The sequence below is a fragment of the Neobacillus sp. DFD-2R genome, from assembly GCF_057747865.1.
The window spans coordinates 5366029-5452500 of the sequence record NZ_CM173228.1; the positions used below are offsets into that span (position 1 = coordinate 5366029).

Genomic DNA, 86472 nt, shown 5'->3' on the forward strand with positions numbered 1-86472 from the left:
GAGGCGACCGCCCCAGTCAAACTGCCCACCTGACACTGTCTCCCACCCCGATGAGGGGTGCGGGTTAGAATTTCAATACAGCCAGGGTAGTATCCCACCGACGCCTCCACCGAAGCTAGCGCTCCAGCTTCTACGGCTCCTACCTATCCTGTACAAGCTGTACCAAAATTCAATATCAGGCTACAGTAAAGCTCCACGGGGTCTTTCCGTCCTGTCGCGGGTAACCTGCATCTTCACAGGTACTATAATTTCACCGAGTCTCTCGTTGAGACAGTGCCCAGATCGTTACGCCTTTCGTGCGGGTCGGAACTTACCCGACAAGGAATTTCGCTACCTTAGGACCGTTATAGTTACGGCCGCCGTTTACTGGGGCTTCGATTCAGAGCTTCGCTTTTAAGGCTAACCCCTCCTCTTAACCTTCCAGCACCGGGCAGGCGTCAGCCCCTATACTTCGCCTTGCGGCTTCGCAGAGACCTGTGTTTTTGCTAAACAGTCGCCTGGGCCTATTCACTGCGGCTCTTCGAGGCTATTCACCCCAAAGAGCACCCCTTCTCCCGAAGTTACGGGGTCATTTTGCCGAGTTCCTTAACGAGAGTTCTCTCGCTCACCTTAGGATTCTCTCCTCGCCTACCTGTGTCGGTTTGCGGTACGGGCACCTTTTATCTCGCTAGAGGCTTTTCTTGGCAGTGTGGAATCAGGAACTTCGGTACTAAATTTCCCTCGCTGTCACAGCTCGAGCCTAACGCAAGCGGGATTTGCCTCGCTTGCAGCCTAACTGCTTAGACGCGCATATCCAACAGCGCGCTTACCCTATCCTCCTGCGTCCCCCCGTTGCTCAAACGATAAAGAGGTGGTACAGGAATATCAACCTGTTGTCCATCGCCTACGCCTTTCGGCCTCGGCTTAGGTCCCGACTAACCCTGAGCGGACGAGCCTTCCTCAGGAAACCTTAGGCATTCGGTGGATGAGATTCTCACTCATCTTTCGCTACTCATACCGGCATTCTCACTTCTAAGCGCTCCACCAGTCCTTACGGTCTGACTTCAACGCCCTTAGAACGCTCTCCTACCACTGACATCAACGATGTCAATCCACAGCTTCGGTGATACGTTTAGCCCCGGTACATTTTCGGCGCAGAGTCACTCGACCAGTGAGCTATTACGCACTCTTTAAATGGTGGCTGCTTCTAAGCCAACATCCTGGTTGTCTAAGCAACTCCACATCCTTTTCCACTTAACGTATACTTTGGGACCTTAGCTGGTGGTCTGGGCTGTTTCCCTTTTGACTACGGATCTTATCACTCGCAGTCTGACTCCCACGGATAAGTCTTTGGCATTCGGAGTTTGTCTGAATTCGGTAACCCGATGAGGGCCCCTAGTCCAAACAGTGCTCTACCTCCAAGACTCTTACTACGTGAGGCTAGCCCTAAAGCTATTTCGGAGAGAACCAGCTATCTCCAAGTTCGATTGGAATTTCTCCGCTACCCACACCTCATCCCCGCACTTTTCAACGTGCGTGGGTTCGGGCCTCCATCCAGTGTTACCTGGACTTCACCCTGGACATGGGTAGATCACCTGGTTTCGGGTCTACGACCACATACTCATTCGCCCTATTCAGACTCGCTTTCGCTGCGGCTCCGTCTCTTCAACTTAACCTTGCATGTAATCGTAACTCGCCGGTTCATTCTACAAAAGGCACGCCATCACCCATAAACGGGCTCTGACTACTTGTAGGCACACGGTTTCAGGAACTATTTCACTCCCCTTCCGGGGTGCTTTTCACCTTTCCCTCACGGTACTGGTTCACTATCGGTCACTAGGGAGTATTTAGCCTTGGGAGATGGTCCTCCCTGCTTCCGACCGGATTTCACGTGTCCGGCCGTACTCAGGATCCACTCAGGAGGGAACGAAGTTTCAACTACAGGGTTTTTACCTTCTATGACGGACCTTTCCAGATCGCTTCATCTACCCCGTTCCTTTGTAACTCCATGTTGAGTGTCCTACAACCCCAAGAGGCAAGCCTCTTGGTTTGGGCTATGTCCCGTTTCGCTCGCCGCTACTCAGGGAATCGCGTTTGCTTTCTCTTCCTCCGGGTACTTAGATGTTTCAGTTCCCCGGGTATGCCTTCCATACCCTATGTATTCAGGTAAAGATACTGTTCCATTACGAACAGCGGGTTTCCCCATTCGGAAATCTCCGGATCAAAGCTTACTTACAGCTCCCCGAAGCATATCGGTGTTAGTCCCGTCCTTCATCGGCTCCTAGTGCCAAGGCATTCACCGTGCGCCCTTTCTAACTTAACCTAAAAGGTTTATTTCTCTTACTTAATAAGAGAGAAAACTAAAATGGCAAGGAAAAATTGAACTGCATTTTTCCCTATAACTCGGTTCTTACTTTGACTTCTTCTTTACGATTATCCAGTTTTCAAAGAACGAATAAAAAAAGCTTCGAGAGAATTGCTCTCTCAAAACTAAACAAACAAAGAACGTGTTTCAAACAAACTGTTTTGTCCGGCTCATATGTCCGGCATATATCCTTAGAAAGGAGGTGATCCAGCCGCACCTTCCGATACGGCTACCTTGTTACGACTTCACCCCAATCATCTGTCCCACCTTAGGCGGCTGGCTCCTTACGGTTACCCCACCGACTTCGGGTGTTACAAACTCTCGTGGTGTGACGGGCGGTGTGTACAAGGCCCGGGAACGTATTCACCGCGGCATGCTGATCCGCGATTACTAGCGATTCCGGCTTCATGTAGGCGAGTTGCAGCCTACAATCCGAACTGAGAATGGTTTTATGGGATTGGCTCGACCTTGCGGTTTTGCAGCCCTTTGTACCATCCATTGTAGCACGTGTGTAGCCCAGGTCATAAGGGGCATGATGATTTGACGTCATCCCCACCTTCCTCCGGTTTGTCACCGGCAGTCACCTTAGAGTGCCCAACTGAATGCTGGCAACTAAGATCAAGGGTTGCGCTCGTTGCGGGACTTAACCCAACATCTCACGACACGAGCTGACGACAACCATGCACCACCTGTCACTCTGTCCCCCGAAGGGGAAAGCCCTATCTCTAGGGGTGTCAGAGGATGTCAAGACCTGGTAAGGTTCTTCGCGTTGCTTCGAATTAAACCACATGCTCCACCGCTTGTGCGGGCCCCCGTCAATTCCTTTGAGTTTCAGCCTTGCGGCCGTACTCCCCAGGCGGAGTGCTTAATGCGTTAGCTGCAGCACTAAAGGGCGGAAACCCTCTAACACTTAGCACTCATCGTTTACGGCGTGGACTACCAGGGTATCTAATCCTGTTTGCTCCCCACGCTTTCGCGCCTCAGCGTCAGTTACAGACCAGAAAGTCGCCTTCGCCACTGGTGTTCCTCCACATCTCTACGCATTTCACCGCTACACGTGGAATTCCACTTTCCTCTTCTGCACTCAAGTCCCCCAGTTTCCAATGACCCTCCACGGTTGAGCCGTGGGCTTTCACATCAGACTTAAAGGACCGCCTGCGCGCGCTTTACGCCCAATAATTCCGGACAACGCTTGCCACCTACGTATTACCGCGGCTGCTGGCACGTAGTTAGCCGTGGCTTTCTGGTTAGGTACCGTCAAGGTACCGGCAGTTACTCCGGTACTTGTTCTTCCCTAACAACAGAGCTTTACGACCCGAAGGCCTTCATCGCTCACGCGGCGTTGCTCCGTCAGACTTTCGTCCATTGCGGAAGATTCCCTACTGCTGCCTCCCGTAGGAGTCTGGGCCGTGTCTCAGTCCCAGTGTGGCCGATCACCCTCTCAGGTCGGCTACGCATCGTCGCCTTGGTGAGCCGTTACCTCACCAACTAGCTAATGCGCCGCGGGCCCATCTGTAAGTGACAGCCGAAACCGTCTTTCAGCTTTTCCTCATGTGAGGAAAAGGATTATCCGGTATTAGCTCCGGTTTCCCGAAGTTATCCCAGTCTTACAGGCAGGTTGCCCACGTGTTACTCACCCGTCCGCCGCTAACCTTCAGGAGCAAGCTCCTAAAGATTCGCTCGACTTGCATGTATTAGGCACGCCGCCAGCGTTCGTCCTGAGCCAGGATCAAACTCTCCAAGAAAGTTGATTAGCTCATTTGTTACGTTGGCTTAGCTTCACTTTCTTACGAAAGATCTGCTAATGTTTATTGTTTGTTTACACGTCTTGTTTGTTTAGTTTTCAAAGAACAATATCATGTCGCAAGTGCGACTTTAATATAATAACAAAGTATATCAACCTTGTCAATATATTATTTTTGTTTTTTTTTGGTGGAGCCTAGCGGGATCGAACCGCTGACCTCCTGCGTGCAAAGCAGGCGCTCTCCCAGCTGAGCTAAGGCCCCGTATGTTATTGAAAATGAATGGTCGGGAAGACAGGATTCGAACCTGCGACCCCTTGGTCCCAAACCAAGTGCTCTACCAAGCTGAGCTACTTCCCGATTTATAATGGCGCGCCCGAAAGGAGTCGAACCCATAACCTTCTGATCCGTAGTCAGACGCTCTATCCAATTGAGCTACGGGCGCATTATTTTGAGAGTAATTTTGCTATCGCAAAAAACTTTGGTGCCGAGGACCGGAATCGAACCGGTACGGTAGTCACCTACCGCAGGATTTTAAGTCCTGTGCGTCTGCCAGTTCCGCCACCCCGGCACTGCTTGGAGCGGAAGACGGGATTCGAACCCGCGACCCCCACCTTGGCAAGGTGGTGTTCTACCACTGAACTACTTCCGCATTATAGTAAGTTATTTTGCTTTCCCTAAAAACTTTGGTGCGGGTGAAGGGAGTCGAACCCCCACGCCTTGCGGCGCCAGATCCTAAGTCTGGTGCGTCTGCCAATTCCGCCACACCCGCATTATGGTAAGTTATTTTGCTATCGCAAAAAACTCTGGTGAGCCATGAAGGACTCGAACCTTCGACCCTCTGATTAAAAGTCAGATGCTCTACCAACTGAGCTAATGGCTCAAAAAAATGGTGCCGGCTAGAGGACTTGAACCCCCAACCTACTGATTACAAGTCAGTTGCTCTACCAATTGAGCTAAACCGGCATATATGGTGGAGGATGACGGGCTCGAACCGCCGACCCTCTGCTTGTAAGGCAGATGCTCTCCCAGCTGAGCTAATCCTCCACAATATAAGCCTGGCAACGTCCTACTCTCACAGGGACAAAGTCCCAACTACCATCGGCGCTGAGAAGCTTAACTTCCGTGTTCGGTATGGGAACGGGTGTGACCTTCTCGCCATTGCTGCCAGGCTATTTTCTTTGAGGTTTCATTCCCTCAAAACTGGATAATGCAGAAGAAGTTTGGTAAAAACGAGTTCACCTTGTTCATATATATATGACTTGGTTAAGTCCTCGAACGATTAGTATCAGTCAGCTCCACACGTCACCGCGCTTCCACCTCTGACCTATCAACCTGATCATCTTTCAGGGTTCTTACTAGCTTGACGCTATGGGAAATCTCATCTTGAGGGGGGCTTCATGCTTAGATGCTTTCAGCACTTATCCCGTCCGCACATAGCTACCCAGCGATGCCTTTGGCAAGACAACTGGTACACCAGCGGTGCGTCCATCCCGGTCCTCTCGTACTAAGGACAGCTCCTCTCAAATTTCCTGCGCCCACGACGGATAGGGACCGAACTGTCTCACGACGTTCTGAACCCAGCTCGCGTACCGCTTTAATGGGCGAACAGCCCAACCCTTGGGACCGACTACAGCCCCAGGATGCGATGAGCCGACATCGAGGTGCCAAACCTCCCCGTCGATGTGGACTCTTGGGGGAGATAAGCCTGTTATCCCCGGGGTAGCTTTTATCCGTTGAGCGATGGCCCTTCCATGCGGAACCACCGGATCACTAAGCCCGACTTTCGTCCCTGCTCGACTTGTAGGTCTCGCAGTCAAGCTCCCTTGTGCCTTTACACTCTACGAATGATTTCCAACCATTCTGAGGGAACCTTTGGGCGCCTCCGTTACTCTTTAGGAGGCGACCGCCCCAGTCAAACTGCCCACCTGACACTGTCTCCCACCCCGATGAGGGGTGCGGGTTAGAATTTCAATACAGCCAGGGTAGTATCCCACCGACGCCTCCACCGAAGCTAGCGCTCCGGCTTCTACGGCTCCTACCTATCCTGTACAAGCTGTACCAAAATTCAATATCAGGCTACAGTAAAGCTCCACGGGGTCTTTCCGTCCTGTCGCGGGTAACCTGCATCTTCACAGGTACTATAATTTCACCGAGTCTCTCGTTGAGACAGTGCCCAGATCGTTACGCCTTTCGTGCGGGTCGGAACTTACCCGACAAGGAATTTCGCTACCTTAGGACCGTTATAGTTACGGCCGCCGTTTACTGGGGCTTCGATTCAGAGCTTCGCTTTTAAGGCTAACCCCTCCTCTTAACCTTCCAGCACCGGGCAGGCGTCAGCCCCTATACTTCGCCTTGCGGCTTCGCAGAGACCTGTGTTTTTGCTAAACAGTCGCCTGGGCCTATTCACTGCGGCTCTTCGAGGCTATTCACCCCAAAGAGCACCCCTTCTCCCGAAGTTACGGGGTCATTTTGCCGAGTTCCTTAACGAGAGTTCTCTCGCTCACCTTAGGATTCTCTCCTCGCCTACCTGTGTCGGTTTGCGGTACGGGCACCTTTTATCTCGCTAGAGGCTTTTCTTGGCAGTGTGGAATCAGGAACTTCGGTACTAAATTTCCCTCGCTGTCACAGCTCAGCCTTCACGCAAGCGGGATTTGCCTCGCTTGCAGCCTAACTGCTTAGACGCGCATATCCAACAGCGCGCTTACCCTATCCTCCTGCGTCCCCCCGTTGCTCAAACGATAAAGAGGTGGTACAGGAATATCAACCTGTTGTCCATCGCCTACGCCTTTCGGCCTCGGCTTAGGTCCCGACTAACCCTGAGCGGACGAGCCTTCCTCAGGAAACCTTAGGCATTCGGTGGATGAGATTCTCACTCATCTTTCGCTACTCATACCGGCATTCTCACTTCTAAGCGCTCCACCAGTCCTTACGGTCTGACTTCAACGCCCTTAGAACGCTCTCCTACCACTGACATCAACGATGTCAATCCACAGCTTCGGTGATACGTTTAGCCCCGGTACATTTTCGGCGCAGAGTCACTCGACCAGTGAGCTATTACGCACTCTTTAAATGGTGGCTGCTTCTAAGCCAACATCCTGGTTGTCTAAGCAACTCCACATCCTTTTCCACTTAACGTATACTTTGGGACCTTAGCTGGTGGTCTGGGCTGTTTCCCTTTTGACTACGGATCTTATCACTCGCAGTCTGACTCCCACGGATAAGTCTTTGGCATTCGGAGTTTGTCTGAATTCGGTAACCCGATGAGGGCCCCTAGTCCAAACAGTGCTCTACCTCCAAGACTCTTACTACGTGAGGCTAGCCCTAAAGCTATTTCGGAGAGAACCAGCTATCTCCAAGTTCGATTGGAATTTCTCCGCTACCCACACCTCATCCCCGCACTTTTCAACGTGCGTGGGTTCGGGCCTCCATCCAGTGTTACCTGGACTTCACCCTGGACATGGGTAGATCACCTGGTTTCGGGTCTACGACCACATACTCATTCGCCCTATTCAGACTCGCTTTCGCTGCGGCTCCGTCTCTTCAACTTAACCTTGCATGTAATCGTAACTCGCCGGTTCATTCTACAAAAGGCACGCCATCACCCATAAACGGGCTCTGACTACTTGTAGGCACACGGTTTCAGGAACTATTTCACTCCCCTTCCGGGGTGCTTTTCACCTTTCCCTCACGGTACTGGTTCACTATCGGTCACTAGGGAGTATTTAGCCTTGGGAGATGGTCCTCCCTGCTTCCGACCGGATTTCACGTGTCCGGCCGTACTCAGGATCCACTCAGGAGGGAACGAAGTTTCAACTACAGGGTTTTTACCTTCTATGACGGACCTTTCCAGATCGCTTCATCTACCCCGTTCCTTTGTAACTCCATGTTGAGTGTCCTACAACCCCAAGAGGCAAGCCTCTTGGTTTGGGCTATGTCCCGTTTCGCTCGCCGCTACTCAGGGAATCGCGTTTGCTTTCTCTTCCTCCGGGTACTTAGATGTTTCAGTTCCCCGGGTATGCCTTCCATACCCTATGTATTCAGGTAAAGATACTGTTCCATTACGAACAGCGGGTTTCCCCATTCGGAAATCTCCGGATCAAAGCTTACTTACAGCTCCCCGAAGCATATCGGTGTTAGTCCCGTCCTTCATCGGCTCCTAGTGCCAAGGCATTCACCGTGCGCCCTTTCTAACTTAACCTAAAAGGTTTATTTCTCTTACTTAATAAGAGAGAAAACTAAAATGGCAAGGAAAAATTGAACTGCATTTTTCCCTATAACTCGGTTCTTACTTTGACTTCTTCTTTACGATTATCCAGTTTTCAAAGAACGAATAAAAAAAGCTTCGAGAGAATTGCTCTCTCAAAACTAAACAAACAAAGAACGTGTTTCAAACAAACTGTTTTGTCCGGCTCATATGTCCGGCATATATCCTTAGAAAGGAGGTGATCCAGCCGCACCTTCCGATACGGCTACCTTGTTACGACTTCACCCCAATCATCTGTCCCACCTTAGGCGGCTGGCTCCTTACGGTTACCCCACCGACTTCGGGTGTTACAAACTCTCGTGGTGTGACGGGCGGTGTGTACAAGGCCCGGGAACGTATTCACCGCGGCATGCTGATCCGCGATTACTAGCGATTCCGGCTTCATGTAGGCGAGTTGCAGCCTACAATCCGAACTGAGAATGGTTTTATGGGATTGGCTCGACCTTGCGGTTTTGCAGCCCTTTGTACCATCCATTGTAGCACGTGTGTAGCCCAGGTCATAAGGGGCATGATGATTTGACGTCATCCCCACCTTCCTCCGGTTTGTCACCGGCAGTCACCTTAGAGTGCCCAACTGAATGCTGGCAACTAAGATCAAGGGTTGCGCTCGTTGCGGGACTTAACCCAACATCTCACGACACGAGCTGACGACAACCATGCACCACCTGTCACTCTGTCCCCCGAAGGGGAAAGCCCTATCTCTAGGGGTGTCAGAGGATGTCAAGACCTGGTAAGGTTCTTCGCGTTGCTTCGAATTAAACCACATGCTCCACCGCTTGTGCGGGCCCCCGTCAATTCCTTTGAGTTTCAGCCTTGCGGCCGTACTCCCCAGGCGGAGTGCTTAATGCGTTAGCTGCAGCACTAAAGGGCGGAAACCCTCTAACACTTAGCACTCATCGTTTACGGCGTGGACTACCAGGGTATCTAATCCTGTTTGCTCCCCACGCTTTCGCGCCTCAGCGTCAGTTACAGACCAGAAAGTCGCCTTCGCCACTGGTGTTCCTCCACATCTCTACGCATTTCACCGCTACACGTGGAATTCCACTTTCCTCTTCTGCACTCAAGTCCCCCAGTTTCCAATGACCCTCCACGGTTGAGCCGTGGGCTTTCACATCAGACTTAAAGGACCGCCTGCGCGCGCTTTACGCCCAATAATTCCGGACAACGCTTGCCACCTACGTATTACCGCGGCTGCTGGCACGTAGTTAGCCGTGGCTTTCTGGTTAGGTACCGTCAAGGTACCGGCAGTTACTCCGGTACTTGTTCTTCCCTAACAACAGAGCTTTACGACCCGAAGGCCTTCATCGCTCACGCGGCGTTGCTCCGTCAGACTTTCGTCCATTGCGGAAGATTCCCTACTGCTGCCTCCCGTAGGAGTCTGGGCCGTGTCTCAGTCCCAGTGTGGCCGATCACCCTCTCAGGTCGGCTACGCATCGTCGCCTTGGTGAGCCGTTACCTCACCAACTAGCTAATGCGCCGCGGGCCCATCTGTAAGTGACAGCCGAAACCATCTTTCAGCTTTTCCTCATGTGAGGAAAAGGATTATCCGGTATTAGCTCCGGTTTCCCGAAGTTATCCCAGTCTTACAGGCAGGTTGCCCACGTGTTACTCACCCGTCCGCCGCTAATCATCAGGAGCAAGCTCCTAATGATTCGCTCGACTTGCATGTATTAGGCACGCCGCCAGCGTTCGTCCTGAGCCAGGATCAAACTCTCCAAGAAAGTTGATTAGCTCATTTGTTACGTTGGCTTAGCTTCACTTTCTTACGAAAGTTCCACTAATAGTTATTGTTTGTTTGCACGATTTTGTTTGTTTAGTTTTCAAAGAGCAATTTACTTCGTCGCCCAAAAGCGACTTTTTAATCATACCAAGTCACCAACCAGAAGTCAATAACTTTTTTGAATTATTTTTTGTTTCGTTGTTATTTCGCAACAACAGATATTAATATACCACCATTAATCACGGGGCGCAATAGCTTTTTTTGTTTTTTATACATAAAATTCAAAGTAAAAATATTCTAACTGTTCAGTTTGAAAGAATTGCTGAAAAAACAAAAAAGCGCCGATGAAATAGGCGCTTTTAAAATTGACTATCAACGATGACGCATTAACGGGAATAATAGTACATCTCTAATAGACGGAGAGTTAGTTAATAACATTACCAAACGGTCAATACCGATTCCTAAACCTCCAGTAGGCGGCATACCATACTCTAATGCTTCTACAAAGTCATCATCCATCATATGGGCTTCGTCGTTTCCTTGCTCTCTTTCTTTCAACTGTGCTTCAAAACGTTCTCTTTGATCAATTGGGTCGTTTAGCTCTGTAAATGCATTGGCATGCTCACGGGCAACGATAAATAACTCAAAGCGATCCGTAAATCTTGGATCTGCATCGTTTTTCTTCGCTAGAGGTGAGATTTCAACAGGATGTCCATAGATAAATGTTGGTTGAATAAGCTTTTCTTCTACCTTTTGCTCGAAAAATTCATTTACAATATGACCGTAAAGCATATGGTCGTTTATTTCTACACCATGTTCTTTTGCATGTTCCCGTGCTTCTTCAACACTCATCTCTTTCCAAAAATCTACACCCGTAAATTCTTTAATGGCATCTACCATATGAAGCCTTTTCCATTCAGGTTTAAGATCTACTTCATAATCACCATATTGAACGGTTGTTGTTCCCAGCACTTCTTGTGCAATATGGGCTATTAGATTTTCGGTAAGACTCATGATATCCCTGTAATCAGCATATGCTTCATAAAGTTCAATCATTGTAAATTCCGGATTATGGCGGGTTGAAACACCTTCATTTCGGAATACACGGCCAATTTCATATACTTTTTCGAGACCGCCAACAATTAATCGTTTTAGGTGAAGTTCAATCGCGATACGCATAAATAGCGGCATATCCAGTGCATTGTGATGCGTGATAAACGGACGGGCAGAGGCGCCGCCGGCAATAGCATGCATCATCGGTGTTTCTACTTCTAAATAGCCATGGTCATCTAAATAACGGCGCATCGATTGTATAATACGGCTGCGGGTAATAAAAGTCTTCTTACTTTCCCCGCTCATGATTAAATCCAAGTAACGTTGACGGTACCGCTGTTCAACATCCTTAAGGCCATGGAATTTATCAGGTAATGGGCGAAGAGCTTTTGTTAAAAACTCAAAGCTTTGTACTTTTACCGATAGTTCTCCCACTTTTGTTTTAAAAAGTGTCCCGGTTACCCCAATGATGTCTCCCAAATCAGCTGAATCAAATACTTTATACTGATCTTCACCGATTGCATCCTGTCTTACATATACTTGAATTTGACCTGTTAAATCTTGAATATGTGCAAAACCGGCTTTTCCTTTCCCCCGCTTTGTCATGATACGTCCGGCAAGAGTAACAGAAACATTCTTAGTTTCAAGCTCTTCTTTTTCCAATTCACCGTATTGTTCAATTAATTCGTTTGTACTATTTGTTCTGTCAAAACGCTTCCCAAATGGATCAAGACCATTTTCACGCATGGTATTCATTTTTTCGCGTCTGACCCTTAATTGGTCATTTAATTCTTCCTGACTCATTCCTCATCAACTCCAATAATTTCTTATTATGTAATAACGCTTAACTAACCGCGATCACTTTTTTTGCATACTTTATTATTTTACACAAACTTACGTGTTCAGACATCAAAAAAGTTCAAAATAGAATAAAAACTGCCAGTTATTTCACTGGCAGTTTCTCTCATAAACAAAAATAGTATAAAAAAGCAGGCATAAAAAGTCAAATTCAACCTACAATTAATTGGCTTTGTTCCGGTTCTTCCGCCTCTATGACTAAACCATTTAGCAGTGACACTAAGTCGTCGCGGGAATTACATTCATTGATGGCATTACGCGCATTTCCGTTTCCCCGTACCCCTTTTAAATACCAAGCAGCATGTTTACGCATTTCACGTACGGCAATATCCTCATTTTTCAAAGCAATTAAGCGATCTAAATGCAGGATACAAACATCGATTTTTTCACGGACGGATGGCTCACCCATCAATTTGCCGGTTTCCAGGAATTGAACGGTACGGTAGATCATCCACGGGTTTCCTAAGGCAGCTCTGCCAATCATAACGCCGTCAACACCTGTTTCATCCAACATTCTTTTGGCATCCTGCGGTGTTTGAACATCACCGTTTCCGATGAGCGGAATATTTATCGATAGTTTTACTTCACGAATAATGTCCCAGTTCGCTTTACCTTCGTACATTTGGACACGTGTCCGGCCATGGAGGGAAACCGCCTTTCCGCCAGCCCGTTCAACGGCTTGGGCATTTTTAACAGCATAGATATGCTGATCATCCCAACCCATCCGCATTTTCACAGTTACCGGCTTATCAACCGCATCTACAACAGCAGAAACCATTTCATAAATTTTATTCGGGTCAAGAAGCCACTTTGCTCCTGCATCACACTTAGTAATCTTCGGAACCGGGCAGCCCATATTAATATCAATAATATCCGCATTCGTATTTTTATCTACAAATCTTGCTGCTTCGACAAGCGTTTCTTTTTCACCGCCAAAAATTTGCAGGCTGAGCGGTTTTTCGCGTTCGTCAATATAGAGCATATTCATCGTTTTTTCATTTTTATAAACGATTCCTTTATCACTAACCATTTCGGCACAAACGAGACCTGCACCAAACTCTTTTACCGTTAAACGGAAGGCAGAGTTACATACACCGGCCATTGGTGCCAGGACGACTGGATTTTTCATTTCAATATCGCCGATTTTTAACATAAAACACCCTCCTTCTTTATTCCTTTGGCTCTAATTCTTCTATACTGACCTTTAAGGATCGTGCTATTTTTTCTAGAAAGTCATCTGCAGGCAGACGGTTTCCTCTTTCAATCTCTCCTAAAATCGATACTGATACACCTAGTTCCCTCGAAAAGCTTTCCTGGGTAAAACCCTTTAGCTTTCGATAGGCGCGAATACGTCTTCCCCATTTTTCCGCTTCCATATTCGGACTCCTTCTTTATTAGGTAATTCATTTAAGTATGTCTCAAAAGGTTTTTCCATTTCCGGAATAAGAATGTCATGACGAATTTCCAAAAGCGGAATCATGACGAAAGCTCTCTCCAGCATCCGAGGATGAGGAACTGTAAGCTTCTCTGTTTCAATATTTTCTTGGTTATAAAGGAGAATGTCAAGGTCTATTGTTCTGGGACCCCATTTAATTTCCCTCTTTCTCCCAAGTTCCAACTCTATTTTTAAACATATATCTAATAATTCCTGAGCGGTGTACTCAGTCTTTATCTCAATTACCATATTTAAAAATAAATCCTGTTCCTCATAGCCGACAGGATCTGTTTCATAAACAGAGGAGTAATTTACCAACTGAATTCCAGGATAATTAATCAAAAGCCTGATTGCATTCATTAAATAATCATAACGGATTCCCATATTCGAGCCAAGAGAAATAAATGCTGAATTTCCCATTATTATCTACTCCTCGTAATTTCTACTGCAACAGACTTGTAATGACCCGGTATTGGCGGGTCGGGTTTAATTACCTTTACCGTGACCTCAGTTATGGCAGGGAATTCCTGCAATACACAATCTGCTATTTTTTCCGCAATAGCTTCGACTAATTTTTTGGGTTTTCCCTCCACAATCTCTTTGCATACCCGAAATAGTTCACCATAATTAACTGAATACACTAATTCGTCCGTTTCCCCTGCTTTTTTCAAATCCAAGGAAACCGTTAAGTCAACACTAAAACGTTGTCCTAATCGATTCTCTTCCGGGAATACACCGTGATATCCGTAAAATTCCATTCCATTTACATATATTTTATCCAATGATATCACCTTTTCCCATCAATTCATCCATCATTTTGGCCATTCTGCTCATTTCCTTAATATCATGTACCCGGATAATCTGACACCCTTTTTGGATTCCAAAACAAACGGTTGCTCCCGTGCCCTCCATTCTTTCGTTAACAGGAAGGTTTAATGCCTGTCCAATCATAGATTTTTTTGAAGTCCCCAAAAGAACAGGATAACCAATCATTGTAAGCCTATCTAAGTTTTGCATCATTTGAATATTTTCTTGATAGTCTTTTGCAAAACCGATGCCAGGATCCAAAATAATATTCTTATCCTTCACTCCGGCATTTTTTACGATCGTGATGCTTTCATACAGATCATTGATAACATCCCTTATAAATAAGGAGTAGTTCCTGTCATGACGGTTATGCATTAAGATAATCGGGACATCATACTCTGCTGCAACGTGTGCCATTTTATCATCAGCTTTAGCTCCCCATACATCATTGATTATATGGGCTCCTGCTTCAATTGCTTGTTTAGCAACTTCCGCTTTATATGTATCAATAGAAATCGGAACCGGAACCTGTTTAGAAATGGCTTTAATGATAGGGATAACCCGATTAAGCTCCTCTTCTACGGAAACAGCTGCAAATCCGGGGCGAGTTGATTCACCGCCAATATCGATAATATCAGCACCATTCCTCACCATTTCGTCTGCATGTTTTACTGCCAGGTCCACTGCATTGAATTTACCGCCATCTGAAAACGAGTCGGGAGTAATATTTAATATTCCCATGACAACCGTCTTTTTTTGATAATCTAAGGTAAATGGGCCGCATTGGATTTTATGTTCATAAGCTGTGTTCATCCCTTTATCCTCCTATGCTAAGCTTTTTTTCTCTTTTCATCATACATGAAGTTTAAGATGGTTTCATTTACAATGCAAAAAAAAGAAGCCTCGGCCAAATAGCCAAAGCCTCTTTTTCGTTTTATTCTACATCATATTGGTAAAGCGGTGTGCTTAAATAACGTTCGCCATTATCCGGAATAATCGCAAGTACCTTTTTACCTTTACCAAGTTCCTTTGCAACTTTTACAGCAGCAGCAACAGCTGCTCCCGAAGAAATCCCGCCAAGAATACCTTCTTCTCTTGCTGCCTGGCGAGAAGCTTCAAATGCTTCTTCTGTGCCTACTAGAATAACTTCATCATAAATTTTGGTATCTAGTGTGTCAGGAATAAACCCTGCGCCAAGCCCTTGAAGCTTATGCGGGCCTGGTTTTCCACCTGATAGAACTGGTGAATCCTTTGGCTCTACTGCATAAATTTTAACATTAGGGAATTTTTCACGAAGAACAGTACCTGCACCTGAAATTGTACCGCCTGTTCCAATACCTGATACAAAGGCATCTAGTTGATCCATTTGTTCAGCAATCTCTTTGCCCGTAGTACGTCTATGTACCTCAGGGTTTGCTTCGTTTTTAAATTGCTGCGGCAAGAAATAACCATGTTCCTTTACAAGCTCTTCCGCTTTGGCAATAGCACCTTTCATTCCTTCCGGTCCTGGAGTCAAAACAAGCTCAGCACCGTATGCACGAAGGAGGTTCCGTCTTTCTAAACTCATCGTTTCAGGCATAACAAATACAGCATTGTATCCTTTTGCTGCAGCAATCATCGCAAGACCGATACCGGTGTTTCCACTTGTAGGCTCAATGATCGTATCTTCGCCGGGTTTAATTAAACCTTGTTCTTCAGCCGCTTCAATCATAGCTAATGCGATACGGTCCTTTACACTGCTGCCGGGGTTGAAATATTCAAGCTTTAAATATACCTCGGCACTATTTTCATCTACTAATCTGTTTAATTTCACAATTGGAGTTTGGCCGACTAACTCGGCAACTGAATTTGCAACACGAACCATTAAGAGCACCCCTATTCCGAGTAATTTGATTGGATTTATATTATTAAATTTACCAGTTTAATACTCCGTTTGTCAATTATTTAGCACTAATTTTTTTGAAAATTTTCAAAAAAGAAAGCACAGAAAATCTACTTCTGTGCTTCTTTGTTTCCATAAAACCAATCGACCTTGGCTTCATTCCAAAATGTACTTGCCGATTCAGGTGTTTTCATTTGTTCAAGCGCAATTTGCCGGCGAATTTGCTCTTTTACAGCATCAAATGAATATTTCTTTCCGTTTATTTTTCCTTCAAGCTTTAAGATGGCGTATCCTTTATCAACCTTAATCGGGTCACTATAAGCCCCATCCTTTAACGTCTTTGCTGTGTTAATATATTCAGAAGGATAGCGGTCGTCATCATCACTAATATAACCAATATCGCCGCCTTCATTAGCTGAAAACTCATCGACAGAGCGTTCCATAGCTAAAGCAGAAAAATTTGAGCCTTGAGATAACTCTTTAATCGCCTCTTGTGCCTCTTCTTTTGTTTTGACAATTATTTGTGCTAAATGATAAGCGGTTGGTACATTGAATTGTTCTTTATTTTTTTCATAATAACTTTTTAGTTCTTTATTGGAGACAACAACATCTTTTGTCAATAATTCTTCTAAAAGAAGGCTATTGCGAATTTGATCTTTCCAATTTTTATCATCAGAACTTTTATTTTGGGAAGAAGAATTATAGTTTGTTTGAAGTATCCTGAATTCCCGTTCAACATCTTGATCAGATATTTTTATAGTATATTTTGCTGCCATTTCTTTAATTACTTTTTGGTCAATCATTTCTTTTAAGACATCTTTTCCATATCTGGCTGCTAATTCATTAAGCCAATCTTGTCTTGAAATTGTACTTTTTCCCACTGTGGCCACAGTCTCTTCGCTTAAGCCTGCCCCATTTGCCTTATTTTCTTTTGATAGAAAAAAGACAACCGTAAGACAATTGAGCATGAAAAGAGCTGCGATAACAAGCCAAAGCTGCTTTCTCCTCAACAACTGCTCCTCCCCCAATGTGAAAGCTTATTTCGCCTCTTCCTTTAATTTCTCTAATTCTTCCTTTGAAAAATGATATTTTTCATTGCAAAAATGACAATGCGCCTCTGCCTGTCCATCTTCTTTAATCATATCTTCAATTTCAGCAACACCTAAACTGACAATGGCATCTGAAAAACGCTCCTTAGAACAATTGCATGTGAAGCTTACAGGCATCGTTTCGAGGATCTTCAGATGTTCCTTGCCAAAAAGCTCTTCTAAAATCTCTTCAGGAGTTAAGCCTTTTTCAATTAACTTAGATATCGGGGGAATCGTTTTTAACCGTTCTTCCAATTTACTAATTGTTTCTTCCTTTGTACCGGGCATTAATTGGAAAATAAATCCTCCTGCTGCCAAAATACTATCATCAGGATTCACTAGGACTCCAACCCCAACAGAAGAGGGCAATTGCTCGGAGGTTGCAAAATAATAAGTAAAGTCTTCCCCCAGTTCACCTGAAACAATGGGAACCTGACCGGAGAAAAAGTCACGAAGCCCTACATCCTTTACAATAGACATCGTACCCGTTGTTCCGACTGCACGGCGGACATCAAGCTTCCCGTGTTCATTTGATTCAAAATCAATTTCCGGATTCGTAACATATCCGCGAACCTCACCCTTGGCGTTACTATCAACCAGTATCACACCAATTGGGCCGCCGCCATCTATTTTTACCGTTAATTTATCTTCACCCTTAAGCATTGCTCCCATCATAACACCTGCGGTCATCGCGCGGCCAAGCGCAGCAGATGCTGTACGCCATGTTTGATGACGGCGCTGCGCTTCTGAAACTGTTTCAGTTGTACGGACTGCATATGCTCTGATATTTCCGTCATATGCAAGCGCCTTTACTAAATAATCGTTCATCATTAAACTCCTTTCTAGCTATTATTTCTTATCATATCCATGTTTCGTTTATAGATAAGCTGAAGTCCTTTTAAAGTTAAAAATGGGTCTACAACGTCAATAATGGTAGATTCTTGGGCAATCAATGCAGATAACCCTCCTGTTGCAATTACCGTTGGTTTTTTCACACTCTGATCCATCATCCGCTTAACGATCCCTTCCACTTGACCAACATAACCATAGACAATACCCGCTTGCATTGCGGAAACAGTATTTTTCCCAATTACAGACTCTGGTCTTGCAATTTCGATTCTTGGTAATTTCGCCGCCCGGGAGTAAAGTGCTTCTGTTGAAATACTTACACCTGGAGCGATCGCGCCACCCATATATTGACTTTGCTCATTTATATAACAATATGTTGTAGCTGTGCCGAAATCGACAATAATCAGCGGGCTCCCATATTCTTGGATTGCGGCAACAGCATTGACGATTCGGTCAGCACCCACTTCTCTTGGGTTTTCATATTTAATATTTAGTCCTGTTTTAATTCCCGGTCCAACAACGAGCGGTTTAATATGAAAATATTTCTGGCACATTCTTTCTAAAGCAAACATGATCGGTGGAACAACTGAAGAAATGATAATACCATCAATATCTGAGAACAATAGGCCTGAATGATCAAACAACGATTTAATGATCATGCCAAACTCATCCTCTGTCCGATTTCGATGTGTTTCAACTCGCCAGTGATATTTAAGCTCATCACCTTTATAGACACCTAAAACAATATTTGTATTGCCTACATCAAATACAAAAATCAAATCTATCACTCACTTTTCAGATTTTCTTTCTCCATACTGCCAACATCATAACATAAATACAAATTAACATGAAAAAAAGAGCGCTTCAATAGAAGCGCTCTTTTAATTCATTACTTTTATTTAGTTTCAGAAGGAGGAAGATCCGATTTTTCTAAATCCACTCGCTCATCTTCTTTTTTAGTGTTGATATTAACCTTAACATCGTCCACTTTTTTAGGTCCAATTTGTACGCTTTCGAGAGCAACTGAACTATCCGGCATATGACCATGCTCTACCAAATATTTGATTTGCTCAGCAACAAGTGTTTCAACTTCAAGAAGAGTCTTGGCAATAAGATCTAATTTATCACGGTTTTCCGTAAGGATCTTTCTCGCTCTTTCATAACACTCTTTTATAATCCGTTGTATTTCAAGATCGATCTCATAGGCAATCGCATCAGAATAATTTTGCTCGTTATGAAGGTCACGGCCTAAGAAAACTTGACCTTGCGCTTGACCGAACTGTAATGGTCCAAGTTTATCACTCATTCCATATTCGGTTACCATTTTACGGGCAATTCCTGTAGCGCGTTGGAAATCATTATGCGCACCTGTGCTTACTTCACCAAAAACAATTTCTTCTGCTACACGTCCACCTAATAAACCAACGATTTTATCAAGCAGCTCAGGTTTCGTCATAAAGTAACGGTCTTCCCGAGGAAGCATTACGGCGTATCCGCCTGCCTGGCCGCGTGGAACGATTGTAACTTTGTGGACCATGTCCGCTTCATCTAGCACTAAACCAATTACAGTATGGCCGCCCTCATGGAAAGCCACAATATTACGTTCCTTTTCAGAAATAACCCTGCTCTTTTTCGCCGGACCGGCGATTACCCGGTCAGTTGCTTCATCGATATCTTCCATATCGATTTTCTTCTTGCTTGCACGAGCTGCAACCAGTGCAGCCTCATTCAATAAATTTTCCAAGTCTGCACCTGAAAATCCGGGTGTCCGCATGGCAATATTCTTTAAGTTAACCGAGTCATCTAACGGTTTATTGCGAGCATGTACTTTTAGTACTGCCTCACGGCCAATAACATCCGGTCTGTCAACGGTAATTTGACGATCAAAACGTCCGGGACGCAATAATGCAGGGTCCAAAATGTCAGCACGGTTTGTTGCAGCAACTATGATTATTCCCTCATTTGCACCAAATCCGTCCATTTCAACTAACAGTTGATTTAACGTTTGTTCACGTTCATCGTGTCCCCCGCCTAGTCCGGCACCACGCTGACGACCGACAGCATCAATTTCATCGATGAAGATAATACATGGAGCATTTTTCTTTGCATTTTCAAATAAATCACGAACACGGGATGCACCGACCCCAACGAACATTTCAACGAAATCAGATCCGCTTATTGAAAAGAACGGTACGCCTGCTTCACCTGCTGTAGCTCTGGCAAGCAGCGTTTTACCTGTCCCCGGAGGACCTACAAGGAGTACTCCTTTTGGAATACGGGCGCCAAGTTCAGCAAACTTACGCGGATCCTTTAAAAATTCAACCACTTCTACTAATTCCTGCTTTTCTTCATCAGCACCGGCTACATCTCTAAAACGAACCTTTTTCTTATCATCGTTGTAAAGTTTCGCTTTGCTTTTACCAAAATTCATAACACGGCTTCCGCCGCCTTGAGCTTGGTTTAATAAGAAGAAAAATAATATAAAAATGATCACAAACGGAATAATCGATGTAAAGAAGGTTACCCAACCGCTTGTTTCTTTTGCCGGCAGAACCTCTACATCTTTTCCGGCTTTATCAATTCGGTCAAGAATTTTTTCACTGTTTGGAATATACGTTAAAAAGTTTTTATTCGTACCGACTGTTAATTCGCCTCGAACCTCATAAACACCGCGTTCAGGCTGCATGGAAAATGACTTTACTTCACCCTTTTCCAGATGGGTAACAAAATTGTCATAGGTAATATTATTGGTTGTTTGATTGCTCCCATTAAAGAAACTAACAACACCTATAATGACTAAAAATATCAATAAATAAAAGATGGTATTACGGAAAATCCGATTCATCTCTTACCTCCTCCCACGGATAAACAAACTATATTAAATAGTATCATAGAAAATCATGCCAATTCAAGGAATTACACTTATTAACAAGTCATTAAAGACTTTCGGCAAACGGAGGAAAAAATCCTTCTATTTAGGTATTGCTTAAAGGCTGTTGCTATATACTTCAGGTTTTAAAACACCAATATATGGAAGGTTTCGATATTTTTCAGCATAATCCAAGCCGTATCCAACAACAAACTCATCCGGTACGATAAAACCAACATAATCAGCTTTAATAAGGCTCTTTCTTCCTGTCGGTTTATCAAGCAACGTGACAATCTTAATGGATTTTGCTTTACGATAACGGAATAGATCAACTAAATAACTAAGAGTTAATCCACTGTCTATAATATCTTCTATAATTAAAATATCTCTTCCCTCTACAGAAGTATCCAAGTCCTTAAGAATTTTTACTTCTCCTGAAGAAACAGTCGAATTGCCGTAGCTGGATACATCCATAAAGTCCATTTCCAAATAGCAATCCATTCGTTTTAATAAATCGGCCATAAAAGGCATTGCACCCTTTAAAACGCCAATTGCAAGCGGAAAGCGTTCTTTATACTCTTCTGTAAGTTGATGCGCTAAATCCTGAATTTTCGCTTGAATCTCATCTTCTGTAATTAATACTTTTTCGATATCCTGTTTCATTATAATTGTGCCCCCTAGAAGATCATTACTTATCATATGTGAGTAGTATATATTGTTTTGCTTTGTAATCTATTCCTTCTAATGAAGATTTTTTTAAACCGGGAAGCCAAAGAATCGTACCTTCCGCGTCCGTAACCACAGGCCATGTACCCCGGTCCCGGATTGGAACTTTATGATCAATAAAGATATCTTTTAACTTCCTTGAGCCTGACATTCCTTTTAAAGTCATTCGATCCCCTAATTTTCTGGGACGAATGATAATCGGCAGCTTAATGTTATCTGCATGGAACAATGCATGGCAAAGGTTTGTCTCTGTAAATTCCCTATCGATATAATTCATCTTAATCCTTCTGCCAAATGGTAATTCAATCGTTCCGGGCTCGCAAATTTCAAAATGATAGGTTTGTTCATCGGCCAAATCAAATTGGAAAGTCAAAAGCAGATAGGATCGAATTACTTGTAAACCATTTGGTAGATTAAGTTTCCCTGATGGATGTGAATTCCGCATTAGTGATAAAACTTGATCGATATGTATAGCTGAAAGGGAACCTGGGTTTTCATTGTAAAGATATTTTAATATTAGTTGAATACCTCTCCTTTGTAAAGGTATTGGCACTTTTGAAAAGCGTTTAATGTCAATGGTAATTTTGTTCTTTTCTCTTTTTGTGATTACTGTATTCATTTGTTGGACAGTTAATTCCTGCAGAAACGATTCATCACTTTGCAATTCTTCACTAAACCGTTGAAAATGTTCATGAACATGTCGATTTTCTGCCTTCAAAAAGGGAAGTACTTCTTTTCGGAATCGATTTCTACTATAGATACTTTTCTTATTACTGGGATCCAGTCTTGGCGTGAGGTACTGCTTTTTACAATATTCCTCAATTTCAGCCTTCGTTAAATTTAAAAAAGGGCGGAAAATGATTCCATTATGAAAAGCTCGCGTAAATGGGATGCCTGCTCTTGCTTTACCTGAGCTTCCCCTGGTCATACGCATCAGCATCGTTTCCATTTGGTCATCGCCATGGTGTCCCAGGGCTAAATGTGAATAATTATACTTTTCCATGATTTTTGCATAAAATTCATATCTCGCTTCTCTTGCTGCAGTTTGCGAACTGTTGCCCGTTTTTTCGATCAACTCAGGGACATTAATCCGTTCCATTTCAAAGGGAATGGAATACTGCTCACAATAATCCCTTACAAACATTGCATCCTCAAAGGATTCTTGACCTCGAAACATATGGTCCACATGTGCCGCAACAATGGACAGGTTCCTCACTTCTTTTTGTCCCTTTAAGTAATGAAGCAAGGCAAGAGAATCAGGCCCCCCTGAAACACCCACAACCATTTTTATATTGTCTAATTTGAATGCATGGCGGTTTAAAAAGGCCTCTACCTTCGTTTCCAACATATTGTACGCTTCCTTAAAAACAAAAATTTTAACTAAAAAATTTAGAATACCAATAGCTTACCACTTTTATAAATAAACTATCAAAAACAAAGGCTTGTTTCTCCATACAAAAAATGATTTTTAAATCTTTCAATTAATATAACACCTTTTTTTCATTATTACTTCCTTTTAATACGAACAAATTCTATATTGGTTTCAAAAATTTACATCGTTTTAAAAATATACACCACATACAAAAGGATAATTGCTGAAGTGATAACCACCGTCTCCAGCCACTGGCTTTTTTTCTTTTTCCTTCGATAATGTTGTCTTGTAATTGCTTTTGACTCTCCTGCTTTATTTGCCGGCGGAGTCTTTCTTGGATCTGTCTTAGTCCTTAACGGCGGACTTGGTTCTTGAGCTTTCTTATCAACCATTAAATCTAATAAATCAGCTCTCATTTGTTTGGCACTGGTGTATTGGCCTTGCAAGGCTCTTAAGATTACTTTTTCCAAAGCTACTAACTCAGGTTGCTGCTTAATTGCCTCTCTAAGTTGGGATAAACCGCCCGTTGTTTTATTAAAACGTTTTGGATAGGCTGTATTAATCATGATCATCGCGACAGCAAAAAGATCATAGGACGGTTCTGCCTTCCTTGAACCAAGACCCCAATAACCCCGATCATAAAATTCGGTAAATTCTTTAATGGCTCTACCTTGGATGGTCGTACCGCCAACATCAATACAGCGGATTTTTGGAGGGGGGCCTGTTACAATTAAGTTTTCGGGCTTTAAGTCACCAAATACCCAGCCCGCCTCATGCAGTTTTTCCAAATCATTTAAAAGCTGCAAAAACAATACACTCGTCCAGGATTTTCCCTTTTGTTGAATAAAAGACAAAAGGTCGGGACCTTGAATATATTCCATCACATAAAAGGAAATTTGACCGCGATTACTTTTCCAATCATCAACATCAAGCAAAGAAGGCCCGAGGGCTGACCCTTGGACCTTTGCAAAGGATTTTAAAACATTCACCTCAGAGGTAATTGACATCCCGTTATCACTCATTTTCAAAGCTACTTGAATGTTCTTATGCTTCGCAAGGTAAACAACCCCGTTTGCTCCATACCCCAGCTCTCTTACTATCGTATAATGATTGGAATGCCATTTACCTGAAATGACTGTGCCGGGACTAACTTTACATTGACTCTTCAAAGTATGATTCATCATCACGGGAAAGAAGGCTCCTTAACGATTGTTTTTGATTGAAAGAAGCTAAGGCAGTACGCAACGCAGGACCTGTTGGCGTAATTCCTCCGGTTGTTAGCTGGGAAAAAATACTTGTCAAAGATTGTAGCTTCGGCGTCCAATCTAACAATTTTTCGACATCATTCTTTTTCCCGGGAAATACGAATACGGAGAATTGATTTTCCCCTGTACGGGCATTTAAGCTTAGAGAGAGGTCAAGCAGGGCCTCCTTAACAGTCGGAAGCTTATGCTTCATACTTGCACTTGTATCGACAAGAATCAACACCTCTAATTCGACAGTTTCACCTAACTCATCTACAACCTCCATTACTTCACCCCTTTTTTCGGGCGGAAGGTCTTCTATCGTTTGCGAACGGCCCAAAATCTGCTGTAATTCGCGGTTTACAACACCATGAATGGTTTGTGTCATTGCTTTACGCGTAACCATTTGCACGGTTTGAGAGAGCTGCTGTGCATAAACAATTTGGCTGACTCCCCCACCTGACAGAGCAATTCCATCGATTTCCGTCATACCCTTTTCATCAATCACATCATGCTCCATCACGCCGATAACATTTACCGTAATCCCTTGCTCTTTTGCTAGTGCAGCCATGGCAATGGGATCATCACCTTGATTCGAGCATCCGTCAGTTATCAGTAAAATTTGGCGGATTTTCCCTGTATACATAACAATCTCCCTCCACATTAAGAATTGTTACCATTTTCGACCGTGTGGAGGTGATTTATACATAAATAAAGATGTGATGGAGCAAAATAATCCATTAGGCTCTTTTTTTCATTTTTTGTACTGGAATCGATGCCCATTTTGGTGTGTTATGCTTTATTTTTGCGACTGTCACCGTCATATCGTCGTCAATCAATCCCCCTCTTGATCGGATAACATCTTCCATAATTAAATCAGATATCTCTTGCGGATCATCCGTTTGCAATTCTTGAATTTTTCGTTTCATCCATAAATCATAATTTTCAACATGCTTTGGCCCTTCAAAAACGCCATCGCTCATCATAATTAACAAATCTCCCGCTTTTAACTGTTCACTGACAACGTCGACTTCGAATTCCTGTAATATCCCGATCGGCAAATTACTTGCCTGGATTTTAATGACTTTATTCCCCCTTTTAATAAAACTTGGTGTCGAACCTATCTTAAGGAATTTTGCTGAAGCATTTTGCAGGTCAATCATCGCTAAATCCAATGTTGAAAAAATTTCATCCGTTGTTCTTAGAGATAGAATGGAATTTACCGATTTTATAGCTACTCTTTCTTCAATACCTGATTGCAATATTTTTTGTAAAAGCTGCAAGGTTTCTTTACTTTCGTAGTGGGCTCTTTCACCATTTCCCATGCCATCACTAATTGCAATTGCATACTTGCCTAAGCCCAGTTCAATTGTTGAATAGCTATCACCTGAAACAAAACCTCCATCCTTGGCAGCATGTGCCACACCCGTTTCGACTGTATAGGCTTTAGTCGAACGAAAGCCCACCTGACAGAAACCATTCGGATACACTGCACATTCTTCCTTATTCACTATGATTGTTTCTCCAAGAATATCTGATAACATCGGTGCAATTAACTTTTCGCACTCCCCATGTCCATTGCAAAAAGGGACCGCCATCTCGATATCCACATTTCCCTGTTCGAGGCTGTAAATCTCTACCTGTTCAATTTGAATGCCGAACTCTTGAAGCGCTTCCATGATTTGTTCTTCCTGTTTATGATGATTCTCCCTTTCCCGCTGTATTTCTTTTGCAAAATTGTCCATGACTTCAGAAACACCAAGAAGCTGATCGGCTACTAGCTTCCTACTTTCCTGTACCTGTTTTTTTAGTTTTTGATTAGCTTGATAAAAAGTTAACTCCGTTTGAATAGCATCAAAAACCCGTTTATGACGGGTACAATGCTTTTCCCATTCCCTTGATAGTTTTGCAGAAACCACTCCATCTTTTTGATCCATTTCATGAATAATTTCTTCCATATAGGCATAGGTTGTATTAAAATTCTTCGCCCAGCATTGTTCCTTCTTAAAACATGTTTGGCAAGTCTTTTCCGTAATATTACTCATAAAGAAATCAAGTTCCCGTTCACTATCTTCATCATTTGGCAGAACATCCATTTTAGAGAAGCTTTTTGAAAGGGCATGGAAAACATTTGAAAATTGAGCAACCCGCTGTGCGGTCACATCCCTCATCTTCCTCATGTATTTTTGCTGTTCAGCTGTATATTCAGCTGTGCCCGGAATATATTTAGCCAGACGAGAGGTAAATACTTGCGGTGTTATCATAAATAAGAAAACAGCTGCAGTTGTTTCTAATACGGAGAGTGATAGGGAACCGCCTCCTTCCCCATACATCCCGATTAGGAGAGTCGAAATAAATAAACCAATAGAAACACCTATTTTCTTTCCTTCTTTCAATAAACCGCCTAACACACCTGAAAAAGCGAGCAAGCTCATATGATAAAAGCTTGATACACTTGCTAAACTAAAAATTAACCCGGTTACCACCCCAACCGTTGAACCGATGGTTGCCCCGGCAACAAAAGAAAATACAAGGACTAAATACCGTGACATAATATGCTCAACAGACAAATCATATACTTTCCAGCCAATGGTACCGGTCATAATTGAAGCAAGCATAATAATCAAGCAAACAATTTCCTCGGTTTTTAACAGCTGTCTTCGTTTATTTAATGTTAGCAATGGAATGCTTTGCAAAAAAATGAGCGTTAATATAAATGAAAGACTCGCTTGCACACCTGCCATCATCGCATCATACAAAGTCAATTGCCTCTGCATGATTAGCGATTCAGCCAGCTTTCCCGCGCCAAGAATAATGCCGACAAAAAACGGAATGGACCTAAGTTCATTTTTTAGCCACTTCCTACTTATTTTAAAAATAACTAAAAAGAGTAGTGTAACCGTAAAGGTAAAAGCTGCATTTGGGAATGATAGGGTAATAGCCCCCATAATAAGTCCGACGAGAGCTAAAGGTGCATGGTCTTTTCGTATTAAATAAACGGACGCGAAAAAGGGGAGACTAAATGGCGTAAGCTTTGACAAAATCAAAGCCCGTCCAAGCAAAAACCCTACCAATAATAAGAAGTATCCCTTTTTTATAAAAAAGGATTCTATTTTTAATAGTACCTTTTTTAGGCTGCTTTCCAATTCCGACTTAGATGAATGAAAGTTGACTTCTCCGACCGGTTCTATTAAACTCGCGTTTGGCTTTTCCATAAATCACACTCCCTATTAGTTCATCGTTGCTGACTATTATAAAAGTGATAGACTTAAAAGTTTGTCAAATTAGTGAACAAGCTTAAGATTTTCGTTCGACGGTTTCTACGATAATTACCCAAATAATATTAATAAAGCTGGACAATTGTCGTTTTACGTATTTTTTCAGAAAAAATTATTGACAACTATTTTAAATCTATGTAATATATTCATTGTGTCAAAAACATATGGCGGTGTAGCTCAGCTGGCTAGAGCGTACGGTTCATACCCGTAAGGTCGGGGGTTCGATCCCCTCCGCCGCTATCAATTATGAAGGCGTTGATCTCTGATCAACGCCTTTTTTATTTAGGCTCTTTTCGTAAACTTTGTTGCTTTTGAAGCTTAATAACACAAACTATGCGAAAATAGCCTTTATTTATTTAAAAACAAGGCTCTGTTAAACTTGCCTGTTGATTTCCGCTCCAGGCACTCGCTTTCCGCGGGCGGGCGGGAGCCTCCTCAAGCATTAAGCCTGCGGGGTCTCCCTTGACCTGCTTTTCCCGCAGGACATTGAATAAGCTTCCACGAATACTCACCGCACGAAGAAAATGCGATAGCATTTTCGAGGAGTCTCGCGCCTTCCGCTCCAATCAACATACTGAACAAAATCAACAATGAGCTTTAACATAGCCAAAAACAAAAAAGACAAGCCCTTAGGACCTGTCTTTATCTATAAACACTTCATTGACACCTGCCAAATATTCCACTAATAAATAAGCAGCAAGTTAACCCCGTCTAGCTCCTCTTCCTCCACGCTTTGACTCTGTGTGTCGTTTTAAGGAAGATAAACGATCTTCACTATCCTTTAAGAAACGCGCCATTTTTGATTCGAAGTTTTCCGGTCTTGCGTTGTTATTACGATCGTTTGCTCTACCTTGACGTGGTCGTTGTGAGTGTGAGTTTGAATGGGGCCTTTGAGCCGGCTCCGGTCTATCTTTTGCCTTTTTGATTGATAGCCCAATTTTACCATCCTTCTCAACATTGATGACTTTTACCTCTACTTGGTCGCCAACCTTAAGATGATCGTTGATATCTTTTACATAATTGTCAGCAACCTCACTGATGTGTACGAGTCCTGTTGAGCCATCCGGCAGCTCCACGAACGCTCCGAAATTTGTAATCCCTGTTACCTTTCCTTGTAACTTGCTGCCTACTTCAATTGACATAAAAAGAATGTTCCTCCTTAAAAATATAAAAAATCAATCTTACTATATATTATACAGAAAGAAAAAAATCAGTGTCAATAAGACTAGTTACCGGTTGATTTTTCCTTTTTTTTATCAGGAATATTGAAGATGATCTCATTTTTATCTGAAAAGAAGTATTCTTTTCTTGCCAGCTTCGCAATGTAATCATCATCATTCAATTTAACAATTTCCTCTTTTAGTACATCCTGCTGCTTTTTTAATGCTGTTAGTTGCTTATCAAGCTGTTTCTTTTGAGCCTTCTTTGCATCAATAACTGAGGCTTGGGTTATAAAGCTGGAAACCATGAAGTACGATACGAAAACAGCAAAAGCTAAAAATAACGAAAGCCGTCTGATAAGCAGCTTCCTTTTCCTGGATGTGGCAATTTCGGCATATTCCTGCTGCTTTACATAGGTTGACTGGATTTTTGCTACATTTTTTTCTCGTACCGCGCTCATTTCCCTTAACCTCCTTACTCTTTCTTTTTTTTGAATTTATCCATCAACTTAACAATAAAATTCTTGATTACCTTGAAATTTCCTGCCGTTCTATTATATAACTTCTCGACGTTTTTTTTAAGACTTTTCGGCAAAAGTTTCCAAAGAGTTAATATTATTTTCATTAATGGCGTAAAAATAATTGTTTTTATAATAAATAATAAAACCTTAAAAACAAATTTGACAAGGGTAAAAAGCCCCCTGCCAAGAAAGAGAAGAATAAGTATGACGAGATGGATCAAACCAATGACAGGTTTATATACCAGCATAAGAAAGGTATTCTTTAAAAATCGATAAACAGCAATGACTGTAGAAATGAGTATTTCCAGTAAACGGAGATAAATACCTTTAAATAAGCTTTGGTATGCAGCAAATCCGCACAGGAGCGCAATAAAAATATAAAATCTTAATTCCCCATTGTTAACCAGGAATAAAATATAAAATATTAACAAAGCTTGAATAATCCAAAATAATAAATCATTAAAGAATACAATCCACTGATTTCGCTTTGGTCGATTTAAAAACCGCTGATAGGTATCAAACATGACACCAAATAGCATCCCCATCCCAATCATGGAAAGCATCGTGAAAAATTGAGTTGAGAGGGTCATCGGAATAACTTGCTAAAGAAGCCTTTAGCTTTCTCCCCATGCTGCTCGTCTAAATAAACTAAATCATAAATCTTTCCCTTAATTGAAACAATGCCTTTTTCGACATCAAGATTCTTCATTTGCAGGTTTTGTCCCTTGATGGCCAAGAAGCCCATTGACGTTTCCAATAAGAACTCTTCGTTATCAAAGCTTTCTACTTGTTTGACACCTGTAATTTCAAGAAGTTTTCTTCCACGCATGATGACATCGTGATCCGGAATAGTACTCTTTGGTGTGTTGCTATCATAATATTGGCTCATCCTTCATCCCTCACAATCATTTGTACAACCCTTTTGTAAATATGTATGTGAAGGATGAATGAAATAGAACATAAGAAAAGCGGAAGCGCCTTGCTCAGGGGCGACAGGCATAAGCCAATCCCCTAGGCGCTGGAGCTGGACAAGCTTATTCTTACAGGCTTTCCGGGGAGCCGACTTTCACTTCTTTTATAATCGTATACATCTCAGCCGCTTCGTCCTTCCGGGATGTTTCTTGAATTCGATCAATCCTGGCTGTAACCTGCCTTTGCCCAAGACGGATGGTTAACTCATCACCTACTTTAACCGTTGAACTGGCTTTTGCTTCTTTGCCATTAATTTGAATCCTACCTTGATCTGAAACTTCTTTTGCTAATGTTCTTCTTTTAATCAATCTTGAAACCTTTAAAAATTTATCTAGGCGCACAAAAATCCCCCTGTTCTATAATCCCTTTAATTTTGCTTCATCCCAATAACGGTCAAGACTCTCAAGCGTGTGTTCTGTGAATACTCTTCCGCTTTCCTTTACTTTCTTTTCAACATATTGAAAGCGGCGGATGAACTTTTCATTCGTTTCAAATAACGCTTCTTCAGGATGGATGTCTAAAAATCTCGCGACATTCACAAAAGCAAACAATAAATCGCCAAATTCTTTTTTAGCAAGCAGCTTGTGCTCATTTATACCAATTAATTCATCTTCAAATTCCTGAAGCTCTTCTTTCACTTTCTCTAAAGCAGGTGTTATTTCCTGCCAATCAAAACCCACTTTTGCTGCTTTCTTTTGCAATTCATAGGCTCTTATTAAATTTGGAAGTGACTTTGACACACCTTCAAGAAGTGACGTTGCCGTTTCTCCTTTTTCTTTCTTCTTAATTTCTTGCCAATTCTGCAATACTTCTTCCGAACTAGTAGCTTTTACATTACCAAAAACGTGGGGATGTCTGCGAATCATTTTTGCAGAAAGCACTTCAATGATTTCATCAATGGAAAAATAGCCTTCATCCTCTCCAATTTGGGCATGAAGCATTACTTGAAGAAGGACATCTCCAAGCTCCTCAATTAAATGATCAATATCCCCACTGTCAATGGCCTCTATCACTTCGTAGGTTTCTTCAATTAAGTATTTTTTTAATGACTCATGTGTTTGTTCCTTATCCCACGGACACCCATTCGGTCCTCTTAACTCAGCAATAATCTCTCGAAGCTTGGAGAAGTTTTTCAAGAGAATTTGTTCATCCTTCACGGGCGGAATATAGACGGAAGTAAGATTATTAATGGTTACTCTCCGGTCCAGTTCAAACAACGGTACCTTTTCAATGATTTCATTCTTGCTTCCGGCCGCTGTTACGATATATACCTCATAATCATCAGGTAATCGCTCCATTAAAGTTAACTTTACCTCTGAGGCAACGAACTGATCATAAACCTGGCTGATAAAAATGTGTTGATCCACTTGCAGCTGATTCCTCTCGAGCAACGTCCCATCCAGCAGCTGGAATCCGTCAATCGGATCAATTTTTAAGGATTGAAAAAGGGCATCAATAAAGCTTTGTCCGCCGCCAATGGAAATCTCCACTTCACTTTTTGGCCCCTTTTCCAAAAGCAGCTGCACAGTCCGTTCGGCAACTAGCGGATGCCCGGGAACAGCATAAATGATAGCTTCATTTTGTGCTTTATCCAATAATGTCCCGACGATTTCCTGATACACTGCCTCAAACTGATCATGTTTTTCGTAAATGGAATCAAATGAGGTATAGTGAAGTCCTTCTTTTTCCAATTCAGCCACAACAGGATGTTCCTTCGTCCTTAGGTATAAATGACTTGAGCCCATTAACTTTTTATAAACTCCGAACGGGAGCTGTTCAAGATCTCCTGCCCCTAAGCCGAGAATTTCAATTTTTTTCACCATAATTTTGCTCCTATCTTTTTCGTGGCATTAAATACATCAATTTGCTTCCCAGTGGAAATAATGCAAGCTCTTCATCAAGGAAAACTCTCCCTTTAATAACAATCAGTAAAAATAGGAAACTGCCGAATACCACAGCACTTAAGGCTTGAAAAGCTGCGCTAATCCGGACAAAACCAAGACGGTAAATAAAAAAATCTGTTAAAAAAAGATAGCTCTTTAAGAAGAGAACCATTGCCATTGTTGCAATTATAACCGTTCTCATAAATTGGACCGTTAAGAGTGGAATAGGTACTATTTTTTTAAATTTAATACCTAGAAATAAGCTTACAACCGCCAATGTAAGAATGGTAGAAATAGCAGCACCCATTGTACCTAACAATGGGACAAACACAACGTTTAGCCCATATTTAATTGGAAACGATACAGCAATAATAATTGCCGGAAACAGAAGATTACCTAATCCCTGCATGATGGCAGTAAATGTTGAAATGATTGAACTAAATAGAATCATAAAACCAAGAACACCCAATACGGATGACCCGCTTTCATTTTTAAACAGCATGGTATTGGTAGGTCCAATAATTGCCCAAAGCCCTGCTGAAGCACCGAGGCCAATTACGATACTAATCTTAATGGCTAATTGGATCTTATGACGTAAAAATTCCGGTTTTTCCTTTAGCCTTCCGCTTGATATAAGCGGAACAAGGGACAAGGACATAGAAGTAGCCGCGACTGTGCCTAATTGGATTAAAGGCTGCCCGCGGTCAAAAATTCCTTTTAAATTCTTCGCCATTTCCTTACCAACTCCACTGGATACAAGCAGGGAGTACAGGTTTAAAGAATCCGCCATTTGTATAAAAATCATCAGCATCCCACTAATACAAATCGTAAGACCATGAAAGGTCATTTCTTTAAAAATCCATTTAAGTTCGGATAAAGGGATATTTATTCTTTTTACCGGTGATACTAGTTTCCATTCTTTACGATTCCTCAAGAAAGTAAACAGGATAAGTGCGGATATAAGACTGCCTGTAATGGAACCAAACATCGCTCCCCCGCCGACAAGATAGAGCGAATAGCCTTTATGAGTAAAAAGGTATGCCAGAAGGATAATCGTTAAAACCCGAACCATTTGTTCCCCTACTTGTGACAATGCGGTCGGAACCATATCTCCTTTCCCCTGATAATAACCCCTCAATATTGAAACAAGCGGGAAGGTTAAATAGACAAAAGAGACTACTTTTAATAAAATCGCTAATTTCGGATCATTCATCCACAATGCGATTTTCCCTGCACCAAAATAAAGAATAAGAAAGCAGACAAAACCAAATAGCTGCAGATAGATAAACGACCCGAAAAGAAGCAGACGATTCCTTTCCTTGCCTCCCTTTTCATTCCTTTCCGCATACAGCTTGGAAATCACTACAGGGAAACCGGTAGTGGTAAGAACGATCGCAATCGCATAAAAGGGATATACTTGTTGATAGATATAAAAACCGACATCACCGACAATGTTTTGAAATGGAATTCGGTAAAAAGCACTTAAAATTTTCGTTATTAATCCTGAAAGCGTTAAAATGAAAGCCCCTTTAAAAAGAGCTCTCGAATGATTCACGGGCTTCATTTCCCCTCTCCCTTCCACGAGACCTTAAACATATAAATACTAAGGTATTATAGCATAGGCACCATTTTTTTCGAGCAATAAAAGTGAAAGCGCCCGTTTAGTGCACGACAGGACCGGAGCTCTTCGACTGAGATAAAGGAAACACGAATCGATGTTGACTCGTAGGTAGAAGGGCGAAGTCCACTAGGCGCCGGAGCTGGAGCCGGACAATTAAAAAAGACAGCAATCGCTGTCTTTTTTAATCGTGATAAGCAGATTAAGTCTATGACTCCATTTGTCTTGCTAAGAAACCTGCTGCAGTTTCCACAGCCTTTTGTTCTACTTCTCCAAGTGTTCCTTCTCTTGAGAAAATAATAACAGCCCCGATTGGATCACCATTTGCAATGATCGGTCCAATGGTATATGATGAAACGGTTTCATCATTTCCATCGGCCAAAGCGATATCACCTTGCTGTGTCAAAAGTACCGAGTTTCGGTCTTCCATTGTTTTTTCAACTAATTCACTAATATTTTTATTTAAATAATCCTTTTTAGAACCGCCTGCTACAGCAATATAAGCATCTCTATCACAAATTAAAACAGGATTGCCAAGGCTATCAAATAGTGCTTCAGCATATTCTTTGGCAAAATCACTTAATTCACTGATTGGTGAATACTTCTTTAAGATTACTTCTCCATCTCGATCCACAAAGATTTCTAATGGGTCCCCTTCGCGGATACGTAAGGTTCTACGTATTTCTTTTGGAATGACAACACGACCTAAATCATCGATTCGACGAACTATACCAGTTGCTTTCATCTAATGTTGCCTCACTTTCATCTGATGATTTTAACTTGGTAATGACAATCCTTCCTTTTGTTGTAATCATCACCAACTTTGAACTTAGTATCTTTCATCTGGAAAGTTATATACACTATCGTTATATTTTTTCACATATTCGAGAAAAATTCCAAACTTAGGATAAGATTCACATTTCAGACAAAGTTTAAGTAATTAGAATACACAACTAATTTAGTAATGGGTTCACAGCAGAGGTGCAAACATTAAAATTACAAGGAAAATCACACGGCATTTTTTACATAGGAAATATCGTGTGTTTTATTGTTGTTATATCTAGGTTTCTATACACTTTTGCGCATTTTTCACATAGAAATTCACAATGTAATTATAAAGGTTAGAAGTAGTTATTGGACTGGACTTGCAGGAAATCGCCTTGGATTGTCCGAATGCGGGGCTATTCGGACTGGACTTGCAGGAAATCGCTTATCATTGTCCGAATGCGGGGCTTATTCGGACAGGATTTGCAGGAAATCGCTTATCATTGTCCGAATGCAGGGCTTATTCGGACAGGATTTGCAGGAAATCGCTTATCATTGTCCGAATGCGGGGCTTATTCGGACTGGATTTGCAGGAAATCGCTTATCATTGTCCGAATGCGGGGCTTATTCGGACTGGATTTGCAGGAAATCGCCTATCATTGTCCGAATGCGGGGCTTATTCGGACTGGACTTGCAGGAAATCGCCTATCATTGTCCGAATGGGGGGCTTATTCGGACTGGACTTGCAGGAAATCGCCTATCGTTGTCCGAATGCGGGGCTTATTCGGACTGGGCTTGCAGGAAATCGCCTATCATTGTCCGAATGCGGGGGATTCAGAAAGAAAGAATGGCTCGAAGGAAGCTCCGAGCCATTCTTTAAGTGTATTATACTGGCATTCCCATTGGTAAAAGCTTGTGATTAATGGTGAGATTCCACGCGATATACAGTTTTGCACCTCACAAATGAACCCGTTACTAATTTAGCCGATTGTTATTTTACAGAGTTTTTTTCCTCACATCTTTTCGATGATTGAAGCCCTTTAATCATTTCAAACACTACATTAAGCCATCCTGCTGTCTCAGTACCTTTTATCTGGATGACCATTTTAAATCTTTGGCCCTCCATTCCAAGACTGACCATTCTGCCAAATTGGCTGCTTATCTTAAAAATCTTTTCTCCATCGATTGTGTTGCTGGCCTGCTCAGTTACTAAAATGGTAACTTCCTGTTTTCCTTGTTTTACAACTTCAACGCCCGCAAGAAGCGCAAAAACCTTCATTTCAGCGATTTGGAAAAGATAAGCGACTTCGTCTGGATATTCACCAAACCGGTCAAGCATTTCATCCTGAAGCTCTTCAATATCCTCAAGAGTTTGTGCTCCTCTAAAACGCTTATACATTTCAATTTTTTGATGTCCATCTTTAATGTAAGTATCCGGAATATAAGCATCAATTTCGAGGTCGATTTCAACCGTAGCTTTTTCTTCCGCCTTAAGGTCTCCTTTTCGCTCCTCAATGGCTTCTTTTAACATTTGTGAATACAGATCAAAACCTACAGAATCGATAAATCCATGCTGTTGGGCTCCTAATAAATTACCGGCACCGCGAATCGATAAATCACGCATGGCAATTTTAAAACCTGAGCCTAACTCAGTAAACTCTTTAATTGCTTGCAGACGCTTTTCAGCGACTTCCGTTAAAACTTTATCCTTCCGGTATGTGAAGTAAGCATAAGCCACCCGATTCGACCTGCCGACCCTGCCACGGAGCTGGTATAATTGTGATAGTCCCATTTTATCTGCATCAAAAACAATCAATGTGTTTACATTCGGGATATCGACCCCTGTTTCAATAATCGTCGTACTGACCAGGACATCAAATTCCCCTGATAAAAAGCCTAGCATAACAGATTCCAATTCATTCTCGGACATTTGGCCGTGTGCATAGGTGACGCGGGCATCAGGCACTAGCATCGAAATCTCTTCTGCTTTTCGCTCAATATCTTCTACTCTGTTATATAAAAAGTAGACTTGTCCGTCGCGTGCTAATTCCCTTTCAATTGCTTCTCTTACAAGAGACCCGTTGTATTCCATCACATAGGTTTGGACAGGAAAACGATTCTCAGGCGGTGTCTCGATTACCGATAAATCCCTGACGCCGAGCATTGACATATGAAGCGTTCTTGGAATAGGGGTAGCTGTCAATGTTAAAACATCAACATTTGTCTTTAACTTTTTAATTTTTTCTTTATGGGTAACCCCAAACCTTTGCTCTTCATCAATAATTAATAGCCCTAAATCACGGTAAACCACATCTTTTGACAGCAGCCGGTGTGTTCCGACCACAACATCGACAGTGCCTGCATTGAGACCCTTAATGGTTTCGGTTTGTTGCTTTTTCGAACGAAAACGGCTTAACAAACCAATATTAATCGGAAAATCCTGAAATCTCTCTCTCATCGTTTCATAATGTTGCTGGGCCAAAATAGTCGTAGGCACAAGAAAAGCTACCTGCTTACCGTCAGAAATTGCTTTAAATGCCGCTCTGATAGCCACCTCTGTTTTCCCATAGCCCACATCTCCACAAAGCAAACGATCCATTGGGCGAGGCCGTTCCATATCCTTTTTAATTTCATGAATGGAACGAAGCTGATCTTCCGTTTCCTGATAAGCAAAGGCCGTTTCAAATTCCCTTTGCATATCCCCATCCGGAGAATAGGCATAGCCAACAGCGGCTTCCCGTTCCGCATATAATTTGATTAAATCATCCGCTATATCTTCTACAGACGATTGGACTTTCTTTTTCACCTTTTTCCAATCACTGCCGCCAAGTTTATATACCTTCGGTTCTTTACCTTCCGAACCAACATATTTCTGAACAAGATCGATTTGTTCGACGGGAACATAAAGTTTATCGGATCCCTGATAACGAATATGCAAATAATCCTTATGGATACCATTTATGACAAGTGTCTCAATCCCTAAATACTTCCCAATCCCATGATTAACATGGACAACATAATCACCTATTCGAAGTTCCGAATAGCTCTTAATTCTTTCCGCATTGGATAGCTTTTGTCGTCTCGTTGACTTTTTAACTCGTTTATTAAAAAGCTCTTCCTCTGTGATGACAGCAATTTTTTGGATGGACAGCTCAAAGCCGGAATGCAGGTTTCCTTTTGAAATTTGTACTTTTCCCGGTAAAAGCTGTTGATCCTCACCTAAAACGCTTGCAGAAATTTCGTAGTCCTCTAAAACCCGTTCGAGCTTTTTAACGCGTTCCGCATCAGGTCCTAAAAATAAAATAGAATAATTGCCTTTTTTCCACCTGTCTACTTCCGTTTTTAATAAATGCATTTGTCCATGGAAATTTTGCATTTGTTTACAGGAAATATTAATAATATTTTGCGGGCTCGTATTTGCAACATGACGAAGAAACAAGGACATATAAAGAATTGGAAAATCCCTTCTTTGTAATAATCCTTGCAGGTCATGAGAAATATGTATATCATGGATGATTTGCCCTTCACTTAGTAAGGATGTATACCATTCCGCTTCTTCCTTTACAAGCGAATCATTCATTTCTTGGACCCTGCTGATTTCATCAATGAACACAAGGCCATTACTTGGAAGGTAGTCTAGTAAACTAGTAGTCCGCTCGTAGGCAAAGGATAAATATTTAAAGACCTGGTCAGGTTTTTGTCCATGTTTCAGCTGCTCCAGTTCAAAGCTGATATTTTGCGAAAGCTGCATTTTCGCCTTGTCATCTTTTAATTTCCTTAGGCTCTTAGCTAAGCCGGACTCAAGATGACTAATAATGCGGCTGTAATCCTCTTCTTCAAGAAGAATCTCTGTAGCGGGTCCAATCAAAATTTCTGAGACCTTTTCTTTCGATCGCTGGTCTTCAAGGGAGAAAAAACGAATCGAATCTATTTCTGTATCAAACAATTCAATTCGGAGCGGATCGGCCTCAGTTAATGGATAAATATCAATAATCCCGCCTCTTACACTAAATTCCCCGGGAGTTGAGACCATTTCCGCTCTTACGTATCCCATCTTAACAAAAGTATTTAATAGCTGATCCACATCTAAATCTTCCCCAAGTTTTAATGGAAGCTGATATTTTTTCCATAAAGACTTAGGCGGAATAATTTTTCTTAGTCCCGAAATCGGAACAATCATAATGCCCCGTTCGCTCTTGCTCCAGTGGTTCAAGGCTTCGATTCTTTGGGCTTTTAACTCCGGACTGGCTATGCTCATCTCAGCAGCAATCAACTCATTTGCCGGGAATAAAAAAACTTCATTTTCACTTAATAGATTGACAATATCATCATATAGTTTTTGTGCTTGTAATAGATTGTGTGTAACAAAAAGAATCGGCCTGTTCATCTGTTCATAAATGGAGGCAGTAAGCACTGTTCTCGACGAACCGGATAATCCGGCAATAAGCTGCTCCTTCAATCCTTCCTCCACTCCGGATATAATCGAGCGGATATCTTCCTGCTGAAGGAACAATGATTTTAAACCATTCAAAATTTATCCTCCTCTCCTAAACAAATTCCTGCTTAACTATATTTTAGGGTTTTTAATTTTTGAATATTATAAATAGAAAAATGCTTTGGAGTTCCTTCCAAAGCTGGTTAATGAATAAGGAAATCATATTGATGATAATCCGGATTCCGCTCTAAGGCTTCTTGACAATCCTCACATATTGCCGTTATGTGAATATCACCTGAGAGGTCGTACGCAACCATTTCCTGTCTTTCTTGTTCAGTTAATTTATGAAGGCCAAGAGTTTCGCTGTGTATCGACGAGTTTTCAATTGAACCTAATTTTGTACCACAATGGCGACAATGATAATGGATAGCCACGCTTGTCCCTCCCTAGTCTCTGATTTATAATTAGTATTACCCTATAGGAGGAACTTATACAAAATTTTTCTCAGTTTAACTGACTGTGATTTCTTCCCTTCCTAAAAATAAGAAGGTTTGATTTATTGTATGAATAAGGGGCCAATCTCATGAACAATTACTGATTAAATTCGTTCATTACTTCGGGGAACGATTTCTCCAGCCAAGCTTCACACGCACTTGCACTTTTTTTAACCGCATCCCCTTGGGTTGAAAGTTCGTCCTTACGAAAACGACCTAATACATAGTCGGGGACGCTCATTCCTTTTTCCGGCCGGTCAATTCCGATTCGAATTCTGTTAAATTGCTGTGTGCCAAGATGGGCTACTGTCGACTTAATTCCATTATGACCGCCAGGACTGCCTTTTTGGCGTAGCCTAATTTTCCCTACCGGTAAATCAAGATCGTCATAAATCACCACTAAATCTTCTACATCTATTTGGTAATAGTCCATTACAGCTCTAATAGATTCTCCCGATAAATTCATATACGTAAGTGGTTTCAACAGTAGGATTTTTTCACCCTTGTGAAAGCCGATTCCGTACAACCCTTTAAATTTAGACTGATCCAACGGAATACTGAATTGGCGTGACAATTCATCGATTACTTCAAAGCCAATGTTGTGCCTGGTATGTTCATATTGCTTTCCCGGATTGCCTAAACCAACAATTAATTTCAATTTTCCCACCTCTTCCCGCCCAGTCCACCTACTAAAGATTTTCCGTAACATACTCTTCTCCTATATTAAAACAATTATAAATATTAATCTGATGATTGCTTCAACACAAAAACTGCAAAAGACGTAACCTAAAAACAGGTTACGTCTACTTACTATTCTCCTACAGGAGTTGTTTCTCTTCCTTCTTCATTAACAGGGTGACCTGATTCTTGTTGTTCCCCGGCATTAATTTCCTCTTCTTGCTTAGGAGGAAGGATGGATGCAACCACTTCGTCTGCTTCATGGTTAATGGTAAATGAACCTTGATAAAGAATATCAGCAACCGTTACCGTTTCGCCTACCTGTAAGTTCGTTACATCCACTTCAATTTGCTGCGGGATATCTCCCGGAGTAGATGTAATGGAAAGCTCATGAACAGGCTGCTGCAGAACACCGCCATCTTTTACGCCGGCTGCCTCTCCAACAAGTGCTAATCTCACAGTCACATTGATTTTTGAAGATTTATCAACGGCTAGAAAATCCACATGAATGATTTCCTTTTTTATAAAATCCTCTTGATAATCTGTAAGTACTACATCATGCTTACTGCCGTCCACATCAAGAGCAATGACCCCATTCCGGCCAACAGTGCGGATTGTTTTAGTTAAATCAGCGGAACTAACAAACACCGGCTTGTTCTCAATCTTTGCTCCATATATGACTGCAGGGATATTTCCATCATCTCTGATTTTCTTTAACGCTGAATGCCGGAATTCCTTCCGTTCTTTTGCCTGTAAAACAGTACTCATGAGTTTGTCACCTTCCTAATTTAGTTAAAATCTGCCTATATAAAAATTGCCCTAAAATAGGAAGGTCTAAACATAGAAGTACAGAATCGTCACAAATTATTAATCAAACAGTGTGCTAACGGACTGTTCTTCGTGGACACGAATAATCGCTTCACCAATTAACGGAGCTACAGATAGGTTAATAATTTTATCGATCTTTTTCTCTTCCGGCAGTGCAATGGAATTGGTTACGACTAATTCTTTAATTTTTGAATTTTGAATTCTATCAATGGCAGGTCCTGATAATACAGGATGTGTACAGCAAGCGTATACTTCAAGGGCACCATTCTCTACCAAAGCGTTTGCAGCGAGGGTAATGGTTCCTGCTGTATCAATGATGTCATCAATTAAAATCGCTACTTTACCTTCAATATTACCAACGATATTCATAACTTCTGCAACATTCGGTCTTGGACGCCGTTTGTCAATAATCGCAATTGGTGCTTTCAAACGCTCAGCCATTTTTCTAGCTCTCGTTACCCCGCCATGGTCCGGAGACACAATAACAATATCACCATTTAATTCCTTATTCTTAAAGTACTCTGAAAGAATAGGCACACCCATTAGATGGTCAATCGGAATATCAAAGAAACCTTGGATTTGCGGAGCGTGTAAATCAAGACAGATGACACGGGTTGCACCGGCTGTCTCAAGCAGGTTTGCCACTAATTTCGCCGTAATCGGCTCACGTGCACGTGCTTTACGGTCCTGACGGGCATAGCCATAGTACGGCATAACGATATTAATTGTCTTCGCAGAAGCTCTTTTTAAAGCATCAATCATGATTAACAATTCCATGATATGTTCATTAACAGGTCCACTTGTCGACTGGATGACATACACATCGCAACCGCGGATACTTTCCTCTATATTGATTTGGATTTCTCCGTCACTAAATCTTGTTACAGAACTTTTTCCAAGTTCAACACCGATGAATTTTGCAATTTCTCTAGCAAGGGGAACATTTGAATTTAAACTAAACACCTTTAAATTTGGATCTAAGTATTGATTTGACATGATTGCCCTCCTGAATCATTCGCTTATTTCTTTAGATTTAACTTTTGAACGTAATTTTCCTTATTCACTTGCTGAGAACGGGCAATGGACAATGCATCACCGGGTACGTCTCTAGTTATTGTTGAACCTGCTGCCACATAAGCGCCTTTTCCTACCGTGACAGGGGCTACCAGATTTGAATTACAGCCGACAAAGACGTCATCTTCAATTTTTGTTAAGAATTTATTTTTACCATCGTAATTAACAGTAATCGAGCCGCAGCCAATATTGACATTGCTGCCTACCTCGGCATCGCCAATGTAGCTGAGATGTGATGCCTTGCTGCCTTTTCCGAAAATAGCCTTTTTAATTTCGACAAAGTTGCCGATTTTTACGTCATCGGCAATGTCGGAATCCGGTCGAATGTGAGCAAATGGACCGATATTGACATGTGCACCGACGGAGCTTCTATGGACAACCGATTGACGGACAACTGTTTCATCACCAATTACGCTGTTATCAATTTCTGAGTTAGGCCCGATTTCGCAATCTGACCCAATTACAGTGTTCCCTTTTAGCATCGTTCCCGGATAGATAACCGTATCCCGGCCAATTTCAACATCTGTTCCAATGTAGGTATTAGCAGGATCAATAATCGTTACTCCATTACGCATATGGTTTCCATTTGTGCGCACACGCATAATCCGCTCTGCTTCAGCTAATGCCACCCGGTCATTTACACCTAACGTTTCTTCAAATTCATCAGTTTGGAAAGCTGTGACAACTTCCCCTTGTTTCTTCAGTATTTCAATTACATCAGGTAAATAGTATTCTCCTTGAACATTATCATTTGAAACATTTTTTAATGCTTCAAATAAAGCAAAATTGTCAAAGCAATAAGTTCCGGTATTAATTTCATTTATTTCCCGCTCTGCTTCTGTTGCATCTTTATGTTCAACAATTTTTTCAACAAGACCGTTTTCATTACGAATAATTCGGCCGTATCCGGTCGGGTCATCTATTTTTGCAGTAAGAATCGTAGCTTTTGCCTTTAATTCCTCATGGTGTTTAAAAAGTGACTCCATTGTTTCTGCCCGAATCAAAGGGGTATCACCACAAACAACAATGGTTACTCCTTCTTTTCCTGCAAGAATGTTATCCGCCTGCATGACAGCATGAGCTGTGCCCAGTTGTTGTTCCTGTAGGACATATTGACTCTGGTCCCCTAATTGTGCCTTTACCTTTTCAGCTCCATGACCAATAACTGTGACCATTTCATGTATATTGAGCTTTGTTACTTGATCAACAACATGTTGGACCATTGGTTTATCACATACAGGGTGTAATACTTTATAAAGCTTAGACTTCATCCGCGTTCCTTGTCCTGCGGCTAAAATCACAGCAAACCGATTTGACATGAACAGGCCTCCAATTTACCTTTTTATCCATTAAAAATATTAACGTAAATGACCTGCCTTTTCAAGGAATGAACCGAAAGTGTCAAATTTTATTATCTGGAAATTTTTTATGAAAGGATTCTGAAAGAATTTTCGAGGAAGGATAAAAAATAAAAAGAGCCCTACTTGTGAAGTAGGCCCTAGTTGTATTAATCCTTAGGAAGCTCCGGCTTCTTCAAATTCTACTTCTAATTCACCTAAACGGTGATACTCAGCCAATACAGCTTCTTGGATTTTACCGCGTGTTCCTGAATTGATTGGATGCGCAATATCACGAAATTCTCCGTCCGGAGTACGTTTACTTGGCATAGCCACAAACAAACCGTTGTTACCGTCGATAACCCGGATGTCATGAACGACAAATTCGTTGTCTAAAGTGATTGAAGCAATTGCTCTCATGCGTCCATCCGTATTAACACGGCGTAATCTTACGTCTGTTACTTCCATTTGCTCACACCCTTTTCTCATAGATAAAAAGCTAGTTAAATAAATTCAACAAAAATTTATGTATTCCTTCTTAAATTTTAAAATTTTTTTGAAAAATTAGGGCAAAATAGTGAACTATTGTAAAAAATGGTCATTATTTTACAAATTAATACAAAAAAGTAAGCGGATTCAAAGAAAAGCGGAAGCGCCAAGGCGCCGAAGCCGGACATTTCATTTCTCAAAGTTGAAATTTTATTATTTTTTTGCAAATAAAAAACGCTCGTTTATTTCACGAGCGCTACTACTTCAATTTCAATTGAAACATCCTTCGGCAACCGGGCAACCTCTACACAGGATCTTGCCGGCTTGTGCGTGGAAAAATATTCGCCGTATACTTCGTTTACTAAAGCAAATTCATCCATATTTTTAATAAATACGGTTGTTTTCACAACGGTTTCAAACGAAGCTCCTGCAGCAGCAAGAACCGCTTTCAAGTTTGCAAAAACCTGGTGTGTCTGCTCCTTTATATCTCCTGTAACCAAGTTTCCTTCTGCTGTTAAAGGAATTTGTCCTGAACTATAAAAAATATTATTAACAATAATTCCTTGGGAGTACGGTCCAATCGCAGCAGGTGCTTCATTTGTTTGAATTACGTTCATGTCTTTACCTCCAGTTTACTACCTTTTAAAATAATTTCCTTCTCTTACATTTATCTTTTTTTGTTTTACATCTACTTCAGTTAATTGAACTAGGGAAAGATATTCATCTACAAGTCGTTCATGAATTTTTTCTGCTTCAACTAAAACAGCAATCCCTGCAACACTTGCATTAAATTCCTCAAGCAGACTGATCATTCCCATAACCGTTCCGCCGGCTTTCATAAAGTCATCAACGATCAGAACCCTTGAACCCTGTGCCAGGCTTCTTTTGGACAGGACCATCGTTTGAATTCTTTTTGCCGAGCCGGAAACATAATTAATGCTGACCGTGGGTCCTTCTGTTACTTTGCTGTCTCTTCTGACGATAACTACTGGACTATTTAACTGACTGGCCACTGCATATGCAAGGGGTATCCCTTTCGTTGCCACCGTCATGACAACATCAATTTTCATATCAGAATAAGCGGATGCAATAATTCTACCCGCCTTTTGAACAATAGAAGGATTGCCTAAAATATCAGTTAAATATAAATACTCACCCGGTAAAAGCCGATCAGGATCAGCAATTAAATCGCAAAGCTCCTTAACAAACGGTTTTGATTCTTCTTCGCTAACTTTGACGAAAAATTTAACTCCACCGGCAGCCCCGGGCACCGTTTGAAGTGTTCCGATGCCTCTTTGTTCAAATGTCTCTTTGACAATAGCTAAATCTTCACTTATCGATGATTTTGCGGAATCGTAGCGCTCAGCAAAAAATGTTAACGGAACGAGCTCACGAGGATGGTCCAATAAATAATTCGTCATATCAATCAATCGTTCACTGCGGCGAAACTTCATAGCTAACCCCCAAAAGACGAATATTCTAACTAAAGAATATCACTATTGTACGCATTTAATCAAGAGAATGCCGTTCACCTAACATACGTACGGCAAATACTTGATCGCAAAACCCTCTAAGACCATTATAGATACGATGCATTCTCGAATCGTGCTGGACAATCCCGAAAACAGTTGGCCCGCTGCCGCTCATCAATACAGCGTCAGCTCCAAAGCGTTTCATTTGATCCTTTATTTGTGCTACTTCCGGATGGAGGTTTAAAGTCACGTCTTCTAAAACATTCCCTACATTTTCACACACTTTTTGATAATTATTGTCTTTTATAGCCATTATCATTTCATTTATATTTGGATGCTGCATTCCGTTCAAATCAAGCCTTCTGTAAACTTCTGCTGTTGAAACTCCAATAAAAGGCTTAGCAAGAATAACCCAGCAGGTCGGCGGGGCAGGAAGGTCGGTAATCATTTCTCCTCTTCCTTTTGCAAGGGCTGTACCTCCATAAACACAAAATGAAACATCCGAACCTATTTCAGAACCGAGCTCTGCTAATTCATCTAATGTTAATCCCAGGTCCCAGAGCTTATTTAAGCCTCGTAATGTCGCTGCCGCATCACTGCTTCCTCCGGCAAGTCCTGCAGCAACAGGGATGGTTTTTTCAATACAAATCTGCACACCTCTTTTTATTTGAAATCGATCCTTCAATAGCTGTGCAGCCTGATAGGCCAAATTGCGATGATCATCCGGAACATATCGATTATGGGAAAGAATATGTATTTTATCTTGATTTAATAAAGTTAGTTCAACCCGATCGGCCAAATCAATCGTGGTCATAATCATTTCTACCTCATGATATCCATCAGGACGTTTGTGCAAAACATCTAATGATAAATTAATCTTGGCCGGTGCTTTTACTAAAAGCTTCACGCTCGTCCACCTACTTTTGTAATTGTCCAGCTCCTGCGCCTAAGCGCTTGCGCTTTACCGAAATCCATATTTTGTCCTATTTTACCACAAAAAGATAAAAGTAAGACGTGACATATGATAATCCTATCAAATAAAATATTTTATCATTAGTATGATTGAGAATAAAGTGTAGGAAGAAAATAAGAGCATGAATATTAATTATCATATTTTTTATTGGGGAAAGATGAACAAAAGGCGCAAGCGCCCGGTTAGCGGCGTATGGACTGGAGCGCTTCGACTGAGATAAAGGAAACACGGAGAGCGATAGCGATCCGATGTTGACTTATCGTAGGGAGAAGAGCGAAGTCCACTAGCCGCTGGGCGCTGGAGCTGAATTCAGATAACTTTTTTCAAGTTATCCACACCTAATTATTTTATAGTTTCCTAAAAGATTAAAAAAGCCAGGGGTTTCATGCCCCTGACCTTACCGTGGTAGATGAATGATGTTTAAACTAAAAGCGGAAGTGCCGTTAGAGTTATTGCTTAGTCAGCAATTGCTGTTCTGCAAGTTCGATGGCACGTTTCACCATATTCCCTGCGTCCCTTGCACGGATGCCGCCCCATCCCTCTTTTTGAACGACATCATAAAAACCAAGCTCTTTTGCAATCTCCTCTTTAAAACGTTCCGACATGATACCTCTTCTTCTGCCCATCTAAACAACCCCTTTCTTCACTCACGGCATTCTTAGTATGTTCAAATTAGAAAAGCGTAAGCGCCCGTTTAGCGACGTATGGACTGGAGCTACTCGACTGAGATAAAGGAAACACGAATCGCGTTTTTTGCGATTCGATGTTGACTTATCGTAGGGAGGGTAGCGAAGTACACTAGTCGCTGGGCGCTGGAGCTGGACAATTCTCAAAGGCAAAACTTTTTACTTACTTGTACAAATAGCAAAAAGCAGTAAACGGTTAGTTTACTGCTTTTTATTGCTTATATTCTAACTTAAAGCTACATGTCCTGTTGCATCTTCATAGAAAGTAATTTGAACAGTTTCAGTTAAGATATCCGCGTAGCTGTAAGAAACACGTTCAAATGCATTTTCATCTTGATCTAACTCAATTACAAAAACAGAAGGGTACGTTTCCGCTAATACACCGGAACGTTCGATTGTTTTTCTACGTCCTCCGTTTGCCTTAAGTAACAATCTTTTCCCTAAATTTGAATCGAGAGCCTTTTTAATATCGGCTAAGGTTTTTGGCATTCGGTCCACCTCACTATGTAAAGTATAACACGCTGACATAGTTCTGTCAAATAAAAACATAAAATTATATCAGTCCGACAAAATGATTGTCAATATTTTTTCGTCTACTTTTTCTCCCAAATTTCAACATTCCTATGGTTACCATAACAGGGGAGGAATATGTGCACCCGTAAAAAAATAAGCCTTCATGAAAATAAAGGCTTATTCTTCTTCTTCTTGCACTGGTCGATAAGGCATTCCTGTCCGTAAAACACCTTTTGTTTCTATTCCGCCTAATCCTTTTTCGCCTGTTAGTGTATTACGTAATACGTCCCAAACATTTATTCTTTCCATAAAGGGAGTAAAACTTATTTTTGCAACAATATATACGGGATCCAGTGCATGTATATTGATCCTTGATGGGGAACTGGCATAATTGGCACCTGCATGGATAAGCGATTCGAAATGGGATTGACATGCACCTGCAAATATCACGAGTTGATCTAAATGGGGGATTTTTCTCCGCGCTTCCCTGACTGTTTGGACAAAATGTTTTGAATGGCGATACGCATTGATATCCGACATTTTCCCTTTGGCCTTTGAATAGGCATCATGACCGGTGATGACAAGGATATCGGGGCGGTAATAATCTATAAGCTGACCAATTTTACCGGGCATCTCCTTTTCATTACAATGGATACCAAATACGGGAACCCCGATTTTCTCATATAACGTCAAACACTTTTTCAAATAGGATTGATCTCCGTCCAGATGGAGGACCTTACCCGGAATTTGAAAGTAATTCGTTGGTTTAACATATCCGCCCGTTGCTTCATATTCCTGCCTTTGCTTGATAAGATCGACATCCTGTGTAAAAAGCCGAAAAGATTGCTCTTCAAGATTTCTATATTCCTGTGTCATCTTAGCCCTTTCATATGGATTGATGACAATCAAATCTTCGTAAGGAGCATCTGCAACCAGGCGAAAATCTTCACCATAAAGAATGGCCATTTTTTGATCATTTAATATACGAATATCAATAACGCGGAATAGAATATCACAGTTATACGATCGTCTGCCGACCATATCCATCAAATTAATATCCACTGCCTTCACTCCAATAAGACCTGAATATAGGCCTTACAAATAAAGTTTCTTTCATAGGCTATGCAAATTCCTTTATACATGTGACTTTTTGTGAAAGTGAAGTACCTATTAGAGGTATTAGCGAAAAAGTAATTATGTACCACTTTGAGGTAAATATTTATAAGGCAACTTTTGTTACGAATCTGATTTTGTCCTCCAGCTAATAAATTTCTTAAATCTCCTGCTCTAAAACTGAAAAAAGACCCGAAATGGGTCTATCGAAAATAAGGATATAATTCATCACTTAAGCGGCCAAATTCCTCTAAGGATAGTGTTTCTCCTCTTCTTGAAGGTTCAATCCCGCTTGCAGCTAATGCGGCAAGGATTTCTTCCTTTTTCTGCTTTCCATCCTGAAGCTGGCTTGTTAAATTATTCAGCAAGGTTTTTCTTCGTTGAGCGAAGCCGGCTTTTGTTACTTGAAAAAAGAAATCTTCATCCTTTACTAAAACAGCAGGTTTTTCCCTTTTCGTAAGTCTAATAACAGCAGAATCGACATTCGGCTGCGGAACAAAAACCGTTTTTGGAACAATCATGACTGTCTCAGCCTTTGTATAGTATTGAACAGCAATCGAAAGCGAGCCATAATCCTTTGTACCGGGGCTTGCTGAAATTCGATCAGCCACCTCTTTTTGGAGCATCACAACAATGCCGCGGATCGGTAAGCGTTCCTCAAGCAGCTTCATAATAATCGGGGTTGTCACATAATAAGGAAGATTAGCTACAACCATGATATCCTCAAGATTTGTAAACTCCTCATCCATCACTTCCTGTACGTTCGCCTCCAGGACATCCTTATGAATGATTTTCACATTAGGATAGGGAGATAATGTCTCAGATAAAATAGGCAGCAATCTTTGATCAATCTCAAAGGCAACCACCTTTTTACTGCTACGTGCCAACTGCTCCGTAAGCGCACCGATTCCCGGTCCGATTTCAATTGCACTGGTATTCTCACCAATTTCAGCAAAATCCACAATTTTCCGTAATATATTTGTATCAATTAGGAAGTTTTGTCCAAGGCTTTTCTTAAAAGAAAAGCCGTATTTTTCAAGAATGGCCTTCGTCCTAACGGGGGTAGCAATATCTTTATTCATTATTTTCCTCCTGCCTTACAACAGCAATTGCTTCTGCGAATTCCTTCTTACTAATTTGAAACATCATTAAGCGCTTATGCAGTTGTTTACCATTTGTATAACCAATTTTTAAAAGCTTTCCGAGAACAATTCTTCGTTCCTTTGAACCTTCTCCGCCGATCAGGCCGGCCGTGATTAGGTCCTCTTGCGTTATTTCTTCAGAAATGGTTTCATGCATGGGTTGAGCATATTTAAGTGCTTCTCTAATCGTTTCCGGGCTGGCATGTTCAACCCCTACCCCTTTGCCATTTTTTGCTATCGCTGCTTCTTTTTCTAAGAAGGCATGTTTACAGCCCGGGACTTTTTCAGCAATCGTCTTCCTAATTTTTTCACCCGGGTAATCCGGGTCCGTAAAAATAATAACCCCTCTTGATTTCTGAGCGCGTTTTACCTTTTCAATCGTTTCCAAATTCACAGCAGAACCATTTGTTTCAATGGTATCCGCATCAACAGCCCTTTTAATTGCGGTAGTATCATCTTTTCCTTCAACAACAATAATCTCTTTAATCTTCATTCTTTTCGTCCTTTTAAAAAAATATATAATTGAAAAAAACTTGAAACATTTTTGTAATGTCCCTCGTCTATATTAACGTATTAATTCATACAATGAAGTATAAAGAAATTTGAGAAAAAAGCAAAATGCAGAGGATAGGACCCTCTGCACAAAAAGATTAATTCAAAATTTTTATTTTTATCTTCTTATTCCCCCAGCGGTAGCAATCCGAGCTAGCAGGAAAGAAAACATCAATTTTGTAACCTTTAATTGCTGAACCTGTGTCAGCTGCTATTGCATAACCATAGCCTTCAACATAAACCTTCGTTCCAAGGGGAATAATCCTTGGATCAACGGCAATCACTTTCATGTCCGGGTTAGCACGCAGATTAATGCCGGTTGCCGTATTCCCTGAACACCCATTACAATCAGCTGTATAGGCGGTTGAGCTTACGTAAAACTCCGGCCCCGAGTCAGTTGCACCACGGGAAACTTGTAAGGTTAAATCCTTCGTTCCGACAGCCACTACTTTATCCTGTTTGCCTCTTACTAATTCTTGACTGATTAATTTTCTCGAAACTTCTTTGCCATTTTCAAAAAACACTTCGTATTGATTAGAAATCAGCCCTTGCTGCCCTTCTGTAACAGTTTTTTCAGACCCTTTTTCCAAGCTTTCATCCTTCTTGGTGATCACGGCAAATTGAAGAGGTTCTTCCACTACATCGGTGACTTTTTCTACTCGAATGATGTTTACCACACCATTCTTAGATACTGTCTCTGTTAATGACGGTTCAACTCGGTCAAATTCATTTAGTTTAATTCCCTGTTGTGTTAAAAAGTCAGCGACCGTAGCCGAAGTGGACCAAACTTGTTGCTGTTTACCGCCGTCAACATATGTAAGATGAAAAGCTCTTTTAATTCCAATATTCATCTTATCCTTAATTGCAATTTGCGGCCTGGGTGTGATTTGGTCGTGGTCTTTCAAAACAATTTTTTGCTCTTTTAGGAGCTCAGCCACCGTATTGGCAGTTGTCCAAATCGTTTTTTTCTCGTTGTCTTTGACAATGTGAACCTGCTTCGCTTGCTTCCAGACAATCTTAAGGCGGTCCTTCACCTTGGTGCTTGCCGCGGGAAACAAGTAGTCCTTTGAGTGAATAGGTACATCCAGTTCATCAAATAAGTCCTTGATGGTATCTGCATGTGTTGCTACGACTTTTTGCTGGCCATTAAGAGTTAGTGCAACGGTTTTCTTCGATCCTTCAAAAGTAAGAATCCCAAATGTGGTTGCTAAAACTACGAAACTAGCAAAAGCGATGGCCAATTTCTTCTTACTCAAAGACTTGGAAAACAGGCTTTTCATGTATTTGAATACGATGAAAAACGCCTCCTTTTCTCGGAGAGATTGTAAGAACCATGCTGTCGGCTGTCAACCCTTGCATTTCCTGTGAAGGTATTTCTAATTATGCATAATATTGGATGGAATGCAAAGAAAAACTTATCGACATGGTAATCCTATGAGTAAAAGGAGACTTGTAGAACTTTTTGTTATAAGAAAAAATTGGGACAAACTTCTAGTCACTTCGACAAATTGCTTTATCGATTAATGGCGAATAATTTTTTAGCATTTTGTGTAGTAGCATCTGCAACTTCTTCGAACGATACCCCTTTTATAGCAGCAATTTGTTCCGCAACCAACTTTACATAGCTTGGTTCATTGCGTTGCCCGCGATAAGGATGCGGTGCTAAATAGGGGCAATCGGTTTCAATCAACAACTTATCTAATGGAATTTCAGCCACAACTTCTTTTGGCTTTTTTGCATTTTTAAAGGTAACAGGACCGCCAAGTGAAATATAAAAGTTCATTTTCACACATTCCTTTGCGACCTCAGGGCTTCCACTAAAGCAGTGCATGATTCCCCCTACTTCCTCCGCACCCTCTTCCTTCAATATTTCCACTATATCCGCAGTCGCCTCCCGATTATGAATGACAATCGGAAGCTTTACCTTTTTTGCGAGTCTGATTTGCTTCCTAAAAACCTCTTTTTGAATATCCTTTGGAGACTTGTCCCAATGGTAATCTAATCCCATTTCACCAATGGCCACTACTTTCGGGTGTGCTGCTAACTCCTCAATCCAAAGCAAATCCTCTTCCGTCATATCAATCGCATCTACCGGATGCCAGCCCACGCATGCATAAATAAACTCATAGCTTTCTGCCAGCTCCATTGCTTTTTGAATGGTCGGGCGATCGAATCCCACAACCACCATATTATGTACCCCTGCCTCCCGGGCTCTTGAGATTACTTCTTCTAAATCATCATTATATTGTTCAGCATTTAAATGGGCATGTGTGTCAAATAACATGATATAAACCTCCTCCTTGTCCTTCATTTAGTAAGGCTCTTTTCGTAAACTTTGTTGCTTTTGCAAGCTTAATAAAGTTCATTTACTAAGTTTCTAGCAATTTTCGCAAATGTTCTTACGAAAAGATGCCACGAAGCTTCTAATTATACTGGGTGATAAACTTATACGAAAAACAACAATCTATGCGAAAATAGCCTTTAGTAAAAACGCCGTCAAAAACTGAATAAAAAAATAGAAAGGTCCCGAAATTTGTTTCACGTGGAACAAATCAACCTCCTGAATAAGAAAAGCGCAAGCGCTAGTTTAGCGAAGTACACTAGTCGCCGGGCTCCGGAACCGAACAATTCTCAAAGTCAAAATTTATACTTTCTTATAATAATTAAAGCAAAAGCGCCTATAGGCGCTTTTGCTGAACAATAATTAACTTACTTTACTTTTGCCCCGTTTGGCAAGGTTTGATCCACTGTTGCAAGAGACAGAGCACCGTCTTTTGAGCCGGCCAAAATCATTCCTTGAGACAGCTCCCCACGTAGTTTTACCGGTTTTAAATTTGTAATACAAATAACTTTCCGTCCCACTAATTCTTCCGGCTTATAGTATTGGGCAATACCCGAAACCACCTGGCGCTTTTCGTAACCAAGGTCAAGCTGGAGTTTCAGAAGCTTATCTGCTTTTTTAATTGGCTCTGCTTGAATAACTTCGGCAACCCGCAAATCGATTTTCATGAAATCATCGATGGAAATCTCATCGATATTCTCAGGTACTTCCTCTTTCTTTTCAGGGGCAGACGGGGTAGAACCTTGCATTTTTGTCTTAATGAATTCAACCTCTTCAGCAATTTCGAGCCTTGGGAAAATAGGAGCATCCTTTTCAACCTTTGTTCCGTGAGGAATAACACCGAAACGTTCAAGACTTTCCCAAGATTTAAGAGCCTCATCTTTAATGCTTAACTGTTTAAAAATAGCATCAGGTGTACGTGTTAAGAACGGTTGAAGAAGAATACTGATTCTCCGAAGTGATTCCGCCAAGTGAACCATTACGCTAGCTAACTCAGGTTTCCGTTCCTCGTCTTTTGCCAATGTCCATGGCTGTGTTTCATCGATATATTTATTCGTCCGGCTCACAAGTTGCCAAATAGTCGTTAAGGCAACGGAAAACTCCATTTTCTCCATTGCTTCCTCATATTTTGAAACTGTTTCACGATTAACTTGAAGCAATGAAGCATCAAATTCACCAGCAGAAGCCGTATAATCAGGAATAACCCCATCAAAATACTTCTCAATCATCGCTACTGTGCGATTCAAAAGGTTTCCAAGATCATTAGCTAAATCAAAATTAATTCTCTCAACAAAGCCTTCAGGTGTAAAAACACCATCTGCTCCAAAAGGTACTTCTCTTAATAAATAATAACGGAGTGCATCCAAACCATAGCGGTCAATTAATGTGACCGGGTCGACTACATTTCCTTTTGATTTGGACATTTTCCCATCTTTCATTAATAGCCAGCCATGAGCGAAAACCTTCTTCGGCAAAGGAAGGTCAAGAGCCATTAACATAATCGGCCAATAAATCGTATGGAAACGAACAATTTCTTTACCGACAAGATGTACATCTGCAGGCCAGTAATTCAAATATTTTTGATCATTTTCTGTTCCGTAACCTAAAGCCGTTATATAGTTCGATAAGGCGTCAATCCAAACATAAATGACATGCTTTGGATCACCAGGTACTTTTACTCCCCAATCAAATGTAGTTCTCGAAACAGCTAAATCCTCTAAGCCGGGTTTGATAAAGTTATTAATCATTTCATTTTTACGGGACTCAGGTTGGATAAAATCCGGATTTTCCTCGTAGTATTGGAGCAAGCGGTCTACATATTTGCCCATTCTAAAAAAGTACGATTCTTCTTTTACCTTTTCAACCGGCCTGCCGCAATCGGGACAATTCCCTTCCACTAGCTGGCGGTCCGTATAGAACGACTCACACGGTGTACAATACCAGCCTTCATACTTGTCAAGATAGATATCCCCTTGCTCAAGTAATCTAGCAAAGATTTTTTCAACTACCTGCTTGTGCCTTTCTTGTGTCGTTCGGATAAAATCATCATAAGAGATATCAAGTTTTTTCCAAAGCTCTTGAATTCCTGCAACGATCCCGTCAACATATGCTTGAGGGGTTATCCCTGCTTCTTCTGCCTTACGCTGAATTTTTTGACCGTGCTCATCCGTACCGGTCAAATACATAACATCATAGCCTCTCATTCGCTTATAACGCGCCATTGCATCACCGGCTACCGTTGTATAAGCATGTCCAATATGTAAATTACCACTGGGATAGTAAATCGGTGTGGTAATATAGAAAGTTTTTAATTTTCCCTCCATAAGTGTCCCTCCTCAATTTTAGACAACCATCAATAATCATTTTATCATTATTGCCTGTTTTTCCCCTATAATATCATCAAAATATAACGAAAAGCCACCTTTGTTGCAACAAACTAAAAGCGTAAGCGCCCCCTTTAGCGCACGACAGGACTGGAGCGCTACGCCTATCCATTCTCACCCTTCAAAAATTTATTATTCAACCCCCATAAAAATGGATATTTATCTGAACCTTATGTTGGCAACCTATTGCTTATTGTAGGTTTTTGTCGAATCAGCTTACTTTAAAATATTATTTTAATTTACATTACAATGGTAGAAATAGCCTCTTAAAACTTGTTAAATCAACATTTATAAAAATCAATTTTTTTCCATTTATTTTTCAAAATAAATAATTGACGGATATGGGAATGGCTGGTATTATTGATTTATAAGAAATTTGTCGAATAATGGCGAATACAAATAGAGAAAAATTTTAAGATAAGTGAGAGGAGATAGTTTAAATGAAATCTACAGGTATCGTTCGTAAAGTTGATGAATTAGGCCGTGTGGTAATTCCTATCGAATTAAGACGTACATTAGGTATTGCAGAAAAAGATGCTCTTGAAATTTATGTTGATGATGAGCGTATTATCTTAAAAAAATATAAACCAAATATGACTTGCCAAGTAACCGGTGAAGTTTCTGATGACAACTTAGCTCTTGCAGGCGGTAAATTAATCCTTTCCCGTGAAGGTGCAGAGCAATTAGTACAAGAAATCCAACAATCATTTGAATTAGCGAAATAATAAAGTACTCCAGCCCTAAAGTAGGTGCTGGAGTTTTTTATGTACAAAAATCAATGCTCAATATGATACGCCTGGTAAACATCCCTTTTATTTATGCCGCGATCTTTAGCCGTTTGTTTAATCGCATCCTTTGATGAAATGCTTTTAAGTGAAATGTAGTGGTTAACATGTTCTTCAAGGGTTAACTGTTCCCACCAGTATGTTTCTTCTTCCAATTGCTCCTTAGCACCATCGATAATTAAGCAAAATTCACCGCGAATCTCATCCTCATTTGCCCATGAGATAGCTTCTTGCAGGCTGCCCCGAATAAACTCCTCATATTTCTTTGTTAACTCGCGTGCAAGGGCAACATTCCTGTCTCCGAGAATTTCCAACATAATCGATAAGGTCTCTTTAATGCGGTGTGGAGATTCGTAAAAAATAAGTGTAGCCATTTGTTTTTTCAAGCTTTCCAGTTGTCTCCGCTTCTCCTTTTTATTTCGGTCAAGAAACCCGAAAAAATAAAAAGGCTGGCAAATCAGCCCGGAGGCAATTAAAGATGTTAGCGCGGCGTTCGCACCCGGTAAAGGAACAACAGCTACTTTTTCCCGGATAGCTGCAGCTACCAATTCATAGCCGGGGTCTGAAATTGCAGGCATTCCCGCATCGCTGACTAAGGCGATTTTTAATCCTTCCTTTACCTTTTGAATCAGCTTCTCACCGCTTGTTTCCTTGTTATGTTCATGGTAACTAACCACAGGGGTCCCAATCTCAAAGTAATTGCAAAGCTTTTTTGTATTTCTTGTATCTTCTGCGGCAATTAAATCCGCTTCTTTTAAAATTCTTATCGCCCGAAAACTCATATCCTCCAGATTTCCTATAGGAGTGGGAACTAGATAGAGGATTCCTTTATGTTCCTCGTTCTCAAAGCTTTTCTGCTGCCACATCATAACCACCCGTTTCCCTAATTAAAAACTCCATTTTTTTCTTCCTGCTTAATTGCTTAAATTGGTATTCCGCCTTTAAGGCATCACTTTTATTGTCAAAGCTCCGATAATAGGTTAACTTTACCGGCCCTCTTCCACGTGTATATTTTGCCCCTTTTCCTTCATTATGAAGCCTAATCCGCCGCTCAAGATTATTCGTATAGCCTCCATAAAAGCTACCATCTGTACAGGTTAACACATAAAAGATATGATCATGACTCTCCATATAAAATCTCTCTTATTTCAGATGTGTATTCATCATTCTCATTATAGACAATGAGCGGAGGCAAAATTTTTAAATCAGGATTGCCGTCTTTTATGGCTTCAACTAAAATCGTATTGGCTTCCTTGCCTAGCTTCGGGTATACAAATTGAATTCGCTTAGGCTCCAGCCTATATTGACGCATCAAGGTAATCATGTCGAGTAAACGACCGGGACGATGAACAAAAGCCACTTTTCCACCCTGTCTTGCCAACTGACTTGAGGCTTTAATCGCATCTTCAAGCGTGCAAAGTATTTCATGACGGGCGATTGCCAGATGTTCATTTGGATTTATTTCATCTTTTGATGGTGTAGTAAAATAAGGCGGGTTGCATGTGACCACATCAAATTTTCCAAAACCCAGTTGTTTCGGCATTTCCTTAATGTCCCCATGCACCATTTTTATCCTATTGTGAAGCTTATTATATTCAATACTTCTTATTGCCATATCATATAATCGCTCTTGAATTTCCACACCCGTAATTTGCCCTTTTGTCCGTGCACTTAAAAATAAAGGGATTACCCCATTTCCACTGCACAAATCGATTAAATTCCCTTTCTGAATCGGTACATAAACAAACCTTGCCAATAAAACGGCATCTAGAGAAAAGGCAAAAACAGAAGGACTTTGAATAATCCTTAGGTTTTCAGCAAGCAAATAATCAAGCCTTTCGTCTTCTTTTAAGTTAACCATTTAGAAATCTCCTTGCATAGTAGAAGTATAAAAATAGCCTTCCTGCTAAAGGAAGGCTCCATGTTATTTCTTATTAAGGAAAGAAAGACAGAATAAGCAATCGCCTTCTTTACGCAAGCTTCCAAAATGAAGGTTGCAAATATGAAACCCTTCTTGATAAAGACGGGCGAGGTTATCATATCCTTCCCCCACATCAAAGGGCTTAGCTTCAGAAGATTGTATTGGGATTGTCCCCTTTTTATTAGTGACATCTTTCTTTTCCTCTTCCGTAGATACATCTAAGCGGCGCCTTAGATGTTCATTTTCAAGCTTTAAATAATGATTCTCTTCTATTATTTCGGCTAAATGCTGCTTTAATTCCCCTAGCTGTTGGTAAAGATGACCAATTTGTGTTTCCATATTACTTACTGATTCAAATATTTCTTTTTTATCCACGTATTCCACCTCATTAATCTGTGGATTGTATCGAAAAGGCACCTTCTTTAATAATTTCATCCAAGGTATACTCCAGAACCCGTTCCTGTTCCTTCAGTTCAACCTGGAGTACCCGCTCTAATATATTTAATCCTACTACTTTTCCTTGCCCCTGTGGAGTAACAATAATCTCTCCTAAGTCAGGCAGCTGCTCTTTAGCTGATTCATATTCATCATTTTCATATTTTAAACAGCACATGAGCCTGCCGCATAGTCCTGATATTTTTGTAGGATTTAATGAAAGGTTTTGATCCTTCGCCATTTTAATGGACACAGGATCAAAATCGCCTAAAAATGTGGAGCAGCAAAGCATTCTGCCACATGGGCCAATTCCCCCAAGCATCTTGGCTTCATCTCTAACTCCAATTTGGCGCAGTTCAATCCGCGTCCGAAAAATGGCCGCTAAATCCTTTACCAATTCGCGAAAATCCACTCTTCCATCAGCAGTAAAGTAGAAGATTACTTTGTTTCTGTCAAATGTATATTCCACATCGACCAGTTTCATATCCAGTTGATGTTCATTTACTTTTTCATTACATACTTCATAGGCTTCATGGGCAGCTTGTTTATTTTCATCAACAATCATTTTATCCTTTTGATCGGCTATTCTTACTACTTTTTTTAATGGGAGAACGACATCGTGCTCCTCTACCTGTTTACGGGCAATAACCGCTTTACCATATTCGACACCTCGGACTGTTTCGACAATTACGAAGTCATCCTTTTGAATGGAAAGATCTCCAGGATCAAAATAATAGATTTTCCCCGCCTTCTTGAAGCGTACTCCTACAACATCATACAAATGAAGATCCCTCCTGCAATTTTAACACAAGCTGTTCCATCATCAGCTGAGGATTCATATTAGCCTGCAGCCTTCTTTTTGCCTCAAGAATAGCTGACATTTGTTCCGATAGGCGCCGTCCGGATACTTGCAAGGCAAATTGCTTTAACCGCTCACTTTCTGCTATGAAAACAATTTGCTCTTGCTTATCTAATTGTATATATAATAAATCCTTAAAAATAAGAAGTAAAAGATCTAAACCACGATTGACCTGCTCTTTATCTTTAAAGTGAAGAAACCAATCACCTTGAAGCGTTACCATCGCCTCCAATGGATTTTTTTTCAACACCTCATATAATTTTAACACTATTTTTTGGGCTTGTGCAAACCAATCATCGATATTTAATGCTTGAGCCTCATCGAGACTATTCGTTAACTGGGCTAAAACACGCGCTTTTGCCGGTTCAATCCCGTTTTCCTTTAATTGAGTAATCATTGCTTGGGGTGATAACGGCTTGAATGTTAAGATTTGGCATCTGGAAAGAATGGTTGGCAATATTTGCTGCGGCTGTTCTGTTAACAGGATGGCTACTGTCCCGGCATTTGGTTCCTCAAGAAATTTGAGAAGACTATTGGAAGCACCTGTACTCATTTTATCTGCATGGATAATGTTATAAACCTTTTTTGAGGATTCTACCCCTTTTTTTGAGAATTCAACTTGCAAGTCCTGGATTTGTTGTTTCTTTATTGATAATCCATCCGGCTCTACCTTGTGAACATCCGGATGGTTTCCGTTATTGATTCTTCTGCAATTTGTACAGGATTCACATGGTTTATATCCTTCTATTAAGGTGTCACAAAAAAGAGCTTTTGTCATTAACAAACTTATTTCCCTTTTTCCTGTGCCTCTTATCCCTTCAAATAGGTATGCATGGGCCACTCGACTTTTAAGGATACTGTTTTTTAACATTTTCAAAACAGTTGGCTGTAGTTCTTCTAATTGATCCCATGTTTTTCCCAATTTAATCACTCACTTATTAAACTTATTTTAAAAATGCAAGTATTGCTCAATAGGCAGCACGAATACCGTTGCCCCTCCAACCTCTACTTCAATCGGATATGGAACATATGAATCTGCATTTCCTCCCATCGGTGAAACAGGAGCTACTAATTGATCCCGTGCACTACAATTATCCTTAATAATTTTAAGGGCCCGATCAACGCGGATATCCTCAGTACCTATCATAAAAGTAGTGTTGCCCGACTTCAAAAATCCACCTGTACTCGCTAGTTTTGTTGCCCTAAAATTATTTTCTACTAACGCCTTTGATAATCGGTTGCTATCCTGATCCTGAACAACAGCAATGATAAGTTTCATACAACCCACCCTCTCCATCATTAATACGGGATTCTGCACTTGTCTATATTATAACAGGTATTACTACAGCTTACATGGTTATTCAATTTAGAAAGAATACGATTTTTTTGGATTTGACTATAATAAAAAAAGCCCTATACAGGCTTCCTTTGCTCTAATCTTTCTTGAACGATTTTCATTGTTTTATGGAATACATCCTCTAATGTTCCCGAGGCATCAATTTTTACTATTCTTTCAGGGAACCTTTCCATTAAAATAAAGTATCCCTCTCTTACTTTATGATGAAAATCCAGATTTTCTAAATCCAGGCGATTAACCTCTCTGCCTTTATTTTTATTGATTCGTTTAAGGCCTAACTCAGGTTCAATATCAAAATATATCGTTAAATCAGGCATCATTTGCTCTATGGCAAATTGATTGATATTAAAAACCTCTTCTATTCCTAAACCGCGGGCATACCCTTGATAAGCCAAAGAACTGTCCAAAAAACGATCGCACAAAACAACCCTTCCCGCGTCCAGCGCCGGCTTTACCTTTTCCATTAGGTGCTGTCTTCTGGCAGCAGCATAGAGAAGGGCTTCCGTACGTGGATCCATTGCTGTATTGTCCTTATCCAATATAACTCTTCTAATTTGCTCAGCTATATCAATTCCGCCCGGCTCCCTTGTTAATAAGGTATTTTTAAACTGTTCTGCTACCATGCTGATAATAGTTGTCTTCCCTGCTCCATCAGGTCCCTCAAATGTTATAAAAATTCCACTTTCCATCTATTTAAACCTCCAAAACTGTCCTTTTCTTAAGATGTCCAAAAAACTTTTATAAAGCCTTCTTCCAGTAAGAAGCCTCCTTGAATCTTCGCTTGCTTATCTATTAATTTTTCAAGATACTTTATCTTTTCATTTGATATCCTTTCCCCCCGTAAAAGCAATGGTATGCCGGGAGGATACGGAATAACCGTTTCTGCACATACATGCCCAACTGCTTTTGAGATAGGGATATCTTTTTCTTCATAATTCGACATTTCTTTATAAGCAATGGCCAACTCAGAAATCTTCCGGTTATCCACTTGAAATTCTTCTATTACTTTTTGAAAAGAGAGCCCCTTTAATACTTTTTTTATTCTTGCAGCACTTTCTTCCAAAGAATAGTCTTGTTTTTCTTTTAATAATGGAAGAATCAATAACACATTATGGGGATCGGCCATTTCCGTGAAAAGCCCTAACTCCTCAAATTCTTTTTGCAGTTCAAAACCGCTTAAACCACAGGCGGATTGAATCGTTACCTTCAACGGGTCGCCTAATTTATTTGGATACTCTAACACCCTGACACTTGGAATTTCCGCTAGATCCCTTTTAAATTGATCAATTTCTCTTATTAAAAACTGAACATCCTTCCTTTCATAGGAAGCTAAATAATTCCTTGCCAAATCCAAAGAGGCCATAATTGGATAGGACGGGCTGCTTGTTTGGAACATATGTAAGTAATCCTTTAGAATATCTACATTTACTAATTGGCTATTAAAATGTAAAAACGATCCCATCGTCATGGCGGGGAGTGTTTTATGCGCAGATTGAACCACAATGTCTGCTCCCATTTGAATCGCGGAGAGTGGAAACGGTTCACCAATAATAAAATGCGGCCCGTGTGCCTCATCCACTAAAACAGGGATATTATGCATATGTGCCTCATTAATTACACTTTGTAAGTCATAAACCATCCCATAGTAATTTGGATAGGTCAAAATAATGGCTTTAGCCTTCGGATACAAATGAATAGCTTCCTTGACAGTTTCGAGACTTACGCCTGTGGCTACCTTCCATTCCCGGTTAAATTCAGGCTCTAAAAATATAGGATTTACTTTCGCCAGTGTAAGAGCATTCATAACTGATTTATGACAATTTCTTTGAACAAGAACATGTGTCCCTTCCATGCAAGCTGCCATAATCATTGCCAGATTGCCGACTGTTGAACCGTTGACAAGGAAAAAGCTCTTCATCACTTGATACAGCTCCGCTAAAAGGGTTTCTGCTTCATCTATAACCCCCTCTGGCGAGTGTAAGTCATCCAGCCCCGTTAATTCGGTCACATCAATTTGTAAAATTTGCTGAAAAATATTTGCAGTTGGTTCAAAAATACTGCCATATTTATGTCCGGGGACATGGAAGGAAACAGGCTTTTTCCTTCCATGTCCCACTAATGCTTGATATAAAGGCGTTTTTAATTGATTATTCATTTTTATACTTCCTTCTAAGAGTCTCATCTATTTTAACAAAAAAATAAAGCCCTTAAAGGACTTGTCACGAAAAAATCTCTGGAGTTGTTATTTTTTTTAGCTGCTTTAGAAAATATTTATATTTTGGATCATTTATATCTGTTCGAATTAAATCAGTTTCACATTCTGTGCAAATAAATGAAGTATATAGATGTATGCCTTTTGGTTTTAATTGATCACAAATCACGCACGTTTCCACTAAATGACTATGTGCAAACAATGAACTCAATCCTTCCACCTCCATACACCTATTCTTCCCTTTTTAACTAATTGTATACAATTTTTCGAATAATCTTTTTCAGGACGCTCCTGATTTATATTTTATGTAGCAATGAACATTTGGGTGTATGTCTAACAATGATTTCTTTCAAAACACTTTGTACTTTTTTGTTTTTTTATTTCGAACCATGTGATTATTTACGATAGTTCATTTGTCTTTCAGACATAAAACAAAAAAGACAACCCAAATCAGGTTGTCCTTCATTTTTGCCTGGCAACGTCCTACTCTCACAGGGACAAAGTCCCAACTACCATCGGCGCTGAGAAGCTTAACTTCCGTGTTCGGTATGGGAACGGGTGTGACCTTCTCGCCATTGCTGCCAGACTATTTTCTTTGAGGTTTCATTCCCTCAAAACTGGATAATGCAGAAGAAGTTTGGTAAAAACGAGTTCACCTTGTTCATATAAATATGACTTGGTTAAGTCCTCGAACAATTAGTATCAGTCAGCTCCACACGTCACCGCGCTTCCACCTCTGACCTATCAACCTGATCATCTTTCAGGGTTCTTACTAGCTTGACGCTATGGGAAATCTCATCTTGAGGGGGGCTTCATGCTTAGATGCTTTCAGCACTTATCCCGTCCGCACATAGCTACCCAGCGATGCCTTTGGCAAGACAACTGGTACACCAGCGGTGCGTCCATCCCGGTCCTCTCGTACTAAGGACAGCTCCTCTCAAATTTCCTGCGCCCACGACGGATAGGGACCGAACTGTCTCACGACGTTCTGAACCCAGCTCGCGTACCGCTTTAATGGGCGAACAGCCCAACCCTTGGGACCGACTACAGCCCCAGGATGCGATGAGCCGACATCGAGGTGCCAAACCTCCCCGTCGATGTGGACTCTTGGGGGAGATAAGCCTGTTATCCCCGGGGTAGCTTTTATCCGTTGAGCGATGGCCCTTCCATGCGGAACCACCGGATCACTAAGCCCGACTTTCGTCCCTGCTCGACTTGTAGGTCTCGCAGTCAAGCTCCCTTGTGCCTTTACACTCTACGAATGATTTCCAACCATTCTGAGGGAACCTTTGGGCGCCTCCGTTACTCTTTAGGAGGCGACCGCCCCAGTCAAACTGCCCACCTGACACTGTCTCCCACCCCGATGAGGGGTGCGGGTTAGAATTTCAATACAGCCAGGGTAGTATCCCACCGACGCCTCCACCGAAGCTAGCGCTCCGGCTTCTACGGCTCCTACCTATCCTGTACAAGCTGTACCAAAATTCAATATCAGGCTACAGTAAAGCTCCACGGGGTCTTTCCGTCCTGTCGCGGGTAACCTGCATCTTCACAGGTACTATAATTTCACCGAGTCTCTCGTTGAGACAGTGCCCAGATCGTTACGCCTTTCGTGCGGGTCGGAACTTACCCGACAAGGAATTTCGCTACCTTAGGACCGTTATAGTTACGGCCGCCGTTTACTGGGGCTTCGATTCAGAGCTTCGCTTGCGCTAACCCCTCCTCTTAACCTTCCAGCACCGGGCAGGCGTCAGCCCCTATACTTCGCCTTGCGGCTTCGCAGAGACCTGTGTTTTTGCTAAACAGTCGCCTGGGCCTATTCACTGCGGCTCTTCGAGGCTATTCACCCCAAAGAGCACCCCTTCTCCCGAAGTTACGGGGTCATTTTGCCGAGTTCCTTAACGAGAGTTCTCTCGCTCACCTTAGGATTCTCTCCTCGCCTACCTGTGTCGGTTTGCGGTACGGGCACCTTTTATCTCGCTAGAGGCTTTTCTTGGCAGTGTGGAATCAGGAACTTCGGTACTAAATTTCCCTCGCTGTCACAGCTCAGCCTTCACGCAAGCGGGATTTGCCTCGCTTGCAGCCTAACTGCTTAGACGCGCATATCCAACAGCGCGCTTACCCTATCCTCCTGCGTCCCCCCGTTGCTCAAACGATAAAGAGGTGGTACAGGAATATCAACCTGTTGTCCATCGCCTACGCCTTTCGGCCTCGGCTTAGGTCCCGACTAACCCTGAGCGGACGAGCCTTCCTCAGGAAACCTTAGGCATTCGGTGGATGAGATTCTCACTCATCTTTCGCTACTCATACCGGCATTCTCACTTCTAAGCGCTCCACCAGTCCTTACGGTCTGACTTCAACGCCCTTAGAACGCTCTCCTACCACTGACATCAACGATGTCAATCCACAGCTTCGGTGATACGTTTAGCCCCGGTACATTTTCGGCGCAGAGTCACTCGACCAGTGAGCTATTACGCACTCTTTAAATGGTGGCTGCTTCTAAGCCAACATCCTGGTTGTCTAAGCAACTCCACATCCTTTTCCACTTAACGTATACTTTGGGACCTTAGCTGGTGGTCTGGGCTGTTTCCCTTTTGACTACGGATCTTATCACTCGCAGTCTGACTCCCACGGATAAGTCTTTGGCATTCGGAGTTTGTCTGAATTCGGTAACCCGATGAGGGCCCCTAGTCCAAACAGTGCTCTACCTCCAAGACTCTTACTACGTGAGGCTAGCCCTAAAGCTATTTCGGAGAGAACCAGCTATCTCCAAGTTCGATTGGAATTTCTCCGCTACCCACACCTCATCCCCGCACTTTTCAACGTGCGTGGGTTCGGGCCTCCATCCAGTGTTACCTGGACTTCACCCTGGACATGGGTAGATCACCTGGTTTCGGGTCTACGACCACATACTCATTCGCCCTATTCAGACTCGCTTTCGCTGCGGCTCCGTCTCTTCAACTTAACCTTGCATGTAATCGTAACTCGCCGGTTCATTCTACAAAAGGCACGCCATCACCCATAAACGGGCTCTGACTACTTGTAGGCACACGGTTTCAGGAACTATTTCACTCCCCTTCCGGGGTGCTTTTCACCTTTCCCTCACGGTACTGGTTCACTATCGGTCACTAGGGAGTATTTAGCCTTGGGAGATGGTCCTCCCTGCTTCCGACCGGATTTCACGTGTCCGGCCGTACTCAGGATCCACTCAGGAGGGAACGAAGTTTCAACTACAGGGTTTTTACCTTCTATGACGGACCTTTCCAGATCGCTTCATCTACCCCGTTCCTTTGTAACTCCATGTTGAGTGTCCTACAACCCCAAGAGGCAAGCCTCTTGGTTTGGGCTATGTCCCGTTTCGCTCGCCGCTACTCAGGGAATCGCGTTTGCTTTCTCTTCCTCCGGGTACTTAGATGTTTCAGTTCCCCGGGTATGCCTTCCATACCCTATGTATTCAGGTAAAGATATTGCTCCATTACGAGCAATGGGTTTCCCCATTCGGAAATCTCCGGATCAAAGCTTACTTACAGCTCCCCGAAGCATATCGGTGTTAGTCCCGTCCTTCATCGGCTCCTAGTGCCAAGGCATTCACCGTGCGCCCTTTCTAACTTAACCTAAAAGGTTTATTTCTCTTACTTAAATAAGAGAGAAAACTAAAATGGCAAGGAAAAATTGAACTGCATTTTTCCCTATTACTCGGTTCTTACTTTGACTTCTTCTTTACGATTATCCAGTTTTCAAAGAACGAATCAGACGTTTAAAAACGTCTTTGGTGGAGCCTAGCGGGATCGAACCGCTGACCTCCTGCGTGCAAAGCAGGCGCTCTCCCAGCTGAGCTAAGGCCCCGTTATGAGATGGTGGGCCTAAATGGACTCGAACCATCGACCTCACGCTTATCAGGCGTGCGCTCTAACCAGCTGAGCTATAGGCCCTCACAACGAATAATTATTAAAATAAAGAAAGATTGAATTAATCCTTCAAAACTAAACAAACAAAGAACGTGTCACAAACTGTTTTGTCCGGCTCATATGTCCGGCATATATCCTTAGAAAGGAGGTGATCCAGCCGCACCTTCCGATACGGCTACCTTGTTACGACTTCACCCCAATCATCTGTCCCACCTTAGGCGGCTGGCTCCTTACGGTTACCCCACCGACTTCGGGTGTTACAAACTCTCGTGGTGTGACGGGCGGTGTGTACAAGGCCCGGGAACGTATTCACCGCGGCATGCTGATCCGCGATTACTAGCGATTCCGGCTTCATGTAGGCGAGTTGCAGCCTACAATCCGAACTGAGAATGGTTTTATGGGATTGGCTCGACCTTGCGGTTTTGCAGCCCTTTGTACCATCCATTGTAGCACGTGTGTAGCCCAGGTCATAAGGGGCATGATGATTTGACGTCATCCCCACCTTCCTCCGGTTTGTCACCGGCAGTCACCTTAGAGTGCCCAACTGAATGCTGGCAACTAAGATCAAGGGTTGCGCTCGTTGCGGGACTTAACCCAACATCTCACGACACGAGCTGACGACAACCATGCACCACCTGTCACTCTGTCCCCCGAAGGGGAAAGCCCTATCTCTAGGGGTGTCAGAGGATGTCAAGACCTGGTAAGGTTCTTCGCGTTGCTTCGAATTAAACCACATGCTCCACCGCTTGTGCGGGCCCCCGTCAATTCCTTTGAGTTTCAGCCTTGCGGCCGTACTCCCCAGGCGGAGTGCTTAATGCGTTAGCTGCAGCACTAAAGGGCGGAAACCCTCTAACACTTAGCACTCATCGTTTACGGCGTGGACTACCAGGGTATCTAATCCTGTTTGCTCCCCACGCTTTCGCGCCTCAGCGTCAGTTACAGACCAGAAAGTCGCCTTCGCCACTGGTGTTCCTCCACATCTCTACGCATTTCACCGCTACACGTGGAATTCCACTTTCCTCTTCTGCACTCAAGTCCCCCAGTTTCCAATGACCCTCCACGGTTGAGCCGTGGGCTTTCACATCAGACTTAAAGGACCGCCTGCGCGCGCTTTACGCCCAATAATTCCGGACAACGCTTGCCACCTACGTATTACCGCGGCTGCTGGCACGTAGTTAGCCGTGGCTTTCTGGTTAGGTACCGTCAAGGTACCGGCAGTTACTCCGGTACTTGTTCTTCCCTAACAACAGAGCTTTACGACCCGAAGGCCTTCATCGCTCACGCGGCGTTGCTCCGTCAGACTTTCGTCCATTGCGGAAGATTCCCTACTGCTGCCTCCCGTAGGAGTCTGGGCCGTGTCTCAGTCCCAGTGTGGCCGATCACCCTCTCAGGTCGGCTACGCATCGTCGCCTTGGTGAGCCGTTACCTCACCAACTAGCTAATGCGCCGCGGGCCCATCTGTAAGTGACAGCCGAAACCGTCTTTCAGCTTTTCCTCATGTGAAGAAAAGGATTATCCGGTATTAGCTCCGGTTTCCCGAAGTTATCCCAGTCTTACAGGCAGGTTGCCCACGTGTTACTCACCCGTCCGCCGCTAACCTTCAGGAGCAAGCTCCTAAAGATTCGCTCGACTTGCATGTATTAGGCACGCCGCCAGCGTTCGTCCTGAGCCAGGATCAAACTCTCCAAGAAAGTTGATTAGCTCATTTGTTACGTTGGCTTAGTTTTACTTTCTTAATGAAAGGTCCACTAAAAGTTATTGTTTGTTTGCACGATTTTGTTTGTTTAGTTTTCAAAGATCAATTTCTAATGCCGCTCACAAGCGACTTTATTAATATAACATTTTCAGTTGTTTAAGTCAACAACTTTTTGGATTTGTTTTTCGTCGTTCGCTGACGACTTTTCATATATTACAGCAATTCAGCGAATCGGTCAATACATTATTATAAAAAAATTATTTCGTTTAATTATTAGAGCTAATTCGCCGATTATTGAGCCCCTAAGGGCGAAGACAAAAGGCGCAGTTCCCCTATGAGAAATAGGAAAACCGCTGTTACACAGCGGTTTCGTGGTTAAAAAATCCATTTTTGAATAGCTACTAAAGCAAATAACCCCGGTATCCCTAAGAAACCCGATACAGCCGATGTGGCAAAATTAATAGGTACATGAATGCCGTAACGATTACCCGCAACATTTAGGAAGAATAAGAATAATGCTCCAATTAATAATTTAATAACAGCTTGGCCCACAAATCTTACGGATTTAAACGGACCGCCTGTAAATAATAATAAAAGTATAAGCCCGCCTAAAACGGATATTACGATAATTGGTTCCAAAAAAGCTATCCCCCTCCAAGTTTTATTACTAACTTTATGTACAAGTCTGTAAAAATAGACCATGGATGGGAATAGCTTAATTCTTATTCTTATCTCTTTAGCGTTATACTTCGCTGTTTTGCTTCTTTTAATAGAAAGAAATATTTTACTTCCGCTATTTTTGTTTGACAAATAACTTCCTCTGATGGATCAAAGCTTTTATCTAAAAGCAGTTTTTGCTGCTGCCAATCTGCCTTATATTCAGTTAATTGGGTTAACAGCTTTTCATCAAACTCTTTTCGGAGCCTTCCTTTACGCCGAAAAAACATAGTTGATTCCCCCGGTATTTATAATTCTCTTCGGCCCTCTAACGCTTTTGATAAGGTAACTTCATCCGCATACTCAAGGTCCCCGCCAACAGGAAGACCATGGGCAATTCTTGTCGTTTTAATCCCTGACGGCTTTAACAATCTTGAAATATACATGGCTGTTGCTTCACCTTCAATATTCGGATTTGTCGCTAAGATTACCTCCTGCACCGTTTCGTCCTGCAGTCGCTTTAATAAATCGGGGATATTAATATCCTCCGGTCCAATCCCATCCATCGGAGAGATTGCACCATGTAAAACATGATACAAACCATTGAACTCCTTCATTTTCTCCATAGCGATAACATCTTTTGGATCCTGAACAACGCAGATAATGCTCTTGTCCCTCCGCACATCCTCACAAATGTAGCAAGGGTCTTGATCAGTAATATGCCCGCATACTGAACAATAAGTAAGATTACGTTTTGCATTCACCAGTGCTTTCGCAAAATCAAGTACAGTGTCTTCTTTCATACTTAAGACAAAAAAAGCCAGACGTGCAGCCGTTTTTGGGCCGATACCTGGCAATTTCATAAAGCTGTCTATTAGCTTTGAGATCGGTTCAGGATAATGCATGTATTTCCTCTCCTAAAAAGGAAGATTCATTCCTTTTGTAAATTGCCCCATTGTATTATTGGTCAGCTCATCTACCTTTTTAAGGGCATCATTGGTTGCTGCTAAGACTAGATCCTGGAGCATTTCGACATCTTCCGGATCCACCGCTTCAGGATTAATTTTCACTTCCACTACTTCCTTATGTCCTGTAACAATTACAGTAACCATACCGCCGCCCGCAGTGCCTTCGATCTTTTGCTGACCTAACTCCTCTTGTGCTTTAGCCATTTCCTTTTGCATTTTTTGCATTTGCTTCATCATATTTTGCATATTTCCCATTCCGCCACGCATCATCATTTCTACCTCCAATTAATTAATCAATAATTTCTACAAATTCAGCACCAAACAGTTTTTTTGCCTCCGAAATATGCGGTTCTTCCTCTTGCTTATTTTCACCGCTCTCTCCTTCATCAGCATGCTGCGTACTTAAAAAGCTTTCTCTGATGGATATCCATTGATCTTCAGGAATACCCAACAAAGAAAATCTTTTTCCCGTTAATTCATTTAATGCTGTTGTCATTGTTTCGATAAACCGGGTATTTTCCATAGCCATTTGACAATGAATTTCATGTTTAAATTTTACAATAAAGGCATTTGAGGAAGCGGCCACAGGTTCAGCTTCATTTAATAATGCCGCATGGGATTTCATTAACCTTGTCAGCATTTCTGCCCATTTACTCTTAATTTGATTTAAATCACTTTTCGTTGCTTGTTTTAAAACTTCATTTATTTTACCGACTGCAGGTTGGAAACCTTTTCTCGAAGCTCTTTGAGCAGGTTTTGGTGCAGAAGGGGCTGATTCCTGAGATACCGTTACGCCGCCGGCCTTCAACTGCTGTAATTCATTTTCCAGCTGTTCAATTCTCGAAATTAACTGTAAGACTTGATCTGTCTGAGGTTGTTCTATTTGCTTCACTTCCATTTGGCATAGCTTAACAATAGCGACCTCCAGAAAAATTCTTGGGTGGTTCGTCCAGCGCATTTCTTGCTGTGTTTTATTTAATAGATCAATAAGCTGATATATATGAGCAGTCTGTGTCGATTCTGCCATACGAAGGAAATCATCATCCAACATTACTCTTTCTAAGGATTCCTCAAGATTTGGCGCCGTTTTAAACAGCAGCATATCACGATAAAATAAAATTAAATCCTCAATAAAACGGGTTGGATCTTTACCATGGAATAAAAGCTCCTCCAACACATCTAATCCGGTTGCAACATCCTTCTCTTGGAATGCATTTGCTAATTTGTTTAGAAAGCCCTGTGATACAGAGCCTGTTACAGTAAGCGCATCCTCTAAGGTAACACGTTCCTGACTAAAGGATATCGCTTGATCTAATAAACTTAAGGCGTCACGCATACCGCCTTCCGCTGCTCTTGCAATCATTTGCAGCGCCCGTTCATCGCATGAAACCCCTGTTTCCTCGACAATTAACTTCATCCGATTCACGATCGATTGGGCTGTTATCCGTCTAAAATCGAAGCGTTGGCATCTAGAGATAATCGTCAGCGGTATTTTATGGGGCTCCGTTGTGGCCAAAATAAAAATAACATGCTTCGGTGGTTCTTCTAATGTTTTTAGCAAAGCATTAAAGGCGCTAATGGATAGCATATGCACTTCATCAATGATATAGACCTTGTATTTAACAGCTGTAGGGGCAAATTTGACCTTATCAAGGACATCACGCATTTCTTCCACACGTGAGTTTGATGCGGCGTCAAATTCCAGAACATCCGAAATTGTTCCGTTTGTAATCCCTCGGCAGGCTGCACATTCATTACAGGGCTCAGTTACAGGTGCACGCTCGCAATTAACCGCTTTCGCTAAAATCTTTGCCGCACTTGTTTTACCAGTCCCTCTAGGTCCGGAGAATAAATAGGCGTGAGAAATTTTCTCTTGGAGAAGGGCGTTTTGCAATGTCTTGGTTACATGTTCTTGTCCTACTACATCGAGAAATGTTTGCGGACGCCAAACACGATATAAAGCCTGATAAGCCAAAAAACACCGCCCCCTTCCGAATTTTCATCTAATTTATTATACTCTATCTAAATTTATTTTTCCAAAACGAATTCATTAGAGTTCACAAAAAAACTCATCCCGAAATCGAGATGAGTCATTTTATAGGCATATGTAATAACTGCCGTGCACCTTCCTTCGACTGACGCCCATAAGCGTTACTTAAGCAGTTAGCTCGGCCCAGGCAACCCTGCGGCACATGGGAGCGTCCACTTAATGCTGCTTCCTTCCGGACCTGACATGGTTCATGGATTCCCATTGCGCAGGACCAAGGCGTCAACACCACTTACTTAAGGCAGACCCTACAGGACATCAGCCTCAGGAAGGGATTCAGTCTCGCTAGAGCGGATTGCGAGTACAGGGCACCGCTACCTCCCCACCTAGCACGGCAAAGTTGATACCAATTTTTAAGTGCGTCGATATGACGCTTTTTTAGTATACAAACATTCAGAGAAAAAATCAATCTTTATTCCCTGTCAATTCCTGTCACATTATCCAATTGTGACTCTCTTGCCTGTTTTCTTTCTAATTTTCTTCTTTCCCTAATCCCTCGAAAAAAACTGGAGAGCATGTGACCGCACTCTTCCTCCAATACTCCTTTTGTAAGTTCACATTGATGATTGAAGCGCTCATCCTGCAAGAGATTCATAAATGTGCCCGCACACCCGCCCTTTGGGTCTGCTGCACCATAGACCACTCTTTTTACTCTTGATAAAATAATCGCTCCCGAACACATTGGGCAAGGTTCCAATGTAACATACAGAGTAGCATCCTCCAGACGCCAAGAGCCTATTTCCCTACAAGCAAGGTCGACGGCTAATAGTTCAGCATGCGCAACGGCATTTTGCTGACTTTCCCGCAAATTATGTGCCCGGGAAATAATTTTATCACCGATAACAATTACGGCTCCAATCGGTACCTCATTTAATTCCTCCGCCTTTTTCGCTTCCTTTATTGCTTCTCTCATATAATGTTCATCTTTAATCAGATCTTCCATCACAACGTTTCCCCTTTTAAACGGGCAGAAATTACTTCCACTCTCCAAAATAGAATAAGAAAGAGATAAATAGATGAATTATATCCTTCCTGCCTTAATTATTATTGACATGATTATTAACTTTGATTTTTCCTACGGCCCCGTTATGGTCCGGCAATCAGGAAATTTACAATAATTATAACATTTATCCACTCCCACCCTCATAAAATAGGTGTAGCGTATGTTTAAAGGGAGGGGATAGGATGCAAATTCATGTGGTTCGAAGTAATGAATCATTAGAAAGTATTGCCAGGTCATATCATACGACGGCTAAAGATATAACTGATGCAAATGAGTTGCCGAATCCAAACAATCTTGTCACGGGACAATCAATTATCATCCCGATCATCGGCAGTTTTTATTTTGTTCATCCGGGAGATAGCTTATGGACTATTTCAAAAAAAGTAGGAGTACCGCCTCAGGAGCTTGCTTCCGTAAATCGAATTTCGGTCAATCAACATCTCCAAGTTGGGTATCGGCTTTATATTCCAAGAACGAAAAAAAGAAATGCTGAATTTAACGGCTATGTAGAACCCCGCGGAACATCTGTTGCTCCTATTTTAGAAAACAGCGCCCGTGAGGCTGCACCCTATCTAACTTATTTAGCACCTTTCGCTTTCCAAGCCCGCCGTGATGGCACACTAAAGGAACCGTTGTTGAATAATTTCCCCGCTATTGCGAAAGCGAATCAAAATGTTTTAATGATGGTCATTAACAATCAGGAAAACGACCAATTCAGTGATGAATTAGGACGGATTTTATTAACTGATATCGCGATCCAAGATAAATTTTTAAACAGTGTTGTCACGACTGCAAAAAAATATGGGTTCAGGGATATCCACTTTGACTTTGAATACCTACGCCCGGTCGACCGCGAGGCCTACAATAATTTTTTAAGAAAAGCAAAGGCAAGATTTAAGAATGAAGGCTGGTTGATGTCGACCGCACTGGCTCCGAAAACAAGCGCGACGCAAAAAGGCAAATGGTATGAGGGACATGATTATAAGGCCCATGGGGAAATATCTGACTTTGTGGTTATCATGACCTATGAATGGGGCTATAGCGGCGGCCCAGCGATGGCGGTATCACCGATTGATCAGGTAAGAAGAGTTTTAGATTATGCGATTACAGATATTCCATCAACTAAAATCCTTATGGGCCAAAACCTATATGGATACGATTGGACCCTGCCGTTTGTTCAGGGAACAACAGCAAAGGCGGTCAGTCCGCAACAAGCGATTCAGCTTGCAGCAAGTCACCATGTCCCTATTCAGTATGATACAAAAGCGCAAGCGCCTCATTTCAATTATACAGATTCGAGCGGGAAGCAGCATGAGGTATGGTTTGAGGATGCCCGTTCGATCCAAGCCAAGTTTAACTTAATTAAAGAATTAAATATAAGAGGAATGAGCTACTGGAAGCTAGGATTGTCTTTCCCGCAAAACTGGTTATTAATCGTGGACAATTTCAATGTAACAAAAAGACCATCATAAATTTTTTCAACCAAGAACTGCCGATATTCGGCAGTTTCTTCATTTATTCGACATAAAACTACTTTCTTATAAATATTCCATATCCATTCCTGTTACAGATTGTGTTAAAATAAAGCTTGTGCCATTTTGAGTAGAAAATACCCAGTTAATACCGGTTAATACTAGAAGTGCAGGCATTGGAGAAGGAGGACATACAATGGGGGATACACCCTTTATTACCGTTGAAGGGCCGATTGGTGTAGGTAAAACATCTCTCGCCAAAGCCATTTCAAATCAATTTAATTTTGCTTTATTAAAAGAGATTGTTGACGAGAATCCATTTTTAGGGAAATTTTATGAAAATATCGAGGAATGGAGCTTCCAAACGGAAATGTTCTTTCTCTGCAATCGTTATAAGCAATTAGGGGATATCAATACCCATTACTTAAGCAGAAATCAAGCGGTTGTAGCCGATTATCATATTTTTAAAAACCTTATTTTTGCGCAAAGAACATTAAATAAGGATGAGTATCAAAAGTATAATAAAATCTATCAAATTCTTACAGAAGATATGCCGAAGCCTAATGTTATCATTTATTTAAATGCAAGTCTGGATACGCTTTTAAAGCGGATTAAAATAAGAGGGCGCGAAGTTGAGAAAAATATTAGCCCATTATATCTGGAACAGCTATCAATTGATTATGAAGCGGCCATTACGAGCTTTGAAGAATTGCATCCGGACATACCGGTTCTCCGTTTTAACGGTGATGAGTTGGATTTTGTAAAGAGCGAACAGGATTTAAACCATATTTTTGAAAAGCTATTATTATCGTTAAAAACTAACAGCTGGACAAACATAATATAAGAACAGGAGGATGTTCGTGAGCATCGTTATTGGTGGAATGATTGGACTTGGAAAAACCAGTGTTGCTGACACATTGAATGCACACTTTCAAAATAGAGGTATTAATAGTAAGGTTTTTTATGAAGCGGTGGATGACAATCCGATTCTCCCGCTCTATTATGAATTGACTCCTGAAGAGTTAGATGCAAAGAAAATTCCCTTTCTCCTGCAATTATTCTTCTTAAATAAACGGTTTAAAACCGTTAAAGAGTGTCTTAACTGGCAAGAGCCTATTTACACAATTCAGGACCGTTCGATTTATGAAGATTGGTATTTTGCTTATGTGAATAAAAAGTTAGGCAGAATTTCAGACCTGGAATTCAAAATATATGAAGATCTTGTTGAAAATATGATGGAAGAGTTAAATGAACTTCCAAAAAAGGCGCCGGATTTAATGGTTTACTTAAAAGGTTCCTTTGATACGGTGATCGACCGTATTATGGCCCGCGGTCGAAGCTTTGAAATTAACCCTGAATTGAAAGAGTATTACTTCGAAGTATGGAAAGGTTATGATGAGTGGGTAATCAATCAATATGCTGCAAGCGAAGTGCTTATTATTGATATGGATACGACAGATGTCGTCAAAAGCAATGAGGATGCATTAAGAATTTGCCGTGATGTTGAAGAGAAATTAAATGAAATCTTAAATAAATCAAAAGCACATATTGGCTGATGCCGGATGTGCTTTCTTTTTTCCAAAGGATCTGTTAAACTTGCCTGTTGATTTCCGCTCCAATCAACATAGTGAGTTAAATCAACAATGAGCTTTAACAGAGCCTCTTCCAATAAACAAAAAAAATTCGTTACAATTTCTTGTAACGAATTTTATCTCCAGGTTTTATGCGCGATAGGTCAATAATAATTGTTATGGCGGAGGAAGAGGGATTCGAACCCCCGCGCGGTTTAACCCGCCTGTCGGTTTTCAAGACCGATCCCTTCAGCCGGACTTGGGTATTCCTCCATATTGACAAAAAATAATTTATCATAAACCCAACTAATTGTCAACAGTAAAATATGAATTATTCCGGACAGATAGATAGGTCCATCCGGAATATTTACAATCAAACTAGTTAGGCTTTATTACTTCACGATTACCCATATACGGCCGTAATACAGTAGGAATGACCACACCGCCATCCTCTTGCTGATAATTTTCCAAAATAGCGGCAACCGTTCTTCCAATCGCAAGTCCTGAACCATTTAAGGTATGAACATGTTCCGGTTTTGCCTTTGGATCACGGCGGAAACGTATGTTAGCACGACGAGCCTGGAAAGCCTCAAAGTTACTGCAGGAAGAAATCTCGCGGTATGTTTCGTAACTTGGGATCCATACTTCAATGTCGTATTTTTTGGCGGCTGTAAAGCCAAGGTCACCGGTACACATACTTAACACACGATATGGCAGCTCCAGCAATTGCAGGACTCTTTCTGCATCATTCGTCAGTTTCTCTAGTTCTTCATAGGACTCTTCTGGCTTTACAAACTTAACGAGTTCGACCTTATTGAATTGGTGCTGACGAATTAATCCCCGAGTATCCCTTCCCGCAGAGCCGGCCTCTGAGCGGAAGCACGCACTGTACGCCGCAAAGCGGATCGGCAGCTCATCCCCGTTTAAGATCTCATCCCGATGAAGATTTGTGACAGGTACCTCAGCTGTTGGAATTAAGAAAAAGTCTTCACTTTCAATTAAAAAGGCATCTTCTGCAAATTTCGGTAACTGCCCGGTTCCCGTCATGCTCGCACGGTTTACTAAATAAGGAGGCAAAATTTCCGTGTAGCCATGCTCATCAACATGGAGATCAAGCATAAAGCTGATTAATGCACGTTCTAAGCGGGCGCCAAGGCCTTTGTAAAATACAAAACGGCTTCCTGTAACCTTGCCTGCGCGTTCAAAATCAAGAATGCCTAATTGGTCGGCAATATCCCAATGCGGCTTTGCTTCGAACTCAAACTGACGAACCTGCCCCCATTTTCTAATTTCAATATTATCCTCCTCAGATTCGCCAATCGGAACGCTTTCATGAGGGATATTCGGAATGCTCAATAGCAATAGCTCCAGTGTCTCCTCCACACCGCGCAGTTCATCATCCAATAATTTAATTCGGTCGCCAACCTCACGCATTTCCTTGATTAAATGATCCGCATCCTGTTTCTCTCTTTTTAATGCTGCCACTTGCTGAGAAACCTCGTTCCGCTTACTTTTCAATTGTTCAGATTCCACAATTAATTCGCGTCTTTTTAGGTCAAGATCTTCAAACCGGCCAAGGTCGGTTAAATCTTCACCGCGATGCTGCAGCTTCTCCTTCACTTCAGCAAAATTTGCTCTTAAGTTTTTTAAATCAAGCATAATATTAGCACCCCTTAATCTTTGATAACTATCTAGCTCCATAAGAGTAAGCTTCGGAAGCATTACCTCTCACGAAGGAAAAGCGTTAGCTTTTCCGAGGAGCACCCAGCGACTAGTGTACTTCCCTCTCCGCCCTACGATAAGTCAACATCGAATCGCTCCGCTCTCCGTGTTTCCTTTATCTCAGTTGGAGAGGTCCAGTCCTGTCGTGCGCTAAACGGGCGCTTCCGCTTTTAATACAACAAAAAACTCCCGCCCCTAAAACAGGGACGAGAGTTACCCGCGTTACCACCCTGGTTAACAGTGCAAGACTGTTCACCTCGAAAAATTTAACGGTTTCTACCGAAAATACTTACTAACCCGTTATAGGTGTTCCGTATCCTACTCGAGGAGGGATTCACAAGCTTCATACACCGATTTACACCAGCCACCGGCTCTCTTAAGAATGAATTTCCCGTTACTAATTCCTCTCATTGCTTTAACATTATAAGAATTTTGTATATTTTAATTTACTATAATTATTAACCATTTGCAACCAAATTATACTAGTTGTTTTGCTTTTGCTTCCTTCACCATTTCAACGAAGTAAGCCGTAAGGCGATGATTATCTGTCAGTTCCGGATGGAACGAACAACCAAGAAATTGACCCTCACGTGCGGCGACAATGCGGTCATTGTGTTTTGAGAGAATTTCAACCTCCGGACCGGCCTCCACGATGTGCGGCGCCCGAATAAACACTGCTGGGAAACTTCCGGCTACATCCTTGATGTCGAGGTCTGCTTCAAAGCTATCTACTTGGCGGCCAAAGGAATTGCGTTCAACCGTAATGTCCATGACACCAATATGCGGATCATGGCCGATAATGTTTTTTGCCAGTAGAATCAGGCCGGCACATGTGCCAAACATCGGTTTTCCTGCCCGTGCAAATTCCTTCAATGCATCCATAAAATCATATTTGTCAATCAAACGGCGCATTGCCGTGCTTTCTCCACCGGGAAGAATTAAGCCATCTACCTCTTTTAATTCTTCTTTTCTTTTTATGGCTATCGCTTCGACGCCACATTCTTCAATCGATTTTATGTGTTCACGAACTGCGCCTTGCAAGGCAAGTACCCCTATTTTCACCATAAAAAATTACTCCTTGTCCAGCTTACGCTTTTCTTATTGCCTAGCTTCAGCGCCAAAGAAAGGCGCTTGTGCTTTTCCAATTACCAGCCGCGTTCCTGCATGCGTGCTTCAGGTGCAAGTGATGAAATTTCAATACCCTTCATAGGTGTTCCAAGATCCTTTGAAAGCTCGGCAATCAATTTATAATCTTGGTAATGTGTAGTCGCTTCAACGATGGCTCTTGCAAATTTTGCAGGGTTTTCGGATTTGAAGATACCTGAGCCAACAAATACACCATCCGCACCCAATTGCATCATAAGAGCGGCATCAGCAGGTGTTGCTACCCCGCCGGCAGCAAAGTTAACGACCGGAAGGCGGCCAAGACGTTTGATTTCAAGAAGCAGTTCATATGGTGCTCCTAAAAGCTTTGCTTCAGTCATAATTTCATCTTCGTTCATGCTAACAAGCTTACGTACTTGGGCATTTACCTTACGGATGTGACGAACCGCTTCAACGATGTTTCCGGTACCCGGCTCACCTTTTGTACGAAGCATGGATGCACCCTCACCGATCCGGCGGGCAGCCTCACCAAGATCGCGGCAACCGCATACAAACGGTACAGTATATTCTTTTTTATTTAAATGGAATTCTTCATCTGCAGGTGTTAATACTTCACTTTCATCAATATAGTCAACACCCATAGCTTCAAGGATACGAGCCTCAACAATATGACCGATTCTTGCTTTAGCCATCACAGGGATTGTAACTGCGCCTAATACTTCTTCAACAATTCGCGGATCGGCCATTCTTGCAACGCCGCCTGCTGCGCGAATATCTGAAGGTACACGTTCTAAGGCCATTACTGCAACTGCTCCTGCTTCCTCAGCGATTTTAGCCTGTTCCGCATTGATAACGTCCATGATGACGCCACCCTTTTGCATTTCTGCCATTCCCCGTTTAACACGATCTGTTCCAGTTATCATTCTAAATCCCCCTTGAGTTGTATTCTTTTCGAATTTTTAGACAAATCTTATTTTAAAATAGGATTTTTTATAGTTCCCTAAAGAAACTAAACAACAAAAAAGGATTCATGTCAAGACAAGAATCCTTTTTGTGAAATTTTCTTAAGGCTTTTTTAATTTTTCCTTAATTCCCTTTCTTATTTAAACCACCCTTTAACAGAAGTGGAAATGCCGTGGAACATTGTTCCAAAAAAGCCGCCGATTCCTCTCATTGTTAAAACAAACCAGTTTGCTTTTTCCACATCCTGAGCAGCAACAACAGGTACTTCCGCCTTTTTCTGACCTTCAGCGGTTAAGTAACTAATTTTATCGCCATTTATCGGTTTAACTGTTAAGTACCCGACAATGTCCCCTTTTTTTACCGGAGCCGTAAGTTCGCCGTTTTGATTTACCTTTGATTTATCCAACACGAGAACGGGCTGATAACTTTTCTTATCTCCATTTGGAATCACCATATTAAGAGCTGATTGGGTATAAATCTCTACCTGATTTTCTTTCCCTTTGATTACTTTAAGTGTTTTCTGCCCTTTTATCTGATAATTCTTAGGTACTATTTTTTCTTTCGTAAAGTTACTGAAAGCATAATCAAGCATTTTCCGCGTTTCTCCAAAGCGTGCTTGATACCCGCCTTTTCCTGAGGCATCTGTTGCATTTTGAACAACGGTAATAAATCGTTTTCCGTCACGCATTGCTGTTCCCGTAAAACAGTAACCGGCAAAGTCGGTGGTGCCTGTTTTTAGCCCGTCCATGCCTTGATAGCCGTAAACCAGGGTTGGCAGCATCCAGTTCCAGTTATCCATCTTAATTTGATCAGTAGTGCCTTGTCTGAACATCAGTGTAGGTGTGCTGGCTGTTTTTAAAACATCCGGGAAATCATTAATTAAGTGAAAAGCTAAGGTCGCGACTGAACGGGTTGACATTACATTCTCATCCGTAGCACCGCCTGAAGGCTGCTCCCCCTTATAATCACTATTATTTAATCCTGTAGAGTTAACAAACTTGAAATTTTTCAACCCCAGTTTGTTCCCCATATTATTCATCATTTTTACAAAGTTTGTTTCGGAACCGCCAATCACTTCTGCCAGTGCAATCGTTGCACCATTCGCAGAGTATATAGCCATGGCTTGATACAACTCTTTAACTTTATATTTACCGTCACGGCGTAAAGGAACGTTAGATAGATTACGATTTTGGGAAATTTTATAAACTAAATCATCAACCGCGAACTCTTGATCCCACTTTACCTTGCCGTGTTTAATCGCATCGAGCAAAATGTATTCTGTCATCATTTTAGACATACTTGCAATTCCAAGCGGACTATCTGCATTTTTTTCATATAAAACTTGACCGGTTTCACCATCGACTAAAATTGCACCACTGGCATTTACATTTAATGCCACTGTCTGTGCTTCAGCTTTATTCAACCCGGCAAAAAGGCTGAAAAACATAATCATTGCCAATGCGCTGGCAATATATTTCTGATAAACATGTTTGTTCACTATAACGCCCTCCAACGAATTAATACACCTTGGTTATTTTAACATAACTCTATAGCAAAGCATAGCTAGAGCAATGTCCTATCTTTATTCTATATCCGTTATATATTCCATATTAATTAGGACTTTTTCAGTAATTAAACTGATACCTCTTCCTTTTTTCCCACAAAAAAAACAGAGAAGTGTCACAACACCTTCTCTGTTTTTTATTATTTGGCCGTGTTAAACTTGCCAGTTGATTTGCGCTCCAGGCGCTTCGCTTTCCGCTCCAATCAACAAGTTACGAAATCAGCAATGGCCTTTAACACAGCCTATTATTTATGATAAGGAATAATTCGGTGCTTCTTTTGTAATTTGTACATCGTGCGGGTGGCTTTCCCTTAATCCGGCACCTGTCATCTTAATAAATTGCGCCTTATTTCGTAATTCATCCAAGTCTTTTGTTCCGCAATAGCCCATTCCGGAGCGCAAGCCGCCAATTAATTGATAGACGGTCTCTGTTAATGGTCCTTTATATGGCAGTCGGCCTTCAATACCCTCAGGTACGAATTTTTTATTGTCTTCTTGGAAATATCGGTCTTTCGACCCCTTTTCCATGGCTGCAACTGAACCCATGCCACGATATACCTTGAAACGGCGTCCCTGGAATATCTCAGTCTCACCCGGGCTTTCGGAAACACCCGCAAGAAGACTTCCGAGCATAACAGCGTGTCCGCCTGCAGCAAGTGCTTTTACGATATCTCCGGAGTATTTAATACCGCCATCTGCAATAATCGTCTTTCCATGCTTCATAGCTTCTGTAGCGCAATCATAGACTGCCGTAATTTGCGGAACCCCGACACCTGCAACGACTCTGGTGGTACAAATGGAACCGGGTCCTATTCCGACCTTGACAATATCAGCTCCCGCTTTAATTAAATCTTTTGTCGCTTCGGCAGTCGCAACATTTCCGGCAATAATGGTTAGTTCAGGGTAAGCATTTCTGATTTCTTTGACAGTATCAAGTACACCCTTAGAATGACCATGTGCAGTATCGACAACAATAACATCCACGTTAGCCTTAACAAGTTTGTCTACACGTTTCATCGTGTCGTTTGTTACTCCTACAGCGGCACCGGCTAATAAACGTCCTTGTTTATCTTTCGCAGAGTTCGGGAATTCAATTACCTTTTCGATATCCTTTATCGTAATGAGACCCTTCAAAACTCCTTGATCATCTACAAGTGGCAGTTTTTCAATTTTATACTTTTGCAGGATTTTTTCAGCCTCTTTCAATGTCGTTCCAACTGGAGCCGTAACAAGATTCTCTCTTGTCATCACGTCAGAAATTTTAAAGGAATAATCCTGGATAAAACGTAGATCCCGATTCGTTATTATCCCAACAAGCTTTTGTTCCTCAATATTATTTACAATAGGTACACCTGAAATCCGATATTTCCCCATCAAATGTTCAGCATCATAAACTTGATGCTCCGGTGTTAGGAAAAAAGGATCCGTAATAACTCCACTTTCCGATCTCTTTACCTTTTCAACCTGTTCTGCCTGCTGTTCAATGGTCATGTTTTTATGAATGATTCCTAAGCCGCCTTGACGGGCCATAGATATGGCCATTTCCGATTCGGTAACAGTATCCATACCTGCGCTAATAAGCGGTATATTCAGCTTTACGTTTGCTGACAATTCAACTTGAAGATTGACATCACGCGGAAGGACTTCTGACTTACCCGGAATTAATAATACATCATCGAAGGTTAAACCTTCTTTTACAAATTTACTTTCCCACATTTTACGGCCTCCAGGACAAAAATTTTTATTTGTAGGTTATCAATTGGACAAAATACTGTCAAGAGAGAAGTTTTTAATTAATTTTTCTGAAAAAGGGGTTTTTTACTTTGAGCGCTCAATTTGACGGCTGGAAAAGCTACGCCTGTTTTTTTTCTGCAGAATATTGCCAAGCTTATTTAAAGAATAGTTATTATAAATCCAACCTTGATAATCCTGAACAAAAAAGCTACGAAAATTGCTACCCTTTTCTTTATTATTTAGAACACGGTCAGATTTATTATCAGCAAGCAGAAAAAGCTCCACTTATCTTGAAACCAATCCTGCTTTTTTACGGACTCGTCCATTTAATTAAAGCTTGTATACTCACGATTGATCCATCCTATCCGGAAACAACAACAGTATTGGCACATGGTGTTTCAACAAGAAAAAGAAAAAAGCAAAACTACCATTTTTTCCAGGATGAGGTAAAATTTCAAAAGAATGGTCTTTTCCCCTTTATGTCTGAAAAATTGTTTCACATGAAACAATTGGAGGGGGAAAAGGCCACTATGGAAGAACTGCTTCAGTTAATTCCCGAATTAGATGAGTTATTTTATCTACTGGAAGGTAAGAGAACATTCATAAAAATTCATTCACATGAAAAGCAATTTATGATACCCGACAGCATTTTAGACCACTATCATATGACGGAAAACCGCTTTAAGGAGTTCCTTACATCAAAATTTGAAAAACCTATTGAATTTTCTCACGAAGGTCTTATTTTTACAATGGAGGAAAGTTCTCTTAAAGGGATTTCACCATTAAAATATAATTTGGACCATGGCTTTTTTGCTCTTCCAATGAAAAAAAGTGACTCTCTTCATATGCCGGAGCTGCTTATTCATTATTTACTTCTTTATAATTTAAGTATGATTGCCCGTTATGAAACCGAATGGTGGAGTGAATTAACAAAAATGATGCCAAACAAGGATTACCCATTTATACACTCCTTCTTAAATATTACAGCACAAAAAGGACCATATTTAGTTTATCAATATTTGATTGGGAATAATAGTAAGAAAAGCAATGCTTAAGATTTTGTGAAAATACAACAAATTTCAGGCAGTATTATTCATTTGTATTTATATTTATGCTTTCAAGGACATAAAAAAGGACAACCCAAATCAGGTTGTCCTTCATTTTTGCCTGGCAACGTCCTACTCTCACAGGGACAAAGTCCCAACTACCATCGGCGCTGAGAAGCTTAACTTCCGTGTTCGGTATGGGAACGGGTGTGACCTTCTCGCCATTGCTGCCAGACTATTTTCTTTGAGGTTTCATTCCCTCAAAACTGGATAATGCAGAAGAAGTTTGGTAAAAACGAGTTCACCTTGTTCATATAAATATGACTTGGTTAAGTCCTCGAACGATTAGTATCAGTCAGCTCCACACGTCACCGCGCTTCCACCTCTGACCTATCAACCTGATCATCTTTCAGGGTTCTTACTAGCTTGACGCTATGGGAAATCTCATCTTGAGGGGGGCTTCATGCTTAGATGCTTTCAGCACTTATCCCGTCCGCACATAGCTACCCAGCGATGCCTTTGGCAAGACAACTGGTACACCAGCGGTGCGTCCATCCCGGTCCTCTCGTACTAAGGACAGCTCCTCTCAAATTTCCTGCGCCCACGACGGATAGGGACCGAACTGTCTCACGACGTTCTGAACCCAGCTCGCGTACCGCTTTAATGGGCGAACAGCCCAACCCTTGGGACCGACTACAGCCCCAGGATGCGATGAGCCGACATCGAGGTGCCAAACCTCCCCGTCGATGTGGACTCTTGGGGGAGATAAGCCTGTTATCCCCGGGGTAGCTTTTATCCGTTGAGCGATGGCCCTTCCATGCGGAACCACCGGATCACTAAGCCCGACTTTCGTCCCTGCTCGACTTGTAGGTCTCGCAGTCAAGCTCCCTTGTGCCTTTACACTCTACGAATGATTTCCAACCATTCTGAGGGAACCTTTGGGCGCCTCCGTTACTCTTTAGGAGGCGACCGCCCCAGTCAAACTGCCCACCTGACACTGTCTCCCACCCCGATGAGGGGTGCGGGTTAGAATTTCAATACAGCCAGGGTAGTATCCCACCGACGCCTCCACCGAAGCTAGCGCTCCGGCTTCTACGGCTCCTACCTATCCTGTACAAGCTGTACCAAAATTCAATATCAGGCTACAGTAAAGCTCCACGGGGTCTTTCCGTCCTGTCGCGGGTAACCTGCATCTTCACAGGTACTATAATTTCACCGAGTCTCTCGTTGAGACAGTGCCCAGATCGTTACGCCTTTCGTGCGGGTCGGAACTTACCCGACAAGGAATTTCGCTACCTTAGGACCGTTATAGTTACGGCCGCCGTTTACTGGGGCTTCGATTCAGAGCTTCGCTTGCGCTAACCCCTCCTCTTAACCTTCCAGCACCGGGCAGGCGTCAGCCCCTATACTTCGCCTTGCGGCTTCGCAGAGACCTGTGTTTTTGCTAAACAGTCGCCTGGGCCTATTCACTGCGGCTCTTCGAGGCTATTCACCCCAAAGAGCACCCCTTCTCCCGAAGTTACGGGGTCATTTTGCCGAGTTCCTTAACGAGAGTTCTCTCGCTCACCTTAGGATTCTCTCCTCGCCTACCTGTGTCGGTTTGCGGTACGGGCACCTTTTATCTCGCTAGAGGCTTTTCTTGGCAGTGTGGAATCAGGAACTTCGGTACTAAATTTCCCTCGCTGTCACAGCTCAGCCTTCACGCAAGCGGGATTTGCCTCGCTTGCAGCCTAACTGCTTAGACGCGCATATCCAACAGCGCGCTTACCCTATCCTCCTGCGTCCCCCCGTTGCTCAAACGATAAAGAGGTGGTACAGGAATATCAACCTGTTGTCCATCGCCTACGCCTTTCGGCCTCGGCTTAGGTCCCGACTAACCCTGAGCGGACGAGCCTTCCTCAGGAAACCTTAGGCATTCGGTGGATGAGATTCTCACTCATCTTTCGCTACTCATACCGGCATTCTCACTTCTAAGCGCTCCACCAGTCCTTACGGTCTGACTTCAACGCCCTTAGAACGCTCTCCTACCACTGACATCGAAGATGTCAATCCACAGCTTCGGTGATACGTTTAGCCCCGGTACATTTTCGGCGCAGAGTCACTCGACCAGTGAGCTATTACGCACTCTTTAAATGGTGGCTGCTTCTAAGCCAACATCCTGGTTGTCTAAGCAACTCCACATCCTTTTCCACTTAACGTATACTTTGGGACCTTAGCTGGTGGTCTGGGCTGTTTCCCTTTTGACTACGGATCTTATCACTCGCAGTCTGACTCCCACGGATAAGTCTTTGGCATTCGGAGTTTGTCTGAATTCGGTAACCCGATGAGGGCCCCTAGTCCAAACAGTGCTCTACCTCCAAGACTCTTACTACGTGAGGCTAGCCCTAAAGCTATTTCGGAGAGAACCAGCTATCTCCAAGTTCGATTGGAATTTCTCCGCTACCCACACCTCATCCCCGCACTTTTCAACGTGCGTGGGTTCGGGCC

General features: G+C 41.9%; 69 protein-coding genes, 13 tRNA genes, 10 rRNA genes, 1 other RNA gene and 1 other annotated feature (2 of these 94 cut by a window edge). Of the genes, 7 read left to right on the top strand and 86 right to left on the bottom strand.

Going from position 1 to position 86472, the window contains the following annotated elements; translation table 11 throughout:
* The 30 genes from AC3ANV_RS26985 to spoIIE form a co-directional block, all read right to left on the bottom strand.
* Positions 1 to 2302, bottom strand: a 23S ribosomal RNA gene (locus AC3ANV_RS26985) (it extends 637 nt beyond the left edge of the window).
* A gap of 237 nt (positions 2303 to 2539) precedes the next feature.
* Positions 2540 to 4089: ribosomal RNA gene (locus tag AC3ANV_RS26990) — 16S ribosomal RNA — on the bottom strand.
* A gap of 185 nt (positions 4090 to 4274) precedes the next feature.
* Positions 4275 to 4350, bottom strand: a tRNA-Ala gene (locus AC3ANV_RS26995).
* Between the two features lie 19 nt (positions 4351 to 4369).
* Positions 4370 to 4446, bottom strand: a tRNA-Pro gene (locus AC3ANV_RS27000).
* Between the two features lie 8 nt (positions 4447 to 4454).
* Positions 4455 to 4531, bottom strand: a tRNA-Arg gene (locus tag AC3ANV_RS27005).
* A 37-nt stretch (positions 4532 to 4568) separates the two neighbouring features.
* Positions 4569 to 4657 (bottom strand) — tRNA-Leu (locus tag AC3ANV_RS27010).
* Between the two features lie 6 nt (positions 4658 to 4663).
* A tRNA-Gly gene (locus AC3ANV_RS27015) sits at positions 4664 to 4738 on the bottom strand.
* 35 nt (positions 4739 to 4773) lie between these two features.
* Positions 4774 to 4858: transfer RNA gene (locus tag AC3ANV_RS27020), tRNA-Leu, on the bottom strand.
* 35 nt (positions 4859 to 4893) lie between these two features.
* Positions 4894 to 4969: transfer RNA gene (locus tag AC3ANV_RS27025), tRNA-Lys, on the bottom strand.
* A gap of 7 nt (positions 4970 to 4976) precedes the next feature.
* Positions 4977 to 5052 (bottom strand) — tRNA-Thr (locus AC3ANV_RS27030).
* Between the two features lie 5 nt (positions 5053 to 5057).
* Positions 5058 to 5133 (bottom strand) — tRNA-Val (locus AC3ANV_RS27035).
* A gap of 9 nt (positions 5134 to 5142) precedes the next feature.
* Positions 5143 to 5258: ribosomal RNA gene (rrf, locus tag AC3ANV_RS27040) — 5S ribosomal RNA — on the bottom strand.
* Positions 5259 to 5348: 90 nt separating this feature from the next.
* A 23S ribosomal RNA gene (locus AC3ANV_RS27045) occupies positions 5349 to 8287 on the bottom strand.
* Positions 8288 to 8524: 237 nt separating this feature from the next.
* Positions 8525 to 10074 (bottom strand): 16S ribosomal RNA (locus AC3ANV_RS27050).
* Together the 16S, 23S and 5S rRNA genes with 9 tRNA genes alongside form the textbook arrangement of a ribosomal RNA operon.
* Before the next feature lie 371 nt (positions 10075 to 10445).
* The gene (gene lysS, locus AC3ANV_RS27055; protein WP_488311596.1) at positions 10446 to 11930 is read right to left on the bottom strand and encodes a lysine--tRNA ligase; all 1485 of its coding nucleotides are present in this window, start codon (positions 11928 to 11930) and stop codon (positions 10446 to 10448) included.
* Between the two features lie 205 nt (positions 11931 to 12135).
* Complete coding sequence (dusB, locus tag AC3ANV_RS27060) at positions 12136 to 13137, bottom strand: tRNA dihydrouridine synthase DusB (RefSeq protein ID WP_488311597.1); 1002 nt, start codon at positions 13135 to 13137, stop codon at positions 12136 to 12138.
* Positions 13138 to 13153: 16 nt separating this feature from the next.
* Positions 13154 to 13360 carry a helix-turn-helix domain-containing protein gene (locus AC3ANV_RS27065; RefSeq protein ID WP_488311598.1) on the bottom strand — a complete coding sequence of 69 codons (207 nt, stop codon included), beginning with the start codon at positions 13358 to 13360 and terminating at the stop codon, positions 13154 to 13156.
* Positions 13312 to 13839, bottom strand: coding sequence for a 2-amino-4-hydroxy-6-hydroxymethyldihydropteridine diphosphokinase (gene folK / locus AC3ANV_RS27070; RefSeq protein ID WP_488311599.1), 528 nt, complete (start codon positions 13837 to 13839; stop codon positions 13312 to 13314). The genes AC3ANV_RS27065 and folK overlap by 49 nt, the downstream gene beginning before the upstream one ends.
* Before the next feature lie 2 nt (positions 13840 to 13841).
* On the bottom strand, positions 13842 to 14201 hold the full coding sequence (gene folB / locus AC3ANV_RS27075) for a dihydroneopterin aldolase (protein WP_488311600.1): 360 nt from the start codon (positions 14199 to 14201) through the stop codon (positions 13842 to 13844).
* Entirely contained in the window at positions 14194 to 15039 is an 846-nt protein-coding gene (gene folP, locus AC3ANV_RS27080) for a dihydropteroate synthase (protein ID WP_488311601.1), read from the bottom strand. The genes folB and folP overlap by 8 nt, the downstream gene beginning before the upstream one ends.
* A 121-nt stretch (positions 15040 to 15160) precedes the next feature.
* Positions 15161 to 16090, bottom strand: a complete 930-nt coding sequence (gene cysK / locus AC3ANV_RS27085) for a cysteine synthase A (protein ID WP_488311602.1) — start codon at positions 16088 to 16090, stop codon at positions 15161 to 15163.
* Between the two features lie 128 nt (positions 16091 to 16218).
* Positions 16219 to 17118, bottom strand: a complete 900-nt coding sequence (locus AC3ANV_RS27090) for a peptidyl-prolyl cis-trans isomerase (RefSeq protein ID WP_488311603.1) — start codon at positions 17116 to 17118, stop codon at positions 16219 to 16221.
* A gap of 27 nt (positions 17119 to 17145) precedes the next feature.
* Positions 17146 to 18024, bottom strand: coding sequence for an Hsp33 family molecular chaperone HslO (gene hslO / locus AC3ANV_RS27095; protein WP_488314348.1), 879 nt, complete (start codon positions 18022 to 18024; stop codon positions 17146 to 17148).
* A 14-nt stretch (positions 18025 to 18038) separates the two neighbouring features.
* Positions 18039 to 18824 (bottom strand): type III pantothenate kinase, encoded by a 786-nt coding sequence (locus tag AC3ANV_RS27100; RefSeq protein WP_488311604.1) that lies wholly within the window; start codon positions 18822 to 18824, stop codon positions 18039 to 18041.
* Between the two features lie 116 nt (positions 18825 to 18940).
* Complete coding sequence (gene ftsH, locus AC3ANV_RS27105; protein ID WP_488311605.1) at positions 18941 to 20890, bottom strand: ATP-dependent zinc metalloprotease FtsH; 1950 nt, start codon at positions 20888 to 20890, stop codon at positions 18941 to 18943.
* A gap of 141 nt (positions 20891 to 21031) precedes the next feature.
* Positions 21032 to 21577 (bottom strand): hypoxanthine phosphoribosyltransferase, encoded by a 546-nt coding sequence (hpt, locus tag AC3ANV_RS27110; protein WP_488311606.1) that lies wholly within the window; start codon positions 21575 to 21577, stop codon positions 21032 to 21034.
* Between the two features lie 25 nt (positions 21578 to 21602).
* The gene (tilS, locus tag AC3ANV_RS27115; protein ID WP_488311607.1) at positions 21603 to 22988 is read right to left on the bottom strand and encodes a tRNA lysidine(34) synthetase TilS; all 1386 of its coding nucleotides are present in this window, start codon (positions 22986 to 22988) and stop codon (positions 21603 to 21605) included.
* 203 nt (positions 22989 to 23191) lie between these two features.
* Positions 23192 to 24196, bottom strand: a complete 1005-nt coding sequence (locus tag AC3ANV_RS27120) for a serine/threonine protein kinase (protein WP_488311608.1) — start codon at positions 24194 to 24196, stop codon at positions 23192 to 23194.
* A complete protein-coding gene (locus tag AC3ANV_RS27125; protein WP_488311609.1) occupies positions 24165 to 24902 on the bottom strand; it encodes a vWA domain-containing protein in 738 nt (245 codons plus the stop codon). Before AC3ANV_RS27125 ends, AC3ANV_RS27120 begins: the two co-directional genes overlap by 32 nt.
* 94 nt (positions 24903 to 24996) lie before the next feature.
* Positions 24997 to 27471 (bottom strand): stage II sporulation protein E, encoded by a 2475-nt coding sequence (spoIIE, locus tag AC3ANV_RS27130; protein ID WP_488311610.1) that lies wholly within the window; start codon positions 27469 to 27471, stop codon positions 24997 to 24999.
* Positions 27472 to 27700: 229 nt separating this feature from the next.
* Here spoIIE and AC3ANV_RS27135 point away from each other — a divergent pair.
* Positions 27701 to 27774 (top strand) — tRNA-Met (locus tag AC3ANV_RS27135).
* Between the two features lie 461 nt (positions 27775 to 28235).
* Here the strand turns inward: AC3ANV_RS27135 and AC3ANV_RS27140 are convergent.
* From AC3ANV_RS27140 to spoVT, 8 genes are all read right to left on the bottom strand, one after another.
* Positions 28236 to 28676 (bottom strand): S1 domain-containing RNA-binding protein, encoded by a 441-nt coding sequence (locus AC3ANV_RS27140; protein WP_488311611.1) that lies wholly within the window; start codon positions 28674 to 28676, stop codon positions 28236 to 28238.
* A gap of 83 nt (positions 28677 to 28759) precedes the next feature.
* Positions 28760 to 29155, bottom strand: coding sequence for an FtsB family cell division protein (locus tag AC3ANV_RS27145; protein WP_488311612.1), 396 nt, complete (start codon positions 29153 to 29155; stop codon positions 28760 to 28762).
* A gap of 14 nt (positions 29156 to 29169) precedes the next feature.
* Complete coding sequence (yabQ, locus tag AC3ANV_RS27150; protein WP_488311613.1) at positions 29170 to 29805, bottom strand: spore cortex biosynthesis protein YabQ; 636 nt, start codon at positions 29803 to 29805, stop codon at positions 29170 to 29172.
* The gene (gene yabP / locus AC3ANV_RS27155) at positions 29802 to 30104 is read right to left on the bottom strand and encodes a sporulation protein YabP (protein ID WP_488311614.1); all 303 of its coding nucleotides are present in this window, start codon (positions 30102 to 30104) and stop codon (positions 29802 to 29804) included. Before yabP ends, yabQ begins: the two co-directional genes overlap by 4 nt.
* A 151-nt stretch (positions 30105 to 30255) precedes the next feature.
* Complete coding sequence (locus AC3ANV_RS27160; RefSeq protein ID WP_488311615.1) at positions 30256 to 30528, bottom strand: RNA-binding S4 domain-containing protein; 273 nt, start codon at positions 30526 to 30528, stop codon at positions 30256 to 30258.
* 15 nt (positions 30529 to 30543) lie between these two features.
* On the bottom strand, positions 30544 to 32010 hold the full coding sequence (gene yabN / locus AC3ANV_RS27165) for a bifunctional methyltransferase/pyrophosphohydrolase YabN (RefSeq protein WP_488311616.1): 1467 nt from the start codon (positions 32008 to 32010) through the stop codon (positions 30544 to 30546).
* A gap of 10 nt (positions 32011 to 32020) precedes the next feature.
* Positions 32021 to 33634 carry a putative polysaccharide biosynthesis protein gene (locus tag AC3ANV_RS27170; protein ID WP_488311617.1) on the bottom strand — a complete coding sequence of 538 codons (1614 nt, stop codon included), beginning with the start codon at positions 33632 to 33634 and terminating at the stop codon, positions 32021 to 32023.
* Positions 33635 to 33896: 262 nt separating this feature from the next.
* Positions 33897 to 34433 carry a stage V sporulation protein T gene (gene spoVT, locus AC3ANV_RS27175; protein ID WP_488311618.1) on the bottom strand — a complete coding sequence of 179 codons (537 nt, stop codon included), beginning with the start codon at positions 34431 to 34433 and terminating at the stop codon, positions 33897 to 33899.
* Between the two features lie 389 nt (positions 34434 to 34822).
* Here spoVT and AC3ANV_RS27180 point away from each other — a divergent pair, with 389 nt between their 5' ends.
* Positions 34823 to 35362: a hypothetical protein gene (locus AC3ANV_RS27180; RefSeq protein WP_488311619.1), complete on the top strand. Its 540-nt coding sequence runs from the start codon at positions 34823 to 34825 to the stop codon at positions 35360 to 35362.
* A gap of 82 nt (positions 35363 to 35444) precedes the next feature.
* Here the strand turns inward: AC3ANV_RS27180 and mfd are convergent, their stop codons facing one another.
* From mfd to metG, 18 genes are all read right to left on the bottom strand, one after another.
* On the bottom strand, positions 35445 to 38984 hold the full coding sequence (mfd, locus tag AC3ANV_RS27185) for a transcription-repair coupling factor (protein WP_488311620.1): 3540 nt from the start codon (positions 38982 to 38984) through the stop codon (positions 35445 to 35447).
* Between the two features lie 107 nt (positions 38985 to 39091).
* Positions 39092 to 39322, bottom strand: coding sequence for an anti-sigma-F factor Fin (gene fin, locus AC3ANV_RS27190; protein WP_488311621.1), 231 nt, complete (start codon positions 39320 to 39322; stop codon positions 39092 to 39094).
* A 157-nt stretch (positions 39323 to 39479) separates the two neighbouring features.
* The gene (gene pth / locus AC3ANV_RS27195) at positions 39480 to 40040 is read right to left on the bottom strand and encodes an aminoacyl-tRNA hydrolase (RefSeq protein ID WP_488311622.1); all 561 of its coding nucleotides are present in this window, start codon (positions 40038 to 40040) and stop codon (positions 39480 to 39482) included.
* Positions 40041 to 40192: 152 nt separating this feature from the next.
* Entirely contained in the window at positions 40193 to 40828 is a 636-nt protein-coding gene (locus AC3ANV_RS27200; protein WP_488311623.1) for a 50S ribosomal protein L25/general stress protein Ctc, read from the bottom strand.
* Between the two features lie 99 nt (positions 40829 to 40927).
* Positions 40928 to 41884 carry a ribose-phosphate diphosphokinase gene (locus AC3ANV_RS27205; RefSeq protein WP_488311624.1) on the bottom strand — a complete coding sequence of 319 codons (957 nt, stop codon included), beginning with the start codon at positions 41882 to 41884 and terminating at the stop codon, positions 40928 to 40930.
* 23 nt (positions 41885 to 41907) lie between these two features.
* Complete coding sequence (gene glmU / locus AC3ANV_RS27210; RefSeq protein ID WP_488311625.1) at positions 41908 to 43281, bottom strand: bifunctional UDP-N-acetylglucosamine diphosphorylase/glucosamine-1-phosphate N-acetyltransferase GlmU; 1374 nt, start codon at positions 43279 to 43281, stop codon at positions 41908 to 41910.
* A 195-nt stretch (positions 43282 to 43476) separates the two neighbouring features.
* Complete coding sequence (spoVG, locus tag AC3ANV_RS27215; protein ID WP_003347151.1) at positions 43477 to 43767, bottom strand: septation regulator SpoVG; 291 nt, start codon at positions 43765 to 43767, stop codon at positions 43477 to 43479.
* Between the two features lie 263 nt (positions 43768 to 44030).
* Positions 44031 to 44405, bottom strand: a complete 375-nt coding sequence (locus AC3ANV_RS27220; RefSeq protein WP_488311626.1) for a RidA family protein — start codon at positions 44403 to 44405, stop codon at positions 44031 to 44033.
* 18 nt (positions 44406 to 44423) lie between these two features.
* Complete coding sequence (gene purR, locus AC3ANV_RS27225) at positions 44424 to 45242, bottom strand: pur operon repressor (RefSeq protein ID WP_488311627.1); 819 nt, start codon at positions 45240 to 45242, stop codon at positions 44424 to 44426.
* 55 nt (positions 45243 to 45297) lie between these two features.
* Positions 45298 to 46167, bottom strand: a complete 870-nt coding sequence (ispE, locus tag AC3ANV_RS27230) for a 4-(cytidine 5'-diphospho)-2-C-methyl-D-erythritol kinase (protein ID WP_488311628.1) — start codon at positions 46165 to 46167, stop codon at positions 45298 to 45300.
* 515 nt (positions 46168 to 46682) lie between these two features.
* Positions 46683 to 46859, bottom strand: coding sequence for a small, acid-soluble spore protein, alpha/beta type (locus AC3ANV_RS27235; RefSeq protein WP_488311629.1), 177 nt, complete (start codon positions 46857 to 46859; stop codon positions 46683 to 46685).
* 285 nt (positions 46860 to 47144) lie between these two features.
* A complete protein-coding gene (gene veg, locus AC3ANV_RS27240) occupies positions 47145 to 47408 on the bottom strand; it encodes a biofilm formation stimulator Veg (RefSeq protein ID WP_488311630.1) in 264 nt (87 codons plus the stop codon).
* A gap of 201 nt (positions 47409 to 47609) precedes the next feature.
* Positions 47610 to 48494, bottom strand: coding sequence for a sporulation peptidase YabG (yabG, locus tag AC3ANV_RS27245; protein WP_488311631.1), 885 nt, complete (start codon positions 48492 to 48494; stop codon positions 47610 to 47612).
* A gap of 254 nt (positions 48495 to 48748) precedes the next feature.
* On the bottom strand, positions 48749 to 49627 hold the full coding sequence (rsmA, locus tag AC3ANV_RS27250; protein ID WP_488311632.1) for a 16S rRNA (adenine(1518)-N(6)/adenine(1519)-N(6))-dimethyltransferase RsmA: 879 nt from the start codon (positions 49625 to 49627) through the stop codon (positions 48749 to 48751).
* Positions 49620 to 50180 (bottom strand): ribonuclease M5, encoded by a 561-nt coding sequence (rnmV, locus tag AC3ANV_RS27255; RefSeq protein WP_488311633.1) that lies wholly within the window; start codon positions 50178 to 50180, stop codon positions 49620 to 49622. Before rnmV ends, rsmA begins: the two co-directional genes overlap by 8 nt.
* Positions 50181 to 50337: 157 nt before the next feature.
* Positions 50338 to 51519 carry a ubiquitin-like domain-containing protein gene (locus tag AC3ANV_RS27260; protein ID WP_488311634.1) on the bottom strand — a complete coding sequence of 394 codons (1182 nt, stop codon included), beginning with the start codon at positions 51517 to 51519 and terminating at the stop codon, positions 50338 to 50340.
* 233 nt (positions 51520 to 51752) lie between these two features.
* A complete protein-coding gene (locus tag AC3ANV_RS27265) occupies positions 51753 to 52523 on the bottom strand; it encodes a TatD family hydrolase (RefSeq protein ID WP_488311635.1) in 771 nt (256 codons plus the stop codon).
* A gap of 425 nt (positions 52524 to 52948) precedes the next feature.
* Complete coding sequence (gene metG, locus AC3ANV_RS27270; RefSeq protein ID WP_488311636.1) at positions 52949 to 54904, bottom strand: methionine--tRNA ligase; 1956 nt, start codon at positions 54902 to 54904, stop codon at positions 52949 to 52951.
* Between the two features lie 500 nt (positions 54905 to 55404).
* Here metG and abrB point away from each other — a divergent pair, with 500 nt between their 5' ends.
* On the top strand, positions 55405 to 55689 hold the full coding sequence (gene abrB, locus AC3ANV_RS27275; RefSeq protein WP_307414013.1) for a transition state genes transcriptional regulator AbrB: 285 nt from the start codon (positions 55405 to 55407) through the stop codon (positions 55687 to 55689).
* A 50-nt stretch (positions 55690 to 55739) separates the two neighbouring features.
* On the opposite strand, the gene rsmI is transcribed toward abrB, so the two are convergent.
* The 22 genes from rsmI to tadA all read right to left on the bottom strand — a co-directional run bounded on the left by rsmI (position 55740) and on the right by tadA (position 72740).
* On the bottom strand, positions 55740 to 56615 hold the full coding sequence (rsmI, locus tag AC3ANV_RS27280; RefSeq protein WP_488314349.1) for a 16S rRNA (cytidine(1402)-2'-O)-methyltransferase: 876 nt from the start codon (positions 56613 to 56615) through the stop codon (positions 55740 to 55742).
* Positions 56593 to 56880 carry a GIY-YIG nuclease family protein gene (locus AC3ANV_RS27285; protein ID WP_488311637.1) on the bottom strand — a complete coding sequence of 96 codons (288 nt, stop codon included), beginning with the start codon at positions 56878 to 56880 and terminating at the stop codon, positions 56593 to 56595. Before AC3ANV_RS27285 ends, rsmI begins: the two co-directional genes overlap by 23 nt.
* On the bottom strand, positions 56867 to 57610 hold the full coding sequence (locus tag AC3ANV_RS27290) for a tRNA1(Val) (adenine(37)-N6)-methyltransferase (protein WP_488311638.1): 744 nt from the start codon (positions 57608 to 57610) through the stop codon (positions 56867 to 56869). Before AC3ANV_RS27290 ends, AC3ANV_RS27285 begins: the two co-directional genes overlap by 14 nt.
* Positions 57611 to 57673: 63 nt before the next feature.
* On the bottom strand, positions 57674 to 58045 hold the full coding sequence (gene yabA / locus AC3ANV_RS27295; protein ID WP_488311639.1) for a DNA replication initiation control protein YabA: 372 nt from the start codon (positions 58043 to 58045) through the stop codon (positions 57674 to 57676).
* 13 nt (positions 58046 to 58058) lie between these two features.
* Complete coding sequence (locus AC3ANV_RS27300; protein ID WP_488311640.1) at positions 58059 to 58886, bottom strand: PSP1 domain-containing protein; 828 nt, start codon at positions 58884 to 58886, stop codon at positions 58059 to 58061.
* Positions 58879 to 59886 (bottom strand): DNA polymerase III subunit delta', encoded by a 1008-nt coding sequence (gene holB, locus AC3ANV_RS27305; RefSeq protein WP_488311641.1) that lies wholly within the window; start codon positions 59884 to 59886, stop codon positions 58879 to 58881. The genes AC3ANV_RS27300 and holB overlap by 8 nt, the downstream gene beginning before the upstream one ends.
* A gap of 27 nt (positions 59887 to 59913) precedes the next feature.
* Positions 59914 to 60243 (bottom strand): cyclic-di-AMP receptor, encoded by a 330-nt coding sequence (locus tag AC3ANV_RS27310; RefSeq protein WP_488311642.1) that lies wholly within the window; start codon positions 60241 to 60243, stop codon positions 59914 to 59916.
* Between the two features lie 134 nt (positions 60244 to 60377).
* Positions 60378 to 61010, bottom strand: a complete 633-nt coding sequence (gene tmk / locus AC3ANV_RS27315; RefSeq protein ID WP_488311643.1) for a dTMP kinase — start codon at positions 61008 to 61010, stop codon at positions 60378 to 60380.
* Positions 61011 to 61039: 29 nt separating this feature from the next.
* Positions 61040 to 62476 carry an aminotransferase class I/II-fold pyridoxal phosphate-dependent enzyme gene (locus AC3ANV_RS27320; RefSeq protein WP_488311644.1) on the bottom strand — a complete coding sequence of 479 codons (1437 nt, stop codon included), beginning with the start codon at positions 62474 to 62476 and terminating at the stop codon, positions 61040 to 61042.
* Positions 62477 to 62540: 64 nt separating this feature from the next.
* Complete coding sequence (locus AC3ANV_RS27325) at positions 62541 to 62744, bottom strand: sigma factor G inhibitor Gin (protein WP_488311645.1); 204 nt, start codon at positions 62742 to 62744, stop codon at positions 62541 to 62543.
* A gap of 259 nt (positions 62745 to 63003) precedes the next feature.
* Positions 63004 to 63119: ribosomal RNA gene (gene rrf, locus AC3ANV_RS27330) — 5S ribosomal RNA — on the bottom strand.
* Positions 63120 to 63209: 90 nt separating this feature from the next.
* A 23S ribosomal RNA gene (locus AC3ANV_RS27335) occupies positions 63210 to 66145 on the bottom strand.
* Positions 66146 to 66300: 155 nt separating this feature from the next.
* A tRNA-Ala gene (locus AC3ANV_RS27340) sits at positions 66301 to 66376 on the bottom strand.
* 9 nt (positions 66377 to 66385) lie between these two features.
* Positions 66386 to 66462: transfer RNA gene (locus AC3ANV_RS27345), tRNA-Ile, on the bottom strand.
* 117 nt (positions 66463 to 66579) lie between these two features.
* A 16S ribosomal RNA gene (locus AC3ANV_RS27350) occupies positions 66580 to 68129 on the bottom strand.
* Between the two features lie 380 nt (positions 68130 to 68509).
* Positions 68510 to 68773 (bottom strand): pro-sigmaK processing inhibitor BofA family protein, encoded by a 264-nt coding sequence (locus AC3ANV_RS27355; RefSeq protein WP_488311646.1) that lies wholly within the window; start codon positions 68771 to 68773, stop codon positions 68510 to 68512.
* A gap of 89 nt (positions 68774 to 68862) precedes the next feature.
* The gene (locus AC3ANV_RS27360) at positions 68863 to 69081 is read right to left on the bottom strand and encodes a YaaL family protein (protein ID WP_488311647.1); all 219 of its coding nucleotides are present in this window, start codon (positions 69079 to 69081) and stop codon (positions 68863 to 68865) included.
* Positions 69082 to 69099: 18 nt separating this feature from the next.
* Positions 69100 to 69696: a recombination mediator RecR gene (gene recR / locus AC3ANV_RS27365; RefSeq protein WP_488311648.1), complete on the bottom strand. Its 597-nt coding sequence runs from the start codon at positions 69694 to 69696 to the stop codon at positions 69100 to 69102.
* A 12-nt stretch (positions 69697 to 69708) separates the two neighbouring features.
* The gene (locus AC3ANV_RS27370) at positions 69709 to 70029 is read right to left on the bottom strand and encodes a YbaB/EbfC family nucleoid-associated protein (RefSeq protein ID WP_488314350.1); all 321 of its coding nucleotides are present in this window, start codon (positions 70027 to 70029) and stop codon (positions 69709 to 69711) included.
* Between the two features lie 19 nt (positions 70030 to 70048).
* Positions 70049 to 71734, bottom strand: coding sequence for a DNA polymerase III subunit gamma/tau (gene dnaX, locus AC3ANV_RS27375; protein WP_488311649.1), 1686 nt, complete (start codon positions 71732 to 71734; stop codon positions 70049 to 70051).
* Between the two features lie 142 nt (positions 71735 to 71876).
* Positions 71877 to 72141, bottom strand: an RNA gene (ffs, locus tag AC3ANV_RS27380) — signal recognition particle sRNA large type.
* Between the two features lie 77 nt (positions 72142 to 72218).
* Complete coding sequence (gene tadA / locus AC3ANV_RS27385; protein WP_488314351.1) at positions 72219 to 72740, bottom strand: tRNA adenosine(34) deaminase TadA; 522 nt, start codon at positions 72738 to 72740, stop codon at positions 72219 to 72221.
* Between the two features lie 251 nt (positions 72741 to 72991).
* Here tadA and AC3ANV_RS27390 point away from each other — a divergent pair, with 251 nt between their 5' ends.
* From AC3ANV_RS27390 to AC3ANV_RS27400, 3 genes are all read left to right on the top strand, one after another.
* Complete coding sequence (locus AC3ANV_RS27390; protein WP_488311650.1) at positions 72992 to 74281, top strand: glycosyl hydrolase family 18 protein; 1290 nt, start codon at positions 72992 to 72994, stop codon at positions 74279 to 74281.
* 196 nt (positions 74282 to 74477) lie between these two features.
* Positions 74478 to 75125, top strand: a complete 648-nt coding sequence (locus AC3ANV_RS27395) for a deoxynucleoside kinase (RefSeq protein ID WP_488311651.1) — start codon at positions 74478 to 74480, stop codon at positions 75123 to 75125.
* 10 nt (positions 75126 to 75135) lie between these two features.
* Positions 75136 to 75837, top strand: a complete 702-nt coding sequence (locus AC3ANV_RS27400; protein WP_488311652.1) for a deoxynucleoside kinase — start codon at positions 75136 to 75138, stop codon at positions 75835 to 75837.
* A gap of 195 nt (positions 75838 to 76032) precedes the next feature.
* On the opposite strand, the gene AC3ANV_RS27405 is transcribed toward AC3ANV_RS27400, so the two are convergent.
* The 6 genes from AC3ANV_RS27405 to guaB form a co-directional block, all read right to left on the bottom strand.
* Positions 76033 to 76125 (bottom strand) — tRNA-Ser (locus AC3ANV_RS27405).
* Positions 76126 to 76230: 105 nt separating this feature from the next.
* Positions 76231 to 77511, bottom strand: a complete 1281-nt coding sequence (gene serS, locus AC3ANV_RS27410; RefSeq protein WP_488311653.1) for a serine--tRNA ligase — start codon at positions 77509 to 77511, stop codon at positions 76231 to 76233.
* Positions 77512 to 77773: 262 nt separating this feature from the next.
* Positions 77774 to 77994: a binding site (T-box leader), on the bottom strand.
* A gap of 57 nt (positions 77995 to 78051) precedes the next feature.
* Complete coding sequence (gene pdxT / locus AC3ANV_RS27415) at positions 78052 to 78639, bottom strand: pyridoxal 5'-phosphate synthase glutaminase subunit PdxT (RefSeq protein ID WP_488311654.1); 588 nt, start codon at positions 78637 to 78639, stop codon at positions 78052 to 78054.
* A gap of 80 nt (positions 78640 to 78719) precedes the next feature.
* Positions 78720 to 79601 carry a pyridoxal 5'-phosphate synthase lyase subunit PdxS gene (gene pdxS, locus AC3ANV_RS27420; RefSeq protein WP_488311655.1) on the bottom strand — a complete coding sequence of 294 codons (882 nt, stop codon included), beginning with the start codon at positions 79599 to 79601 and terminating at the stop codon, positions 78720 to 78722.
* A gap of 176 nt (positions 79602 to 79777) precedes the next feature.
* A complete protein-coding gene (locus AC3ANV_RS27425) occupies positions 79778 to 81139 on the bottom strand; it encodes a serine hydrolase (protein WP_488311656.1) in 1362 nt (453 codons plus the stop codon).
* A 315-nt stretch (positions 81140 to 81454) separates the two neighbouring features.
* Positions 81455 to 82921 carry an IMP dehydrogenase gene (guaB, locus tag AC3ANV_RS27430; protein ID WP_488311657.1) on the bottom strand — a complete coding sequence of 489 codons (1467 nt, stop codon included), beginning with the start codon at positions 82919 to 82921 and terminating at the stop codon, positions 81455 to 81457.
* Positions 82922 to 83028: 107 nt separating this feature from the next.
* Here guaB and AC3ANV_RS27435 point away from each other — a divergent pair, with 107 nt between their 5' ends.
* Positions 83029 to 83994, top strand: a complete 966-nt coding sequence (locus AC3ANV_RS27435) for a YaaC family protein (protein ID WP_488311658.1) — start codon at positions 83029 to 83031, stop codon at positions 83992 to 83994.
* A gap of 110 nt (positions 83995 to 84104) precedes the next feature.
* Here the strand turns inward: AC3ANV_RS27435 and rrf (AC3ANV_RS27440) are convergent.
* Positions 84105 to 84220 (bottom strand): 5S ribosomal RNA (rrf, locus tag AC3ANV_RS27440).
* Between the two features lie 90 nt (positions 84221 to 84310).
* Positions 84311 to 86472 (bottom strand): 23S ribosomal RNA (locus AC3ANV_RS27445); it runs 774 nt beyond the window's last position.

What these genes read in the sequence shown, in the direction of transcription:
- lysS (WP_488311596.1), bottom strand. Translation starts at nt 11,930, where the DNA reads ATGAGTCAGGAAGAATTAAATGACCAATTAAGGGTCAGACGCGAAAAA.
- dusB (WP_488311597.1), bottom strand. Translation starts at nt 13,137, where the DNA reads ATGTTAAAAATCGGCGATATTGAAATGAAAAATCCAGTCGTCCTGGCA.
- AC3ANV_RS27065 (WP_488311598.1), bottom strand. Translation starts at nt 13,360, where the DNA reads ATGGAAGCGGAAAAATGGGGAAGACGTATTCGCGCCTATCGAAAGCTA.
- folK (WP_488311599.1), bottom strand. Translation starts at nt 13,839, where the DNA reads ATGGGAAATTCAGCATTTATTTCTCTTGGCTCGAATATGGGAATCCGT.
- folP (WP_488311601.1), bottom strand. Translation starts at nt 15,039, where the DNA reads ATGAACACAGCTTATGAACATAAAATCCAATGCGGCCCATTTACCTTA.
- cysK (WP_488311602.1), bottom strand. Translation starts at nt 16,090, where the DNA reads ATGGTTCGTGTTGCAAATTCAGTTGCCGAGTTAGTCGGCCAAACTCCA.
- hslO (WP_488314348.1), bottom strand. Translation starts at nt 18,024, where the DNA reads ATGAACGATTATTTAGTAAAGGCGCTTGCATATGACGGAAATATCAGA.
- ftsH (WP_488311605.1), bottom strand. Translation starts at nt 20,890, where the DNA reads ATGAATCGGATTTTCCGTAATACCATCTTTTATTTATTGATATTTTTA.
- hpt (WP_488311606.1), bottom strand. Translation starts at nt 21,577, where the DNA reads ATGAAACAGGATATCGAAAAAGTATTAATTACAGAAGATGAGATTCAA.
- tilS (WP_488311607.1), bottom strand. Translation starts at nt 22,988, where the DNA reads ATGTTGGAAACGAAGGTAGAGGCCTTTTTAAACCGCCATGCATTCAAA.
- AC3ANV_RS27120 (WP_488311608.1), bottom strand. Translation starts at nt 24,196, where the DNA reads ATGATGAATCATACTTTGAAGAGTCAATGTAAAGTTAGTCCCGGCACA.
- AC3ANV_RS27125 (WP_488311609.1), bottom strand. Translation starts at nt 24,902, where the DNA reads ATGTATACAGGGAAAATCCGCCAAATTTTACTGATAACTGACGGATGC.
- spoIIE (WP_488311610.1), bottom strand. Translation starts at nt 27,471, where the DNA reads ATGGAAAAGCCAAACGCGAGTTTAATAGAACCGGTCGGAGAAGTCAAC.
- AC3ANV_RS27140 (WP_488311611.1), bottom strand. Translation starts at nt 28,676, where the DNA reads ATGTCAATTGAAGTAGGCAGCAAGTTACAAGGAAAGGTAACAGGGATT.
- AC3ANV_RS27145 (WP_488311612.1), bottom strand. Translation starts at nt 29,155, where the DNA reads ATGAGCGCGGTACGAGAAAAAAATGTAGCAAAAATCCAGTCAACCTAT.
- yabQ (WP_488311613.1), bottom strand. Translation starts at nt 29,805, where the DNA reads ATGACCCTCTCAACTCAATTTTTCACGATGCTTTCCATGATTGGGATG.
- yabP (WP_488311614.1), bottom strand. Translation starts at nt 30,104, where the DNA reads ATGAGCCAATATTATGATAGCAACACACCAAAGAGTACTATTCCGGAT.
- yabN (WP_488311616.1), bottom strand. Translation starts at nt 32,010, where the DNA reads ATGGTGAAAAAAATTGAAATTCTCGGCTTAGGGGCAGGAGATCTTGAA.
- AC3ANV_RS27170 (WP_488311617.1), bottom strand. Translation starts at nt 33,634, where the DNA reads ATGAAGCCCGTGAATCATTCGAGAGCTCTTTTTAAAGGGGCTTTCATT.
- spoVT (WP_488311618.1), bottom strand. Translation starts at nt 34,433, where the DNA reads ATGAAAGCAACTGGTATAGTTCGTCGAATCGATGATTTAGGTCGTGTT.
- AC3ANV_RS27200 (WP_488311623.1), bottom strand. Translation starts at nt 40,828, where the DNA reads ATGAGTACTGTTTTACAGGCAAAAGAACGGAAGGAATTCCGGCATTCA.
- AC3ANV_RS27205 (WP_488311624.1), bottom strand. Translation starts at nt 41,884, where the DNA reads ATGTCAAATCAATACTTAGATCCAAATTTAAAGGTGTTTAGTTTAAAT.
- glmU (WP_488311625.1), bottom strand. Translation starts at nt 43,281, where the DNA reads ATGTCAAATCGGTTTGCTGTGATTTTAGCCGCAGGACAAGGAACGCGG.
- spoVG (WP_003347151.1), bottom strand. Translation starts at nt 43,767, where the DNA reads ATGGAAGTAACAGACGTAAGATTACGCCGTGTTAATACGGATGGACGC.
- AC3ANV_RS27220 (WP_488311626.1), bottom strand. Translation starts at nt 44,405, where the DNA reads ATGAACGTAATTCAAACAAATGAAGCACCTGCTGCGATTGGACCGTAC.
- purR (WP_488311627.1), bottom strand. Translation starts at nt 45,242, where the DNA reads ATGAAGTTTCGCCGCAGTGAACGATTGATTGATATGACGAATTATTTA.
- AC3ANV_RS27235 (WP_488311629.1), bottom strand. Translation starts at nt 46,859, where the DNA reads ATGGGCAGAAGAAGAGGTATCATGTCGGAACGTTTTAAAGAGGAGATT.
- veg (WP_488311630.1), bottom strand. Translation starts at nt 47,408, where the DNA reads ATGCCAAAAACCTTAGCCGATATTAAAAAGGCTCTCGATTCAAATTTA.
- rsmA (WP_488311632.1), bottom strand. Translation starts at nt 49,627, where the DNA reads ATGAATAAAGATATTGCTACCCCCGTTAGGACGAAGGCCATTCTTGAA.
- rnmV (WP_488311633.1), bottom strand. Translation starts at nt 50,180, where the DNA reads ATGAAGATTAAAGAGATTATTGTTGTTGAAGGAAAAGATGATACTACC.
- AC3ANV_RS27260 (WP_488311634.1), bottom strand. Translation starts at nt 51,519, where the DNA reads ATGAAAAGCCTGTTTTCCAAGTCTTTGAGTAAGAAGAAATTGGCCATC.
- AC3ANV_RS27265 (WP_488311635.1), bottom strand. Translation starts at nt 52,523, where the DNA reads ATGTTATTTGACACACATGCCCATTTAAATGCTGAACAATATAATGAT.
- metG (WP_488311636.1), bottom strand. Translation starts at nt 54,904, where the DNA reads ATGGAGGGAAAATTAAAAACTTTCTATATTACCACACCGATTTACTAT.
- abrB (WP_307414013.1), top strand. Translation starts at nt 55,405, where the DNA reads ATGAAATCTACAGGTATCGTTCGTAAAGTTGATGAATTAGGCCGTGTG.
- rsmI (WP_488314349.1), bottom strand. Translation starts at nt 56,615, where the DNA reads ATGTGGCAGCAGAAAAGCTTTGAGAACGAGGAACATAAAGGAATCCTC.
- AC3ANV_RS27285 (WP_488311637.1), bottom strand. Translation starts at nt 56,880, where the DNA reads ATGGAGAGTCATGATCATATCTTTTATGTGTTAACCTGTACAGATGGT.
- AC3ANV_RS27290 (WP_488311638.1), bottom strand. Translation starts at nt 57,610, where the DNA reads ATGGTTAACTTAAAAGAAGACGAAAGGCTTGATTATTTGCTTGCTGAA.
- AC3ANV_RS27310 (WP_488311642.1), bottom strand. Translation starts at nt 60,243, where the DNA reads ATGAAACTTATCATTGCTGTTGTTCAGGATCAGGATAGCAACCGATTA.
- tmk (WP_488311643.1), bottom strand. Translation starts at nt 61,010, where the DNA reads ATGGAAAGTGGAATTTTTATAACATTTGAGGGACCTGATGGAGCAGGG.
- AC3ANV_RS27320 (WP_488311644.1), bottom strand. Translation starts at nt 62,476, where the DNA reads ATGAATAATCAATTAAAAACGCCTTTATATCAAGCATTAGTGGGACAT.
- AC3ANV_RS27360 (WP_488311647.1), bottom strand. Translation starts at nt 69,081, where the DNA reads ATGTTTTTTCGGCGTAAAGGAAGGCTCCGAAAAGAGTTTGATGAAAAG.
- recR (WP_488311648.1), bottom strand. Translation starts at nt 69,696, where the DNA reads ATGCATTATCCTGAACCGATCTCAAAGCTAATAGACAGCTTTATGAAA.
- AC3ANV_RS27370 (WP_488314350.1), bottom strand. Translation starts at nt 70,029, where the DNA reads ATGATGCGTGGCGGAATGGGAAATATGCAAAATATGATGAAGCAAATG.
- AC3ANV_RS27390 (WP_488311650.1), top strand. Translation starts at nt 72,992, where the DNA reads ATGCAAATTCATGTGGTTCGAAGTAATGAATCATTAGAAAGTATTGCC.
- AC3ANV_RS27395 (WP_488311651.1), top strand. Translation starts at nt 74,478, where the DNA reads ATGGGGGATACACCCTTTATTACCGTTGAAGGGCCGATTGGTGTAGGT.
- AC3ANV_RS27400 (WP_488311652.1), top strand. Translation starts at nt 75,136, where the DNA reads ATGTTCGTGAGCATCGTTATTGGTGGAATGATTGGACTTGGAAAAACC.
- serS (WP_488311653.1), bottom strand. Translation starts at nt 77,511, where the DNA reads ATGCTTGATTTAAAAAACTTAAGAGCAAATTTTGCTGAAGTGAAGGAG.
- pdxT (WP_488311654.1), bottom strand. Translation starts at nt 78,639, where the DNA reads ATGGTGAAAATAGGGGTACTTGCCTTGCAAGGCGCAGTTCGTGAACAC.
- pdxS (WP_488311655.1), bottom strand. Translation starts at nt 79,601, where the DNA reads ATGATAACTGGAACAGATCGTGTTAAACGGGGAATGGCAGAAATGCAA.
- guaB (WP_488311657.1), bottom strand. Translation starts at nt 82,921, where the DNA reads ATGTGGGAAAGTAAATTTGTAAAAGAAGGTTTAACCTTCGATGATGTA.